Here is a 115343-nt window from a genome sequence, read left to right on the forward strand (position 1 = left end):
AGTTGTCACATCTGTGTGTGCATCCATCCATAATACACCTAAATTTCCATCATAGATTTGATTTAAATAACTAATCGGTGCTTGCTCAACCAAACAATCTCCACCAAATACAACAATTTTCTGTGGGTGATGCTGATGAATAATCGTTGTTGCGTCTTCTAATTGTTTTAACAAAGCACTCTGTTCAATAATCCCATTTTCTTTTTTAATACTTGTTGAGTGATAGGGGTCAATCGGAACTTCTATAGTCGGATGACTTCCTTTAGGAGCAAGCCATTCCAATAAGCGGGCTCCTAAAGAATAAGCAGGATTATTTCCACCACCTTGCCATTGAGGCATTAACAAACGCAATGTTTTTATTGCTGACATTATTCTATTCCTTCTGATTTATATATTATTGTTTCTTTGCCCCTAGAGCTTTTCGGATCAGTGTTTCAAAGACAGGAAGTTGTCGTTCTAAATCAATATTCGGATCATAAGCAGTTCTAGCAATTAACCCATCCACCACTGCATAAATCCAAATTGATACAGTTTCTAGATCGCCATGAGCATCAACTTGCCCTAATTCAATCGCTTTTTTTAAAAGATTTATAAAAGCTTCTCGCATGATTTTATCACTGGCCAGAAAAGCAGAACGAACCGTAGAATTTCGAGTTGCTTGTGCTAGAATTTCCGTCCACAACCGATGATCAATGGGATAAGAAACATCTCGAATACACTCCATTAAAGTTGCTAGTAAAACATCAAAAGAAGGTGCATTCACCAAAGCATTTTGTAGCTTCTTAGCAGCACTCATATGATCTTCAATAATAATGTAAAGAAATAACTCTTCTTTATTCGTGAAGTGCACGTAAATACTGCCTTGGCTAATTTGTGCAGCTTTGGAAATATCTGAAATTGAACAGCCTTCATACCCTTTCTCTGCAAAACATTTAGCCGCATTGACAATGATCTTTTGCCGTGTATCCGCTTTTTTCTCTTGATGATGAACCATAATACTCTTTATCATTTAATGAATGAACGATCACTCATTAAATGATAAGAACAACATAAAATAAAGTCAAGCACCATTAAACTTAAAATTATCCTTTCATTTCAAGTCATAGATTTATATAACCAATTTATTCTGTTCACTTTGTTAAAATGATTCATAATGACCGAACCAAAATTCCACTGGACTAAACAAGCTCAACATCATAATGCCCGTGCTGGAACTTTACATACAGCACATGGCGATGTGCAAACACCAACGTTTATGCCAGTTGGCACAGCTGGAACCGTCAAAGCAATGACGATGGATGCAGTACGTTCAACGGGTGCTGGGATTGTATTAGGAAACACCTATCACCTCATGTTACGTCCTGGTGCAGAGCTCGTGCATGAATTGGGTGGATTGCATAAATTTATGGATTGGTCTGGCCCTATTTTAACGGACTCAGGTGGATTTCAAGTCATGTCTTTGGGCGATCTCCGTAAACTTGATGAAGATGGTGTGACGTTTAGATCTCATATTGATGGCTCTGCACACCGATTAACGCCTGAAAGTTCTACAGATATTCAGTATCTACTTGATGCTACGATTACTATGTGTTTTGATGAGTGCCCTGCTCTACCTGCCTCTTATGAAACCATTAAAAAGTCGATGCAATTATCGATGCGTTGGGCAGAGCGTTCTCGCAATCAATTTAAAAATCGTCCTGGTTATGCTCAATTTGGCATTGTGCAAGGTGGCATTGAGCCTGACCTACGTGCGGAAAGTGTCGAAGCATTAACCAATATTGGATTTGAAGGTTATGCTGTGGGTGGATTGGCTGTAGGAGAGCCTCAAGAACAAATGTTCTCTACCCTTGATTTTACCACACCGTTAATGCCAACCGATAAGCCTCGTTATTTAATGGGTGTTGGAACCCCTGACGATATGTTAGGCGCCATTGAACGAGGCATTGATATGTTTGACTGTGTCATGCCGACCCGTGCAGGACGTACAGCACGTGCTTATACCAGTCGAGGCACGTTAAATATGAAGAATGCTTGTCATATTCATGATCCTCGTCCTATTGATCCAGAATGTGATTGCCCTGCTTGTTCAAAACATAGTCGTGCCTATCTAACGCATTTATTCCGCAGCAAAGAGATTTTAGCAGCAATGCTATTAACATGGCATAATATTGCTTATTACCAACGCTTAATGCGTATTATCCGTCAAGCGATTGTGGATGATAATTTAACAGAAGTCGCAGCAACCCTTCGTGCCAATTGGCAAAAAAGGCGATTGGTCTGTGGATGAATGGAATTAATCTATTTTATCATATGCTAGCAAAAAAGGAGTCTTTATCGTTAATCAGATAAAGATTCCTTTTTTATTTCTATCACTTTTATCTAAGAATATTCATTACATCACAAATACTTATAAAATAAATAATCACTCTCACTAAAGTTTAAAATTATTTTGATATTAAGATAATTAATTCCTTGTAAAATGATTGTAAATAATTTCATCCCCGATATAATTTAATCTATTTCATAAATCATCTCATTGATATTACGAAATTAGGAGCAGTCATGGCTGATTATTCTATAACTTCTGGAGAACGAGTAAGCTCCACTACAATTTCATCTCAAACAGTTACCGTAACAAATAACGGATCTGCTTGGCTTACTACTGTTCTTGATGGAGGCATTCTCAACGTTGAAAATAATGGATACACAAACGTACAATATATCCGCTCTGGTGGAATAGTAAACATCAATAGCAACGGTTCTGCGTATGGTAATTATACGTCTGATCATGCTTCTGTTTGTGTAAATAGTGGAGGATTAGCTTTAGGAAATTATATAAGCTCTGGTGGAAGCATAGATATTCATAATGGAGGCCAAACAAGCATTACTGCTATTTACAATGGTGGTATAATGAATATAGATAATGGCGCAAGCGCTATAACAAACGGTATCTATCTGGTGGCATAATAAATGTTAATGATGGTGGTTCTATAAAGGACACCTCGATTTACAGCACTGCTTCCATGAATGTCTATAGCGGAGCAATTGCTTCTTATACAACATTACGAGAAGGCGCAATTTTAAATCTATATAGTGGTGCTTCTGCTATTCTCACCTCTACTTATTCAGGAGGGACAATCAATGTCAATAGTGGTGCAGTTGCTAGTAACACAGTTATGAGTTATGGCGGTGTAATCAACGTTAACAATAACGCTTTCATTTATAATACACGCATAAATCAAGGTGGTACAATCAATATTAATAGTGGTGCCCTTGCCAATAGCACATTTATAATAAGTGGCGGTGGCCTTATAAACGTTAATAATGGTGGTATAGCCAATAACAACTTTCTCTCACAAGGATCACTAGTTGTTAACAGCGATGCCACAGCAAACCATACTTACTTATATAGCTAAGGGTGCTACGCTCATTGTTAATAATTCTGCTTATACGTTTGATAATACCGCTGTAAACGGCGCTAACATTAGCATTACAAGCGGTGGCTCTGCAAACTATCAATATATTCTATCTGGTGGTAATGCAAGCATCCTTGATGGTGGATCAACAACTAATAATTTTATTTATAATTCCGGTACAATGGCAGTCAGTGGCGGCCTTGCTAATAATAATTATATATCTCGTGGAACATTAAAAGTTTATAGCTCAGGTGTAGCAAACACTAATTATTTATATGTATCTGGTTATTTAATCGTATCAGACGGGGGCTATGCAAAAAATAACTCAACAATCAATGAAGCTAGAATTCTCGTCTATTCTGGTGGTTTTGTAGAAAATAACCATATTGATACAGGCGCTTTATTTGTTTATCAAGGATCTGCCAAGAATAATTATATTAGTGCTAATGGTAATTTAAACATAAGCAATGGTGGTATTGCGGAAAACAACTATATTTATGCCAATGGTGCACTAAATATTTATAGTAACGCAGTTCTCAGTAACACATATATCGCTGCCAATGCTTCATTAACTTTAAATAGTAATGCAAATTGGGGAGCGGATGATTTTTCATCTATTACCATCAATTCTAACGCACAAGTTATTGTAAAAAATGGTGGTATTGTACACGACCTCATTTTATCAGCAAACCAACCTAATCTAACTATCGCTGCTGGTGGATCTGCATCTAATATTCTGATTAATGGTGGAACACTATGTGATAACTCTGCTAACAGTATGAAAAATATTACATTTGGAGATAATGGTGGCACACTTATCTTAAATAATGTCAGTTACGGATTAACACAAAGTTCGCTTTTACAATATAATTTTAATAGTAATGCAATTTTAAGCCTTGGAAGTGGCACAATATTAGACAGCACAATATTATCAACAGGTACTTTAATTGTAGGTGCAAATGCAACCTCATTAAAAAATATTATTAATGGTGCCACTTTAAGTGTTAATTATAGTAGTGCATGGAGCTCTGCAAAACCAAACCTGTATGGTACTTTCTTTGGAAGTAATGGTGGAACTCTTATTATAAACCAAGGAAATATAAACGCTGGAGATTTACTACAACTTAACGCATTAACTTCAAACGTTAATATATCTCTTGCTAGTAGTACAACGTTCCGTGACACTACAATTACATCACAAAAAATCGTAGGAAATAATACCAGTTTTTATAATTTAATTATTAACTCTGGTACAACTTTAAATATGTCCAGTAGTTATGGATCTAACTTGACAGTTAACTCTGGTGCCACAATGACAATGTTTGATACTAGTGGTTACATATTAAATATTGGCTCCGGTGCAAATCTAAATATATCTAATAGTGATTTAAGTAACATTACCATCAGTTCTGGTGTAAACCTAAATATATCTAACAGTTACGTCGATCATATCACGATTAATTCTGGTGTAAATATTAATGCATCCGAACTTTCGATCTATAACTTTTCGATTAGCTCTGGAGTAGATTTAAAATTATACGGCGGTAATGCAGGTAGCTTTACAATTAATACCAGCGGAAAAATGGATGCATATGCTACTTATACAAGCAATTTTACAATTAGTTCCAATGCTACCCTAAACCTATATAATGGGACCATTAGCAATGTTATTATAAATAACGGCTCTCTAAACACTTTTTTGATCATACAAGTAGTGGCTACACACCTTCTATTGCCTCCATAACCATTAATTCTGGAGGCAACGTAAATACCGTCAGCTCTTATATCTCAAATATGGTTCTAAATAGTGGAAACGTCAGTACACTTGAAGGAAATATAACTAACGCTATCATTAATTCGAATAATACTCTTTATGCAAGCAATACAACACTTAATAGTGTAATAATCAACTCCAATGCAAACATTAGTCTAACAAATATCAAAAATATATATCATGCTAACAGTGAATATATAACCATTAACAACGGTGGCACTTTGGATGTTATTAATGCTGATAATGCTATTAACCCTTTAATTATCAGTAATGTTATTAACTCTGGCGGTATATTTAACATTTCGAACTATAATTATAACGTCACCCCTATTATCTATAGTACGTTTATTAGTAATGGTGGTGTGTTTAATGCCAATAACACTTATATTTCAGATACTATTATCCTTTCTGGTGGAATATTAAACCTAAATAGTGGCCTCACTGTCAGTACAACTGTTAATTCAGGCGCGACTTTAAATATCTCTAATAATGGTAGTGCATATATGACGTTTGTTAGCTCTGGTGCTATTATGAATGTTGTTTCTGGAGGTGTCATCGACCAAACAACAATCGTTCCAGAGGGTAGCTTATCGATTGGGTATCACGGCGTATTATTAAATGCGACTATTAATTCTAATGCCAGTGTTATTATTAGCAGTGGAGGAACTTTATCTGGAATTGTCACCTTAGAACAAGGTGGATATATCTACATTAACACATCAACTGGTGGTATTATTAATCTATTAAATAGTACCAGTATTCCCACGATGAGAAGCTATGAGGATCTTTCCTCTAATAGCAACGATATGGCAAAAATCGTCATTTCAGGAACAGGTAGTGCGACAACTGTTATTTCAGGATTTACCGGAACAAATCCAGATGATTCCAATACCATTACCTTGAAAAATATCAATAAAGATGATGTTACTCAAGTAACTTATCCAGATGCAGACCATGTTACTTTTACCTTAAATAATGGCTCTACCATTACTCTAAATGTTGTTGGTATTGGAAATTATGGATATGAACTCGCCTCTGATCCAGATGGAAATCTTATCTTCGAAGTATGCTTCCTAGCGGGAACAATGATTGAAACCCCTGATGGTTTATGTGCTGTAGAAAATATTACAATCGGGGATTTAGTCATGACTTATGATCCTCAAACTCAGAAAAAAATAGCACGTCCTATCACTTGGGTTGGACATAAAAATAAAACCGTCAATACTAACCTTACAAAAGATGACGCCGGATATCCTGTTCGCGTTCTAAAAAATGCTTTGGCTGATAATATTCCCAATAAAGATTTACTCATTACTTCTGAACATTGTTTATTCTTTGATGGTAAATTCATACCTGTTAGAATGCTCGTCAATGGGTATTCTATCTTCTATGATACAACCATTAAAAATTATGACTATTATCATATTGAAACACAAAAACATTCCATCATTATCGCTGATGGAACACTCACAGAAAGCTATCTCGATACCGGCAATCGCCATGTATTCAATATAGATCAAAAAATTATTCAAGTTTATTTAAATAAAGTAAAGAGTTGGAATGATGCTGCTGCTCCTTTAACCGTCTCAAAAGAATGCGTGGAGCCTATTTATCAAAATATTGTGAGACGTATTCAATGTCATACTTTAAAAAATCAGAATGATGATTTGGAAATTACAAAGGATGATGATTTACACCTCATCACCAATCAAGGAATAGTTATTACCAAAAAAACAATCTCTGCTGATAAAAAAGTAACCTTTACCATACCTGCAACGACCACTGGTGTCTGGATCATATCTAGATCAAGTCGGCCTTGTGATGTCATTGGTTCTTTTATCGATGATCGTCGTTATTTAGGCGTCTTAGTAGGTGAGGTTCAATTAAATTATGGTACACAAAGCCATAATATTAACACACACCTCACAGAAATATCATTATCTGGATGGGATATACAAGAAACCGTTCCATGCCGTTGGACAAATGGTAAAGCATTCTTACCTATATGTAAGACGCCACACTCCAAACTTAAACAAAAAACATTAACGTTACAGATCCTATCAGATCACTCTTATATTATAAACCAAAAACAACTGATCAAAAAGAACGCCTAATCTTTATTTAATAATGTTATATCTATGGAAATACTCTCGTAAATATAACATTATTTTCTTAATTAACTTTAATTTATCCCTATACTCTACTACTTAAAAAATACCGTTTTAGAAAACATATTTAAAATAGAGTGATTAAAAACAGCTTCGTTTTTATAATAAGAATTAGGATGAAAATGAACATGCATATTGAGTAGTGATCCCAAAATCGCAATATGCAAACGATCTGTATTTACTGTTTTATATTCTTGTAAAAAACTAATTAAAGAACGCGTTGAATTTCTAGCTAAACAAATATTATCCCAGTAATTCCCATTCCATGTCAGGGAAATATCATGATTATCTTCGTGATATTTTTTATCCCTTGACTCATTATCGGTTCTAAAACAATTTACAGCATCTTTAAAAGGAACAGTCTTCTCAAGATATTTCTCTACATTAAGATCAAACGCCATGTCATGCGTTAACAAAACATCAACATCAGGCTTATATCCCATTGCTATAATTTTTTGATAACTCGTTTGTTCTCTACAGCAAATAATAAGCCTATCTGTATAACGTGTAAAAAAATCCTCATACCCATTAATTGTGGATGGAAACAAAATAACTTTAACAAATTGCCCCTCATATTGTTCTAAAAAGTCTCTGCTTTCTCTATATAACCCCTCAATTAAATTACCACCACCACCAAAACATAAAAGATGCTCATCTGGATTATATGCTTCTGTTTCTTTCCAAATTGAAAAAGACAATTCATTTTGCTCAAAAAAATCATAAGTTGCCGCAGCAATGACACCATCTACAGCATTTCCAGGATTAGCTTTATAAATAATTTTATATTTATCTTTATACTGAGCAATTACATTCAGTAAATTTACATTACATGCCATATCCTAAAAACCTTTCCAAAAAATTGAAGATTACAACTTATTGTCTATATCATTTGTTTACAAATATATGGTTTTATTTAAGCACATTTTAAGCTATTTTAATAAAAAAGATGAAATGACTTCACTTTCAAATTATTTTATCTTAAATACCCTTTTCTTTTATCTTACCATAAGAGCTGAATTCACGATGAACACCATATTAATTGTTACCCCTGATATCGAAGGCCCCATTCGTAACGGTGGTATTGGCACCGCATTTACTTCTTTATCAAATGTAATTGCCTCTACAGGCCATCAAATAGATGTTCTATACACAACTCCCATTTCAGAAGTTGAAGGTAAGCCAATAGAATATTGGGAAAAAATCTACAAAAATCATAATATCAACTTAATTCCACTACCTTTCCCAGAAGAATTAACCTTTACTAGCCCTTATTTCAGAAATAAAAGCTATCTTATTTATCATTGGTTAAAAGAACATAATCAATATCAAACGATTATCGGATGTGAATGGCAAGCAAACCTGTATTATACGTTATTAGCCAAAAAACAGGGGCTGAATTTTTTAAATACTAGATTTATTATTAATACCCATAGTTCAACTTTATGGGCAGATGAAGGGAACTATCAACTTCCGTATGGGCAAGATAATATCGAACTCTATTTCATGGAACAAAAAACCGTAGAAATGGCAGATGAAGTTATTAGTCCATCTCAATATTTATTAGACTGGATGTCTAGCAAAAAATGGAAACTACCTAATAAAACGCAAGTCATTTTAAACTGTGAACCATTCCCATTAAAAGAACCTGAAAAAAAAGAAAAAACCACTACTAAATTATTTGATAAAAATGAAGAACTAGAAAAAATAGATAGCGATAAAATTAAACTCGTTTTTTTTGGTCGCTTAGAAACCAGAAAAGGTTTAGATATTTTTCTAAAATCACTAGAACTATTAACTTTTGAACAATTTCAGGCAATTTCTAAAATTACGTTCTTAGGAAAAAATGTTTCTATCCACGGTGTAGATTCCTCTATTTATATTCAAAATAAAATTATAAGTATAGAAGAACAAATCCTTAAGAATATTACACCTGAACAACTCAAGGTTTTTCAAGAGACACAAAGAAGTGAAAATTTATCTAAAAATATAGACACAAAAAAAACTAATAATAAAAAAATTAAGCTTAACCTTGATAAAAAAATTAATATTTTAACAAATTATAATCGTTTACAAGCTCATGAATATATCAAACATAAAAACGTTCTAGTTGTTATTCCCTCTCTTGTTGAAAACTCTCCTTATACAGTTTACGAATGCTTATTAAATAATATTAATTTTATTGCCTCTGATATTGGTGGTATTCCAGAGCTAATCAAAGTAGAACAACGCAAACACATCCTATTTAAACTAACCCCTGTCGAGCTATATAAATCTTTTTCTTATAGAATAAATAATCTACAAATCAAAGCTGAACTTAGCCACAATTTAAAAGACATCCATCAACAGTGGCTTGTTGAAATTAATAAACCCACTATTACAGTTTCTCCAAAAGACATCCCTTCAGGAAAACCAAAAGTTAGTGTTTGCTTAACCCATCATGATCGCCATACATTATTACAACAGGCGATTACATCTTTACAAAATCAAACTTATGATAATTTTGAGGTTATTCTAATTGATGATGGTAGCACAGATAAACAAACACACCGTTACTTAGATATCATTCAGCCATTTTTCAATGAAAGAGGTTGGAAAATCATAAAAAGCACAAACAACTATCTTGGTGCAGCACGTAACCTTGCCGCAAAATATGCTGAAGGTGAGTATTTACTTTTTATGGATGATGACAATGTTGCTAAGCCACATGAAATTAGCACTTTTGTCAAAGCAGCTTTATATTCTAAAGCAGATATCCTAACCACCCCTAGTGAAGTTATTGATAGTAAAAAATATCCTTCTAATTTAAAAGAAAAAACCACTTATTGGTTACCAATGGGCGGAGATTTAAATACAGGAAGTTTCCAAAACTGCTTTGGAGATGCCAATGCGTTTATCAAAAAAAGCGTTTTTGATGCTTTAGGTGGCTTTACAGAAGATTACGGTATAGGACATGAAGATTGGGAGTTCTTTGCTAAAGCTGTTTCTAGTGGATATATATTAAACGTTGTTCCTGAATCTTTGTTTTATTATCGTGTATTAAATACAGGAATGTTCCTTAGCGGAAATAGTGCTAGAAATCTTTTCCGTAGTTATCGTCCTTTTATGGATCCAGAAGGCAAAACTCCATATGCGCTAGGCTTAATTCCTGCATTATATGATAAAATTCATTATTTAGAAAGCGAACTCAATCATTGTAAAGGTCATTCTCATTATAATGAAATTTACGCTATTAAAGATCAGTTAAATTATTTATTCTCACAACAGCAAGACGGATGGGCTAATGATCGCTTCAATGTCTTAAATGAAAAACTTGACGCACTGACCTCTCAACAGCAAGGCGGCTGGGCACATGATCGCTTCAATGTCTTAAATGAAAAACTTGAAAAGTTGACCTCCCAAGACAACTGGATTAATCATCAATTTCATTCTTTAAGCAGTAAGATAGAAATACTTATTTCTGAACAACAAAATATATTAAATGATAAAATGGAAAAAATCACAATAAACACCCGACCTTTATGGCGAAAAATAGCTCATAGAATTAAATATTACTTAAAAAGATAATATTAATTAGGGTATTGAAATGGTAATATTTCAATACCCTAATTAAAATAACTATTGTAGATAGATCGTTACTAATCCTAGGAACAATTAATCCTACCCAGCAATTTTGGACATAAAATATCCAATTACTTGGTTATTATCGGTCAGTTCTGGATGGAATGAGCTTACCAAAATATTGCCTTGCTCTGCCATGACAATTTTATCTTCATAAGTCGCCAAGGTTTTTACCCCTTGCCCAACAGTAGCAATAAAAGGCGCACGGATAAAGACTGAAGGAATGGCTTTACCAACATTCTCAATATCTAAATCAACTTCAAAACTATCAACTTGACGGCCAAAGCCATTACGCGTTACCGCAATATCAATCAAGTTTAATGGCTTTAATTTTTCTCCACCATCCGTAATGCCAGAACCACACAAGATTAACCCTGCACAAGTTCCAAATACTGGATTGCTTTTGGCAAAAGCTTGAATAGGTTCATATAAATTAACCTGTTGGATTAAACGACTAATCGCCGTTGATTCACCACCAGGAATAATTAATCCTTGAACTTCTGCCAAATCAGCTGGAGTTTTAACGGCAACGCCTTGTCCGCCCAGTTGATTAATATGAGCAATATGTTCACTAACCGCCCCTTGCAGGGCTAAAACTCCAACTTTTTTCATTTGTTTTATTCGCTTCTGTCTTGCATACGATCTGAACCGCTAAGGTTTTTCATTTCAATCCCTTTCATTGGTTCGCCTAACCCTTTTGAAAGTTCTACAATCATTTTGTAATCTTCAAAATGCGTTGTCGCTTGAACGATTGCACGTGCAAATTTTTCTGGGCTATTTGATTTAAAAATACCAGAACCAACGAATACACCATCAGCCCCTAAAGACATCATCAATGCTGCATCTGCTGGAGTTGCAACTCCGCCTGCTGCAAAGTTAACAACAGGAAGTTTTCCTAATTCTTTAATTTGTTTAATCAGCTCATAAGGCGCACCAAGATCTCTGGCAACCACCATTAACTCATCGTCAGAAGTTGCAACAACTTCTTTAATTTGAGCTTGCACCATACGCATATGACGAACAGCTTCAACAATATTTCCTGTGCCTGGTTCACCTTTGGTACGAAGCATAGAAGCCCCTTCACCAATACGGCGCAATGCTTCACCTAAGTCACGACAACCGCAAACAAAAGGAACTGTATATTGGCTTTTTAACAAATGAAATTCATCATCCGCTGGGGTTAATACTTCACTTTCATCAATATAATCAACGCCCATTGCTTCCAAAATACGTGCTTCAGCAATATGACCAATACGAGCCTTTGCCATTACTGGAATAGTAACCGCTTTCATGACTTCTTCAACAATGGTTGGATCAGCCATACGAGCAACTCCACCAGCCGCACGAATATCAGAAGGAACGCGTTCCAACGCCATCACCGCAACCGCACCTGCTGCTTCAGCAATTTTTGCTTGTTCAGCATTCACAACGTCCATAATCACGCCGCCTTTTTGCATTTGTGCCATGCCACGTTTTACGGTATCAGAACCAATTTTTTTATTCATTTTTCTCTCCAAATTACAGAATTAACATCATCATGAAGAAAAAAGCAGAAAAAGACAACACCCAATTGGATTGTTTTTTACCCATCCAATTTAAATAAAAAATGCACCGTCACTATTTATTTGTTATGATTATACATTAATATTGTTTTACTTAGGAAAATCTAGATATCCAATTTTGTAAATATTGATAAAGTTTCACATAGATCTCTTGTGGAGTAATAGACCGTCCTCCCTTTTGAGCACCAGTAATGTCATCATCATAACCTGTGATATATCCATCTAAAGTGGCCTCTCCAAGTCGATAGTTAATATCAAAAAGATAATCTGCAAGTAATTTTAAATTTAAAATATGATCATTCAATTGACTATCTAGCAACTTAGACATCTTACTTTCAAAATATTGTTTAAACACTTTTAAAGCAACTTTTTCTATATCAATATTCACATCATATCTAAAAAAGTCATTAATATAGTCTCTAACTTCATCTTCATTAGTTAAAAAACAAATATCTAAAATAACGATATCATTATTATCTATTAATAGTTGCTGATCTGCCCAATCTTGAATTTCTTTAAACGTTATTAAACCAACTTGTAATTGTAATTTAAAAGAAAACAATGCTTCGTTTATTATAATATTTTTATCTTTTTTCATTTTCAAATCGTTCATCTACAATATAGTTTATATTGTATAATATATACTATATCCTATTAAAAACTATTATATTAAGTATCATGTGGCACCTTTCCCCTTCCTCTTCGCAACCATTATACCAACAAGTCATCGACCTGATTGAACAGGCGATTATGAATGGACAATTGGCGCCTGGAGAACGTTTACCTTCTGAACGGAAAATGAGTGTTTTATTGCAAGTCAATCGTTCCACCATTATTCATGCGTTAAATGAGTTAACAGATCGTGGAGTGATCATTCGTAAGATCGGAAGTGGCTCTTTTGTAAATCCTGATAAATGGGGATTACAAACGCACCCTTTGATGAATTGGCAACCGTTAAAGTCTGCATATGCACAATTTCCTAAAGACGATTATATTTTACAAGTCCAGCATTTACGCAAAGAAAGTGTCGAGCAACAAAGACCGATCAAAGACATGGCGACAGGTGATCTTTCTTCTAATTTATTACCTGATTTGAACTTAACGGATTTACCTGTGAAAGAACTCTTATCGCTTGAGCAAGATGATGAAACGACACAGCTTGGGCTTTACTCTTTTCGTCAAACGGTGCAAGAGCATATGCAACAACGACTTGGATTGTCTGTAGATCTCTCTGAAATCCTGATTACCACAGGCACGCAACAAGCTTTATTTTTGATCTCTCAAACCTTATTAAAACCTGGAGATCGTATCGGTGTAGAAGCGCCCTCTTCTTTCTATCGCCTGCCTATTTTTCAAGCTGCTGGGTTGCGAATTTGTGCCTTACCAATGGATGAGCATGGCGTTACTTTACAAGGGTTAAAAGAGCTTGTTGAAAAACATCTGATTAAGATGGTGTTTTTAAATCCTTTATTCCAAAATCCTACGGGATCTTGTATGGATACCAAACGCAAGCAACAGATTTTAAAATACTGCCATCATTATCAAATCCCAATCATCGAAGATGATGCGTGTAGTATGTTATCTTTTTCATCTGATATGAATATTACCCCAATCAAAGCGTATGATCATCATCAGCAAGTGATTTATATGGGGTCTTTGTCTAAATATATGGGTAAGAATATTCGTGCAGGTTGGATTATTGCACCCAAAGCCATTATTACCCAGTTGGCGCATATTCGACAACAAATTGATGGCGGGTTAAGTGTTCTTCCTCAATTATTGGCAGAGCATTATTTACGACATCAGCTCAACCAACATTGCAAAGATTTAAAACAACAACTTTCTAGCAAAGCCGATCAGCTCTGCCAGTGGTTACAAACGCATCATCAAAATGACTTGTCCTTTACCCCACCACAAGGTGGATTATATTGTTATGCAACATTTCACGAGGATAAAATCAAAAACATGCCTAAGATTTTGCAAAGCTGGTTAAGTCAAAATATCACCATTGCCAAAGGAGAAGAATTCGGCGGAAAAGCTGGCGAAATTCGGTTGAATTTTTCACAGTTTTGATTTAAATCAACCTACCCTAATAATCTTACGCCAAAGGCATATCTGATTTGATTATCGTTGGAATTTTAATCTCATTATTCGCCATTTTCTTGTCTCGCATTTTATTAATCCAGCATTTTTTTAAATTTAATTCAGCCCTTGGATCTGCTTTTGGACCTAAATATATCCTTTCTAAATAGTTTTGAGACTGCTCATTAGGTGGGTATTGATCAGCAAGATTGGTCGCATATTCAACATAAACTCTATCCCCATCTTTTTGTATAATTTTATCGAATATAGAGGTAACATACAAAATACGACATTCAGCCTCTTCTTCAAAAGCGGCATGTTTTGTCAAATAAATAATAGGAAGTATTGTTGTCGCTATTGCTTCATAAATTACTTCTTGGTGAATCATTCCCTTTTGCTCTATTTTTTCTCGTATTTCAAGAATAGTATTCTCAATATTTTTTAATATTTCATCCACTTTTTTTGTGATTTCATTCATTTTTTTGATATAAAAATTCCACACAATATCAATATCTTCATTTTTTATTTTAGCTTCTTTTAAATATGATAATCCCTTACTAAGAAACGAAGATTTACTTTGATGAGCAACACTAATATGATTTGTATTTGGGTCTAAATAAATACAACGAAATATTGTCGTAGGATGAGACATCTTTTTATCTGCGGGTTCAACCTCAACATTATTACTTTTTTGTCTCAGATTTTTACTTGAATCTTTTTTATCTTTGATATCTTCACTGATTACCGTTATATTTTGATTAATATTATTATACATGTAATTTGTATTCAAATGGGTAGGATTATTAGGATCAAATTTAGGGTCAAAAAAAGCATTGGCAACAACCAAACTTACACCAGAGCCTTCTTCGCCATTTTCTTTCCCATATAAACGAAATTGATTAAGAGAATTTTCATTAAACGTAAAACTGGTTAAAAAAACCACTAAATTATCATTATAATCTGTCGGTATCTTCCATTTATTTAATAATATTTTTCCCTCTGTTAGGTCATTCATATAATTTGCAACCCCTAAATGAAAACTACCATTTTCAATAATTATCTCTGCTGTTTTGATTCTTGTATAATGGGCAAATACTGATTCTAGTTTTGTCAAATCAACATTCTCTATTATTTCTTTTGGAAGCAAATCAGTATCCCTATCCAATTGTTTCTCTATTGATTCTTTTGAAAACAACGCAGGATCCATATGTAATTGTTTCTGTATTAATTCTTCACTTTGCTGAAGTTTCTGTAAAAGTCTAAATAAATCCCATTTAAATAAATTTGGTTTTTCCTGTGAATTTTTTTTAATATTTTGTTTTACAAAAAAGGTAATTTTTTCAAAAACATCCTCCAACCATCTCTTATCAAACAAAGATTCAGATAGATTTTTATACAAATCTTCTTTTAACAGAATATTCCAATACTTTTTTGCTTTAATTTCATTATCCTCTTTAGAATATGAATTTCCTAAATTAACTCGTGCTTTTGCATAAATTTCTGCGTCATCTTCCCGAGTAATCGCCTCCCAATATTCTCGCGCTTGCTCTATTTTGCCCTCTTCAATATATGAGCCCCCTAAATTAAATCGTGCATTAGCATAAACTCCTGCGTTATCTTTCCGCTTAATCGCCTCCCAATATTCTCGCGCTTTAGTCTCATTACCCTCTTTAGAATATGAATTTCCTAAATTAACTCGTGCTGTTGCATAAACTCCTGCGTCATCTTCCCGAGTAATCGCCTCCCAATATTCTCGCGCTTTATCTAAATTACCCTCTTTAGAATATGAAATCCCTAAATTAACTCGTGCTTTTGCATAAATTTCTGCGTCATCTTCCCGAGTAATCGCCTCCCAATATTCTCGCGCTTGCTCTATTTTGCCCTCTTTAGAATATGAACCCCCTAAATTAAATCGTGCTGCTGCATAAACTTCTGCATCATCTTCCCGAGTAATCGCCTCCCAATATTCTCGCGCTTTATCTAAATTACCCTCTTTAGAATATGAAATCCCTAAATTAAATCGTGCATTAGCATAAACTCCTGCGTCATCTTCCCGAGTAATCGCCTCCCAATATTCTCGCGCTTTATCTAAATTACCTTCTTTAAGATAAGAAAAACCTAAATTAAATCGTGCATTAGCATAAACTTCTGCGTCATCTTCCCGAGTAATCGCCTCCCAATATGCTCGCGCTTTAGTGTCATTACCCTCTTTAGAATATGAATTTCCTAAATTAACTCGTGCATTAGCATAAATTTCTGCGTCATCTTCCCGAGTAATCGCCTCCCAATATTCTCGCGCTTTAGTCTCATTACCCTCTTTAGAATATGAATTTCCTAAATTAACTCGTGCTTTTGCATAAATTTCTGCATCATCTTCCCGAGTAATCGCCTCCCAATATTCTCGCACTTTATCTAAATTACCTTCTTTAAGATAAGAAAAACCTAATTTGAATTGTGCTTTTGCATAAATTTCTGCGTCATCTTCCCGAGTAATAGTCTCCCAACATGCTCGCGCCTTATCTACTTTCCCTTCTTTAAAATAAGCAAGACCTAATTTATATTTTTCTAAAGCAGATTCATTCATATCATCAATATTCATTAGTAATGATCATCTTATACAAATTATTCAACAATAAATAAAAATATCCAGCTGATATCTTTACGACATTCAAACGTCTTTCTGACTAAAAAGACTTCTCCAAATAATCCTGCGCTTTCATATACGCTTCTGGGTCGTCTTCTTGATGGATGTTTTGCCAATGCTCGCGAGCCTGCTCTTTTTTGTCTTCTGCACTATAAGAATTGCCTAGTTTTAATTGTGACCAAGCGTAAGCGCCGCCGTTATCTTGTCTGCGGACATTGAGCCAGTAAGGGCGAGCCTCTGGGGTGTTGCCTTCTTTTTCAAAAGACGTGCCTAAATTATATTGCGCCCATGCATAGGCACCGTCATAATCCTCCTGAGGGACTTGCTGCCAATGCGCTCTTGCTTGTTCTATTTTTCCTTCTTTTACAAAAGAATCCCCAATATTAAATTGCGCAATCGCATAGAGCCTCAAGTCATCTTCCAGACAAATATTCCCCCAATGTTCTCGCGCCTCTCCGATATCGCCTTCCAGATCAAATAAATCACCCAATTTATATTGCGCCCACGCATAAACACCCGCATGATCTTGCCTGCTGACATTCTTCCAATGCTCGCACGCTTTTTGAACATTGCCCGCCGCATAACACGTATTGCCTAAATTATATTCTTCCTGAGCGCTGGCACTTTGATCATTATCTTGAGTATTCATGGATTTAACTTTTCTGGTTCTAATATCTTTAAAATGAAAACTATTCCAAAACACAATATAGAATAGAGAAACGTTCGTTTAACAAGTTACTATCATTGTTAAAACGTTGCAAAAAATAAATTTTAAAGAATGAAAAAATGAATATATAAAGCAATCATTTGATATGCTTAAATTCTTTAATGTGAATAAACGATAATCTAAATACTGTAATAAAATTATCGTTTATATCAATCTAATATTAGACAAAGTTATTTCAGTAATAACGCTGTACCAAACATCCCAAGAGCAAAAAATGTGTGTGCGACGATATTTAAAATGCGCACTGTCCATGCATTCGGAAGTTTAGAAGCTGCAACACCAATGCCTAAACCTGGTTGTAGTAAAAACCAGCCTGCCCCAACTGTAATTATTCCCCAAATCCACACTGGAAGAAATGTTGGGTTGGCAAACCATTCTGCACCACCATACAACGCAAAGATCACCCCATAGATAATCCCCACCGCATAATGACAAAACCAGCCAAATGCTAACTCGTGTTCATAAGGCGCTGAATCATTAATATCTTGATGGAAAACTTGTCCATCTTTTAAACGCCAAAACCACCGTCCAACAGGCGCCCAATTAGACCTGGATTGACCTGGTAAAGATCCAAAAATAAAGTCCCAAATATCCATTACAATGGTCGCACCAGCACCAATTAAAATACCATTAATTATTAAGCTCATTATGTTTTCACTCTAAAACGAATTGTTTCTATTTTCACAGAACTATATAATCATCTCATTGAAAATAGAAATAAAAAACAAAGGCGTTACGAAAAAATGAATACCATCATTATTCCGGCTTTACTCATCATTATCGAAAGAGATCGATGATATAGAAATTATCTTTGTTGAAGTAAAAGCAACTCACTCGGCAAATTTATCTAAAGTTCAAAAAGCAATTGAATATGCCATTTCAAACAAAAGAATTAAATTTAAAACCTACAAATATGATGACGAAACTATTAACAAAGCAAAAGCAACGCTCATCGACAAATATTATAAATATATGTAAAAAATATATACAACGAGAGACTTGCTGGATTTTACTATTTTCTTATTATGCTTACTCATGCTATATTTTTCTCGATATAGAACCAACAACAAACATATTACTCAGTTAAATAGTTATAAGTCTCAACAGAACCATGATGATCAAAAAACATACAAAAAAATTGGTTCCACCCTTTCTAGTCTTACACTCTTTAGGATGTACGTGCGCTTTTTGTGCTGAGACCGAGGCTAAAGCTAAAAAAGAACATGGTTTCTTTGCTGATAGTGTAATTTCTGTTGTCAATCGCACAGTTTATGACACGCGAAAATATCCTGATGTTACGACCTCCCCAAACCATACTACAGAATGGGGATATGGATTAATGGGCACATTCCAATCTGGTTTTACCCCTGGATTTATAGGATTTGGAATAGATGCACAAAGTTATACTGGCGTAAAATTACAAGCAAAAGGTCGCACGGGGCGTATTCGATTACTCCGTAAAAAAAGCGATGGCAGCGTACAGGACTTTTATAATCGCACAGGTGGTGCAGCAAAAGTGCGAATACATTCTACCATTGTCAAATATGGTATTATGCGCCCTCAAACTGCTATTTTTAGCTCTTCTGATACGCGATTACTACCTGAGACTTCAACTGGACTTTTAATCACTAGCCATGAAATACAAGATTTCACATTTCAAATAGGACATTTCACAGCCAGTGCTGATCGTAATGCCAATACAAATCATAATGATCTTGTTGTTAATTATTTAAACCCTTCTTTTCGTAAGGGTAAATCCTTTGATTTTATTGGAGGAACTTATACGGGAATTAAAGATATCTCTTTCACTTCTTACTTAGGCAAATATCATCAAAGCTGGCTCACTTATTATTCAAATATTACCTATCAACATCAATTTCAAAAACAGCAAAAACTGACTTTAGATATCCAGTTTTATCATAGCCATAATATTGGCGAATCTTATGCTGGAAAAATTAATAATAATACAGGGAGTATCGCTGCAACTTATCAAATAGGAATGCATCAATTCTTTGCTTCCTATCAAAAAGTGCATGGTAATACTCCCTTTGACTATGTCACACGAGGGGCAATCTGGTTACCAAATGCAACGCAACTCTCTGACTTTAACGGCCCTCATGAACAATCATGGCAAGTCGGATATGAGCTGGATATGGAACGTTTTGGTATCAAAGGCCTATCGTTCAGCACTGCTTTTATCAGAGGAGCAGGTATTAACGGCACAAAGATGGGAGCTAACAGTGCGTATTATTGGTTAGGATATGGCAAAAATGGAAAACATTGGGAACATGAACTGGTTGCAAAATACACAGTTCCCAAAGGATTTGCTAAAAACCTCAATATTGTTGCTCGGCACAGTATTCACCAAGCAAACAAAGCGCAATCAGAGCTTAATACACGCCAGATTAGAGTTGCTGTTGAATATCCAATAGAATGGTAAAAAAATGGCTTTTCAAATGAATGAAAAGCCATTTTCTCATATTACTTATTTGCCTTGATTAGGCTGTTGGATAATCACTTGTCCTGTTGGACTTACCCCATATTTTTGACCAATGGTCTGTAAGATTAAGCTTGCATCATATGCATTATGGGGTGCTTGCTGTAAATTATCAAAACATTGAATATTATACGCGATTTCTGCTGGCCCTGTTGTAACAACTTGAGGCACCCCATAGAATGGGTCATTCCATACAGGTGGTCCCCATGCGCCAGGTCCCCAACCACCATCATAAAAACCGGGGCCGCCTCCCCAATAACCTCCACCATATCCTTCAGAATAAGCGATTTGTTTTTGTGGCTGTTTATGAACACTACTTCCATTATTCATCACAATAAAATAATGAAATCCATGTTGAATGGTGGTTTGTGCTGCCTTGATTAACGTAATATTTTGTGCCGCAGAATAGCTGATATTATTATTCGCAGTATAAGAAATTCTAAAAACCTGTTTATTCAAAGGATATGCGCTGAAATCTCCAAGTTGATTAAATGATAAAGGTGCATCTGGTGCACATCCAGCAACTGCTGCCACCACGGCAAGCGCAGGTAAGAAAGAGAAAAACCGCATCCTTTATCGTTCCTTTATACTAAATAACAACTTTAAGTCACAATACGTTACGTGACGTTATAATGTTATAATATATTGTCTTTTCCTAATGATTCAATATATTTCAAAAAATCTTTTATATCTTTTTTATATCTTTTTTATATCTCTTTTTTAATTTTAGCAGATGAAAAGCTATTTTATTTCTGATAGATTAACCTTTCGTGAATCACCCTTAATATTATATCTCGATTTGATCCTCCTCAATGCTCCTTGAATCTTTTACCAATCTTATTCGTGATAAAGCTTTTGAACTGGGATTTGATCAGTTTGGGATTTGCAAAGCACAACTTCCTCCTGAAAAAGCAAAACAACTCAACGAATTCCTCGACCATGATCATCATGGAGACATGAAATGGCTACAAGATCGCGCACACCAACGCGCTAGTCCAGACCATTTATGGCCAGAGGTCAAATCTGCTATGATATTGGGGGTAAATTATGGTCCACAAACAGACCCTTTATATAATTTAAAACACTTTGAAACAGGCAATATTTCTGTTTATGCACGGCACAGAGATTATCATGATATTATCAAGGGATGGTTAAAACATTTAGCACAATATTTTATCAAAGAAGCTAAACCGTTTATAACACCAACAGATCAAGTCAAAGTCTTTGTTGATACTGCACCCATTATGGAAAAACCACTAGCTCAACAAGCAGGACTAGGCTGGCAAGGAAAGCATACAAATCTTGTCTCTCGTCAATATGGCAGCTGGTTATTCTTAGGAGAAATCCTAACAACCGTCGAATTACCCCCCTCTAAGTTTTCTAAAAATCATTGTGGCAGCTGCACTCAATGTTTACAAGCATGTCCTACCAACGCCTTCCCTGCACCCTTTCAACTCGATGCAACTCGTTGTATTTCCTATTTAACGATTGAATATAGTGGCAGTATTCCACTAGAATTCAGAAAAGCCATTGGCAACCGTATTTATGGATGTGATGATTGTTTAGCGGTTTGCCCTTGGAATCATTTTGCTCAACATAGTCGCCATTTAAAATTACAGTCACGTAAAGAATTAAATAGCCCTTTGTTACAAGACTTTGCTCTTTTTACAGACGAGACATTTAGACAATTCTTTTCTGGATCTCCCGTCAAACGTATCGGACATCTACGCTTTATCCGTAATGTCTTAATTGCTATCGGCAATTCACAACAAATTTCTTTATTGCCTCATGCACAACATTGGGGAAATCATGATAATCCAATTATTCAAGAAACTGCCCAATGGGCAATCCAGCAGCTAACATCATGACCAATCCTTATTTACAAAAACGTAGTCTACGTCTCTCTGGTCATAAAACCAGTGTTGCTTTAGAGCAAGAATTTTGGTGTGTGCTAGAAAAAATAGCTCAGACAAAAGAAAACTCTTTATCTACTCTAATCACAACCATCGATATGAACAGAGATCCTGATCGCCCCCTTTCATCCGCATTACGATTAGAAGCATTAAAATATATGACTAACCAAGCAAAAATATAAAATTATTGCCTTTTACCCCAGAAACAGTAAACTTAAACTCTATTTTTAATTTTTATTGTTAGTCATATGGCGTTTTTTGGAAAAGTTTTTGGTACTGTCGCTGGTTTTGCCGCAGGAGGCCCAATGGGGGCGTTACTGGGGGCTGCATTAGGACATGCTGCGGATAAAAATACGTTATTAGATCCCCCTCCCGGTGGGTGGGCTGAACAATGGAAACGTAAAATTGCTCCTGATTTTATGGGAGCCGCCAGTTATATCGCCGTTAAAATGGCCGTCAATACAGGCAAAAAAGATCAAGCTTTGGCCTTAGGAATGATCATTTTATCTGCGAAAGTGGCAAAATGTGACGGCCCTGTTAATCGTAAAGAAATTAATACCTTTAAACGCTTTTTTGCCATTCCAGAACCACAACAACGTGCTGTTGGCAATTTATTTGATCAAGCCCGTCAACGTACTGACGACTATCATAAATTTGCAGAAGAGCTTGCTCTTGGATTTAAAGAGGAAAAAAGCAAGTTAGAGAATCTACTTATTTTATTATTCTTAATCGCTAAAGCAGACTTAGAACCTTCTGCCTCTTTACATCCCGAAGAAGAAAAAATCTTACGACATATTCATAAAATTTTTGAACTTTCAAAAACATCATGGGATTATGCCTTAAATGGAGGCATGCCACGCAGCATTGTTGATGAAATTAACCCTTATGAAGCTTTAGAAATCCACAGCAACGCCACCGATGAGGAAGTAAGAAATCAATGGCGTAAACTGGTTAGAGAACATCATCCTGATATGATGGCATCTAAAGGAGCTTCAGAAGCGGAAATGGCAGAGTCCGCAGTTAAAATTGTAAAAATTAACGCTGCTTGGGATTATATCAAACGAAATCGCGGTTTATAAGTTTATAATAAAATTTTATCAAAGATATGATTTTACCTCTTATTTGACAAACCAAATCATCTATGAGTTACGCTGTATATCCTGATTAAAAATGTGATTTTATTACAACATCTTGTAAATATCAGATTATTTTTTATTCTGCTACCAACCTTTTTTCTGTTGTTTAGAAATGAATCTGCTATGGTCAACACGCATTCTGTGTGATGACGCAATATCCATTTATTAAATAAATATTTGAAATATGACTTCATCCATTTTATAAAAATAGTAAATTAATTTAAGGTTACTTGAGGGAGAAACTGAATTTGAACCACGATAATATTTCTTATTCTTTGGAACCTCAATTGAAGAAAAATCAAAAAATGCGTCGTTTCTCTTGTCTTGCATTAGCTGTTGGTTTTACCATTATGACCACTGCTTGTACTGCTCCTGTTCCCAAAGATCCTGAAGCTTTGGCCGAATATAAACGCAACAATGATAAATATGAACCTACAAACCGTGAAATGTATGATTTCACTATGAAAGTAGATAAATATACATTACGTCCTGTTGCAAAAGCCTATGTATGGGCAGTACCTAAACTTGTTCGTAAATCATTAAGCAATATGATCACAACAATGAATGAACCTGTTGTGTTCTTCTCTGATGTTGGTGCAGGAAAACCAAGACGTGCTGGTGATATTTTTGCCAGATGGTGTATCAATATGGTTGCTGGTATCGGTGGTTTTATTGATGTTGCAGATATGGTGGGATATAAACACCATGATACAACTCCTGGTATGACCTTAGCATCATGGGGCGTTAAGTCTGGTCCATATTTATTCGTTCCTTTTATGGGACCATCCAGCTTTCGTGAAGCTGGTGGATCCGTTATTGCTGTTGGACTTTCACCTTGGAACTATGTTCCCAGAGGATATGGCTTGATTACATTTAACTGGGCGTATAATATACTTGGTGTAATTAGTGCTCGGTCTGATTATCTGGACGTTATGGATCAATTACAACGGGATTCTTTGGATCCTTATGCAACGGTTCGTAGCGCATACCAACAACAACAAAGCGCTGAAATCAAAGAACTGATTGATGATCATAGAGCAACCACTCCAGCATGGTATGTTAAATAAGTTAGGAACTCTATAATGAAAACTTCCTTTTGTCGCTTCCTTTTTTCTGCCGTTGCAGTATCTGGCATGCTGTTATCTGGTAATATCGTTTCACATTCTCCTTTTGCTATTTCTGCGGCACAAGCACAAACAACCTATACAACGCCTCAACTTAGTCAATGGCTTGAAACAACAGGCAACAAAATGGTTGCCGTTGTTAACAGCGATGTATCTGCTAAAGAAAAGAAAGCGAAATTTCTATCTGTTCTGAACGAAGATGTTGATGTTGATACGATTGCAAAATTCTGTTTAGGTCGTTTTTGGCGAACTGCTACACCAGACGAACAAAAGAAATATCTTCAACTATTCCACCAAGTATTAATTAACTCTATTACAGATCGTTTAGGTGAATATAAAGGCGTTTCTTTTAATATCGGAAAAACATCTAAAAACGCAGATAATAAATTTACAATTGAAACAGTTTTACACCGCCCAAAACAACCTGATGTTTCTATACAATGGATTATCAGTACCGAAAGTGGCCAACCAAAAGTAGTTGATATTATTGGTGAAAATGCTTCTTTATCTGTAACACAACGTGGTGACTATACCTCTTTTATTGCTAGACATGGAAACAGTGTATCTGCATTAATTGATGCCTTACAACGTCAAATCTCCCGTCATCCATAAAGATGGTTAAGAGATAAAAATCAAAATAACTGTGAACCAGGAGAATTACTTTTCCTGGTTTTTTTATGTTTATATAGTTTTCGAGTTATTATGACCTCTTCTCCACAATTTTCACAAGAATTTATTAATGAACTTAAAACGCTCTTTACTTGGCGCAGAGATGTTAGGCATTTTCAAAGCACTCCTGTGAATGAAAAATTATTAGATCAATTACTCTCTGTCGCTTGCACGGCCCCTTCTGTTGGTCTCAGCCAGCCTTGGCGTTATATCAAGGTAGAAACCCCTACACTACGCCAACAAATTTATAATCTCTTTAAAAATTGTAACAAAGAAGCTGCACAGAATTATACTTCAGATCAATATAAACTTTATTCTAATCTGAAGTTATCGGGTCTAAATGATGCCCCTCACCATATTGCTGTCTTTTCAGAAGAAAACCCGACCCAAGGGAAAGGATTAGGTCGACAGACAATGCCTGAAACAACGGCTTATTCAACCGTCATGTCGATTTTTAGTTTTTGGTTAGCTGCAAGAGCCTATAATATTGGTGTTGGATGGGTTTCTATTTTACCGCCCCACGAAGTCAAATCAATTTTAACCGTCCCAGAACATTGGAACTTTGTCGCATACTTATGCGTTGGCTACCCTCAATTCCAAAATGAAACCCCTGAACTTGAACAAAAAGGATGGGAAAAACGTAATCCATCCAGACATAAATGGATTATAAGATAAAATTAACACAGATCATCTATGTTCATAAAAATAACACATCTCAATGATATAAAAATCTTTTGATTTTTACATTTTTATGTTTTCCTATAATTACCGATCATTGCTTGTTTTAACTTTAAAATAAGCAGATTTCTTTAAATTTTATGATTACATAAAAGTAGGACTGTTATGAATAATACGTCACAGCCGGTCTCTGGTAAAATAGACCCTAAAAGTAATTCATTTACTTACTTCCCCATTGCTCTTGGCGTAATGAGCACAGTGTTTTTCATGTGGGGCTTTTTAACTTGTTTAAATGATATTTTAATTCCACATCTAAAAACAGTTTTTGAATTAAACTATGCCAAAGCAATGTTAATACAATTCACGTTTTTTGGTGCATATTTCCTGATGTCTATCCCAGGAGGAAAGCTTGTTTCTTCATTAGGATATAAAAAAGGGATTGTTACAGGATTAATTATTGCAGCAATCGGTGCTTTTGGTTTCTGGCCTGCTGCGATTTCAACAAACTATTATGTTTTCTTATTAGCTTTGTTCGTCCTTGCAACTGGGATTACAATTCTACAAGTCGCAGCAAATCCTTATGTTACTTTATTAGGCCCTGCAAAAACCAGTTCTAGTCGTTTAAATCTTGCACAAGCTTTAAATTCATTAGGAACAACTATTGCTCCTTACCTAGGTGGGATTTTAATTCTTGTTGGTGCGTCTTATACATTACCTAAAGATGTTGCAACAGCACCTGAAACTGTACAGTTAATCTCAACTTTAGAAAATAAAGCACTTCCAGATATTCAGGCATCATTCGAACAAGCAAAGCCTGAAAGTATCACTTATGCTTTAAAGAATGTTCCTCCTTTTATTTTCAATAAATTACCTCAAGAATTTTTGCTTACTCAAGCAAAAATCTTACCACCTGATATGCTTGGAACAGTGTTAGCGGACATACCAACAGATAAAAAACTTTATGTTCTTAGCCAACTGCCAGCAGATAAAGTTGATCAACTTGCTTCTGAAACATTAGTGCAATCAATGGATAGTTTCCAAACTACAGCACTTAGCGATGATCAAGCCGCTGAATTAAAACAATTTAAAGATACACTCAACCAAGATACTAAAAACAGAATGAAAGCTTATCGTGATAATCAAGCGAAGTCTGTTCAAGTGCCTTATGCAATTTTAGGCGTGATCTTGTTATTATTAGCTGGTTTTGTAGCAATCTTTAAATTACCAGAAAATAAAGAACACCAAAAAACAGAAGCAAACACAACTTATACGTTAAAAGATGTCTTTAAATATCCTCATGCTGTTCTTGGAGCTGTTGGTATTTTCTTCTACGTTGGTGGTGAGGTTTCTGTTGGTAGCTTTATGGTGAACTACCTCACCCTTCCAGATATCGGTCGTATGACAGAGCAAGCAGCTGCACAATATGTAGCATTCTTCTGGGGTGGTGCAATGATTGGTCGTCTCATTGGCTCTGCGTTAATGGTAAAGATCTCTCCTCGTAAACTGCTTTCTATTTGTGCAATTGTAAATATCTGCTTATTAATTACCACAATGAGCACTTCTGGAAGCACAGCAGTTTATTCTATTATTTCCATTGGGTTGTTTAACTCTATTATGTTCCCAACCATTTTCTCTCTTGCAATTACAGGTATGGGACCATTAACAGAACAAGCTTCTAGCTTGGTAGTTATGGCTATCGTTGGTGGTGCAATTATTCCTTTTGCTCAGGGTATTATTGCTGATAGCATTGGTTTACACCATGCGTTCTTATTACCATTGGTATGCTACCTATATATTCTATATTATGGTTTTCATGGTTCAAAACCAACCAGAGTGGTTGTAGAAGAATAATTTCTTTTACAAATTACACTCACTTATTAATACAACGACAATTCATCACAAATAAAAGTGAATTGTCGTTTAGATACGAATCCATTACAATATTTTATAAACACTAAAGCGTTTATATCATCACTTTTTTATAAAAGCTTAGATAGCACTTTAATCCAACAAACAATACGTCTCTCTATTTATCTTTTACAAAAATTTTAAATAAATACATTTTTATAACGTTTATTTCGTATCTATTTTAACTCAAAGCAACCAATAAACTAAATTATTTGCAAATATGTTTTGACTTAAAAATAATTACATATATATATTTCAAATTAATTTTTATTTTTAATAAAATCTAAATTAAAATTTAATATTAAAAAAGTTTAATATTAAACACATGAATTACTAATAACAAAAGCTATTTTAAGAATAGAAATTATACATCTTATTGTTTGTAATAATTTTATAAGGTAGTAATAGTAATGACCCAATGGCATTGGTGGAATCCACAATATATCAATACAAAAGCTGTAAAACAAAGTTTACAGTCTTTCAGAAAAATTGTTGAACCAGCTCCTTCTAAAACAACTGAAATTGATGATACTGTAGTGAATTTCTCTCAAACTGTTTCACTACAAACGAGCACAAGTGTAACCCCTGTATCATTTGCGTTGATAGAAGATGATGCTTTTTCTGAAACTTCATCTAAATACATTATTGAAGATACATTAAATATCGTCAAAAATACTGATAGTAGCTACTCCTTCACACCATCAGGGCATGCAACTGTTTCTAATATTACAATGAAAATAGCTCAGCTCGGAAATGCTCCTATTATTCAAACAGAATCTGGAGGAATTCTAGTTTATAACGATGAAACCAATGCTATTCCTATACCAGAAACAAACTATACACAGCCGATATATATTGCCAAAGGTGCAAGCTTAACACTGTCCAACAACTCAAACACCTTGTCAGACATTTATATTTATAACACAGCAAGTTTGAGCGCAACCAATGGGAATATTGGCAACCTATATGTTGATGACGGTGCTACCGCATACATTGCAGATCCAGCTACTTTAACTGGAACTTTAACATTAAAAAAAGGTGGAATAACTAATATTATCACTTCAACGGGTGGAGCAATCACTATAGAAGGTGCAGATAATACTGGAATTATCATTTCTGGAAAATCTAACACAACTGAAACAACTGTTATATCTAGCACCGATAACTTTGATAGAAATAATAATATTACCCTTGAAGATGTTCAACGCTCTGATATCGCTGGAGTAACATTTGGCGACGCAGACCATATTACCATTACATTAAAAGATGCCTCTTCAATCACCTTAAATATTCCTGATATTGAATCTACAGGTTACACACTCGGTGAGAATGATAATGGCAATATTATCTTTGAAACTAGTTTTTTAACTGGAACTGCGATAACAACACCCACAAGTAATATGAATGTTGAACATATAAAAATCGGAGATATTATTAAGACCTTTAATTGGAAAACAAATAAGAAAAATAAAGCCCGTGTTATTTGGGTTTGTAAAAAACAAATGGTTGTCAAAACACATTTACCAGATGACCTTGCCGGATATCCTGTCCGCATTCTCAAAGATGCAATCTCAACAAATGTACCTAACCAAGACCTATTACTTACACCTGGGCATTGTATATTTTTTGATCAAAAATTTATTCCTGTACGTATGCTCGTAAATGGACGTTCTATCTATTATGATCGCTCAATTACTTCTTATGATTATTACCACATTGAAACAAAAAAACATTCTATTATCTGGGCAAACAATACCTTAACTGAAACTTATCTAGATACAGATAATAAAAACACCTTTAAAAATAATCACAACATTGTTTCATTATTCAATCAAGAAAACAACTTAAATCCAAATGGATCTGCATCATTAAATCTTCAACACAATATGATTGAACCTATCTATAACCAACTAAGCAAAAGAGCTATTTCTAGAAGAATTAAACTAAAAGTTAAAGAACTATCTTTGACCAATGATTCTGAATTCTGTTTAATGACAAAATGTGGAATAGTTATTCAAGCTCATTCTATTAATAATGGAAAATATATATTCTCTATTCCTGAAGATATCCATACAGTTCAACTTCGTTCAAGAACTTATCGTCCTAACGAAACCATTGGTGCATTCATCGATGATAGACGTGAACTTGGCATATTAGTCGGAAGCATATTAATTATTAATAGCAAAGAAATTCATGAAATAACTGACCATTTGTCTAATCAAGATTTAAAAGGATGGGACGTTATAGAACAATCACACTGCCGTTGGACAAATGGACAAGCAACCTTAAATATTCACCAAAACCATTCTCAAAAAAGAATATTAATCGTCAATATTTTGGCTGCAGGTCCTTATATAAATAAAAATCATAGAGAAGTAGTAGTAGAAAAAATAGCTTCATAATCTATAGTCAAAGTTTGTGTAAAGATACATAAGTGCTGTTTCCTATATTTCAAGTAGGAAACAGCACTTTTTTTAATATTTGTGAAATAAATAATAATTTAATAAGATATTAATAAGTTACCTTATAATTCAACACTTATATTCAACAATATTAATCCATTTTACAATGGGGTAAGAGTACAAGTAACTTTTCCGCCGCCAGCCAAATATACAAAAGAAGAACCAATTAATGTACTACCATAACTCTGCAGTATACCTGAAATGAATGGTGTAAAGACAGAGTTTTTATAACTATATTGCGCATCCCCAACCTTAGCGCACCTATTAACTGTTACATCTATTCCGTTACCAGCTGTACAAGAAGATACCCCCTTACTAATAGTAAGTTTATACTGTTGATTAGCAATAAACATATAATTTTGTGGTAAAACCATCCCCAGAGGTGTTCTAATTCCTGCCGCAATAGGTACTTCATATGTCACGCTATTTGTATTACCATTAATAATACCACCACCACCGGTATTACCGCCACTATTGGTTCCACCATTAGGATCAGTAGTATTACCATTCGGTCCAGTTGTAAATTCAACGCTATATAAAGTCACCGTTGATGATCCTGCTCCAGTATCTGTGATATGTAAAATTCCATTAGACATATATGCTGCAATAGAAGAACTCACTTCTTCTGGTGTCATACGATCAAGACGCCCACCCTCTTTAATCCGGTATACCGTAAGAAGATATCCTTGGTAATTACTTCCAATACCATTAATTTGTACGCCTAAACCTGTATTACTTAGTCCATAACTTCTTGATCTTGAAGGAAGGCTGCCAAAGGTTGGAAGATCTGCTACTGTACGATTTTGTTCTACAGCATTATTGGAACTTAATTTTCTAGGGTCACTACCTCCAAACCATTTATTTTTATTTGCTGTACTTGTAAGCTGATTAACTGTTTTACTTGTATCTAAATAATATTGTTTATAATATTGATCTGCAGGAACCTCACCTGTTACAAAACCATAACCAACTTCAAAATTTGCTGCAATAATATTCATCTTATTGCCAGTAGCATTCTCAGCAGCAAGCGTAGTTAAGCCAGTAGAAAAAGTATTACTCTGATTTAAAATATAAGGTGTTTCAAATAATCTTGTAAATAAATTAAAACTTTGAGCTGCATAAGTACAAAACGTTTTCTTTGATGGCTTTAATGGCTGACCATTATCATTAAACATGCCAAAAGAAGAACCATCCCCACGATAGTAATATGCCTTATCTGTTTTACAATATTGCATACCAATCAATGAAGACACAATATAAGCAGCATTTTTAGCTGATTGTACTTTTGAAAACGTATTTACTGTACTAAAAGGAGATGAATTCCATTCAGAACAAATACTTTCAATATTGCTATATCCATATCGATTTAATGCACTTTGAATAGAGTTCCCAATATCAATCACATTTAATGGATCCCCAGTACGATTTCCATAATAATGCCAAGAAAGAAAATCAATAGGAGTACCTGTAGAACGACAATAATTTAATAATCCATCCAGATAAGCTCCACCCGGATTATAACCATTTGCAACACCAGCACCACCAACTTTTGCAGAAGGATCAATAGATTTAATCATTCGTGCAACTTTAGAATAAAACTCATAATAAACTTGTGGATTATTATTATTCCAAAAGAAAGTTAAATCTGGTTCATTCCAAATTTCCCAATAAGTTACTTTTCTTGGAAGCCCAACTGATTGATAATCAATCGCATAACGTTGAACAATTTGACCAACAAGACTAGCGTAAATATCAAAATTTGCAGGTACTTCATAGCCACCATCCAATGTACGACCAACGCGAAAAAATACTTCACGTTGAATATTGCCAGGATTAACAGAAGCAACATTATTTAAAATTTGCTTAAGATAACTATCTGTTGTTGCAAAGTTCGGACTTTGAGATGCAAGAGTCAAATCATTAGCTCTCATTCCTGCTGCTGCATAAGGGAAAATTGTTCTTTTATTAACAAAGTCTGCGATAAATGTTTTTGCTTTTTCTTGAGAAAGCAGCGGAACATTGGGAATTAACTGATTTTGGTTTGAAGAGCGATTAGCAACAAAACCATCATCAATATCTGCAACACCAAAGCAATCATGTAAACGAATATGGGTGATACCCATTTGATTAAATTGATCTTGTAGGTCAGGAAAACCAGGGGCAATAGCAATAGGCATCCCATTGACACCATTAACTTGCTTTAATATGCCACTGGCACCGGCTCCAGAATTTCTGGAACCTTTTGTAATATTAATTGAAAATACCATAGTAAATCTCTATATAAAATTATATTTGATAAAATAAATAAATAATAAAATTGTTTTTTTAAATCTATACTTATTATAATAACATTATTATTTTAATACAGCAAAGATTTATTTGAAATAAATTATTTTAATAAAAAAAATATCAAAGCCTATTTGATTAAGCTCTGATATTTTTATAAATATAAAACACTTATTGTGAATTATTATATTATTAGCCTTAACTCAATAGCTAGTAAGTCATCTAACTAACTTGTAAATTCAATCGTATACAAAGTAACCGTTGATAACGTAGCCCCTGTATCCGTAATCGTTAAAGTGCCATTAGACATTGATACAGAAATAGAAGATGTAACCTCTTCTGGTGTCATACGGTCAAGACGACCATTCTCTCTAATACGATATGCAGTCAGTGTATATCCTTTATAACTACTAGCGATATTAGTAATTTTTAACCCAATACCAGTATTACTTTGGGTATAAGTTCTTATTCTAGAACGTAAACTTCCATTAACCGGAATTTGTGTTACAGTCGATCGTTGCGCTACAGTATTATTATAAGTAATATTACTTGGATCTTTACCACCGAACCATTCATTCTTACTCCAATCATCATTGAGTTGATTAACAGTTCTATTGCTATCTAAATAATGTTGTTGATAAACATTAGTAGGTTTTACCACACCATTTACAAAACTGTAATTAACTTGATAATTCGCTGCAAGAATATTCATTTTGTTCCCTGCACCATTTTCAGCAGCTAAGGTAATTAAACCAGTATTAAATGTATTACTCTGATTTAAAATATAAGGTGTTTCAAATAATCTTGTAAATAAATTAAAACTTTGCGCCGCATAAGTACAGAACGTTTTGTAAGCTTTATTATTGGGTTGAGGATTATCATTAAACATTCCAAAAGAGGATGCATCTCCACGATAATAATAAGCCTTATCCGTTTTACAATATTGCATACAAATTAATGTTGATGCAATATAAGCCGCATTTGTTGCAGATTGAACATTCGACATCGTATACAGCTTCCCAAATGGAGAAGAATTCCACTCAGTACAAAGACTTTCAATATTACCATATCCATATTTATTTAATGAAGTTTGAATAGCGTTCCCTACATCAATAACATTTTGTGGATCAGCAGTAATGTTGCCATAATAATGCCAAGAAAGGAAATCAATTGGCGTATTTGTGGTTTTACAATAATTTAATAATCCATCAAGATAAGCTCCACCTGGATTATAACCATTGGCAACACCGCAGCCACCAACTTTTGCAGATGGATCGATTGATTTAATCATGCGTGCAACTTTAGCATAGAACTCATAATAGACTTGTGGATTATTATTATTCCAGAAGAAAGTTAAGTCTGGTTCGTTCCAGATTTCCCAATAAGTTATTTTTCTTGGCAAACCAACAGCTTGATAATTAACACCATAACGCCTAACAACCTCACCTACTAACGCCGCATAAATATCAAAATTTGCAGGCACCTCATAGCCACCATCTAATGTACGGCCAACACGAAATAAAACATCTCTCTGAATATTTCCCGGATTAACAGAAGCATCATTATCTAAAATCCGTTTAAGATAACTATCTGTTGGTTCAAAATTTGCATTCTGAGAAGCAAGAGCCAAATTATTAGCTTTCATTCCAGCTGCAGCATAAGGAAAAATTGTTCTTTTATTAACAAAATCCGCAATAAAAGTTTTAGCTTTTGATTGAGAAGCTGTTGGAACGTTTACCATTAACTGATTTTGGTTCGTACCTCTATTAGCAACGAAGCCATCATCAATGTCCCCAATACCAAAACCATCATGCAAACGAATATGAGTAATACCCATTTGATTAAACTGATCTTGTAAGTCAGGAAAACCTGGCGCAATTGAAATTGGAATTCCATTGACGCCATTAACTTGTTTTAATATGCCACTGGCACCGGCCCCAGAATTTCTGGAACCTTTTATAATATTAATTGAAAATACCATAGTGAATCTTTTTATAAATTAATTAATTCAAATAAAATATAAATAATAAAATTAATTTTTAATATTTATAATTTAAATTATAACATAATTAATTTGAATTTAAAATAATTCAACAATATATACATTAACAAATATTTATAATTAATATTTACTAAATAAACTATACTTTAAATATGCGCAGATTACATGTGGTAATTTTTATTATAGTAAATAAACATCAATTGAATTATAGGCAGTTGCAATATCATTGCCCTAAAAATAATTAAATAAATTTTTTCTAAATTTCCAATAAGTTACTTTTCTTGAAAGACCAAACGACTGACAGTCAATTACATAATGTTTAACGATACTTTCAACAAAAATAGTAGAAAGATCAAAATTAGCATTTCACTGATACCATTAACTTTAAGACACCACCTTCATCAACTAAAAGCATTCCTTGAGTCTTTTATAATATTCAGAGATTACTACCGTAATTCTTGACATAAAATTACTCTTAATAAATAAAATTTTAATCATTAACTATTTTTTACTTGAAATATTTCTTTCAAAACAAATTACATGCATAATCATTGCAAAATTAAAAAAATTTCGAAATAATATTAATTTCGGTTTATGAAATATGAAAAATACTCTATAGTCGAAATGAAATAGACCGAATTACCTCAAATCAATTCGATTATACGTACGAAAGTTAATATCTATGCCAACTATCAGTTCGATTCTGAATGGAATAACTCAAAATACTTTAACATATAATACTAGTGGTGATTCCATCACTGTTTATGGTCAAGCCAACAACTTTACAATAGCCAATGCCGCTGTCTTAAATGTGCTGTATGGCGGCGCAACTTCTGGCACCAATGTTCAAGCACAATCAATTGAAAATGTTTATACTTATGGTTCTGCAATTGCAACAGTTGTAAACAATGGTGGCATTCAAAATGTTGTCGATAATGGATCTACCACTTCTACTATTGTAAACAATGGTGGTCTTCAAAAGATTCATGATAATGCTTCTGCTTACGTTACCATATTAAATAGTGGTGGAGTACAAAGTATATATAATGGTGGCTCTGCTTTTTATACAACAGTTCATTCTGGTGGTTATATAACTACCACTCAAAATGGTGTGTCTTTTCAGCCATATATTGAAAGTAATGGTTATGAAGATGTCGGTTATAATAGAATGACCAAGGTATCTAATGTTGGTTCTTCTATTAGTGCTCAGCTTTATGGTGGTTCTCAATATGTTTACTCTGGAAGTATAGCATCAGCAACAACCGTTTTTAATAATGGTTCTAGCTATATTCTTGCAGGCGGTTCAGCATTTAATACTATTGTTAATTCTGGTGGGTTCCAGCTTGTTGCCGGCTCCACAACCAGCACGACTTTAAACGATACCGGAGTGCTAAATGTTATATACGGCGGTATCACCTCTCATACCAATGTTAAAGGCAAATCTGCAGAAAATGTTTTTAATCAAGGCTCTGCTACAGGTACAATAGTAAGCAATAATGGTGCTCAAAATGTTTATGATAATGGATCTACAACATCCACTATTGTAAATAATAGTGCTTCTCAAAATATTCATAATAATGGTTCTGCATACGTTACAGTTTTAAATAGTGGCGGTGTGCAAAATATATATGATGGCGGTTCTGCTTTTTATACAACAGTAAAATCTGGTGGATATGTTGCAGCTATACAAAAAGGTTTATCTTTTCAAGCTTATATCGAAAGTGGTGGCTATGAAGATATCGGTTATAACAAAATTACCAATTCATCTGGCACAGGTTCTTCGGTTAGCGCACAACTTTATGGTGGCTCTCAATATGTTTACTCTGGCAGTGTAGAATCTGCAGCAACAATATTTAATGGTGGTACTAGTTATATTCTTACAGGTGGTTCCGCTGTTAGTACTATTATTTATTCTGGAGGTTCACAAAGTGTAAATGGTGTAAATGCCATTGCTAGCAATACCACTTTAAGTAATACAGCAATATTAAATGTAGCAAATGGTGGTATTACATCTGGCACCACTATTCAAACTAGCTCAGTTGAAAATATTTTGGGTAATGGTTCAGCTATTAGCACTCTTGTTAATTCGGGAGGCTCACAAATTATCTCTGGTTCCACAAATAGTTTTGGATCAGCAACAGGAACAATTATTCAAGGAGGCGGTCAACAAACTATTTATGATTGGGGACGTGCTGGTGGTATAACATTATCTGGAGGAACCATTAATATTAGTGCTGGTGGTGGTATTAATGATAATGTAAATTTTGCTTCAGGTGGAACCATTAATGTTTACTCTGGAGCTGGTGTTTCTACTCAAATTACCAGTGGTGGTAAAGAATATATCTATAGTGGTGGTATCGCGAATAACACGCTTGTAGATAATGCTAGCCAAGTGGTATTAAATGGTGGTCAAATTAATAGTACTACCATTAGCGACAATGGTACTGTCGATGTTAGCGCAGGTGGTATTGCTAGTAATGTAATTGTTAATAGTGCCGGTATCCTCCGCATTTCAAATGGAACTGTAAATACAATTACGGTTAATAATAATGGTATCACTGTTGTTAATGGCGGAAGTGTTAATAACAATACTGTTCAATATGGTGGTATTTTCAATATCACTGATGGAGTATTAGGAGACACAACTGTAAATTCTGGAGGAGCCATACTTATATCAATAGATACTGTAGATGTAGAGGGCAATGTTAGCATTAAAACAGGTGCTTTTATAAATGATCGTGAAGCTCTTGAAGACATCACTATTAATGGTGCGTCAAAAATGAATTTAACAGCTTTATTAAATGATCCTACATTATTCGCCACTACAGATGCATCTAAGGCAATAGCAGATAAGACGGCAACAAATAAGGAGGCAACAGTGAATCTTGATACAAATAAAACTCAGAATTCTTCTAGTAGTGTAAATACAAATAAAAAAACAAATAGTTTAAAAGATTTACTAAATAATCCAAACTATTTTGCTCCAGTTACTGTTACTCCACAAGCCACTTCATTACAAACAAGAGATTTTGTAGCACCAGAAACATTGTCAGTTACTACAACAGATTACCCAACGACAGATGGTGATGGAAATCCAATTACTGATGTAACACCAGTTACAGACACTACGGCAAGCACTGAGCTTCAAGTCTGGACTTATAAACTAGCCAGTGGTTATGGCAGAACGTCTTTTGTACCTCCAGGTCATGCGGACACTGATCGTATTTGGGGTATACAATTATATACTGCTACGGATGGCGGTGTAATTTCTACTGTTTCTAGTTTAATAGCAGGAACAGGCAGTTATGGAAGGTTAACAGGTAAAAAGTTCTCTAAACCTGTCTATGCAGCAGAAGGCGCTACAATTACAACAGAACAGAATTTTACTGAAGCAAGCAATGTTTATATTTACGACAATGCAACGTTACAAGCCACACAAGGAGCTATTGATAATCTATATGTTGATGATGGTGGAACAGCGAATTTTTCTGATACAGCCACAGTAGGAACCTTAACATTAGAAAGTGGAGGAAAAGCAAATATTACTACCTCAACAGGAGGAATAATTAGTCTAGAAGGAACAGATAATACTGGACTAGTTATCTCTGGAAAGGCTAGTGCTGGAGGAACAACAATCGCCTCTACTATCGATAACTTTGATGGAAACGATAGCATTACCCTTAAAGATGTTCAACGCAGTAATGTAGCTGGGGTAACATTTGGCGATGCAGATCATATTACCATTACATTAAACGATGGCTCTTCAATAACCTTAAATATTCCTGGTATTGAATCTACAGGTTACACACTCGGCGAGAATAGTGATGGTAATGTTGTCTTTGAAACCTGCTTCTTGACTGGAACATTAATTGCAATGATTTCTGGTATGACAAATGTTGAAAATATTCAAGTTGGGGAGATTATTGAAACTTTTGATTGGAAAACAAATCAAACAATCAATACTCCTGTTATTTGGGTTGGGCATAAACATATGACAGTAAAAACATATTTGCCAGATGATCTTGCAGGATATCCTGTTCGCGTTCTTAAAAATGCAATTTCAGAAAATGTTCCAAATGAAGACCTTTTAATTACACCAGAACATTGCTTATTCTTTAACGGGAATTTTATACCTGCACGTATGCTCGTGAATGGACGTTCTATCTATTATGATCGTTCAATTACTTCTTATGATTACTATCATATTGAAACTGAAGCACATTCTGTTATCTGGGCAAATAATACCTTAACTGAAACTTATCTGGATACAGGTAATAGAAATACTTTTGAAAATAATCATAAAGTTATTTCATTATTTAATCAGGCAAAAAGTTGGGATCAAGATGGAGCGGCACCATTAAATGTTCAACGTCATGTTGTCGAACCTATCTATAACCAATTAAATAACAATGCTATTGATAAAAATCTTGAATTAAAAACTGAAGAATTATCTTTAACTAATAATCCTGAATTCTGTTTAATGACAGAATGTGGAACAACTATTCCAGCACATTCTATTAATAATGGAAGATATATTTTCCCTATTCCTGAAGATATTCATACAGTTCAACTTTGCTCAAGAACTTATCGCCCCAACGAAACCATCGGTGCATTTATAGATGATAGACGTGAACTTGGCATATTAGTCGGAAGCATCTTAATCATCGGCCATAATGTATTTCATGCAATAACCGATCATTTATCTAATCCAAACTTAAAAGGATGGGACGCAATAGAAGAATCATCTTGCCGTTGGACAAATGGACAAGCAACCTTAAATATTCACCAAAATCATTCTCAAAAAAGAGTGTTAATCGTTAATATTTTGGCTGCAGGTCCTTATATAAATAAAAATAATAGAGAAGAAGTAGTAGTAGAAAAAATAGCTTCATAATCTATAGTCAAAGTTTGTATAAAAATAGATAAGTGCTGTTTCCTATATTTCAAGTAGGAAACAGCACTTTTTTTAATATCTATAAAAAAAGCTTTAATACCAGTTCGGTATTAAAGCTTTTTTATGCACTTATTATATTGAATCAATTAAAATGAAATCATTTTGCCTGGTGTAATCATGCCTTGTAACCCAAGTAAAGATTTTGCCAATGGAATAGCTACTGGAGAAAGTTGTCTACCTAGCAAAATAGAGCGATGTTCGATAGCCGCTAGCATTGCAAAATCATCATTATTCTTCAAAATATCATCTCTGATTGATTTACCAATACGAACCGTTTGCGCAATACCATGACCACTCCAGCCACTGACTGCATAAACAGGCACTGTTTTTTCAATCTTACGACAATCTGTTGCACCATTTAACGTTAAATCAGTCGTACCACTCCACGCAAATTCAAATTTTAGATCTTTTCGTTCAGGGAAAACGGTTTCTAAACGAGAAGTTAAATAACTAATCGTTTTTTCTTCATTCCAACGCGTCCCTGTTCCCTGTCCACCAAACAAAATTCTTTGTTTTTTAACAGGACGATAATAATCAATTTGGAATTGTGTATCATAAACTGCCAAATCCGTTGGCAATAATGTTTCTGTCCCGCCTTCTACAGGATTAGTCACCGCAACATAAGTATAAAACGGAATGGTTGAATCAGATTCAGAAAGAAGTTTAAACGTAGAATCATGCACAGCAAGCACAATCCCCTTCTTCGCCAACACACTTCCTGACTCTGTTCTTACTCTGGTGCCATTCGGCGTTTCTTCTATTTCTAGAACTTCACTATCTTCGAAAACATGGCCACCGTTTTTAATAAAACCATAAATCATTCCACGAACTAACGCCAATGAGTGAATTTGGCCACCCATACTATCTAAGGCACCACCGTGATAAAGGTCAGAGTTAATATGCTCTCTAATTTCATACTCACCCAACATCGTCACAGAATCATCACCAAGATGTCTACGCGCATCAGCCCCCTTAACCAATGCACCAATATGACCAGGGTGAATAGCCGCTGTTAAATGACCCTTGCGCATATCAACTGCTAAATCATACTTACTAACGATTTCTCTGATTAAATCAAAACACTCAATAGAGGTAAAACGCCACAAACGACAAGCTTCATCATAATCAAAATTTTCAATCATGGTTTCAGCTTCCCAACGGGCTAATCCTGGGGTTAACTGTCCACCATTACGACCTGATGCGGCTGAACCTACACGATTTTTTTCTAACAAAATTGTATCTACACCAGATTCAGACAGATGTAATGCTGTTGATGCGCCCAGCAACCCACCTCCAATAACCACAACATCACAAGTGGTTTCTTCTTCTAACTTAGGAAAACCAGACCAGGTGGATAAAGTTGCTTCGTAATAGTTTGCTGGATGTTCAGGCTTTTGATCACCATCCACCCAATTCCAATCTTCTTGCTTTTCTGTATTATTCGTTGGAACAACCAAAGCATCATCAATTAATACTGGTTTTTCAATTTTTTGTTTTGACGGCATTTACTATATACTCGATTTGTAACATTGATTAAAGGGTAAGGGCATCTTCTTCTTTTTGTAAGAATGTTTGTTCATCTTTAACAAAAAGTGATTTTTGATATTTTTTTAAATAAAGAAGATAAAGTAATCCCAAAAATGTCCATGATAGACCACATATAAATGAATCTGCTTGTAGATTCAACCACATATAAGCAACTGTAATTAACCCCAATACTGGAAACACAATATTTAGTATAATTTCTTTAGGAGTTTTGATTTGTTTTTTATAATAAACAAACATCACTAAAATACAGATATTCACCGCACTAAAAGCAATCATCGCCCCGAAATTCACAAATGAAACAGCAGTATCTAAATTACAAAAAATAGCTGCTAAAGATAAGAAACCTACAAGCAACACACAAAAATATGGAGAATGATATTTAGGGTGCACATATCTAAAGATTTGCCCTGGGATAAAGCGAGCAATCCCCATGATATATAATAATCTTGCTGCACTGGCATGAGAAGCTAACGCTGAAGCAAACGTATTGACTAACATTGCAATCATAAAGAATTTCTCAAAAATCGCACCACCAACATAAAAGGCAATTTCGGGAGAAGAGGAATCTTTATAATTTTTCAATAACTCATTCGTTGGATAATATAACTGAATAAACCAAGCACTAATAAAGAAAATAATCCCACCAGCTAACACAGTAATCATAATTGCTTGAGGAATAGTCTTTTTTGAGTCTTTTGTTTCGCTAGCCAATGTAGAGACGGCATCAAACCCTAAGAACGAAAAGCATAAAACCGCAGCACCACCGACCAAAGGTCCTAAACTATTATCTCCATTAAATAAAGGTTTCGTATTCAATAAGGCCGCATACCCTCCGCCTAATTTAATATGAATGACCAAATAGATAAAATAGACTGTTAAGATTAAAGGCACGCCAACAAAAATGAAATTCATATTGGCCAATAAACTGACATTCCGAGAGTTTATGTAGGTAACAATCGCTACATAGACAGCAATCAGTATCCATTTGGGAATATCTGGAAATAATGCACTTAAATATGCTCCTGATAACAAGGCATTAATCATCGGTAAGAGCATATAATCCTGCAAAGTCGCCCATCCAACAATAAACCCACTTTCTTTACCACAGATTTTACCTGTATAGGTGAATGCAGAACCAGACTCAGGAAAAGTCGCAGCTAAGCGACTATAGCTCATAGCCGTTAACAAAATTGCCACCAACGTTAATAAATACGCCAATGGAACGCGACCATTTGTACGTTCAGAAACGATTCCAAATGTATCAAACACAGTCATTGGTGTTAAATATGCAACACCGATAATAACAACTTGCCATAAAGATAGCAGCTTTACAGTCTTTTTCAATTGATCCATTAATTACATCTTTATCTTCTCGAAAATTTATAATAAGCTTCGCAAATTAATTACTTTTATTGCATTTTAAGTAATTAATTTTAAAATAAACTCCATCATATGCAATTTATGCAAAAAAAATCAAGAATAAGATTAAGAATGATAATAACTTTTGATTGATTAAACACTTTTACTGACATAAGTCAGCATCTTGTTTTCATTCCGAATGAATTTTTCCTCGATAATCATTCCAATTCCTCCTAATACTCGACGAGATGGAATATTATCTTCTTTGGAAACCGCAACAATTCGATCATGTCCACGTGCATGTGCTTCCATTAAGACCGCATAAGCTGCTTCACGCGCATATCCCCTGCCCTGAGCCCATGGCCATAAAGAAAAACGCAACGCATATCCTCTACCATCTTGCCGATGATGTATTCCTGTGATGCCTAAAAATTGTGAGTGACCAAATTGAGCGTTTTCATGCACTGTATACATTCCAATACGATGACATCCCCAATAAACAGTATCTGCTCCCATTTCTATCTCGGCTTGCAAACGCGTTCTAACACCACCCAACATATGACCAAAAGCTTGACTATCGGTTTTTAAAGAAACCACATCCTCAAGATCTTGCCATCCAATCGGAGATAAAATTAATCGCGGTGTGTATAATAAAGACGAAATCACAGATTTTATTCAATCACTATAAATGAAAACACCCATCTCATTAATGTATGAAATGGGTGTATCTATTCCACTAAAGCAGAATTAAAACTTATCGTGAAATAGGTTTGTATTTAATACGACTTGGTTCAGTTGCATCTGGGCCAAGACGACGGCGTTTGTCCGCTTCATAAGCTTCAAAGTTTCCTTCGAACCATTCAACGTGACTATCCCCTTCAAAAGCCAAAATATGCGTTGCCAAGCGATCCAAGAACCATCTATCATGGCTGATGACCACTGCACAACCTGCAAATTCTTCTAATGCTTCTTCCAATACGCGCAATGTGTCCAAATCCAAATCGTTGGTTGGTTCATCCAACAACAAAACATTGCTTTCTTTTTTTAACATTTTAGCCATGTGAACACGATTACGTTCACCACCAGAAAGAATACCAACTTTCTTTTGTTGATCTGATCCTTTGAAGTTAAACGCACCCACATACGCACGAGAGGCAATAGAGCGTTTACCAAAGTAAATCACATCGGTTCCACCAGAGATTTCTTCCCATACGGTTTTATTTGGATCTAAATCATCACGAGACTGATCAACATATCCAAGTTGAACTGTTTCACCGATACGGATATCCCCTTGATCTGGCTTATCTGCACCTGTGATCATTTTAAACAAGGTAGACTTCCCTGCACCATTCGGGCCGATAACACCAACGATCCCTCCAGGTGGAAGTTTAAAGTTCAACCCATCAATTAACAAACGATCATTAAATCCTTTGCTAAGATTTTCTGCTTCAATAACCACACTTCCCAAACGAGGGCCTGGTGCGATATTAATTTCTGTTGTTCCACCAACTTTTTCTTGGTTTTGAGCCAACATTTCTTCATATTTTGCAATACGTGCCTGACTTTTGGCTTGTCTTGCTTTTGGAGAAGCACTGATCCATTGTTGTTCAGCAGCCAACGCACGTTGACGCGCACTTTCTTCTTTTTCTTCCTGAGCCAAACGTTTACGTTTTTGACCTAACCATGAAGAGTAATTTCCTTCGAATGGATAGCCACGTCCACGCTCAATTTCCAAGATCCAGTTGGTAACATTATCCAAGAAATAACGATCATGGGTAATTAAAATCACTGTGCCTGTATATTCACGTAAAGTTTGTTCAAGCCAAGCAACACTTTCTGCATCCAAATGGTTGGTTGGTTCATCCAATAATAAGATATCTGGTTTTTCAAGCAACAAACGACAAAGTGCTACGCGACGACGTTCACCCCCAGAAAGTTTTTCAACATTCATATTCGCAGGCGGACAACGTAATGCATCTAATGCAATTTCAATTTGGCGATCTAAATCCCAACCATTTCCAGCATCAATGACTTCTTGTAGTTCTGCTTGTTCAGCAAGCAGTGCTGTCATTTCATCATCATCCATCGGTTCTGCGAACTTCATAGAGATTTCATTGAAACGATCTACGGCTTTCTTTAGAGGGCCAAAGCCTTCAGCAACATTTTCACCGACATTTTTTGTATTATCTAATTGAGGCTCTTGCTCTAAGTAACCGACTTTAATGCCATCGGCTGCCCATGCTTCACCACCAAATTCTTTATCTTTACCCGCGATGATTTTTAAAAGGGTTGATTTACCCGCACCATTCACCCCAAGCACACCAATTTTTACGCCTGGTAAAAAGGATAATGTAATCCCTTTAAAGACTTCGCGCCCACCAGGATAAGCCTTGGTCAAATCTTTCATTACATAAACATACTGAGGCCCAGCCATCGTCGAGAAGCTCCTTCAAAAAATCCATCAAACATATACTATAGGGGGAAATTATGCCCGCCTAATTCTTTGCTTCAGGCGAAATCATATCATTAAAAAGCGTCTGCGCCCGGCAGGACTTGAACCTGCAACCAGACCGTTATGAGCGGCCGGCTCTAACCAGTTGAGCTACAGGCGCATAAACGCTTCTTCTATTTGCCGTAAAATGATCTTTTTTGCAAGGTTTTTTTTGCTAAAAAAAGAAAAATTTTAGAATTTTTTATCTCCAAATTATACGCGATAGGTCAATCAATATACAATGACAGGACGATCTTTCTTTTTTAAAATATGTCCTAATCGAAGCCCTTTTTTCTTAGTTATAATAACCTGAGATTCTAAATCAAATATTTTAGCTTCAAATTTACAATTTTTATAATAGCCAATAGGCTCGCTAGATCCTTGATAATAAGCTTCTTTATCTATTGAAACAATATACAAAAACTGATTAGCTTTAACGTCATGAAAGTTTTCTTTAATTTCATTCCGCCACTCTCCTTTTGCAAGAAGTAATTCGCTGTGTGCAGGTAAAACAGTTAACTTATGGGCCAGATCTGGATTTGCTAAAGGACGGCCAGAGGCACGTCCGATCTTTTCTCCTGTTTTAATATTTTTAGATATTCCCCATATCCTTGAATCTTTAATAGCGTCTAAAGGAATCTCTAAATTAACATCTGAGGTATTAACAATTTTAGTATAAATAAAAAAAGGGTTTTCTCCTGTAAAAATACAACTTGAGCTAGTTGGACAATACGTTTCTAGTTTCAGGAGACTATTCTCATTACTGGCCTCTTGAGCTTGACTACTATTTATCAACACAATCCCAAGAACTAATAAAAACACTAACCTCACAAATCTAGAAAATATAAGAATATTTGTCATTTTACCCATTACAGTGTCAGAGATTTAAATAACATAACTTAAAAATCAAATCGTATTCGCTAGAATAATAGATGCAATCCCAACAACATAAAAAATAAACATCGTTAAAATGAGTTTATTGGTTCCTTTTGGAGCATTCGCGAATTCTTTCCAGATAAAGACACCCCAAATCACGGCAATCATGGTTGCACCTTGTCCTAATCCATATGAAATCGCATAGCCTGCTTGATTGGACGCAAGGATGCTAAAGCTCATCCCGACACTCCAAATCACACCACCTAAAATCCCCGCAAGATGTTCTTTGCTGGTTCCTTGGAAATATTGCCCACCGTGAATAGCTTCTCCTGAAATTGGCTTTTTCATCATAACCACATTCCAAATAAAGCTAGAGAAAAATACACCCAAAGAAAAGAACACTAAAGCCGTATATGGTGTCAGCAATCCAGCTTCTGGATGAGAAAAATCAACAGACATAGAGCTGGCAACAAAGCGATAGAACCATCCCATAATAATCCCTGCAAAAATTGCGGCAATCAGACCTTTTCCTTTTTCAAGTTGAGCAATTTTTAATCGACCATAAGCCATCGCTGTTAAGATAATTGCAACGACAATACAAGCAACTCCAGAAAACAAAATGATAGGATTACCTTTTGGAACGCCAATATAGTTGACGATAACTCCTAAGACCAGAGCAATCCCGACACCTACTGGAAAAGCCACTGCCATACCAGCCAGATCAATCGCTGCGACTAACAAGACATTCCCTAGGTTAAAAATAATCCCACCGAGAAAGGCCATAAATAATGCATATAATGATGCTTGACCTAAATCTTGTAAGAAACTTCGCCCTTCACTGCCAAAAGATCCTAATGTAAATGCAAATAGAACTGAGAAAAGAACAATACCAAGACAATAGTCCCAATAATAAAGTTGGAATGGCCATTTCTTACCATCAACAAGCTTGGTCGTATTCGCCCAAGACCCCCAACAAACCATTGTAATCAGACACATTAAAACAGACAAAAAGTAATCATGTATTACAATCATTTTCTCACCTATAATATAAAGGAATTGCAACGCGTTATTTGGCTCAAATAACCACTATTATAAGTAGTATAAGTCACTATTCAACATGTTACAAACCCTATCATAGGCTCATTATTTTTTTCTTCAATTGATCCGTAACTATTTATTGTATCAATAACTTTTATACTTTTATTAATCCCGTAAACCCGCCGCCTTCTGAACTAAAAATTATTTTTTTCTCTTTGGTTTGCAGATCAGCTTGATAAACATGTCCTGTATAATCAGCAACAAAAGCAAGTTGATGATCTACATCAACTGTAAAACCAATCGTTTCATCAAACCCACGAATAAGAACTTCCTTTTTACTTAATGTAGAAAGTTGTAAACGATTTAAAGAATTTCCATCAGGCTCTGCGCCTCTATCTGACCAATAAAGATAATCATTTTTATAATCAATTTCCAAATCAATTGGTTCTGGCAAATGATCATACACAACATTAATTTTAGCAGGGTTAATCACCGCATTTTTATCTCTATAATCAAAAGGAGCACAAAGCAAACGCCCTGTTCCACTTTTAGGTGGCCCTTTCATCGTCCAGAATAAACGATTATTTTTAATATCTAAGGCAATCCCAACACACTGTCTGTTTTTTATATCCTCATCTAAATACATGCCATGTGTTTCTAATAAAACTTCAACTTTTCCAGTTTCAATATGACAACGCTCTATTTTCATTCCTTCACGATCGCACCAATATAAATAATTCGTTCGATGATCTAACTGGATTTGTTTTGGTGTATGTGTATCTCCTACTTTAACGGTAAAAGCTTTATTCTTTCCATCCAAAGTACAATGTTGAATATATCCATCCAAAGCATCATCATCTACACCCATATTCGTCCAATAAAGCAAGTTATCATTTGGATTAAATACAATACCATCTGGTGTTCCGACCTCATCACCTACCAAGATTTTTGACGAGTAATCATTTGGATTAATGGCTATTATTTGCCCTTTATAGCCTTCTAAAACAATGAGTTGATAGGGTAAATTTTGCGCATTCATAATCTAGTATCCTTATATTTATCAATAAAAATCGATATTATTCACCTGCATTATATCCTATTTGTCATATATCAATAATCACTAGATTGAGAGCTCTCTCAAATAACTCTTTCTGTTGGTATATCAACAAAATCCACTGTTATCTTACCTTTATATATTGATAAAAACTCTATAATTCGCTAAAGTTTTCCTGTTTTTTCATATAGATTGGAATGATATTATGGATTTATCTAAAATTGCTGCTGGCAAAGATGTGCCAAATGATATTAACGTTGTTATCGAGATCCCTAAAGGATCAAAAGTGAAATACGAAGTCGATAAAGATAGCGGTGCTGTTTTTGTTGATCGTGTTGTATTCACCCCAATGACTTATCCTGCTGCTTATGGATTTGTGCCAAATACTTTGGCTGCAGACGGTGACCCAATTGATATGTTGGTTCTTTGCCCAGAACCAATTATCCCAGGATGTGTGATCCGTTCACGCCCTATTGGTGTATTGAAAATGGAAGATGAATCAGGCATGGATGAAAAAGTCATCTGTGTTCCTCATGACAAAATCCACCCTCTTTATACTAATATCAACGAAGTTAGCGAGCTTCCTGAAATTACACGTCAAGAAATTGAACATTTCTTTACCCATTACAAAGACCTTGAAAAAGGAAAATGGGTTAAAATTCAAGGTTGGGACAATAAAGCCAAAGCTTGTGAACTAATCGAAACTTCGATTAAAAACTTTAAGAAATAATTCTTAAGAGATTATACAAGGTTAGTGAATAATAGCCTTGTATATCTATAATATTTTGAAGCAATATATTCTCCGCACTCAATAAGAGTGATTTGACATCTTTTTCCCATTTCTAGATACTAAATCTTAATAGATTTGAAACAAAAATGAAGGAAAAGATTATGAATATTGTTGACATATCAAACAGACGTTACACCACAAAACGTTATGATAAAAACAAACATGTTTCCAAAGAAGAACTCGAACAACTCTTAACTGTTCTTAGAAACAGCCCCTCTTCTGTTAATTCACAGCCTTGGCATTTTGTTGTTGTGAATAATCAAACTTCACAAGATAAAATCTTGCCTGCCATTGTTGATTTTAATCATGCACGCGTCACAGATTCCAGCTATACAATTATTTTCTGCATTAAATCTTCTTTAGATGATGCATATTTAAGTCATATCTCTGAAACAGAGATCAAAGATGGTCGCTTCACTGATCCAAAGATTGCCAAGAGTATGGATGATGATCGTCGCTACTTTGTTGGTGTTAATCGCGAAACAACTGAGAGATTACATCGCTGGGAAAGTTGTCAGCTTTATATTGCTTTAGGACAACTTCTTTTTGCTGCGGCCTCTATTGATCTTGATACCACCGCAATTGAAGGCTTTGATCCTGCAAAGATGGATGAAATCTTAAGTTTAAAAGAAAAAGGCCTACAAAGTGTTGTTATCGCGACCGTTGGTCACAAAGCTGAAAACGATAGCAATGCCAAAAGACCAAAATCTCGTTTACCTAAAAAAGAGATTTTTACATTTATTTAATGTTTCATAATAAATATAAAAGAGCTTAAAACATAAAAATACAATAAAAATTTTAAGTAAAAAAAGAGCATTTAACTGCTCTTTTTTTTAGAAATAAACACTTTTTAAATTAATCTGGAATCACTGTAAAATGTGTTTGTGTTTCCTCATTCAAGCGCACGGGTGCTGATGTTGTTTTATCAAAACTATTTACAATAGCATGTACAACACAATCTCCACTCTCTAAATGAACGGGTAACTGATTATTTCCTGTCATTTGCTTTATATCTGATCCACGACCATGACCACTTAATGTCATTTCAGATACAACATTCGTTGTAGGCCAACTGACAGAATGTCCTAAACCTCGCATACTTTGATCAGTATCTTGCCATGCGAATTTAGTTGGTTTATGGTTTTTAAATGCTTTCTGGCAGCTTCCATTTTTATATACAACAATTCGATTATAACCTTGCCATTGTTTTGTAGTAGAAAGAGAACTGGTCATACTTACATTACCATAAATCCCCGTTAAAGTTCCTTCATGCACTGTATTATTCACCCCATCTTTTGTAACTGGATAGACGACATACGAGACTAAACCACCAGGAGTAAATTCAAAATCTAATGAATATGTTTTTACAGGCTTGGGATGAGGCACTTTAACAATTAAATTTAAATCTGCTTTCATGGTGTAATTATGACCAGCAAAATCAGATCCATCCATAGATAAAAATATGCACCGTCCACCACCAAATTTCATCGGGATACCATCAGGCATCTTATAATTATACTCAAAGGTTTTTACACCAGCCTCCTTCTGCTTTACAATGGCTGTGTTATATGAATAGAAACCATATTTTCTACCAATGACATTATAACTATCCGCAACCTCTGCATATAAAGGACAAGCATTCGTAGTACTAGATAAAAGATTAAACAATGTTTCTGAACTTGTCTGATCTTTACCATCCTTAATATTCTGTAATGTTTTAGTTGAAAAACTACCTTTAATACCATAAAATTTTGTCCCCTCAACAACGTAATCTGGCAAAATTAAAGGAAAGAGGTTTTTCTTATCAAAGTTTAATGATTTTTTAGTAAACTCTGCTTGAAATGGAATCACCTGATATCCACCATCTGCAAAAGAAGGCACGGTATATCCAATCAAACAACCAGAAACGATAGTGCAAGAAAAAAGTATTTTTTTCATAAACATAAACCTTTGAAATAATATTTTCATTTATATATATAATATAAATACATTTTTATTAAATAATACTTTCAAAATCACTCATCATTCACTATAATATTATTACAATAAAAAAAACATCGTCCTTTACCAAATTTCATTGGGATACCATCTGGCAATTTGTAATCATAATTTACACTTTGCCTACCACCAAGAGTTTGTTTTACAATCGTTGTATTATAAGAATACATACTACCATATTTACTCTCTATAACGTTATAACCATCTGCTTCTTCAGCTTCTGAAGAACAAGCATCTGTGGTACTTGATAAAAGATTAAATACTGTTTCTGAATTTGTATTATCCACTGTGACATTAATGGGAATACCATTAACTGTATTTTCCGTTGTCGTAGCATTTGGTTGTGTTTCGGTTGAAAAATTGCCTCTAATACCATAGAATTTTGTTCCTTCAACAACATAATCTGGCAAAGTTAAAGGAAAAAGATTTTTTTAGTATAGGTTGCAGATTGCTTTGTAAATTCTGCTTTGAATGGAATGACTTGATATCCACCATCAGAAAAAGAGTGGGCTGTAGATCCTGCATCAGCAAAAGAAAAAAGTATTTTTTGCATAATATATTATGCCTTTAAAAATAAAAAATTACTTACATATTTATAATAGTTAATTGAATTTATTAAATAAAATTAAAAAATAACTTTTAGAACTTTATATACAAACACAGAAATTACTTGTGCAATACTTATTTTTATTTGATAAAATTAACTTTATTATTAAATATTAATTTAAATTACTTTAATATTATATCAAAAAAATAATTAAAACATATTTATAATATAAATTTATTACTTACAAATAATTATTTATATTATTCAAAATAAAAAAGGACAGTAAAAACTGTCCTTTTTGGTTACCAATCTGATTTATGACCCAAGAGGTCAAATATCTCCCGTCGGATTTTAATCAGCTTTTCTGAATCTCGATGCCTTGGATATTCCATATCCAATTTAAACTCACCAATAATATGTGCAGGACGCTGACGCATCACAATAATACGAGTTGCAAGCAATAAAGCCTCCTCAATATCATGCGTTACCATCAAGCCAGTAAATTGCTTATGTTGCCATAAATTAACCAGCTCTTTTTGCATCGTAATACGCGTTAGGCTGTCCAATTTTCCCAAAGGCTCATCTAAAATCAGCACACTCGGATCATTCACCAAAGCTCTTGCCAAAGCAACACGTTGTGCCATCCCACCCGAAAGCTGTGATGGATATGCATTATCAAAGCCTGCCAATCCAATCATTTCCAGCATGTCAGAGATCGCCTTATCATCCTTTTTCTTTTGGATTTTAAAGCCTAGCTCAACATTTTGCCGAACTGTTAACCATGGAAATAATGTTGGATCTTGAAACACTACGATCCTAGATGGATCTGCAGCGATAATTTCCTTATCATTGGCTTTGATCAATCCTGTTTCAGGACGCTCCAACCCTGCTACCATCCGTAACAACGTGGACTTACCACATCCTGATGGCCCTAAAATCACAACGAACTCATTTGGCTCAATCGTTAGATCAATATTTTCCAAAACAGGCAAATCATGATCATCTAAACTATAGCTATGACTGACATTCGTAATTTCTATTTTTTGCTGTTTTACCAAAGGATCTACCATTTAATGCTTTCCTTTTGCCAACGTAAAAGACGATTACGAACTTTAAATAACAATGTCATAAAAGAAGTACACATCACCGCCATAATTAACAAAGCTGCATACATATTTGGATAAGCCGCCCATCCTTGCGCCCATTGCATATAGAACCCAAGCCCTGCTTTAACGCCTAACATTTCGGCCACAACCAACATGTAAAAACAAGAACCCAACGCCATAAACATACCAACAAACACAAAAGGTAATGCTGCAGGAATAGCTACGTGAAGAATTAAGAAAGAAGACTTTGCACCCATTGTTTTTGCAACATCATAATAACTAGGATTAACCCCAGCAATTCCTGACCATGTTAAAACTGCCACTGGAAAAGACGCAGCAAATGCCATTAACAACTCACCTGCCACAAAGCTAGACGGAATAACCGCAAATAATAAAGGCAAAAATGCAACGGGAGGCAATGGCCCTAAGAACCGCAATACAGGATGCGCCCAATACCCAAACAGTCTAGACCAACCCATACCAACACCGACAATAAAGCCAATAATGCAGCCAAGGATATAGCCCCCTACCAGCAACATCATTGAGTGCACTAAAGAATTAAGGAGTTTAAACCAATCAGTGATAAACACATCCAATAACTCTTGTGGTGCACCAAAAAACGGTCTAGGCAACAAAAGCATTTTCGCTTGGATGACTTCCCAAGTGCCAATAAACAATGCCAGCGCTAAAATCCATGCGCCATAATAACGCACCTTATTCAAAGGTAAGCTAATTGCACTTAACACAGCAATCGCCAAACACACCAAAGCAAAAGTCGTCGTTCTAGGAAAATCATCCGCATTTGGAATAAAATAAGTCACTGCTGCTGTGCCTAGCCATGCAACAACACCAACTATTTGAGGCCAATATGCGTTTTTTACAACCTGTTTCATCCCACAAAAAGATCCTGTGTTACTTTATTTGCATAAGTTTCAGAATTTAAACTTTGTGGGAATACACCAATTTTCTTTAACTCATTCGCATAAAAAATCACATTATCTCTTAATTGAGTGCCAACAGATTGTTCATGTGTACCTTCAGTTTCCAAAATAGCTGTTAATTCTTGAGATGATACTTTTGGAGCATAAGGTTCAAACATTTTTGCAGCTTCTGCTTTATTATGGTGCACCCATTGTCCAGATTCTAAAATAGCTTGAGTAATTGCTTTTGCAACCATTGGATCTTTACGAATTAAAGAGCCACGTAATCCAACCACACAACAAGCAATATGTTGCCATTTACCATCCATATTTGAATCAATAGAAACAAGTTGGTTTTTCGTTTGGAATAAATGTGCTAATGGATCGTCTAAACCAGCAGCTTGAATAGCACCACGTTTTAATGCAAGCGGTAACATATCTTCTGGGAACTGACGCCAGCTCACATCTTTTTCTGGATCGATGCCAATTTCTTGAAAACGCATACTAAAGAAGTTCTTCGCTGGTCCACCAATATCACCAACACCAATCGTTTTCCCTTTAAGCTCTGCAAGCGTTTTAATCGGGCCATTTTGTGGCGCTAATAAATGTAAACAACCTGAATGTAGTCCAGCTACTAATTTTACATCAAATCCTTGTTGTAATGGTTTTAACCATCTTAACGCCATGCCTGATGCACCATCTGCTTTACCTGTAGACATGGTTTCTAACATCTGATCGACAGAACCAGCAAAATCAATGAAATTCACATCAAGATTATATTTTTTAAAAAAGCCTTTTTGTTGAGCAACAGGAAAAGCCGCCGTACAAATTGAATCGGCACTCCACGCCAACGTAACCTTACGTGGTGCGCCTTCTATTTTAATAGGTTCGCCTACATTTGGAAATGCTGTATCTCCCTCAGCAGCCATTGCGTTACGCAATGGATTGGCCAGTAATGCTGCACCTGAAGCTGCTAATAAAGAACGAGAAAATTGCCGCCGATTGATAAAATTAAACGCCATGATTTTTTCCAAACTAATTTAATAAATAAATAAATAAGAATAATACTCTTATTTAAATATTTTTTACATAAAATACAATCTTATTTTTACGTATAAAAAATATATATACTATTAATATTAGTATAATTAATCAAAAAAAATAGCCCTAATCAATATTGACAGGACTATTTTTATCAAGAAAAGATATAAAATTATTGTATATCTTGAACTGCTCGTTCCGCTGGAGAATTCCCTAAATTTAAAGAAGGCGTTCTTCGGTGAATTAAATCATCAATAAGAGACTCATAATTACTTAAATACTCACTCATTGATAAACTCCGTTCAGCCTCTGCTCTTGCTGCCTGACGAATAGACTGCGCAAGATTAGTATCTTCTAAAACCTCTAAAATACGATCTGTTAAGGCATGAGGATCCAAGAACGGCGTTAAAAGACCAGTTACACGATCAGCAATAAATTCTTTAACAGGATCTGTATCACTGGCAATAATTGGACAACCTGTTGCCATTGCCTCTCTTAAAGACCAAGACAAAACAAAAGGATAAGTAAAATAAACATGCGCATCAGAGCGTTTTAAAATTTTGCCAAAAAGATCATAAGGAACCTGACCTGAAAAATGCACTCTAGACATATCGAGTTCTTTATGCACTTCACGCATCATAAAATCACGCCAAGACATTCCTCCATTTAAAGTTGCGCCATAACTCACTTGATCTCTTCCGACTAAAACAACTTTAACATCTGGGCGCTCTTTTAATAACTTAGGCAACGCACGCATAAAAATATGAAAACCACGATAGGGTTCCAAACCTCTTGCTACATAAGTTACTAACTTATCTTTTGGCTCAACTATAAAATCTTCCATCTCTAGATTTTCTTTGAAAATCGATGGACTTGGAGCACATCTCTCTAAATCTACTCCCTCTCTTAAAATCGTAATCTTTTTCTGTGCCCAATCAGGATAAGTAGAATGTTGAAATAAAGTAGGTGTCTGTCCCCAGCCAGGATTGGTTGCTGAAACTAAATTAATTGTATTCTTTAACCTTACACGTGCTGGTAACATTTCATCAGCTGGAAACTCAGGATCAAAATCAACATCCAATCCTTTGGAATGATAATAAAACTCACAATAAGTTAAAACAGGAACATCAGGATAGATATCCTCAAGATTTAACATCTCGCCCCAACCTTGATGGCCGATAATAATATCAGGTTCAAAACCTAATGCTTTTAACGTTTTGATCGTCTTATAAACCTCTTGCCCCCGCTTCATTGCCAGATCTAGCTCACCTAAAGGAGGAGGAAGATCAGGGATAGGATCTACAACTTGATAAAAAACAGAACGTACACCAGCAATTTTACCTTCACAAGGTTGGCTAATAAAGACAATTTCATTATTTTCTTTTTTAGCTAAGTGGCGAACGATATGTAAATATTGTCCAGGGAAATTCTGATGAATAAATAAATATTTCACAACAAAAAACAACTCACATTAATAATGCCTTGCACTTAATCAACGATGCATGAACACAAGGCAGAATGCTTACAACGAGTTTGTAAAAACAGACAAACTACTTCAACAACATTTATTTATTTATTTTTTTTAGTCGTTGCTTTACGTTCAGCAGCTTTTGCAACTGCAGCTTGAGCAGCTGTTGCTTTTAACTTTACATTACTTCTGATAGGTTTTGAAGGAACAATTTTTTTAATTACTTTTTGGCTAACTTCTGCCTCTTGAGAAGAAGACGAAGAATTAGGAAGTTCACTAGAAACAGAACCTGTTACAGATTTACCATCTGCAATTGAAATTAATTCAAAACGAATAGCTTCTAAAGGAGCCACAGATTCTGCTGATAAGATTGAATCGTCTTCAATAGGACCTATTTTGGTACCATCAATAAATGTTGCACTCAAACGAATATGATATTTTTGAGCTGCTGCTTCGCTTAATTTAACACGCAATCCACACAAAGGCAAAGCCATACCACGACTACCACAGAATTGATTGCCTTTATACCAAGGAGACATCCAGCCTTTACCGAGTACTGCTTGATATTCAATATCGTCTGCTTTAATATAATTTTTAATATTTAATCCAAATCCTTCAACCCACGTCTTACTATCAGGAATACCTATCCAATCACCTGCATTAACAGTTACATCCCCCATTCTTTGAACATGTGCAAAGAGTGAAATATCATGCTTATGTTCCGCAGCAGCTTGTTTTACAGCAGTATCCTGTGCACTTTGTGCTGCAGCTGCTTGTTGTTGTAAAGCAGCTACTTGAGCATCAGATCCGATAGAAGCAATCGCAGGCGCATCATTTAAACGCACAACTTGTAATTTTGGTGCAGGATGTTGACTTGATGGGTTTTGATATACAGTGACTAAAATTAATCCAGGACCACCAGAAATACGAACTAAAGCCGCACTTTTTTCTGCACCGAGCCAACCATCATTTTCAAAAGTTTCAACACTTACATCAGCATCTTGCTTAAAGGGAGGTAAAGAAATACGCAACCCTGGGAAACCAAAATCATCCGCAGGCATTTGTCCAGGAGCATGATAAATACAATATAACCCAGCATCTAAGCTCATTAAATGACCATTCACATTCAAATCAATGACTCTACGTTGGTTTTGATTTTGTTGCTCTTTACCGTCTGACATGTATATTCTTCCTGATTTTAACAATATATCTTAGTTTTTATTTCTACTACCATAATATAAAAATGATAACAATTATCTACATTTTAATTATTATTCATTTTATATCTTATTTTCTTGCACAAAATTAATAGCATATCATTAATCTCAGGAATAGTCATTAAAGGGGATAAAATTGATCCACGCTGTGTATTTTTTACTCTTTGAGCTGGGGCCCCCAAATCAAACACCACAGTTTCCAACCCGGAACGCCAAGCGATACTTAATGCATAACACCAAGTTTCCGGCCAAATAGCTGGAAAAAAAGCAATATCAGCATGCTGTCTTTTCACTAAAGCAACGGCCTCTTCTTCTTGATAAGTACCTGTAATAAAAATACGATCAATATCAAAAAACAATCGATCATCCACAGTTCGTCCCACTATAACAAACTCTAAAGGCAAATCGCGCTCATTAGAATCTTTTACCAATCCTTGAACAATATTAAACCCTTTTTCAATACCAATAGCACCAATAATACAGACTCTAAAACGACAATAAGATTTCTTAAGGTGTTTATCTTGATCTGGTATAGACATTTGTGAAAAATAAGCCAATTGCTCAAGAGACAAATCAGCCCGATCATTTTCTAAATCGCGCGCTTTGATACCTTTTATTTTAGGAAAATGATGTGCAATTCTTTTGGCCGTATCTTCAGAAGGAACAATAATAGACCGTGCGGCCCCTAATTCTTGTGTAGATCTTGCAATCCATTTTTTCATTTTAATTGGTTCTGCTTCGTCAAAATGTTCTTTGCCTATACATTTTTGACAAACACTTAATTTAGAAGGCTCTTGACAATAAACCCCATCGGCATTTACCAAAGAAATTCTAGGACAAAATGACATATAGTCATGAAGATACATATCATAGGCAATACCTAAATCTTGTAGTAAATGACGTATTTTTACATGATGTCCTGCAAAATGATGCACTTCAAAACAAGCAATTTTTCTGTTTTGTAAAAATACTAATAATGCATCATATTCTGAAGGAAGACTAAAAACAAAATTAGGATAAAGATCTTCAATGTCTATTTGTGTTGAGGACGATGATTTGAACTGTATTTCACACCGGCAAGCATCTCCCAATAACGTCGGACGAATGAATAAAGGAATAATTCCTTTTAATCTTAATTCATTTGCACGCTCTTGCACAGCACGCTCTACACCACCACCATAAGTATGCGTAATAAATAATCCATATTGTAAAGACTTCCCTTGTTTTGCATATTTTTTTTCTAATTCCTGCAAACGATATAAATCAATTTCATAACGAACAGAACGTAAAAAATCTCTATCAATATAATCCATAACCATTTCATCATAATCAGGATAAAGTTTATTTAAAATGGCAAGATTACGTTTTAATAAGGCATTTTTACTATTCTGAAAAGACACCCCTCCTTTATGTCCTACAAAAATATCTGCCGCTAATACATGGCGCCACCCTAAATGCTGGGCACGCATGCAAAAATCATTTTCCTCACCATATCCTTGTGCAAATAGAGTTTCTCTAAACAAACCCGTTTGGCTTAGACAATCATGGCGAATAAACATACAAAAACCATGTCCTGTAGGAACATCAATAATTTTATTTTTATAAATTTTCTGCAAATACTGCATAAAAACCTGAACCGATTTCAGTGTCGGGACAGGATTTTCTTTATCATGATAAGGATATGAAAAAATACTAGCATCATTCGAAAAAGGTGTGACTGTACCTATATTTTCAGAGCAATATGCTGCCTTCGTTAAATTTTCTATCCATCCTTTAGGAACCAAAGTGTCACTATTCAGTAAAATTACATCATACCCAGGCCATGCGTACATCCCCGTATTCACAGCGCCTGGGAACCCCATATTTTCTATATGATGAATTAAAAAAATAGCCTCATGATCTACTTGTTCTTCTAACCAGTCCACTAACTCTGTATCTGGAGAACAATCATTCACAAGCTGAAGAACAACTCCAGATGGCAAACTATTTAAAACAGATTGAACACATAAAATTGTTTCCTCTTTTCCTTTATAAACAGGAATAACAACTACTGTCCCTAAAGTATTTTTTCCCTCAACGGCTGGTGTATCCCCTTTGTAATAAGCAGATACGGGCAAATAATCTTGATGCTTTTTGTGAATATCTTTAAATTGGCGTCTCTTTTGTTGTAATAAAAAGGGATTTATTGGACTACCAATCAAGTTACGTCCGTAATCATCTTTTAAAGCATAAAGACCAAAATAAAATTCTTTCAGTGGAATAAAAAATTGTTTCGCTCTAAAAAGAGGGAATTCTAGTGTCGCAACCTCAAACTCTTTTGTTGCCTTTATCTCTTTACTCAAAATTCCTTGAGTATCATACACATTCACCGTTGGTATACGATCGGGCTCCGCAGGATGCCAAAGCCAACCTTTAAAACACTTCCCATCACTTTCAACAAACCCTTCAGTCCTGATAATGGACTGGATATTGATAGGACTACCAATAAGAGGACGATCTTCTTTTTCAATATGTAAATAAGAATACATTTCCCAATTTTCAGGTAAAGAAAAAAAAGGGTCTGCAGTTTTTAAAATCAGTTCATCATCTAAAAATACAGACATCACATGATAATGAGGGTTATCAATCCATACTTGCCCCAAAGAACCAATTAAAGCACAACACCCCACCTCATTTGCATCTTGCACTAAAAGCCTAATCATGCTCCAACTCTGATTAGTTGGAGAATAATGAGACAAAGCATACTGTATTTTTTGAACTGCTTGAGATAAATTGCCAAGATGAGATAATAAAATGGCTAAAACTAACCAACCTTCATAAAAGTCAAATTTCTTCATTAAAGGCAAAAGTAAATCATAAGCTTCGTGATACTGCTTTTGTTTCAATCTAAGCATCACCAAGTCAAAAGTAATATTAGGATTATGATCTACTAAACGATGCGCCCTATCCATCCAACAAGTAGCTTCATCTATACGACCTTGAGCTTTTTGCTCCTGAGCATAAAGAAAAGCAGATTGAGCACTTTGACGAATGCGCTCTAATCCTTCTGCTTTTTTTTCAGTATATTCTTTTAGTTTTATTTTAGGGTCTTTAGACACAGGCCCCTCTTATAGAAACAATTTTAACTATAAAGACTTAGATTATTTCTTTTTTACAAAAAATATTCCAGGTGCAACTTCCACATTTTCAGGATCTTGTTTAGGTGAAATCGCATTTTCATTATCTTGCAATTGATCACTCATAAACATTTCAGGATTATCGAGGCGTTTCAATTCAATTTCAGCTTCTGATTCACCAGATTTAAATGCAATATCGAACCAATATCTTGCTTTTTTTAAATTAGTTTCCCCAGCCAAACCTTGAGCTAAATAACGCCCTAACATTAATTGTGCTTTTGCATGACCTTGTTCTGCAGCTTTGGTAAACCACTCCTGTGCTTTCACACGATCTGGCTCTAAATTATTTCCTCCACCATAGACAGCCCCTAAAGAAAACATTGCAGGCACACTACCTTGATCCGCAGCCATATGATAAAATTTAACAGCCTCTTTGGCTAAAGCTTCACGATTATCACTCTTACTTTCTAATAAAATATTTGCCCATAAAATTTGAGCATCTAAAATACCCTCATTTGCAGCGGAAGCAATCCATTCATATCCACCTTCACTATCTTGCTCGCCACCAGCTCCTTGAATCAGCATGCGTCCATACCAGTACCGTGCTGGAATAAAATCAGGAACACTCTTTTTTAACCATTCTCTCGCTTGTTTTTCTTTTTCAGGATCAGGATTTGCTGTATTACTTCTTAATAACGCAACAGCCAAATTAAACATGATCACAGGATTGCCCTGCTTTGCACTTGGCAACAAGTAATCTTTTATTACATCTTCGATTTGTAAATTACTTTCAGGTAATTGAATAGCAATATCACCTAAACTTACTGTGGCAACGTTATCACCACGCTCTGCAGCCACTTTAAGTAAATCAATACCTTTTTCTATAGACTTTGGAATACCTAAACCTCGTAAGTATAAAAGCCCTAAGGCACGTGTTGCTGCTGCATGACCTTTTTCCGCGGCAAACGCATACCAACGCGCAGCTTCAGTATAATTAGGCGGAATATCATCATTCCCCTGACCGTTCATATCGGCTAAAACAACTGCCGCCTCAACATCTCCTGCTAAGGCTGCTTTTCTTAACCAAGTCTCTGCCTGAATAAAGTTCTGCTCTACGCCTTGTCCATTCTTTAACGCTACGCCATATAATGCTTGTGACTCACGTATTCCTAATTCAGCTGCTTCTTTATATAATTCTGCGGCACGTTCCAAATTAACAGGAACACCTTGTCCTGTCTGATACATAACAGCCAACTTTTGAATTGCAGTACCCATTTTTCTTTCAGCCGCAATCTCCAATACTTTGGCTGCTTCAGCATACTCTTCCTGGGTATTTCCAAGCCTTAATAAAAGTAATCCTTTGCCCATATATGCTTGCGCAGAGTCAAGAGCAATGGCTTTATCGTACCACTGTAATGCTTCATCTAAAACTTCTTGATCTGTAACTCCAGAAGAAATTAAATAGGCATATAATGCTTGTGCTTCTGCAAGACCTTGATCTGCTGCTTTTCTTGCCCATAAACGTGCTAAATCAAGATCAGGCTTTAAATTACTATAATCTATTTCTTTTTGTTCAAAAAGATTTTGTCCAGTAGTAGCTTCCTCTTCTTGAGGAATACCTCTCATATATAACAATGCAAGCATATATGCAGAATCTGCCCATTCTGCAGTTGCAGCAGATTCATGCCACAACGCAGCTTCACGAAGATTTAAGATAACTCCATGACCATTTAAGTAACACATCCCCAACCAATATTGAGCTTCGGGAGATTGTAATGACGCAGCTTGAGAAAAATTATTAAATGCAGCTTCATAATCTTGTTCATCATATAATGATTTTGCTTTACTTAATATTTTTTCAATTTTTTTATTTTGACGGTTACTATTTTTTGCACCGAACAACCCACGCATATCAATTCTCCCAAAAATGATCCATAATTATTATTGAGGATCACGCATACCATTAGCTAACTGAGGCACAATTCCGTTCATAAGATACTGAGCCACAGTTCTTTTCCCAACATGGATATCAGCTGAAACAGTTAACCCAGGAGTAGGATGGAAAAAGTTTGGAACACCATGTAATGTATATTTCTCAATTTTCATCCTAGCTCTAAAATATGGTTTATCCCTAAAAGTCATAGGTGCAGTGCCAAGACGGTTGGTTTCTTGTGTCATATCTCCAGGTTGAAAGACATCTGCACTAATGTTTGTCAAAACCGCTTCTGCGCCACCATATTGTGTATAAGGAAATGTATCAAATTTAATATTAGCCTTATCTCCCAATTTTAGGTAACCAATCTCATCACCAGCTACAACAGCTTCGACTTCCAGACCTGTACCAACAGGAATCAATGTCATAAAAGGAACACCCGCATTTAATATTGATCCTATAGACCCTTTACTAATTGAGAAAACAACAGCATCTTGCTCTGCACGCAAAAGAATTTTATTTCCTCGCAGCTTTGCCTTTTCGTAATCCCCTCTATCTCGTGCATATTGCCTTTCAGCAACACTTAAATCTTTATAAACAAGACCTTTCCAGTTCTCAATATAACCTTTACGATCAGATTCAATTCCAGCTATTCTTTGCTCAGAAGCGTTTGCACTTTGCTGAGCACTAATCAACCTACTTTCAACATCCATCAATGTATCTTGAGAGCCTAAAGTAGATAATTTACTTCCAACCTCTTCTTGCTGTAATTTCTGACGCATTTGATGAACGTCAGATGCCACTTTTACACGACCACGCAACACAGCAATACTTGCAATTAAATTCTTTAATTGCGCTTGTTCCTCTGCAATTTTCTGATCAAACCCAGCTACTTTTGCATCATATTCTAATTTACGTTTTAAAAATAAATTACCTTCTTGAACAGAGTAAGGATCAGAAGGATCAACCGTATAAGTTTCCCCTTTTGACTCAGCAAGTGTACGCTCATATTCGGCCTTTTCAGATCCCACTTGCACTCTTAAACTTTCAAGGTCAGCATCGGATAAAGTCGGATCTAAATGTGCTAAAATTTGACCTTTAGTAACAAAATCTCCTTCTTTAACATCAATAGATTTAATAATACCCTGCTCTAAAGGTTGTACTAGCAAAGGCGTTGCTGTAGAAATTAAACGACCATCTGCAGATACAACTTTATCTAACGGAAAAAAGCACATTCCAAGAAAAGAGAATAATGCCAACCCACCAATCAACCACGTCAAATATTGTGCAGATGCCGTAGGTGGCATATTAATAGCCGCGGAAGTTGGAGAGTGAAACTCCAACAACGCTTGAGGCATATCTGCACCAAAACTATCGTCAGAATCTGCTTCTGGTAAAAAATACCCATCAGGCACATTATTATCATCTGCAACAGCAGATGACTGTGTTGTCTTTTCTAATGATGCTCCAGCTTCTTGAGTTTGAGGCAATGTCTCTTGATTATTATTTTCATCAGAGGAAGTGCCTTTTGATAATTGATCTTGTTTATTATCGTCTACCATTTATTATACTCCTTCAGGCACCAAACCATCATCATCTTTTTTCTGGTCATTTTCTTTATTACCATGACCTTGAGTATGCCTATTTTGTTGCAACCATAAAGTACGATAAATTTCACAAGTTTCAAGTAACTCTTCATGAGGACCAATTGCTTGCAACACCCCTTGATCCAAAACCATAATTTTGTCACAGTTAACCAAAGATGATAGCCTATGAGAAACAATAACCATTGTCCGGCCTTTAGCAATACGCTCTAAGTTAGCATTCACTAAAGCTTCACTCTCAGGATCCAGCGCTGAAGTAGCTTCATCTAAAATCATAAATTTAGGATCTAGAATAACTGAACGAGCAATTGCCAAACGTTGTCTTTGACCACCAGAAATATTCGTTGAACCTTCTTCAATAAAGGTGTCATATCCTGCAGGCATACGTTCAATAAATTCTTCAGCACCAGCCAACCGAGCAGAACGAATAACATCATCCATAGTCAAACCTGGACGACCTGCTGTAATATTTTCTTTAATAGTACCTCGAAACAAAAAGTTATCTTGCAACACAACACCAAAAGAACGTCTTAAATGCGTCAAATTAATTTCACGCAGATCAACCCCATCTAAACGCAAGAAACCTGAATACTCACGACTAACCCCTTGCAACAGACGCGTAACTGTTGATTTACCTGATCCACTTCGACCAACCAACCCTAACATTGTCCCTGCTGGAATAGAAAAGGTCAAATCCTTAAGAGCACGATTACTACCACCTGGATAGGTAAAGTTCACATTTTCAAAAGTTAATGCACCTATGATTTTAGGGCGTAACCCTGTAGTTAATGCTTTTGTTTCTGTTGGATTATTTAAAATTTCTCCAGCTTGTCCTAAAGCAGTTCTTACTTCAGTCATAGCAGATGTCAATTTAGCAATACCTACTAACGGAGAAGCAACACGCCCACCCAACATCATGAAAGCCACGACAGAACCCGCATCAATCCCAGAATTCGGATTGGTAATAGCAAAAAAAGCACCAATCAAAATAATCCCACGATTAATAAAGAAATCTAACGGCATTACTAAAGTTTCAGGCCAATTTTGCACCCTAGAAGTTGCCAAACGCCATTTAGAAACATCAGCAATAACTTCATCCCACTCACGTCGACGTGCAGGTTCCAAAGCTAGGGTTTTAACGGTTCTTATCCCAGCCACAGTTTCATACATCGCAGACGCACGCGTCATCTCAGCTTCAATACGCTGCTTAAAATATCGGCTAATAGTAGGGAAAAAGATAACAACAATAAACCCAATTGCACCTGCTGCTGCAACTGTTAACCACGCTAAAGTAGGGCTAATATAGAACAAAAACGGCAAAATAACAACAAGGGTGAATAAATCCAAAAATGTAGTCAGCAACTTACCCGTGATGAAATCTCTAACGGTATAGATCTGAGATACTTTACCAACAATCCTACCTGCTTGCTGCCGCTCAAAAAATTCTAATGGTAGTGATAATAAACGATTGTAAGTGTGAATAGAAATACGAGAATCTAACCTGTTTCCTAACACAGCGGTCAATTCACGCCTTGCATATGAAATTAAAACTTCATAAAAGCATAAAATAATCAACAAGCCCGTGATTGATAGCAACGTTGCCGTAGAATGAAAAGCAATAACCCGATTAACCACCTGCATCACGATAAAAGCAGGGAAAATCTGCAAAATACTAATAATCATAGAAGCAAAGCTAATATCACGCAAACATACACGTTCACGTAAAACCATCTTCACAAGCCATGCAAAATTAATCGCTGCTTCACCTTCAGATAAATTTCTATTTGCTTTAACAAGAAGGACATCACCAGTCCATGCCTGACGTAAACGCAGTTCATCAACAGCAATTGGCTGATCTGTCTCTTTTCCCAAAGGATCTCTTAAGAAAACAACGCGCTTTTTGGGATTTACCCCAACCATTAAGCCTGCAGATCCATCCTTAAACATCAACACCACTGGGGGAGAGTTATATAAACGGATCAAATAGCGCCACTTTAAACGCATACCTTTTGCAACAAGCCCTTGCCCATTCAACCAACGCGCAAGCGTTGCTGGAGAGGGAGACTTTTCATCTGGTTGCGTAGCAAAGTCACGTATATCTAAATCGACACCATGATACTTAGCAGCAGCCATTACGGCACGAATACGGATCATCATCGGAGAAAGACGTTCAGCTTTTGACCCTGCACTGTCTTTATTTTGCCCCGATCCTGATTGAAGGGGAGTGTTTAATGGTTGATCCACGGACCATCCTCTATCAATAATATTACAATATTAACATAAATGCTTTTTATAAAGTCCAAAAGAGCTAGAATTGTAAACATCTTAAATTATATAAATAACAAGAATACTTACAATTATACTTCTAATAACGTCTATAAAGAAACTCCACGGAACATATCAATTATTTACCAATAATTCAAACCATTTATTTATTAACCCTCCAAATCATTTTCATTCTTTTTAAAAGACTTAATCCATCATGATAAAAAATCATAAATTATCTATATAGCATATTAACATTAGAACATTTCGTATATTTGCTTACTAAATAATCTCGAATCCATAAAAATATGCTTTATTATTGGCCTTTTAGATTTTATTTCGTATAAATATAATTATATTTTAAAGTATAAATAACATATACGTTATGTATATTTATCACTCTGTTTCCTTACTTCAACCTTTTAGGCTTTATATTCTCATGTCTGAACACAATAAACTTCTTGAAAAACTTCAACAGCAAATTCTTCTTTGTGATGGGGGTATGGGTTCTATTGTCCAAATGCTGGATCTTGATATTCAAAAAGATTTTTGGGGTAAGGAAAATTGTACCGAAGTCTTAAATCTATCCAGACCTGATTTAGTGCGTGATATCCACCGCCAGTATTTTGAAGCTGGCGCAGATATGGTCGAAACCAACTCTTTTGGTGGTTCCATTACAACGCTCAGCGAATTTGATCTCCAAGATCAGACCAGAGAAATTAATAAACGTGCAGCTGAAATTGCCCACGAAGCTGCTGACTTGTTTAAAGATGGCAAAGAACGCTTTGTTGTTGGCTCTATTGGCCCAGGAACGCGCCTACCCTCATTAGGAAATATTGCTTATGATCCTTTGGAAGCTTCTATTACAGAGCAGTGTCGTGGATTAATCGATGGTGGTGTGAATTGTTTCTTGATTGAAACTTGTCAAGATCCATTGCAAATCAAAGCAGCAGTGAATGCTGCTAAAATTGCTCAAAAAGAAGCCAATATTTTCCTGCCTATTTTTGTACAAGTCACCATTGAAACGACAGGTACTTTATTAGTAGGAAGTGATATCGCTGCTGCTGCTACTGTTATTGATGCGTTAGACGTGCAAATGATGGGAATGAATTGTGGAACTGGCCCTCGTGAAATGGGGGAAGCTATTAAATGGCTTTCTCAATACTGGCCACGTCTTATTTCTATGCAACCCAATGCAGGCCTTCCAGAATTATTAGATGGAAAAACACATTATCCACTTTCCCCAGAAGAAATGGGACATTGGATGGCTCGTTATATTGAAGAACAAAAAATCAATATGATTGGTGGCTGTTGCGGAACAAACCCAAAACATATTGCTGCTATGGATCAAGTCTTACGCGAGAGATCTAAAAACGAAGGCACTCCTGATCGTCCTAAAGCTATTCCTCGCACGCATATTGCTATGCCTGCTGTTGCTAGTCTTTTCTCCTCAACGCCTTTACGTCAGGAAAATAGTCTTTTTTCTATTGGTGAGCGTTGTAATGCAAACGGTTCTAAAAAATGGAGAGACCTACAAGCAGAACAAGACTGGGATGGATGTGTTACTGTTGGGCGTGAGCAATTAAAAGAAGGCTCTAATGCGCTTGATGTTTGTATGGCTTTTGTTGGACGTGATGAAATCGCAGAAATGGGAGAAATTATTCCGCGTTTCACTTCTTCTATTAATGCACCACTTGTCATTGATTCAACAGGCTCAGACGTTATTGAGGCATGCTTAAAACTTCATGGCGGCAAGCCTATTATTAACTCTATCAATTTTGAAGATGGAGAGGAAATTGCCGCAGAACGCATGGTATTAGCCAAAAAGTTTGGTGCTGCCGTCGTTGCTTTGACCATTGATGAAGTGGGAATGGCTAAAACACCAGAAGATAAATTACGCATTGCAACACGTTTAGTCGAATTCGCATGTGATCGTTATGGGTTACCTCAATCCGATTTAATGATTGATCCCCTCACCTTTACGATTGCTACTGGGGTAGAAGATGACCGTAAATTAGGTCTCTGGACATTAGAAGGCATCAAAGCCATCCATGATAAATTCCCAGATATTCAAATTGTACTCGGTCTATCAAATATTTCCTTTGGGTTAAACCCTGCTGCACGTGCTGTTTTAAACTCTGTCTTCTTATACCATGCACAACAAGCTGGGATGACTTCTGCGATTGTGCATGTCTCCAAAATTCGTCCGATGCACTTAATTGACAAAGAGGAAATTAAAGTCATTGAAGATCTTATCTTTGATCGCAGAACTAAAGATTATGACCCTCTTAAAAAAGTACTAGAAATATTTGCCGATCGTAAAGCCTCTCAAGCTGTGGCTCGCCCTGTTGCAACAACAATTGAAGAGCAACTTCATGACCGTATCGTCGATGGTAATCGTAAAGGTCTAGAAGATGATCTTAACAAGGCAATGGAAAAATATGAGCCTTTAGAGATCATTAATACATTGTTATTAAGTGGAATGAAAACCGTAGGTGAGCTTTTCGGTTCAGGAAAAATGCAACTACCTTTCGTATTACAGTCTGCGGAAACAATGAAAGCTTCTGTTTCTTTCCTAGAACCTTTTATGGAAAAAACCAGTGACGATGCTAAAGGCACAATGGTACTCGCCACCGTTAAAGGAGACGTTCATGACATTGGTAAAAACCTCGTTGACATTATCCTAAGCAATAACGGCTTTAATGTTGTTAATTTAGGGATTAAAGTGCCTGTTGCTGACATGATTACCGCAGCTAAAGAGCATAAAGCCGATGCCATTGGGATGTCTGGGTTATTGGTTAAATCCACGGTCATCATGCGTGAAAACCTCGAAGAAATGGCTGAGCAAGGCTTAAATGTGCCTGTGTTACTAGGGGGTGCAGCCTTAACACGCGCCTATGTTGAAGAAGATTGCTCAGAAGCCTATAGCAAAAATAATGGCTTGGTTGCTTATGCACGCGATGCGTTTGACGGTTTAACTTTAATGGAAAAAATCGCCGAAGGAAATTTAGAAGGTTACGTTGCTGCTCAAAAAGTGCAAAATAAACGCCCTAAACGTCCTGCGAAAAAAGAAAAAGTTGAAGCTCCCCCCCTAACAAAAGAAGAAGCAACACAACGTCGTCAAGAGATGGCTCCCAAAGAAGATGTACATACCCCACCATTTTGGGGCGTAAAGAAATTAGAGTCAAAAATGAAAGCGATTTTACCTTTCTTAAATGAACGCTCTTTATATCAATTACAGTGGGGAATGAAGAAACAAGGAAAGACACTTGAAGAATTCCTTGAACACGCAAAGACTGAGCTTCGTCCAACTTTACATAAACTCATTGATTTATGTGAAAAGGAAAATATTCTCCAACCTCAGGCACTCTATGGATATTGGAAAGCTGCTGCTTGCGGTGAAGATTTAATTCTTTTTGATGAAGATGGACAAACAGAGCTTTGTCGCTTTGCTTTGCCAAGACAACCTGGAGCTAATCGTTTTTGTATCACTGACTTTATCCGCGATATTAATGATCCTGTAAGAGATGTTGTTGGATTACAAGTCGTTACGGTTGGTCAGTCAGCTTCAGATGTTGCGCGCGTATGGTTCGAAGAAAATCGTTATCAAGATTATCTCTACTTACATGGCTTATCTGTTGAAATGACCGAAGCAATGGCTGAATATACCCATCAACGGATGCGCTCAGAACTGGGATATATTGGTGAAGATGACACTGATATGAACCAACTCTTGATGCAAGGCTATCGTGGATCTCGTTATTCTTTTGGATATCCTGCTTGCCCTAATTTAGAAGACCAAAAGCATATTTTGAAATTGCTAAAGGCCGAGCAATTAGGCATTACAATTTCTGATGAATGGCAACTCCATCCCGAACAATCAACCTCTGCGTTAGTGATTTTCCATCCAAAAGCAAAGTATTTTATTGTTTAAGTAAAAATATCCCTCCTTATTTTTTAAAAATAAGGAGGGATCACCTTTCATTAGAATCAACTTTCCAATAACTTTCTGTTTTATATTTACCTGTTTTACACCATACAAATATTTTTTCTAAAAAAGTTGTAAATCTACGTGTTTTATAAACCTCGATTTTCCATAAATCTACGTATAAAAAATCAAAAGTCACAATATTGGGTGGATATAATTCTAAGCCAGAAAAGTCATCTGTATAAGTAGCATCAAAAATATCTTCTTCTTCCAATAGTATTCCATTCTTATCCAATAAAGAAACCGTTAACCCCTCCTCAAATGGGCAATCATATGTCATAAATACTAAATAATAATCATAAATACGAAGACACGTCTCTAATACAATCCCGCCAATTTTTGTTTTTGTTCTGAACCTATTCAGCACAACATAACTTTTATACGCTTCATCCTTCTCGTTAACTACAGGAGCAATATTAAACTCTTCCAAAGAAACAAATTCCATTTGCTCTCCCTATTTATATACTAACTCTTCTTGATATGTTTTGACTTTCTTAAAACGAAAATGAGATTTGAACCCTAACTTTCTATAAATATTATCGTTGAAAAAAGATAAAAATCTAGGAAACCATAAAAAAGAATATGATTTTTCTTTAGCAACCCAACAACGACACTGATGATGGATTAACTTTTTAACAGCTTTATCTTCCCCAGAATAATCAATAATAAAACTATTATTTTGCTTAGATTGCGTATCGATAATAACGTTTAAAAAATCATATTCTCTATGTATCTCAAAACTTTCCAGCAATCTAAAATCTGCACTCACTAAATGAAAATTATCCCAACAATAATTATTAACAATTATTCGAATAATAAATAAATAAATAATGATCCTCAATTTTTATAATAGTTTTTAAAAACGTTCCGTCTAATGTTAAATGCGTATACTTCCCATCTAAAAATACTTGGCTTTTATCTGAAAATACATTGTTATAAAATGGCGTTTCCAACGTGATTTTTGGATCATTACTTTTGTCACCATCAAATTTGTTAATGACAACAGATTGATGTCCTATACGTCCAGAAACTTTATACTCTACCCTTTTCATGAGACGCTCACGTTGAAAATTACGCACTTTTTTTAATTTCCAATAACTACCCTGCATTGTTTTTTTTGCGTATATAGTTAATTGGTGTTGATTTGTATAAACAAAATCAAAAAGAATAATATTGGGCTCTCTTAACTCCAGCCCATAAAAACGATCATCAACATCTTCACCAAACATATAAGTCGTGGCAGAACCAAAAACTTCTTTACAACTCAACAAAGTATAATCTTGATCAATGAGATAAATTGCTAAATGCTTACTTTCTTCTGCTACTTTGGTGTAATAGGTAATAAAGGCAACGTAATATTGACCTACTTTTACACAAACTTCTAACTTTTCACCCGTTAACCTTAATTCTGTTTGAGACCCATTAATATAGACTATGCCACGATTTTCATTATCAATAGGCACAAAATTAAATATGTCTGTAGATATAATGTCCATTCAACAGCCTTTATGAAAACTAATCCTCATCGATATACTCTGTAATACCACCAATAATAATCTCAACCAAATAATGCGCCCGCTTAGTTAAGATAACCAACATCTTATCAGCTACAGCAAAAGTCTCTATATTTTCTGCATCTTCCTCTTGAAAACAAATACGCACCATCGTTTTGTCTTCATTCATAATGATACGATATTGCCCACGATATTGTATCACCATTTCACCCAATGCAAACATATCAAAAAAACCAATCCACACAGCTGGATAAATCGTAAAATCAACATCAATCGGTTGCGTCTCAATTGTATCATGCTCTAACGGCAAAACGCCAAAAAAACTCTAAACACAAATTATCCATAAATACAAATGTGCATAGCTATAACTTTCTGGATCTTCTTTTGCCCAATAGTCATAAAACAGCCTGTCGTATCATTCCTTAAATCTGCACAAATTTCTATATCTTTCTCTGTAGGGAGAATTTACCTTGATTTTCCAATTATCTCCTTTGGAACGCAAGAAAATTGAGCCATTATTTTGCAATCATCATGATAAGTTGCATTAATTAACACCTCTTCATCTGTTCTTGGACAGGTAATAATCATTACTTTTTTATCATCAGTATTTATTTTACGTTTTGTAAATAAAATACTCAAAAAGCTTTTTATCTTGGACAACATCACATTACCTTTCTCAAAACACTACCATATTCATAACGATCATACATATTTTCAATATGATATCGATACTATTTTACAAAAGCATTCACCATAAAAACGACATTTTATTGATCTTTTTTAGTATTCTGTGATAAAGTTAATCCCCTTAACATTATTTTAAGTGTTTTATATTTTTCACTCGCTTTCTTCCATCACTTATTTTAATTGCTATAAATTTATATAGCTCACAAAAATATTCTTAATTTATAATCGAGGTTCATCAGTGGATTTTGTTAGTGTCATTGATCTTGCCGGTAGCGTTGCCCTGTTATTATGGGGCGTACACATGGTGCAAACTGGAGTGCAACGTGCCTTTGGTGCAAGATTAAATCAAATCTTATCAAAAACATTACGAAACAGAGTCCAAGCCTTTTTTGCGGGCTTGGGAATTACAGCTGTTTTACAATCCTCGACGGCCACTGGATTAATGATTACCAGTTTTACCGCCAATGGAGTCATCGGGTTACCATCTGCTTTAGCTGTCATGTTAGGCGCCAATGTTGGTACAACGTTAATTGTGCAGCTTTTATCATTTGATGTTTCTCGAATTGCTCCCCTCTTTGTCTTAATTGGGGTCATTACATTCAGACGCGGAACAAATATGATCCGCGATTTAGGAAGAGCTTTTATCGGATTAGGATTAATTCTAATCTCTTTACATCAATTTTTAGAAATCCTACAACCTTACACCAATCAACCTTCATTAAGAATGATGCTAGGCAGTATCGCTGACATGCCATTAGTTGCGGTGTTTATTGCGTTAGTGTTGACATGGATGATGCATTCTTCAGTTGCTGTCGTGCTTTTAATTGCATCATTTGCTTCACATAACGTTATTTCTGCAGATACGGCTTTTGCAATGGTTATTGGTTCTAACATCGGTACTGCTCTAAATCCTGTGTTAGAAGGTGCTGGTAAAGATATTGTTTCAAAACGCTTACCTATTGGTAATTTATTAAATCGCTTGGTTGGAGCTGTTATTTGTATCATATTCTTATCACAGCTTAGCAGTTGGTTTGTGCATTATTATCCCGATATGAACAGGTCTGTTGCTAATTTCCATACATTATTTAATATTGTAACTGCAGCTGTTTTCTTACCTTTTCTGACGCCTTATTCAAATTTCTTAAAACGGATTATGCCTCGCCCCAGAGAAGAAAAAATCGAAGACCCATCTAAACCAATTTATCTTGATAAAGCTGCAATTCAACAATCTCCAATGTTAGCGATTAGCAATGCGGTAAGAGAATGTTTACGGTTATGTGATGCTTTGGAAAAAATGCTTTCTGGAGTAGATAACACCTTAAAAAGCAAGACTCCTCAAATCGCCAGTGAAGCCCGAAGAGTAGATAATATCCTTGATAAACTCACCAACTCTATTCAAAGCTATATTACCGCATTAGATCCAGAATCTTTAAATCAACATGAACTCATTCAAACTGAGCATATTTTGACCTTTTGTACTCAAATCGCAAATGCAAGCGATGTTTTAGATCGTAATGTGCTACCTACGGTTCAAAAAATGGCAAAACAACGTATTATTTTATCTGATGAAATGATGGCACCGTTAAATGATATGTTAAAACGCATGCATAAAAATTTACGTATTGCAGCGACTTTGCTTATGAATGAAGATGAAACCATCGCTAGAAAGTTAGCAGAAGAAAAAGATATTTTTAGAGATCTAGAAAATAGAGCAAATTCTATCTATTATAACGGTTTACGTGAAGAAACTGAAAATAAAAAACTACAAATACAACTTGGATCTTTTATGTTAGAACTTGCGAGAGATTTAAAACGTACAAATACGCACGTTGTTGCTTCTGCTGCATATCCTGTCTTGGATCAATCTGGCTTGTTACTCCCCAGTCGATTACAACCAGAAGATTCTGAAGATGAGGCATTTCAAGACGAGGAAAAAATAATTAGCACAGCTCTTGATCAAAATAATTAAAAAAACTCTTTTACTTTAACCATTTTAAAAGCCTCATAAGATTTTATGAGGCTTCATTTATATTATTGTTTCATACAGAATAACCTTTACGGCTGGATCTTCATCGATGAAATACTACCCAATGCCAACACCTAACAGCACTGCTCAAACCGTAATTCTCGCAAATGGTGATTTTCCTACACATCCGTTACCCAAAGCAATTTTACAAAATAATCAAGAGCGTCTGATTTGTTGTGATGGTGCAGCCAATGATTTACTGGAACATAAAATCACCCCTCAGAGGATCATTGGGGATTGTGACTCATTATCTTTAAAAAACCAGCAACAATATCAAGAGATCATTACAAAAATCCCAGATCAAAATACTAATGATCTCACAAAAGCAGTTCTTTTTTGTCAAAGTAATGCTATTCAATCTCTGATAATATTGGGCGCAACAGGAAAAAGAGAAGATCATACCATTGCAAACATTGCTTTGCTCGCACATTATCTCCCTCTCATTGAAAATATCACAATGATTACTGATTTTGGTGTGTTTAACGCTATCCAACACCCCAGCGAATTCGAAAGCTATCCTAGACAACAAGTTTCATTATTCAGTTTATTTCCAACGCCGATCACAACCACAAACTTAAAATATCCTTTAAATCAACAAAGTCATTCCTATTGGTGGCAAGGCACTTTAAATGAGTCTTTAGCAAATAGTTTTACAATTAAAGTCAATGATATGCTCATTATCTATAGAGCCTTAAAAAAAGACTAAATAAAAAAAAGAGTTTATTATAACGGTAATAACTAAACTCTATAAATTATCTATGATTTAATCTGACAGTATAGAGAATTCAGCAATACCTTCATTGACTTATAAATTTCTTCTTTTTTTAATTAACTCTACAAACATATCAACCGTTTTAGGGTCTTCAAAATCAAAAAACATACTAGAAGACGTATCTAACCTACTTATTGTTAACATTTCTTGTTCTGTTAACTCAAAATCAAACACATCGAAATTTTCTGCTAATCGAGCTTTATGAACTGACTTTGCTAAAACGACAACTTCTCTTTGAATTAGCCAACGCAAAATCACTTGAGCAATCGATTTATTATGAGCCTTGCCAATTTCTTGAAGTGTTTGCTCTTGAAAAATATTATTTTTCCCTTCTCCAAATGGTGCCCATGCTTCAATTTGAATATGCCGTTCTTGCATATTTGTATGTGCTTTAATTTGTTGATGAAATGGATTAACTTCTACTTGATTGACTTGCGGGATAACTTCATTAAACGCCGCAATATCAGCCAATCGATTAGGGCTAAAGTTACTCACACCAATCGATTTAATTTTACCTGCTTTATAATATTCTTCTAATACACGATAAGCAGCGTAGTAATCATTTAACGGTTGATGTAATAATACGAGATCAACATAATCAACCTTGAGTTTCTTCATCGATTGATCAAGTGATTTCTTAGTTAAATCCGTTCCATAATTATCAATCCAGATTTTCGTCGTTAAAAAAATGTCTTCTCGTGCAACATTAGTTTCTTTGATCGCATCCCCGACCGCAGATTCATTAAAATAGGATTATGCTGTATCGATTAAACGATACCCTACCTCTAAAGCATCCAATACAGCCTGTTTCGTTTGCTCTTCTGGAATTTGGTAAACACCAAACCCTAAGATCGGCATTTTAACACCATTATTTAATGTGACATACTTCATCAGGACAAATTTCCTATTTTCTTTTATTGGATATATATCTTAAGAATATTCTAAAAGTTCTTTTATTAAAACTAAATCATTTTTTCACATTCGATAACTATTCATTTTTTCATAAGTATTATAAAATATGCTTATCAATATTATTTCTAAATCCATAATAAACTTTCTTACCCTTCAAAATAATTATTCAAAGTCAATATGTTATTTTTGCACGAGATTAGTTCTAATGAAAATTCTTATTATATACGCACATCCTGAACCTCATTCTTTTAATAGTGCTCTAAAAAACATTGCCGAGCAAACCTTACGTGAACGAGGTCATCAAGTCCAAGTATCAGATTTATACGCCATGAATTGGAAAGCAACGATTGATCAGAATGACTTTCCCGATAGAGAAAATATCGATTTCTTAAATATTTCTACTGAACAAGAAAAGGTTTTGTGGTGTGATCTATTGATTTTTCAATTTCCAATCTGGTGGTTTGGAATGCCTGCTATTTTAAAAGGATGGGTTGATCGAGTCATGAGCCGTGGCTTTGCTTACGCTACGGGTAAAAAATATGACTCAGGGATCTTTAAAGGTCGCAAGGCAATGATCTGTGCAACCACAGGAACTGCTTCCAGTCTATATGAACCTGATGGCATTGATGGAGACATCATGCATCTCTTATGGCCTATTCACAATGGTATTTTTCGTTACCTTGGATTTGATGTTCTTCCCCCTTCTATTGCGTGGATGCCTGGTAATGTTTCAGAGCAAGAGCGTGAAGAGTATTTATCAACCTATCGCGAAAAGTTACTTCAACTTGATCAAATTCAACCATTATTCTTCCATCCCAGAGCGGATTACGGTTCAGATCAACGTTTAAAACCAGATGTTATTGCTAAATCAGGCTTTCAATGGAACCCCAAAAACCAGCAAACGCATGATGAAGCAGCTGATAAATATACTAAACGATAAATTTAAATATAATATGTCTCAACCTATACGCTCTGTAGGCAACATCTTTTTATTCATTAAAAATTAACAGATATTTTATTACACTTTTAACAGTGCAAATAGTTGTAAAACAATATATAAAAAATTAACAATTTGTAATTAAATTATAAACAAGGACATCTTTCAAAATGAAACGGCTCATTCACTGGTTCTTGGCACTTGCTATTTTAGGTATTGTAGGCTTTTTTGTTCTAACTTCTCCATTAACTTGGTCTTTAATACATCCTAAACGTGATGTTGCAGATAATGCTGCCCCTAATATACAAAATGGCCGTACTATTTTTATCGCCAGTGATTGTGCCACTTGTCATGCAACCCCTAATCAAAATGATCATTTAAAATTAGGCGGAGGTCGTGCATTAGATACGAATTTTGGTCGTTTTTATATGCCTAATATTTCCCCTGATAAACAAGATGGTATTGGAAATTGGACGTTAGCCCAATTTACAAAAGCCGTTCGTGAAGGAGTTGGTCCAAACGGGATCATGCCTGATGGACAAAATCTTTATCCTGCCTTTCCTTATACATCATATCAACACTTAACCGCCAATGATGTCCGTGATTTATTTGCTTATATAAACACACTTCAACCTGTTTCTGGACGCGCTCCTAATCATGAATTAAAATTCCCTTTTAATTTACGTCGTGGCGTTGGTGTATGGCGTCTTTTCTTTTTAGATGGCAAACCGCTTTCTCCTGAAAAAGTTCCTGCTGCTTATAAAAATGAAGCTGCCCTTTTTGAGCGTGGGCATTACCTCGTCGAAAGTGCTGGACATTGTGCAGAATGTCACTCTACACGTAATTTTATGGGTGTTATCAAAAGTGGTTTCCGTTATGGAGGCGGTCCAACGCCTGATGGTAAAGGACATTTCCCAAATATTAGCCAAGATGAAACTGGAATTGATTTTTGGGCTGTAAATTCCATTATTAACTATTTAAAAACAGGGAAAAGCCCAATTAATAAAATTGCTGGTGGGGATATGGCCGAAGTCATTCAAAATACCAAACAACTTTCTAATGAAGACTTGCGGGCGATAGCTATTTATCTCAAGAGTATCCCTGGGGTTGATTTACCTGCTCCTGGTCAACCAGAGCCTAACCGCACACCTAATTTAGTGATGTTACCACAAGTCAATAAAATAGACGTCGCTTTACCCACCTCCTCAACCAATAAAATTGAAAAAGCCAACATTGTTTATGCCGTTAATACCAAACCTTTTTACCTTACAGAAAATAGTAGCGGTGATGAAGATTGAAAGTTACTTGCTACAGCTAAGTTAAAGGTTCTTGAGCATCAAGGAAATAAACTTAAATTGCGTCTTGATGGTTGGCAAATGGACGGTGCAGAATCTGTTGTCTATGCCTTGCAAGGTCAACGAATAATGTATGCGGTTCTGGGGGATAAAGCGATCAAAGCGTATCATCGCGGAAAAGCTGTTATTGATCCTGAAACTAAACAAACTTGGTATCCAGTGAGCCTCGATCTTTGGACAACAAATGAAGGGTTAAATGTTTCTCTTGCAGATATGTGGGCATATTCATCAAACTTGTTTAATTCAACTTGTAGCGTTTGTCACTCTGTTCCAAAGGAAGAGCATCTTCTTGCTAATCAATGGATTGGTAACCTTAATGCGATGAAACGTTATACTTCTTTAACACCAGATCAGTACCGTTTACTTCTAGGCTACTTACAAAATCATTCTATGGATGTACATGAAAATGTAGGAGCACATTAATGCGCCTCATTATCATAGAATTGTCTGCGTCATAGGATAAACAATATGTATCCAGAAGCGTTCGTACATGCTGCTATCATTGACTGGTTTTCTAGATTGTTTATTGCTCCTTTAGATATAAAAACACTGAAGGAGTATCGAACACCTGCGTTTACTGAATTTCTTACGGATCTTGGTGAAACATTAAATGAACCTAACCTGACAACACAAATTATAAACACTTTCAACGCGACACCAAATAAAGAAATAGAACCCCAACTCGCACACCAATATGTTTCTTTATTTGATGGAATCTCAGGTCCAAACGCGGTACCTCCTTATGAAAGTTTTTATATGAACGATCATGGCCGATTATTTCAAGAGCCTCATATTGAAATGACTCATACTTTGAGTAAGCTTGACGTCTCTATCGTGCATTCTTGCAAAGAGCCCGCTGATCATTTAGCACTAGAGCTTGCTGCATTGGCAGAGGCTCTACGTCAACAAAATTTAATCTTCATTGACGCATTATCTTTACGATTATCTCAATGGATACCTCAAATGAATACAGCTATTAATCGTGTAGCAAAAAACAGTTTTTATACAATTATACTCAAATTACTTATACTTTATTTGTCATCTTTTAATCATCTTGTCGCACAATATAAAAAGACCATTAAACCTTAGGATAATGCCATGTCACCTAACAAAACAAATGCTGTCTCACCACAAATAAATCGTCGTTCTTTTTTAAAAAGCGCCGCAGCTTTAGCTATCGTTAGTGCCTCTAGTGGTTCATTGCTTATCCCTAGGGCAAAAGCACAAGCTGCAACAAAACTTACCATGTCTGGAAGCCATTGGGGTGTATTCCGAGGACGGGTTGAAAATGGCCGTTTAGTCGAGGTAACTCCTTGGGAAAAAGATCCCCATCCAAATATTATGCTTGAAGGGATGATGGATTCAATTTACTCTCCATCACGTATTAAATATCCTATGGTAAGACGTGCATGGCTAGAACATGGTCCCGGTGCAGATCCTGATGGGCGTGGAACAGGTGATTTTGTACGTGTCAGTTGGGACAAAGCATTAGACTTGGTCGCCGGAGAAATTAAAAGAGTTCGTGAAACATATGGCCCAACCAGTCTTTTTGGTGGATCTTATGGCTGGAAAAGTGTTGGGAAGTTTCATAATTGTCGTACATTATTACGCCGCATGTTAAAAATGACAGGTGGATTTGTGAATGCTTTAGGAGATTACTCAACAGGCGCAGCACAGGTTATCCTTCCTCATGTTGTTGGCTCATTAGAGGTCTATGAACAATGCACAACATGGAATGTCGTTAAAGAAAATACAAAAACTATTGTTTTTTGGGGATGTAATCCCGTTAATACAAACCAAATTGGATGGCTTATTCCCGATCATGGTGGTTTTGTTGGTTTAGAAGAAGTCAAAAAAGCAGGTATTCGTGTCATTTGTATTGATCCCATTCAAACAGAAACTTGCCAATATTTAAAAGGTGAATGGTTAGCCCCTCGCCCTCAAACTGACGTAGCGATGATGTTAAGCATTGCACATACACTTTATGTAGAAAACCTTCATGATGAAGCATTCTTAAAGAAATATACTGTTGGATTTGAACCTTTCCTTGATTATCTTACAGGCAAAACAGACAACACACCAAAAACAGCTGAATGGGCTGAAAAGATTTGCGAAATTGATGCAAAAACAATTAAGCAACTTGCTCGTGATTTTGCACATAATAGAACAATGATTGCGGCTGGTTGGTCAATCCAACGGCAACATCATGGTGAACAAGCTCATTGGATGTTAGTCACTTTATGTTCTATGTTGGGTCAGATTGGTTTGCCTGGTGGTGGATTTGGCTTTAGTTATCATTATTGCAGTGGTGGGTCTCCAACTGCAACCAGTCCAATTTTAGGAGGAATTACAGATGGGCCAGCTGCTACTGTAGAAGAATTGCCCGCTGGTTGTACGCCTGGCTCTACAGAATCTGCTTGCCAACCAAAAGCTAATGCAATTCCTGTTTGTCGTATGGTAGAAGCATTATTAAATCCTGGAAAAACAATTAAATATAATGGTTCGGATATTGTTTTACCTGATTTACGTATGGCGTACTGGGCTGGTGGGAATCCTTTTGCGCATCAACAAGATCGAAATGAGATGATCAAAGCATGGAAAAAACTGGATACATTTGTTGTCCAAGATTTCCAATGGACTGCTTCAGCACGTCACGCTGATATTGTTCTTCCAGTTACAACCCCTTATGAACGCAATGATATTGAACAGCTTGGTGATTATGCACTCAGCCACATCGTGCCTATGAAAAAACTTGTTGAACCTATGTATGAATCCCGTTCAGATTATGATGTTCTGTCTGATATTAGTGAACGATTAGGGAAACGTGACGAATATACTGAAGGCCTAACAGAAATGGATTGGATCCGCAGCTTTTATGAAGCTGCACGAATTGAATCTCGTGCTAAAGGGATGGAAATGCCTATTTTTGACGTTTTTTGGGAAAGCGAAGAAGCTCTTGGTTTCCCTGTTCAAGAGCCTCAAAAACAATTTGTACGGTATAGTGATTTCCGTGAAGATCCATTGCTAAATGCTCTTGGAACGCCTTCTGGGAAAATTGAAATTTACTCGATTAACATTGAAAAAATGCAATATGATGACTGCCCTCCTCATCCTACATGGATGGAACCTATTGAACGCCTTGGAGGGCCAACCACAAAATACCCTCTACATATCGCATCAAACCATCCAATTTATCGCCTACACTCACAATTATGTGGCACTAAATTACGTGAAAAATATGCCATTGGAGATCGTGAACCTTGTTGGATAAATCCAAAGGATGCAAAAGCACGTGGATTAAAAGAGGGTGATATTGCACGTGCATTTAATGATCGCGGACAAATCTTAGTCGGAATTAAAATTACAGATGTTATTCGCCCTGGAGTTATTCGTATTAACGAAGGTGGCTGGTATGATCCATTGAATCCTCGTGAAGCTAAAACACTCTGTCGCTATGGTGACGTTAACAATCTAACAACCGGAATCGCTACTTCAAAATTAGCTCAAGCCAACTGTGGACAAACAGCTATGGTTGAAATTGAAAAATTTAAAGGAACAATTCCATCTGTAAACATTTTTAACGAGCCACATAAAGCTGGTTAATTTCATCAAATCATCTCAGTCTTTTCGACTAAAACAGTTCATTACTAAATGTTACATTATTATAAATAGAATCGCTAAAATATAATAATGTAACAACACTTAATATTATAAAAAAAAAGCCGTTTTCTAATTAAATTATACGTAATTACTCATTTACAAAAAACGTTTACATAACATATATAATCACACTAACAAAAAGTTGACTAACATTCTATATACATCCAAAAAACCTTTATTTCTGCCATTTTATAGAATTATTTAAACTTATAATCTCCTATTGAAACGTATCAATAGTTATTTTTTATTAGTGAATGAAAACATTCAGGTATAGACTTATTATTATAAGATAAAAATAAAGCAACTCGTCTAATTCTAACTACTTATCATTTATTGAGAGGTCGCATATGAGTTGGAAAGACACATATAATACAAAATTAACTACACTTAGTGATGTTGTAAAAAAAATAAAATCTGGAGATAAAATCTGGGCTGGAGGATACTTATCAGTTCCTGTCCTAGCACTAAAAGAACTCGATAAAACAGCACTCAATCTTGACAACGCTGAACTATATGCAGGACTATTAACATACCCTTATGAATTTTTAAAACCAGAATATGTAGGACATTTAACCTACCGTAGTTTATTTATGGGGCCTTTAGAAAAAAAAGCCCAAAATGGTGGTAATGCAGAAATTATTACTTACCATTTATCTAATGTAAAAGAAGTTTTAGATCGCATTGATTTTGATGTAATGATTGTTGAAACTACTCCACCTGATGAAAATGGCTATATGAGTATGGGAGCTTGTGGTGGTGTAGGAAATAGAATAGTACTTGATCGTAATATAAACACGGTTATTGCAATTATTAATGAAAACCAACCTTTTGTTGGTAATAAAGAAAACTTACTTCATATCGATGATGTACATTTTATTGCAGAAGGTCATCATCCAATCGCTGAAGCAAAACCAGCTGCTCCATCAGAAGTTGAAATACAAATCGCAAAACTTATACTTCCGATGATTAAAGATGGCTCTACCATCCAAATTGGTATTGGTGGTTTATCTAATACGATTGGACTTGGTTTAAAAAACCATAAAAATTTAGGCATCCATACCGAGATGTTTACTGAATCTATGATGGAGTTATGTAAAGCTGGTGCCGTTACAGGTGCTGCTAAAAACTATCAACCACATAAAATCGTTACTGCATTTGCAGCTGGTTCTCAAGAGTTACTAGACTTCATGGACCATAATGATCAAATTAAAATTGACAATGTTGGCATTGTAAATAATCCAAATGAGATTGCAAAAAATGACAATCTTGTTTCTATCAACACTTGCATCATGATTGATCTTACGGGTCAAGTTGCCGCAGAAGGTATCGGTCATAAGCAGATCTCTGGAACAGGTGGGCAAGTAGATTTTATTCGTGCTACTCGTATGTCCAAAGGTGGTCTATCTATCATTACTTTGAAATCAACCTATAAAGGTAAAGACGGTATTGATTCAACGATTAAATTCGAGCTCCCTCCAGGAACACCAGTAACAACGCTTCGTAATGATGTGCAAATTATTGTAACCGAATACGGAGTTGCAGATTTACGCGGTTTAAGCACTGTGCAGCGTGCAAAAGCACTAATCAATATTGCTCACCCTGATTTCCGTGATGAGCTCCGTAATGCTGCAATCGCCATTAACCTTTATAAATAACTGAATATCCGAGTAAGGATTATATTATGTACCAAGGACAATTTTTCCAGGTCGCAACTCGCGATCAGTTTTTAGAGCTCGTATTTGATTCAAAAATAGATCAAGTCAATATTATAAATAAAGCCGCATTAGAAGACTTACAAAAAGCCGTAAATTCTATCAAGACAAGTGGTGGAAAAGGGCTAATCATTAGGTCAGGTAAACAATTATTTAGTGCAGGCGTAGATATTAAAGAATTCCGTCATCTTATTCACCAAGATGATAAAACTCTCTCTAATTATATAGTTTGGGCAAATGAGATTTTCAATAGTATTGAAGATCTAAATATGCCAAAAGTAGCCATTTTAAATGGTAATATTGTCAGTGCTGCTGCTGAACTTACATTAACGGCAGATTATCGTATTGCAACTCAAGATACGAAAATATCTTTACCAGAAATAACATTAGGTATCATGCCATGTTACGGTGCAATGACGCGTTTGCCTCGTATTACAGGTCTTGATACAGCGTTACAATGGTTTACAGCTGGAAAACCTTTTACTGCTGATACTGCACTTGAACATCACGTGATTGATGGTGTCATCGCTGACAAAATCGATCCTATTGAACAAGCCGTTATTTTACTTAAATCTTGTGTAGCTGGTGACTTAGATTGGACTGCTCGCCATAATGAGAAAAAAGCACCACTAACTTTAAATAAATATGAATTAGCAATGTCTATCAGCATTGCACGAAGCATGGCGTTTAAAACAGCTGGAAAACATTACCCAGCACCAAACATTATCCTTGATACACAAGAGAAATCAGCCAATTGTGAACGTGACGCTGCTCTTGCTCTAGATCGAGAAGGTCTGATCCAATGTATCAAAACAGGTGTTGCTGATGCATTGATTAATGTTTCTTTAAACGATACATTGGTAAGAGAAAAAGCTAAAGGTCTAGTTAAAGATCTAAAAGAATTCTCAAATGTTGGTGTTATCGGTGCAGGAATCATGGGTGGTGGTATTGCTTATGTTACTGCAGATAAAGGTGCTGACGTTGTCTTAAAAGACATTAATAAAGAAGGCTTAAACTTAGGTTTAAATGAAGCAAACAGCATTCTTTCTAAACAAGTTGAACGTGGTCGTAAAACTCCTAAAGCTATGGGAGATACACTAAACCACATCCATGCAACACTTCATAATGTCGAACTTGAAGAAACAGACCTTATTGTTGAAGCTGTTGTTGAAAATTTAAAATTAAAAAAAGCTGTTCTTACTGAGTTAGAAGGCGTTGCAACTAAAGCTGTTATTGCAACAAACACTTCAACTCTAAAAGTTAGTGATATTGCACAAGCTCTTAAAAGTCCAGAAAATTTCTGTGGTATTCATTTCTTCAACCCTGTTCCAAAAATGCCTCTTGTTGAAGTCGTTCGTGGAGAAAAAACAAGCGATGAAACAATCAAAAAAGCTGTTAAATACGTTACTCAATTAGGCAAAACCCCTATCCTCGTCAATGACTGTCATGGTTTCTTGGTCAACCGTTGTTTGGTTCCATATTTCCATGCGTTCAATAAATTGATTTTAGACGGTGCCAATATGTCCACCGTTGATAAAGTAATGAGTAAAGAGTTTGGATGGCCAATGGGTCCTGCTATGTTATTGGATGTTATCGGTTTAGATACAGCTGAACATTGTATGGACGTTATGGGTGAAGCATTCCCAGACCGCATGACAAAACCTGAAAAAAATCTAATCGGATCATTATTCGATATGAAACATTATGGTCAGAAAAATGGCGAAGGTTTTTACACACATGCACCAGATAAAAGAGGTCGTTTAAAAGCATCTGATAACGATACTGCCAACAAATTAATTGCTTCTTTCGCATCTCCAGCTCAAGATTTTTCAGCAGACGATATCATCATGCGTATGATGTTACCTATGATGTTTGAAGCCATTCGCTGTCTTGATGAAGGTATCATTGCCTCTCCAGCTGAAGGCGATATCGCAATGATGTATGGCACAGGTTTCCCTCCATTTAGAGGTGGTTTATTCTACTACATGGATCAAATTGGTCTAAGCAAACTTGTTGAAGCTTCAGAAAAATATAAAAATATAAGCAACCTTTATCATACTCCAGAAAGCTTGATTCAGCGCTTAAAAAACAACCAAAAGTTTTACGCATAAGTTAGGGGAATAAAAATGAAAAATGTTGTAATAGTCGATGGAATTCGTACCCCTATGGGGCGTTCAAAAAATGGTGTGTTTCGTCACGTTCGTGCAGATGATTTATCATCACATTTAATGAAAGCAATGTTCAAACGTCAACCAAAAATTAAACCTGAAATGGTGGGGGATATTATCTGGGGATGCGTTCAACAGATGGGTGAACAAGGCTTTAACGTTGCTAGATTAGCAGCCCTTAACGCTGGATTGCCAGTAGAAGTAACAGCAACAACGGTTAACCGCCTTTGTGGCTCTTCTATGGATGCTTTACATATGGCAACTCGTGCGATTAAAGCTGGAGATGCAGAAAGCGTGCTCGTTGGTGGTGTAGAACACATGGGTCACGTACCAATGACCAAAGAAATGAATCTAAATCATGCAACAGATAAATACATGGCTGAAGGTTCATTAGCTATGGGATTTACAGCAGAAGCTGTTGCAAAAATTCACAATGTTACCCGCCAAGAACAAGATGCTTTGGGGGCTCGTTCACATCAATTAGCTCATAAAGCAACTATCGATGGTCTGTTTGAAAATGAAATTATTCCAATAATGGGACATGATGCAAATGGCTTACCCATTTTGGTAAAAACTGATGAAGTCATTCGTCCAGAAACGACAACAGAAACTTTAGGACAACTTCGTCCTGCTTTTGATCCTGTGAATGGAACTGTCACTGCTGGAACATCTTCAGCATTATCAGACGGCGCTTCTTGTTTATTAGTCATGAGTGAAGACAAAGCAAAAGAACTAGGTATTACCCCTCGCGCTCGTATTATTTCTACAGCTACAGCAGGTATTCCTGCAGCAATTATGGGTTATGGTCCAGTTCCTTCAGCTCGTAAAGCTCTAGAAAAAGCAAAAATGACCATCAAAGATATTGATTTTGCTGAAATTAACGAAGCTTTTGCAGCTCAGGCTATTCCTTGCCTTAAAGATTTAGGTTTATGGGAAGATCGAGATAAAAAAGTTAATTTACATGGTGGTGCTATCGCTTTAGGTCATCCACTAGGTTGTTCTGGCGCACGTATTCTTGTGACATTACTAAACGTAATGGAACAAGGTAAAGGTAAATATGGCCTTGCTGCTATGTGTATCGGTGAAGGACAAGGTATAGCTACGGTTATTGAACGTATTTAATAATAACTTTCTGACACTTTCCATATTTTTATGGAAAGTGTCTTTACTTTTATAAAGCAACCTTTTCAAATAAAATTATATTAATTCTTAACAACAATATATTATATCGAAGCATAAATTATAACTTGCTTATATTATTACAGATACAATTAAAGATATTTCATAAAAATCACAAAACTATGATCTATGTAATGTTATTTCATTGGTTAACATATAAAAATATAATAGCGTTAATATAATTTAATACCATTATTCAGAACAATAAACTTAATATATGTAACTTCTACAAAACAAACATGACTAAAATACATCTCTCAATCGCATATATCAAATTTACTTATAATTTAAATTGATTAGCAAGCGTATTATGACACATTAAAAAATGATTTCTCTTAATTTTTTATATAAAAAATCATTCTTGTCATTGCTAAAACAAAAATCTTTGAGAAATTTATAATAAAAAGATTGATATAAACAAATTGTTTAATTAAGAGTATATTTTGAACACTTGATTAAAAAAGGATATCTTAATAAAGTGCTGGAAAGTATGAACTGGATTGATCTGGTTTGCCTTGGGATTATTGTCTTAAGTGCACTCTCAGGCTTGACCAGAGGTTTTACTCGAGAATTCATCGGTTTATTCGGATGGGTTGTTGCTGCAAGCCTTGCTAATCGCTGGTATCCTGATCTTTCTCCCAAAATTACAGAATATATCAGCAATCAAACATTGGCTGATGTTGCTTCTTTTATTGTTATCTTTTTGTTATGTAGCGTTTTGATTAATGCTCTGGCGAATATCATTGTAGGTCAAAATTCAACCCGTTTTTCTTTACTTGGCAGACTAGATAAACTTCTTGGCGCAGCATGTGGTGCACTTAAAGGGTTTGCTGGCCTAGCAATTGTTTATATTTTTGCTGGTATTCTTTTTCCTGCAGCGCAATGGCCTGATTCTTTACAAGAAAGCAAAATAATTCCTTATGTTTATCATGGTGCTGTTTATATCAATGGATTGTTACCCAGTGCTATGCAAAGAGAAATCGTTGTACCACAGACTAAACCAACCAGAGAAACATATCCAAATAATAATGATATGAACACTGATCCAAACACAAACGTAGGCCCAGCTTCGACAGAACAAAATAATAGCAATACAGGCGTTCCTTCAAATTGATAAAACACTATTGTAAATTTAATTTATCCTTTGCCTTTTTCTCAACCACCATGGATTTATCATGACCGTTTCCTCTCATTTTTCTTCTCATGATCTTGAATTTATTGATGATGACGAATTCCACGAAGAGTGTGGCGTCGTTGGCGTCTGGACAGCCCAAGATGCTGCATCTTTAACTGCATTGGGATTACATGCTTTACAACATCGCGGACAAGAAGCGAGCGGCATCGTGACCTATGATGGGAACAATTTTCATTCCCATCGTGGATTAGGATTGGTTGGAGAAGTTTTTGCAGATCCACGTGTTATTTCTGCTTTACCTGGTGGTGTTGCCATCGGGCATAATCGATATGCCACTACGGGGGAAACACAAATCCGTAATGTGCAACCTTTATATGGCGATTTTGAATTTGGAGGTTTTGCCGTTGCTCATAACGGAAATCTTACTAATGCTCAACTTTTAAAACAGTCTTTAGTTCGTAGAGGTTGCTTATTTCAGTCCAGCACAGATAGTGAAGTCTTCATTCATCTAATTGCGATTTCTTTATATACGAACGTTATCGATCGTTTTATTGATGCATTAAAACAAGTGCAAGGCGCATATTCTTTAGTTGCTTTATCCAAAGATATGTTAATTGCAGCAAGAGACCCTTTGGGCGTTCGTCCTTTGATCCTTGGAAAACTTCCTAATGGTCAAGAAGAAAATTCTTGGGTCGTTGCCAGCGAAAGTTGTGCATTATCCAGCATGGGTGCAGATTTTGTTCGTGATATTGAGCCTGGTGAAGTCATTATCATTGATAATAATGGTGTACGCTCTATTCATCCTTTCTCTGGTCATACCTCCAGTCGTTTTTGTATTTTTGAATATGTTTATTTTGCCAGACCAGATTCTGTTATTGATAACAAATCAGTCTACATGGCACGCAAAAAAATTGGAGCAGAACTGGCTAAAGAATGCCATGTAGATGCAGATGTCGTTGTTCCTGTGCCTGATTCTGGTGTTCCTGCCGCGATTGGATATGCAGCAGCAAGTAATATTCCATTTGAACTTGGGATTATTCGTAGCCATTATATTGGACGCACTTTTATTGAACCTACTGATCAAATCCGCCATCTTGGGGTAAAGTTAAAACACGCGACTAACCGTGCTGTCATTGAAGGCAAACGCGTTGTTCTAATTGATGACTCGATTGTACGCGGAACAACCTCGAAAAAAATCGTTGAAATGGTTAGAGCAGCAGGTGCTACTGAAGTGCACTTACGTATTGCTTCCCCTCCAACAAAGCATTCTTGCTTTTATGGAATTGACACTCCTGCACAAGAAAAATTATTGGCATACATCCATGATACCAATGAAATGTGCAAATTAATTGGAGCTGATTCTTTAGGATTTGTTTCGTCTGATGGACTTTATCGCGCTTTAGATGAAGAAAAAAGAGATAACCAAAATCCTCAATATTGCGATGCGTGCTTTACTGGTGAATACCCAATTTCTTTAACTGATCATGATATGAATTTAATAAAATCCAAATAAGGAATGATATTACCCCTCAAGAACAAAGTGGCTTTTATTACAGGTGCGAGCAGAGGAATTGGTCAAGCCTGTGCCATTGTGCTAGCACGAGCTGGCGCTCATTGTATTATTAGTGCACGAACCCAAGGGGGGTTAATACAAACTGATGACCAGATCAAATCTCAAGGTGGTACAGCAACATTGCTACCGATGGATCTGGGGGGATATGAAGCAGAACACATCGATCTAATTGGCCCATCTATTGCCTCTCAATTTAACCGCTTAGATATTTTTATTCATGCTGCATTTCAATACACACCATTAACCCCTGTTTCTCAAATCACCGATGCTGCCTGGGATAAAAATATACAAGCTAATTTATCTAGCTGTCGGCGATTAATACGCACTTTATCTCCTCTTCTATGCGCGACAAATAATGCGCAAGCAATTTTCTTACAAACAATTGCTTCTACACAGGCCTTTTGCGCTCCAATCGCTATTATACAAGCCGCTGTTAGTGCGATACTACAATGCTGGCAACAAGAAGTTGCACATCTGTCCAATGTAACAATCCAACACGTTCTTCCCTCACCAACGAATACTCTTTTACGACAATCTTTCTTTCCCGCTGAAAGTAAGCAAAACCTAAATACTCCTGAACAAACTGCGCAAGAAATTCTTAATTCATTTCGTTTATAATCACAAAATATTGATTTATTTATATTTATTCTTGATTTTTTATATTTTATGCAATATTATACAAGATCCGGTGTAATAATTTACGGTCAAACCCATATATGAAATAATCGCTAGTTGAGAGTAGAAAGGAGAGAGAAACATGCATTCTATCCATCGTTTCCTCTACGGGACTATTATTGGTTCTTTAATTGTTTGGACTATTTATCTATTAACCATAGATTTTTATTCTATCTTTTTTGTGACTTACCAATATAAACACATCATCCATATTCCATTTCCTAGAAATTGGTTTAATTTATATTTCTTAGCAACGATTAACCTTGTTACTGTACTGGTTATATCTTGCTCTGCCTTTATCACTCAATTTAAAAATATCAAGTTTATACCTGTACCTATCTATCCATTAGAAAGTGTTGAGGAAGAAATACAAGCTTGATTTTTACACTCATTACGTTTCATAAAATTATAAATAACTTTCATAACTTTATGAAACGTAACCTATATCGTAATTTATACAACTTACTTTACATATAATTATACAATATTATATCTTCTTTCACTAAAGATTTTGAAACTACTTAAATTTCTGCTATAAATTAACGGTTATATAATAATTTATAATGATAAACTTTTAAAATAATGGGTTAATTTGAGTCAAACATGAAATATTTTGTTATTTATCCAGACCAAGAACCTCTACTATTAGAGAATTTTAACAAAAATAATCAGCATCTTAGCGTGCCTATTACCCCTATAAAAGCTCCAGTTTCCAATCCCAATTTGCGCAAGCAATTATTAGAAGAACAAATTATTACAGCAGATAATATATATGATTCAACTAATCTTGCCTTAACTCATGCCCATATTTCACTATGGAGGCAAGCAGTGGAAACACAGTCTTCAATTACTATTTTCGAATCAAATACCGTTGCACATAAAGATTTTCTAGCACATCAAGAACAATCTTTATTATCAAAAATCGATTATGATTTAATGATATGGGGATATGATCTTAATTGGAATCCTTGTGTAGAAATTATGCCTTGTTTACCAAAAGTTATTTATACTTTTCCAGGATATGGTAAGGAAGAATTTATAAAAGAAAATAATAGCATTATTGACGTGCCTATTTACCAAAATAATGACTTAGAAGCTGTTCATATGTTAAAAATTCTTTCTTTTGCAAACTTAGGATGCTACACAATCTCTGCTAAATGTGCTGAGAAGCTCCTTCAACAAATCAAAGAGATTGGTCAAAACAAAGTTTCATCATACCAAGAAATTCCATATGGAACCAATTTATACGTTTTTAAACCAATACCAGAAAGAGACAATATTTCTTTAGATATTGAAGTAAATCGTTACCTTGAACAGTTAAATACCTATATGGCGTTTCCAATGTTAGCTGTAATCCCTTCCTCTTCACAAAAATAACTTTTATGTAGAGTAATTGAAGGTTTATATTTTATAACTCTTTACAACTTGTATTATATCTTATTAAATCAATATGATTAGTATAATATATAAAATACTTTTTTTAGAGGATAAATATGAACCTTAAACAAATTATTCATCAACGATATGCAACAAAAAAATATAATCCCAACAAAAAAATACCAGCAGATTTAATAGAACAACTGATTGAGCTTCTGCAATATACGCCTACATCCATCAACTCCCAGCCATACCACTTTATCGTAACTGGTAATCCTGATGGTAAAAAACGTGTAGCAAGTTCCATGGCATCTGATTTCTTTATTTTTAACCATAATAAAGTTATCGACTCATCTCATAGTATTGTTATCTGTTCAAAAACGAGTATTGATAGAAATTATTTAACAAAAACCATCCAAAAAGCCTATAACGATGGACGCATCAATTCTTTAGAAAAAGTTGAACAACAAGTTAATCAATATATGAGTTTTGTTGATTTACATAATAAAGTTGAACATAATGCAAAATCCTGGATGGGAAAACAATGCTATATTGCATTAGGATACCTCTTATTAGGTGCTGCTGCATTAGGTATTGATGCTACTCCTATTGAAGGATTCGATAGCAAAGCCCTTGATAAAGAATTTAATTTAACAGAACAAGGGTATACAAGCCTAGTTGTCGTTACTTTAGGTTATCATGCAGATGATGATATCTTTGCTAGCCTACCAAAATCGCGCTTAGATAAAGATGATTTATTTACTTTTTGTTGATTTAACTTTTAAAGAGCTAGTTCTATAAATAAAACATTGTTGAACAGCTGGCTCTATAATATTTTATTAAGATATTAAATGAATTATATAACAATAAATATTATTTAATACATTTGCATCTTTCTTGATTTTTTCTTGATCAAGTATCGATAGAAAATGCTTATATGACGAAATATAAATAAAGCAGCTATAAAAGCTGCTCTATTTGTTACAATATTTTATCGTGAATAATTAAATATTTATAAGTATCAAATTAAGGCTACTTTGTTACACTAATATTATATTAATCAAATCTTTGAAGGTGAAAGCAGCATACAAGAAGAAAGCTTTTGACATGCATTTTGAGCAGTATCTTTACTTAAACCTGTAACTCTAGCACGATATAGTTTATTTTTACCCACAGTAACAGTTTGAACCTGCTGAGATCCTACACGCAAAGCCGCTTTACTCTTTGCTTGTCCTGCAGCACTTTGAGCTTGAGAAGAAGACGCAAAAGCACCTACTTGAATGCCCCAACCACCAGAAGATGAAACCGCTGTTGTTTTTGGAGATACAACTGCTTTCCTAGTACTTGCAGGCACACGATAAGCAACAGGCTGATAATAACGACTGCTATTTCCAACAGGTGCAGAAGCAACCTGTACAGGTTGCGATGAAGGTATAATAATTGGCGGCTCTCTATTAGAGGCTACAGCAACAGGAGCAACAGCTAGTGGCGCAACTGGGGTTGCTTTATATCCTCTAGCCGCCCAAGCTGACTTAATATCTTGTCTTGTTTCTGTTTGTGCTACAGCAACAGGTTGACGATCAAAACTTTTCCATTGCGTTGGATAACCCGCATTTGTATTACGACGTGAAGACCTAGAAGACGCTACTGCAACATTGCGTCCTGCATAATTTAAACTTTGACCATTTAAACTCTCAGTTGTCGCACTATCAGTGCGATTTAAACTAGCCACATTTAAACTATCTGCTGATGACTGGCCACCACCTCCCATACGGCTTGCCCATGCTTGTTGCACAGAATTAGCTTGTGGAGATAAAGCTCTTTGACGAGAAGAAGATGGTTGCGCAGCAGCAGCATAAAGATTTGGATCAACACCACCTCCTACACCACTATTTTCAACAAGCAGATCAGCTTGAGAACGACGCTGTGGATTAATCCCTTGAATTTTAGGACCAATAGAAGCAACGTAACGACGTGTTTCTAAAGGTAAAGTTCTATTCCTAGTCAAAAAATCATCTAAACGCCCCGGCCCACCATTATAGGCAGCTAAAAATCCAGGAGATCCATAAATATCATACATCTGACGAATATAAGCCGCACCAGCTGCAATATTATCATGAGGATCATAGGCATCATCACCTAAATTGTAAGCAACCCTTAATTCATCATAAGTTGGTGGCATTAGTTGCATTAGCCCCATTGCGCCAGGACCTGAAGTAGCAAAAGAATTTCCAGCAGATTCTTGCTTCATAACGGCACGTATCCACGCTTCTGGCACATCAAAACGCTGAGAAGCTTCTGTAATATAAGGCCCCCAAGGATCACTAGGAGGACCTGGAGGTGCATAATAAGAACGTGCACGTGCTTTATAGTTTGCTACTTCTTGTGCAATAGGAATTTGTTGTGGACGCGGCGTGGAAGAACAAGCTGCAACCAATGCAGCTAAACTACCAACACTTCCTAAACGTAACATTAAGACTGTAGACGATTTCTTAAACAATTTATTTTTCATACGATGCGGAGAGCATACTGATGAAAATTGTAATAACTTACGTCTTAAATGCGCCATAATGCCTCTACCTTAAAATATTTACTTGGGTAACATATAGTTTGAAAGTGTCCCAAAATAAATCCACGCGCCTCATATTTATGCTATTTATTTCACATCTCTTTATTTAATCCTTTTTTTTAAAGAATCAAAATAAGTCATTTGAAATACTATTTAATACCTACTAGATATTCATTTCTTTTGCAAGCAAAAGCATTGTTTTAAATACATAAAAAATTATGTTTTATTTAAGGTAAAATCACAAAAATCTGAAGGCTCAATGATAAGCTTTTACATAATGATTGTTTCTTATACAACTATGGACTATAGTCTTGACAAATCTCTATCATGAGCTAAGCATTTTTAAATTTTAACTTTATTATAGCCTTGTTGACCCATGACATTTTTGCTTCAAAAAATATACAATACAAAAAACTCACGGTATTATCAGGCTGTCCTTGATATTATAGAAGGGTTAAAATTGTGGAGACTTGCTTTTTCTCTGGGATGGTTTGATATCAAATTACGATACAAAGGTTCAGTACTTGGACCTGTATGGATTACAGCTACATCTGCTGCCATGATTGCAACCATGGGGCTTATTTACAGCTCATTATTTAAAATGGATTTGCATCAGTATCTCCCGTTTGTTGCGTTATCAACTGTTCTTTGGCAACACGGAATGGCAACAACTTTATCTGATGGATGTCAATGTTTTCTGCAAGCTGATGATACCATTCATTCCATTAAACTCCCTTTTTTCTTGCAAGCACTCAGAACGATTATTCGCAATGGCATTATTCTAAGCTTCAATCTAGTTATTCCCGCAATTGTTTTTATATATTATAATAAGAATCCAGGATGGATTGCTTTAGAAACTATCCCAGGCCTCTTACTATGGCTTATAGACGGTTTAGCCATTTGCTTATTCCTAGGATGCATTTGCGCACGCTATCGTGATATTCCTCAAATTATCAATAGCTTTATTCAAATTGTTTTCTATATCACCCCTATTATTTGGCTGCCTTCACAATTGAAACATCGTATTGTTTATTTAGTCTATAACCCACTTTATCCTATTATAGATGTTGTACGCGGACCATTATTAGGAGAATCTGTAGGACTAAGAATTTGGATGTATGCACTTGGATATAGTATTATTCTCTGGTTATTTTCTGGATATGTATTTATCAGAGCTCGAGGACGCATTGCTTTCTGGATCTAAAAAACAAAATAATAATCATCAAAAGTGATGGACAATTTCTTTTGTTAATATATTTTATGTTTTAATTTAAAGAATAAGGTAAAAAAGGTATTCATATTATGCAAATTAAAGGTCAATATTCTACATTTACTTTTCGTCCACCTGGCGTTTTACAAAGTTCAGTTTCGACTTCACCACGTCCAAGATTAAAACCAGTTGAGATTGTTCCAAATCAACAAATGACACGACTGGCACAAGGAATTGATCCAAAAAATGAGCAACCTTTAGAAGGATTAAACGACATTCCACCAGGAATGCTATTCTTTTGTAATTTAGAAAATGCTTATTTTATTATCAAAGACGGTATGGATGGCGTTATTATTACAGATGATTTTCATGTTATTACAGAAAGTATGCATTACTGCGATAATACTGATTTTATGCTTGAAGAAACCGAAATTCCTGATCTAAAAAATGTTCAGCTATTAGATGAAGTATTTCTTTCTTTTGATGCTCAATGGATGAAATACGACCATTGGATGGGCTATTGTTTATCGAAAGCATACCTTGCCAAACAATATACCCCAGAAAGCTTAAAGATTGTTATTCCAGAATATCGCCAGAACACCTCTATTCCCTGCCCTATATCAAAAGAACTTTATGATCAATCCCTTGAAAAAACAGGCTTAGAAAAACGTACTTTAAAATTAAAAGATGGTATTTATAAAGCACGTAAATTATCATACTTTTGGCCAAACAATTATTTACCTCATGCATATTATAACTTTAATGATGCACAAGCTGTTTTTTCTCATTTAAATAAAAACGTAAAATATAGAGATGATCTTCCTCCCCGTTTCTTTATTAACCAAGACAGTAATATGGAAACGATTTTAAGCGAGAAGGAAAATCAACAAATACAGGGAATTTTAACAGAATTAGAAATTCCATCCGTTGATTTAAATACCTTGAGTTGGAATGATCAAATCACACTTTTTTCGCAAGCTGAATTAATTATTTCTGCTCATCGTCCTGAACTTGTAAATTTATTATTTTGTCAAAAAGATACCGAAGTTTTCGAGTTTACACGCTCATTAAATAGAAAAAATTATTTACCTGCGTGGCCTTATTTGATCTCGTCTTCTAATCGTCTTCAATATAGTTTTTTTGATTTAGACTGGATGTCTCTCAATCCAAAAACAATCAAAAATGCTATTAATAAGTTGGATTCCTTATAACATTACAAGTCAATATAATGAATAAACTCAATCCAACCAGCTTTATAAAGTTAGAGCAACTTTCTATTGATTTTCCTTTATTTCAATTAGAGAGTCGCTCTCTTAAAAAAACTTTATTTTCTAAAGCAGGGAAAATAGTAAGCAAACAACAGCGCCAGTACCAACGTACTGGTGCTGAAATTACGACAACAAACAATAAAGACATTGTTGTCCAAGCCTTGCGTGATATCAGTTTATCTATTAAGTCAGGAGAAAGAGTTGGGTTAGTTGGTCATAATGGTGCTGGAAAATCCACTTTACTCAGGGCTATTACAGGAATTTATGAACCAAACTCTGGACATATATCCAGCCATGGATCAATAGAAGCTTTACTCAGCACAAACGCCGGAATGAATCCATTATTATCAGGCCGTGAAAATATTTACCTTAGAGGAAAGAGATTAGGACTATCTTATAAAAAAATTCAAGAACTAGAAAAAGACGTCGAAGAATTTGCTGAACTCAATGAATTCATGGAGCTTCCTATTAAAATTTACTCCTCTGGAATGATTATGCGTCTTGGGTTTGGGCTTTCCACATCTATCGTCCCTAATATTTTATTAATGGATGAATGGTTTATGGCAGGCGATAGTAATTTCCAAGAAAAAGCAAGAAATCGTCTGGTCAACATCGTTAATAAAGCAGAAATTGTTGTCCTTACAACGCATTCTTTGCCTATTCTACGAGAATGGTGTGATCGTATTATATGGTTAAAGGCAGGACAAATTGTTGCTGACGGCCCAACCGAAGAAATTCTAAACGAATATCAACATAAAATGGAAACTGATTCTTTATCCTAAACTTGTTATATTCTTTTATTGTATTATCTATATAATAGCTGCATGATAAGAAATACATTTAATTATTATTTAAAAATTTGAATTCCACATGACCATACCTGCACCTCCTCCCTCAGAGCCAACGCAGCAAGAGCGTTTTTACTCTTTAATTCAAACGATTGTCGTTGCAACGCTTGGTATACTTGCAATTTGGTTAATTGGTGATCTCTTGATGATTGTTTTTGCAGCGACATTAACCGCAATCATCTTAAAAGGCCTAGCAACCATATTACGCAAACATACAGGGCTCCCTTACTGGATTGCATTAACTTTAATTGTTATAATAATTGTTGCTGCGTTTATTGCCTTGACCATCACAAGTGGTCCGCAAATTAGCGAACAAATTGTTAAACTAAAACATGCGATTACAACCCAAGTGGGTAGTCTACGCAGCCAACTACATACCAATCCTATAGGAAGTATGATCACCGACTATCTTCCTAACTCTGTAGGAGGGCATAGCCCATCAAGCACTTCTTTAAGTTCTAGATTAGCTGGGTCTATGACAGGTTTTATTACATCCCTTTTTGGGGTATTGGGAACAATTTTTGTAGTATTTATTGCTGGCTTATATTTTGCAGCGTCTCCAACATTATATGGAAATGGTTTATTACGCTTATTTCCTCGCCAACAACGCCCTAAAATTCGTAAATTATTAATTATAGGCGGACATACTTTATGGTCTTGGACTGCTGGACAGTCAATTGTCATGCTTGTTGTTGGTACATGCTCCTTTATCGGCCTTAGTATTATTGGTGTACCTCTAGCATTAGCATTAGGAGTTATTGCTGGTTTAGCAAATTTTATTCCTTATATTGGCACGATTATTGGTGCTGCACCAGCTATTTTAATTGGTCTTTCCCAAGGTAGACAAGAAGCAATTTTAGTCCTTATTCTCTATTGTACTATTCAATTCTTAGAAGGCAACGTCATTTCTCCACTAGTCCAGAAACATGCAGTACGTATGCCTCCTGGAATTACAATTTTATCACAAACCGTCTTTGGAACTATTTTAGGAATGCCTGGACTTATTCTTGCATCCCCTTTAACAGCTGCAATCTTGGCCATTATGGATGCAAGTACTCCTCAATTAAAAGATGAAGAGAAACTTCCCCCTCTTGATTAATCTTTGACTCGTTGCATAAATAATACTGAACTTAATAAAAGCACTCTTTATAAATAAAAAGATGTTTTTACTTTCTTTTTTTTGATTAAATAAACTACTGCCTTTTTATATAAAGGCTCTTTATGAAATCAATATAAAGGAAGTGTCATGACTAATAAATCAACTGTTGAGCAGCTTCCAGATGGTTATTTAAACAAAACACCTATCTTCCAATTTATCTTACTTTCTTGTTTATTTGCCCTTTGGGGATGCCCAGTCAGTCTGAATGATATTTTAATTACTCAATTTAAAAGTATCTTTAATCTAAGTGATTTTGCCAGTGCCCTCGTTCAAAGTGCTTTTTACGGAGGGTATTTTTTAATTGCCATTCCTGCATCTCTAATTATCAAAAAAACAAATTATAAAACAGGAATTATTATTGGTCTTGGCGTTTATATTGTTGGCTGCTCTTTATTCTTTCCAGCCTCTACAATGGCAACTTATACCATGTTTTTGGCAGCCATCTTGGCAATGGCTTTTGGTCTCAGCTTCCTTGAAACAGCCTCAAATACTTATAGCTCTATGCTAGGTCCTAAAAAATATGCAACATTAAGATTGAATATCAGTCAAAATTTCCAACCTTTTGGAGCAATTGCTGGCGTTTTAATGGGAAAATACTTGGTTTTCCAAGAAGGTGACAGCTTACACTCTCAAGTTCAAAAACTCTCTGGAGACCAGCTCAGAGCTTTCCAATTAGAACATTTACAATATACCTTACAGCCTTATAAATATATTATTATTGTACTTGCAATTGTTTTGGTCTTATTTGTTTTAACCTCTTATCCTAATTGCAAACCAAGCAATACAAAAACGCATGAAGTTAAAAAAGTCTCTTTTGGAGAAACAATTTCTTACCTGATCAAAAATGCTAGTTTCAGAAATGGAATTTTTGCTCAGTTTGTTTATGTTGGCATGCAAACCGCCGTATGGTCTTTTACCATTCGTTTAGCATTAGAACTTGGCGCGCAAAATGAAAGAGAAGCTGCTAACTTTATGTTATATAGCTTTGTCTGTTTCTTTATTGGTAAATTCGTTGCAAACGTCTTTATGACACGCTTTAACCCCAAAATGGTTTTATTTATTTACTCCATGATTGGTACGGCTTTACTCGTTTATATTTCTTTCTCAAGCAGTTTCTATGCGGTTTATGCCGCAATCTTTACAAGCGTGCTAATGGGACCTTGTTGGCCTACTATTTTCGCGAACAACCTTGAGGTTGTTGATAAAAAATATGTAGAAGTCGCAGGTGCTATTACCGTGATGTCTATTGTAGGTGGGGCTGTTGTTCCCGCTATTCAAGGATTTGTTTCTGATCACTTACATTCTATGCAACACGCATTTATTGTCTCTGCAATTTGCTTTGCGATTGTTGGTCTTCACTTCCTTAGAGAATATTTCAAAAAAGAACATTCTGCATCAGCAGCATAATTATTAATAAATTTCCCCTCATCAAAAAATTTTATGAGGGGAAATTATTATTTAAAGCCCCTTACGATACTAATTATAATAGCGGGGTTGCATTCAATATCATTTATGGTTAGCATATGACCTAAGCTATTATTTAAATAGCTTAAGATGGTTGATATAAAACTTTTACTCTCATTATTATTGAATAACCTGACATGGTTATTACACTTTATATAACCATATAAAATAGACAACTATTATCAGTTTCTTATAGATAATCACCTAACTATTACATTGATATTTAAAGGAGATTTCATGTCACAAAATTCGAAAGATACCTTAACAATCAAAGGCATAGACACACCTGTCTTACGTATTGCGCTAGGAACATGGGCAATTGGAGGATGGATGTGGGGTGGCCCTGATGATGATAATGCCATTCAAACAATCCATAAAGCTATTGATAATGGTATCAATTTAATTGATACCGCTCCTGTTTATGGATTTGGACATTCAGAAGAAGTCGTCGGAAAAGCACTTCAAGGAAAAAGAGAAAAAATTGTCATTGCAACTAAAGTGGCGCTGAACTGGTCTGATGATAAAGAAAAAGTATTTCGTGATGCACGACCTGCACGTATTCGCAAAGAAATCGAAGATTCTTTAACGCGCTTAAAAACAGACTATATTGATTTATATCAAATTCACTGGCCTGATGATAAAACACCCGTTGAAGAAAGTGCAATTGAACTCGAAAAACTCCGTAAAGAAGGCAAAATTAAAGCAATTGGTGTTAGTAACTTCTCGGTTAAACAAATGGAAGCTATTCGCCAATACACAAAACTGGCTACTATTCAACCGCCATATAATCTCTTTGAACGTGAAATTGAAGCAGATGTGCTACCTTATGCCGAAAAGCATGATTTGGCTGTTCTTTGTTATGGTCCTCTTTGCCGTGGGTTATTAAGTGGGAAAATGACGAAAGATCGTGTATTTAACGGTGACGATCTTAGAAAATCTGATCCTAAATTCTCATCTCCTGCTTTTGATCATTATTTGGCTGCAACTGAAGAACTAAAAACTTTTGCAAAAGATACCCATAATAAAAGCTTACTTGCACTTGCTGTACGTTGGGTTCTAGACAAATATCAAGGTAATATCCCTCTTTGGGGTGCTAGGAAAGCAGAGCAAATCGAAGGTATTCGTGATGCATTAGGATGGTCTTTATCTGCAAATGATTTGAACACAATTGACGATATTCTAAACAAACATATCAAAAAACCAATTTCACCAGAATTTATGGCACCTCCTAATCGTTAATTTTTATAAGCCCTCTTTTAATAAGAGGGTTTTATCTTTATTTAGGCGCCATGTCCTGCATTACCTAGATTAACAATAATCACCCCAACAATAATAAATAAAATACCAACGATTGAAATTAGTGATAAATTTTGTTTGTAAATCAACCAAGCCAACAAGCAGATCCCGACAGTTCCAACTCCAGACCAGACTGCATAAGCAATGCCAACAGGAATTTCACGCAAGGCTATTGACAAACAATAGAAAGAAACCCCATATCCTATTAAAGAAATTGATGTAAACAACCAGTTAGTAAATCCCTCCGATGCTTTTAAACTGCTAGTAGCAATAATTTCAACACCGATGGCAATCATTAAATATAAATAAGACATTCACTAAACCATTATTTTTCAGTATAATGCGAAAAGAAATAAAAAGGAGCAGACAATATGGATTTTTTTTTATCAGTCTTAGGCATTTTAATTACTATATTTTTCATCTCTTTTCTCTTTAAGAAATTTTTCAAACTTACGAATGCTCAACAAAGACATCTTGATGAATCTTTTAAAAGAGATAACGATGAATTTAATCGCTACTAAATTTATTTTTTATCTATAGGCATTTCATGAATATCAAAATGTATATTTGTTGAATTTAAACCTGTTTTTTCTATTAATGGAGTAATTGTCACTTTAATATTTTTTGCTTTATAAAGTTGAGCAATTTTTATCATTGACGCCATAATTACATTCTCATTTGCCATATCTTTAGTGTTTAAAGGGATCGCCTTTTTAAGCTCTTCTGACGAAATTTTTGTATTTCCAGAGAAAAAAATTTTATTAATCTGAGGGCGTGATGTTGATTGATCTTTGATATCAGAAACGGTTCCATTATTGTTTTGTAATTGTTGCTTAGAAACATTAGCATTCTTACTTGCAGTATAAGAGCTCGTTGATTTCGCATCGACTTGCCAACTCACTACCAACCCACCAAACAATAGCATTGTTAATAAAGAATATTTTTTATTCACAGTAATACTCATTCATATTTTTAAATATCATCAACAATTATCAATTAAATAAAAGATCAATATTTTACTTACTCAAATCCATCCTTGTATTTCTTGGCTAATAATTTTCTTTAACAATTTTATCGCCAAAGGATGATCATTTAAACACGGAATATATGTAAACTCTTTTCCGCCTTTTGACAAGAAAAGCTCTCTATATTCATGATCAATTTCTTCTTTTGTTTCTAAACAATCCGCCATAAACCCTGGGGCAATAACGGCAATCCTTTGAATGCCTTGGCCTGTATATTCTGTTATAACATCTGCAATATTTGGCCCTAACCATTTATCTGGCCCAAAACGAGACTGATAAACCAAAGGCATTTCTTCTTTAGTTTTTTCTAATGCATTTCGTAACGCAGCTGCTGTTTTATGGCATTCTTGCTCATAAGGATCGCCTGCATCTACATAACGATGTGGCAACCCATGAAAAGACAATAAAATTCGCTCTGGAGCTTCGGAAAGTGTCTCTAATTTTTCTTGAATGGTTTGTTTTAACGCTTCAATATAATCAGGATGATCCGCAAAAGAATATAATGTGCGTATAGCAGGTTGCTGACGATATTGCATCAACACTCGAAAGACTTCATCATTAACAGTTGCGGTCGTTGTGGCACTATATTGTGGATATAAAGGCAAAATTAAAATCTTCTGGCAGCCTTCATCCTTTAAAAATGTCAGCTTATCCTTAACTGAGGGCTTTCCATAACGCATTGCCCATTCAACACAAATATGTTGATCAAGCAAATCAATCTGTAATGTTTCCGCTTGATTTTGCGTGATAACTGCAAGTGGACTTTTATTCTGTGCTTTATCCCATACACGCTCATAAGAACGTCCTAAACGATGTGGACGAATACTTAGGATAATCCCTTGCAAAATGGGTTGCCATAAAAAAGAAGAAAGCTCAATAACGCGTTTATCAGACAAAAATTCAGATAAATATCTACGAATAGACCAATAATCGGTTCCTTCTGGCGTGCCCAGATTAACCAATAAAACACCTATTTTCGGAGTTTTATTCTGTGTACTATTCATGATATTTTCCTACGTTCATCATTAGACGTTTCATTGATCGCTTGCTTAATCATTTTCTTCATTAAAGTAGAACAAGGATAAAGATCTAAATCTTCTAAATCAACCCATATATTTTCTTGTTTTTGTTCTATAAACTGAAGTTTTTTAGTCAATATATATAGCCTAACTTTTAAAGTAAAATGTGTAAAGACGTGCTTGATCTCTCCGGCCTCTTGATATTGCCCAAAACAGCCTGTTTCTTGCATGGCTTGTTCTAAAGAAATAGATTGTTCTGCCCAAAAAGAACTTGGAAGCTCCATCGTGCCTGCTAACACCCCCTTTTCAGGGCGCTTACGCAATAATATATTTTCTTGATCATTTTTAATTAACAAAGAAATCCCATATTTCGTCGGTTTTGCTGTTTTCTTTTCTCGTTTTGGTAAAAGCTCTGCAATATTCTGTTGATGTGCTTTGCAGACTGAGGATAAAGGGCAAATTAAACATAAAGGATTTTTAGGTTTACAAATCGTTGCGCCGATATCAAATAAAGCTTGAGCGAAATCTCCTGGTCTATCCTGTGCCTCTTGACCTTCATTTAATGTCTTTGCCAACGCTGCCAATTGTGGTTTTACTTTTGGTAAAGAGTCTTCAATCGCAAATAATCGTGAAGTTACACGCTCTACATTCCCATCAACTGCCACAAAAGGTTGGTTATATCCAATGGATAAAATTGCTGCTGCTGTATAATCTCCGATACCGGGAAGATCTTTTAACTCTTTGAAGTTACTTGGAATAATTCCACCAATCTTCACGACTTCCTGCGCACAACGATGTAGATTTCTAGCCCTGCTGTAATATCCCAAACCAGTCCACATCGCCATCACTTTTTCTAGTGAAGCCTCTGCCAAATCATTAAGAGTTGGAAAATTTTCAATAAACTTGTTAAAGTAAGGAATAACTGTTGCAACTTGAGTTTGTTGCAGCATAATCTCACTAAGCAATACATGATAAGGATCAGGTATTGTTCCAGTTTTTGCTCGCCATGGCAGAATACGTTGATGATGATCATACCAACGCAGAATCAAAGTGGCATAAGGGATTTGAGTCGACATTATATAAGGAATGGTACCTTTAATTATGGATGAACAAAATAGTGATCGTGATGAATACTATAATACAGACTATCCTGTAAATAATACAGGAAAACGAACGTATGATATGTACCAAATCGCTGGAACTATTCAAAAAATTACACGCCCTGTCTTTAAACAAAAATCCTTTTCAACCGCGCAAATACTCTCTGATTGGGTTGATATTATTGGACATCATTATGGAAATTTAACATTTCCTTATCGTCTCGCCAATGGCACATTAACCATTGCTTGCTCTAGTACAACAGCAGCAGAGATGCAATATATTAGCAATAATATTATGCAAAAAATTAATCTCTATTGTGGACAAATGGTTGTCAAAAATATCAAATTTTTATCAAATAGAAGCGCGCTTGCCTCATTACCAAAAAAACCAATTTTACCTATCCGCCCTCCTACTCCTATTAAAATGGATGATTTTCCCTCAGGCCCTTTACAAGAAGCTTTGGCAAAATTAGGCGGGAATTTACAATACAAAAAAAGAGGACAATAATTACTATGTTTGCACATCATCAAAAACTGATTGAAAAAGCAAAAGATAAAGAAGCTCCAAAATGCGCAATTTGTTATCCATGTGAACATACTGCCATTGAATCTGGTGTAGAAGCTCATAAACTAGGTCTATTAACGCCTATTTTTGTTGGCCCTGCTGATGAAATCAAAGCAATTGCAGCGCAAAATAATATTTCGCTTGATGGTTTTGAAATTGTTGATGCTAAAAGTGAATCTCAAGCTGCAGCAACCAGTGTTCAACTTATTCGTGATGGTAAAGCTCAACTGTTAATGAAAGGCAGCTTACATACCGATATTTTACTTAAAGCTGTTGTCAATAAAGATGCTGGCCTAAGAACTGGTCGCCGTATTACTCATGCGTTCTTGATGGATGGCCCAAATTGGGAAACTCCTTATATCATCACTGATGCAGCCATTAATATCTTCCCTGATCTCATCACAAAACAACATATTATTCAAAATGCTATCGATTTACATCATGCATTAGGATATGGCGTTCCTCGCGTTGCGATTTTATCCGCTGTAGAAATGATCAACCCAAATATCCCATCAACATTAGATGCAGCAGCCCTTTGTAAAATGGCTGATCGTGGACAAATCACTAATGGTATTTTGGATGGCCCATTAGCTTTGGATAATGCTGTTAGCTTAGAAGCTGCAAAAATGAAAAAGCTAGATACACCAGTAACTGGTAAAGCTCAAATCTTAATGGTTCCAAACTTAGAAGCTGGAAATATCGTCTTTAAATCACTTTGCTTTATTGGTGACGAAGCAGGACGCGCAGACAGTGCTGGTCTTGTTTTAGGTGCAAAAGCACCAGTTATTTTAACCAGCCGCGCTAGCAGCCTTGATAGCCGCCTTGTTGCTTGTGCAATGGCTAAATTATCTTATTATCATACTGCATAAGATATTTTATAAAGAGTGCCTATCTATTCATGGGCACTCTTTTTTAATAAATATTATTTTTTATCTAGAAAAACTATTCATCATTTTCATCATACGAGCCATTACTGCTAAACAATCTGGATCAATATCAAAATCTGGAGACATGTATTCACTATTCGGATACATTTTACTACATGCATCAACAATACTCGTTTGAAGCTTCAAACACTCCATCAGACCACTAGAACAAACTTGATTATAATAAGATTTAAATTCTTCTCTATCTTGAAAAACAATATGATCAATACCTGTTAAATATACCTATACTTAAATAAGCTGCACTCATTATATTCCCTTTATCCGCAGCAAGTTTATTTAACTCTATAGCCTTACTTTCATCTTTTACAACACCATACCCCAAACGATAGCATAAACCTAAATAGTATAAACCATCAACATTACCTTTATCTGCTAAATTTTGAAATATAGCTTTGGCTTTATTATAATTTTTATTAACACCATTCGCGCCTTCCAAATACCACTTTCCTAACCGCACTTGTGCTTCAGTTAATCCTTGATTAGCTGCTTTTTCAAGCCACTCAACAGCTTTATTATGAACCGACACATCATAATTATTCATATAATACAAAGCTAACTCATATTCTGCTGTGACATCTCCTTGATTGGCATCTTCTATCAGCCACTTCTCTAGTTTTTTATTAGCTTCAATGGCTTGTTTTTTATCATTTTCATTATAGATGTCTTCAATCTTATCTGATTTTTTCTGATAAAAAGATATTAATGCTGTTCTTGCTTGAATATTTCCCTGATGAGCAGCCTTTAATAACCACTCTTCTTGCTTTTGTTCATGATCATCCACATTTGACTGATTGGCATAAAACATTCCTAATTCATATTGAGCTTTAGCATCCCCAGCACTCGCACTTTTTGTTAACTCTTCAAATTGATCTAATTCTTTTTGTGCCTCAGTATTGCCAATAGAAGCTTCTTTTTTAACCAAGCAACATATTCATCTGCTGTTTCTGCAAATTCAGAACTCATTGGCAGTAACAGTCATGTAGCCATAAGTAACATTTTTAATTTCATGGTTATTCTCTCTAATACGCTATTATTGTTTAATAGATATTATTAATAAAATAACCAAGGAATCTATATAATTACAATGTATCGTATTCAACACATCTTGTTTTCAGAAAAAATGTTATCGGTTTAGCAATCAAAACTAGACATTCTTTATAAGTCATATAGTATCCTAACGATCTTAACGTTTTATGTATATTGAAAGCCCCATGCCCTCTCAAAACCATCAGTTTCTTGGTATAATTGCTGTTATTATCGCTGCTATTTTATGGGGGACAACGGGCGTCAGTGCCTCTTTTGCACCTCAGGTTAGCCCTATTGCTATTGGTTCTATGGCGATGGGTGTAGGTGGATTATTACAGGCTGCTATTGCAACAAATATTATTCGTTCCTATCGATTTAATTTGTATCGTCAATGGCCTTATGTATTATGTGGTGCTCTTTCGGTTGCTATTTATCCACTCGTCTTTTATGCATCCATGCGTATGGCAGGCGTCACCATTGGTACTGTTGTTTCTATTGGCTCAGCACCGCTTTTATCAGCTGTTATTGAAGCAATTATGGAAAAAGCTAAATTTTCTACGAAATGGATTATTGGTGCTACTCTAGGAATTATTGGTATTGCACTTTTATCTTTATCTGGACAAGAGCATCATGCAGATCAAACACAACATCCTCATTTAATTTTAGGAATTGGGTTAGCCTTATTAGCGGGCTTAACCTATGCATTATATTCATGGATTGCACGTTACCTTATGCAACAAAATATTCCTTCTAAAGCTGCGATGGGTTCTATTTTTGGGATTGGCGGACTTTTGTTAATGCCTGTTTTATTCATGACGGGATCTGCTTTCCTTGCCTCATGGAGCAATGCCGCCGTTGGTATTTACATGGCATTGGTGCCAATGTTTATAGGATATATTTGCTTTGGTTATGGGTTGGCCAGAATTGCCGCAAGCACTGCCATTACGATTACGTTATTAGAACCCATTGTTGCTGCTTTCCTTGCCGTTATTATTATCAAAGAAAGTCTATCCATTATGGGATGGATTGGGGTTATTTTGGTCTTTACTTGTCTGGTTTGCGTCATTATGCCCAGCCGTAAAAAGTAAGTTGTCTTATAAAAAACACAATCAAAATATTTTATAAATAGCAATTCAGATATAGATCATTACTTCAATCGTTTTATGATACGATTTGGTAAATATCTACATTAACATTATCGTATCATAGGATTATTTTATGTTATTTAAATCCCCTTCTTATTTTTTATATGGCTTTCTCCTTTTCTCTATCACATCTGCATTTGCAGATGGCACACAACCTCTTCCCTCGCTTGCCGATGAAGGGCTTCCAGATGCTCAATATGATTATGGCATGCGATTAATTAATGGACATGATTATAAACAAGATCCTGTTGCAGGCCGTCAATGGATTGAAAAAGCTGCCAAACAAGGAAAAACAGAGGCTGAAACACAATTAGGAAAAATGTGCCTTGAGGGTGAAGGTATTCCTGCAAACGTCGCTCCTGAAGATTCCCATGATTACAAATGTGCGAAAAAATGGTTAAAAAAAGGGGCTGCCAACGGAGACAAAAAAGCATATTATTATTTAGCTTCTATGTATGAAAATGGCCTGGGCGTTCAACAAAACATAACAAAAGCATTTAAATACTATCAAAAGGCTGCGGTTGCAGGCGACAGTAACGCACAAAATATGGTTGGTAACTATTATTATTATGGCATTACACCCATACAACAAAATTATACTTCTGCCAAAGACTGGTTTGAAAAAGCTGCTGAACAAGATAACCTTGCAGCAAAGAACAAACTGGCTGGAATGTATCGTTTAGGAATGGGCGTTCCTGTTGATACGAATAAAGCACTCGATATGTATAAGCATCTATGTAAAAAAGGACAACAAACCTCATGCTTTGCTGTCAGTGATATCTCAGAAAAAGGCAAATAATCTCCTTATTTATAAACCACTGAATATATAATTTAAAAGGATAACTACTTTCTGATCTTTTCATTATCATGATTGGGTTATCCTGCACTTATATTTGTTATAAAAGTCCTTTTACGACCTATTGTGTTTATTTTATTTGCTTCTCTTTTTTATTTATCAATCACTATTTTATGCTTTTATCATATTATCTGCCTGCATCTATCGTTCTACATAAATGAAGTCTATTATTTTTCATTTCAATGATAAATTTACTCTTAAAAAAGTTAAAATAAAAAGAATAATTCAATTATAGATACGCTTAATACATCAAAATAACTATCATTACCATGAAGAGCAATACTTACATCACTCTCAATATTGCATAAATCCCAATGCTTTTGCTTTCTTATAATCCTGCTGCTTAATTACAAAAATTCCAATTTCTCCTGTAGAAGCTCCACAGACTGTTATCCGAGCAACCCCATCATCACCTTTTATCCCCTTGCCAAATACATAAATATTCGCATTAAATAGCTCTTGACGTATCATAGCAATAGAACCTGTTTTCGCTTGGCATTGTATCTCTCCAAGAGATTTATAAATTGTTATTTGTTGCGTAGAAGTCCCACTACATCCTGTCAGAAACAAAATAAAAAGATATAGAATAAAATGTTTTTTCAATTTTATGATGACTTCTACAAACATCTGAATAAACTAATTATTTAATCGCTTATAATAAGCACAACCTTCTTCAGATTTATGAAGACAAGCTTGTTTAAAATAGGCCTTAGCTTTTACATAATCTTTTGTAACACCTTGACCATTTCCATATAAAACCCCAAGGTTGAGCTCCGCACTTTTATCCCCTTGATCTGCGGCTTTTTCCAACCATTCTCTTGCTGCAACATAATCTTGTGGAATTCCTTCCCCATCAAGATACATCATGGCAAGATTAAACTGAGCTTCCGGGACACCTTGTGCCGCAGCTTTTTGTAACAACTCCACAGCTTTAAATGAGTCTTTAGTAACTTCATTTCCATTCTTATAAAAATAGCCTAAATTAGCTTCAGCCTCAGGATAGCCCTGAGCTGCAGCTTTCTCGTAATACTCGATAGATTTTTGTCGATCTTGCTCTACACCTTGACCGTGCCAATACATGATCGCAAGGCTGTATTGTGCAGCAGGAAGACCTTCATCAGCAGCTTTTTGAAATAACTCGTATGCTTTTTCATAATCCTTAGTGGTTCCCTGACCATTTGCATACATCCACCCAAGATTATATTGAGCTTCTATGCTTCCTTGATCAGCTGCTTTTTTATAATATTCAAACGCTTTTTCTGAATTTTGAGGGAAAACATTGCCTTCATCATACAAAACACCTAATTTAAATTGAGCATCGGCATTTCCATGCTCTGCCGCTTTCGTCAAATATTCAACTGCTTTTTGCATATTTTTCTGAACACCGAGCCCTGTGCTATATAACAATCATAAATTATATTCAGCAGTATCATCTCCTTGTGCTGCAGCTTTTTCAAACCACTGGCTTGCCTTATGAAAATCTTGCTCAACCCCTTTCCCTTTGGCATAAATACTTCCAAGATTTGATTGTGAGGCTGCATCTCCTTGATCTGCGGCTTTTTCAAACCATTCTCTTGCTTTGGTATAATCTTTAGGAATATTATCTTTACCGTCCAAATAAGTTGCACCAAGAATAAACTGAGCCTCTTTACTGCCTTGGTTTGCAGCCTTCTCAAACCACTCAATAGCTTTATTCATATCTTTGGGAACACCCTTATCTCCACTATAATAAGCAAAACCAAGACCAATCTGTATCTTGGTATCCCCTGCATTTGCTTTTTCTTCTAATGTTACCAAATCACCATGTGGCTCATCTGCGGCAAACGTCAATGAGGAAAAACAAGTCAACCCAATCGTCACTAATAAACTAAATTTAAACCGCACCTTACACTCCCCTTACTTACAGACCTATTAACTATACAAAAATTGATTTTAAATAATATCAATCTAGAATGTAACAAAAATATCTATTTATTAAAGAGCATTCATTATGAAAAAACTTGCTTATATTTTACTCATTACCACAGGCATCTCCTGCTTTTCTCATTATTCTAAGGCTCAAGATAGTGCCGACTATCAACAAATGGAACAGCTCGCCAATCAAGGGAACCCTGAGGCACAATATAATATAGGGGTCATGTATGACCAAGGAATTGGCGTTCCTCAAAATGGAAACAAAGCAGTTGAATGGTATGAAAAAGCAGCCAAACAAAGATTATATCAAGCCGAATTTAACCTTGGTGTTTTGTATGATGAAGGCATCATTGTACCTCAAGATTATTCAAAGGCCATTCAATATTATACTCAAGCCGCACAGCAAGGCGATGATCAAGCAATGGTTAATTTAGGAGGAATGTATCGAAAAGGTTCAGGAATTCCTAAAGATAATAACAAAGCCATCAAATATTTCCTTCTGGCCTCAAAAGAAAATAATCCTAAAGGGTTCTTAAATCTAGGATTAATGTATGAAAACGGATGGGGAGTTCCTCAAAGTTACGCCAAAGCAATTGAGTATTACCAAAAAGCAATTCAAATGGGCGATGATGAAGCTCTGGCAAGTTTAGGCGTATTATATGAACAAGGATTAGGTGTTAAAAAAAATACAAAAACCGCTATCCATTATTTTCAGAAAGCGGCTCAAAAAAATAATAAAAAAGCGTTATATAACCTTGGCCGTATATATCGTGAAGGGGATGGCGTTCCTAAAAATTATACAAAAGCCATTCAGTATTATCAAAAAGCAGCACAACAAGGGGATGCCTCTGCATTATCAGACCTTGGCGTCATGTATTCACATGGTACAGGAGTAGCAAAAGATACCAAAAAAGCTGTTGAATATACTCAAAAAGCAGCAGATAAAAATGACCCCACCGCACAATTCAATCTTGGCGTAGCATATGGAAAAGGAGAAATTCAGCCTATAAATCAACAAAAATCCATTGAATGGATTACAAAAGCTGCTGATCAAGATTTTGTTAGGGCACAACTCTATCTTGGCATTATTTATGCGTAAGGAAAAATCGTTAAACAAGATCCTGAAAAAGCAGAACATTACCTCAAAGCAGCTTGTCAAAATCATAGCCAAGAAGCCTGTGACATTGTTCACGATATAGAAAGTGAAGAGTAGATAAGCAAGAAACTGTTACTTTTCGTTAATAAGATCGTGATTTATAATCAAATTATAAATAAATATTAAAGTAAACTATCATGAAAAAACTTGTTTATTCTTTATTTTTAACGACAGGTATCGCCTGTTTTTCCACTCAAATTTATGCGCAAAATTCTTCTAATTTTACAAAAATAAAACAGTTAGCCAAACAAGGTGATGCGAAAGCTCAGTATAATCTTGGCATTATGTACAGCCAAGGAGATGGGGTTGGAAAAGATATTTTTACAGCTGTCAAATGGTATAAGAAATCTGCTGATCAAGGATATGCAGATGCTCAATCTAATCTGGGTTTTTTATACTCACATGGTGACGGTGTCCCACTCGATTACCATCAAGCAATTGAATATTATACAAAAGCCGCAGATCAAGGAAATGCAACAGCTCAATCTAACCTTGCTGCCATGTATTATGATGGCAGAGGAACTCTAAAAAGCTTTCCAAAAGCTATTGAATTACTGACTAAAGCATCTAAGCAAGGCGATGGAGAGGCTTACTATAATATTGGTATTATGTATAGAAATGGTGAAGGCGTTCCAAAAGACTGGAAAAAAGTTGCAGAATATATGAAGCAAGGATGTTTACATCAAAGTCAAAGAGCATGTGCATTTTATGCTAAATTAGAAGAAAATAAAAATTAGCAAAAACATCAGGTCTTTATATCTATCAAGACCTGATTTCCTATATATTATTCTTTCGTTTGCACCGCATAATCCAAGAATGGATGCTGTTGATGAATAACCCCTTTCTTCATTAAAAAATCTATATATTTTTGGATCTTAGGTTGATCTATTTTCCCTGGATCTTTACTATCCAAAGGCAATGTTGCTTGCCATGCTGCTTTATTCAATGGAGTATTCAACTCTGGATGATCTTTGATCGCTTTATTAAAGATTTCATCAGAATGCGTTTGTAAATACGCATTTCCTTCTTTTAAAGCCTGCATAAACCGAGCAATTTTTGGATCTTTTGCTTTATCAGGGCGCGTAATAAAAATTAGCTCATCGTAATTAGGAACCCCATATTGTTCTGGATAAAAGAACGAAACTGGAATTTTACGCTGTTGCAAATCAATCAGCTCATAATTTCTGCCAGCACCAATAACCCCATCAACGGCCCCTGTCATTAATGCTTGCTCGAGTTGAAAATTCACATTCACCAACTGCACATCAGACAAAGAAAGCCCTGCACTTTCTAACATTGTTCCTAAAATAGCATGCTGATCCCCAGCAATGGCGACACCAATTTTTTTACCTTTTAACTCTTTTAATGATTTAATCGTTCCATTTGTAATCAATGTGTCTAGAGGTGTGTCTAATAAAGAACCGACTTGCATTAAAGGAATATGTTGATCAACCATCATTCCTAATTGAATAGGATAAGAAATTGCTAAATCCCCTTGCCATGCAGCAACAAGACGTGGTGGTGTGCTTGGATCTGCTGGAGCAATGAGCTCCACATCTAATCCATGCCGTTGAAATGCACCACTATATTGTGCAGCCAATAATGATTGATGCCCCGCATTTAAAAACCAGTCTAAAACCACTGTGATTTTATCGTTGGCATTTGCATAAACACTGATTAAACATCCAACCATAATCATCAAAACAGACAATAAGCGATTTATTTTGAGCATGGCTCTTATCCTAATATTATAAACAATCTAATATAATTCCTAACTAAGGTGAATATCTTTCTCTAACATAAAGTAACCAAGAATATAGACTATTCTTTAACCCTTCAATCACTTTAGATATGTCTTTTCGTGCAAGGTCTGGTATCACTTCAGCTAGATATGGATGTAAATGATTGGCACCAACCAACGTATAATATTGTGATAAATATAATTCTAAATCATAAAAATGCTTCAATATATCTGTCATAAAATTAGTTAATTGTTCATCCCTAAAGGGGTATAAAGTAGGGTTATTTAGATATAAGAAACTCTCACTTATCATTCCTATATCTAACTACATCCTCTGGAATTTTATCTATTACACAGCTATTTAAATTACTATAAATTGCCTGAAAATTACAAAATTGATTAATAATATCAATAACCATTTGATCTTTATTCTGATTGTTTTTATAGTGCTCACTCGCAACCTTTTGGTAATGTTCTGACTTTATTTTATACAATTTGTCCGCTGTATAATATTCAGAATTATTATCAACTATTTTATGACAAGTTCCACACAATAAAATCAAATTCCTATGACTATTATCGCCTGAGTTTTCCTTGATAAAACGAGGAGCATTTGGATTATTAGCATAAGAGTAAATATGTGCTATTTCACCTACATTTATATAGTCGTCAGTCTGACCTTCTTTCTGTATAATACAAGGATCATTACATCCATTGCAACGCCCAGCTGATAAACCATATAAAAACTTTAAAGCCTTTTGCGAAATCTGTCTATTCATATGATTAGCTTTCTAACCTCAATTAACTTATTAAAAAATAAAATATAATTTTATATCCCACCAATAATATTTTGATATCAATATATTTAATGATATTTATTTTAAAACGCTGTCGTCATCGTAACCATCGTTGCGAACCCACCGCCGATATAATAATAAGGCGATGATCCAGGAATAGAACTCCCATACTTCCCTGTAGTTGTACGTGCATTAGCGGTAGGGCTGGCGACACCTGAGAGATATTTTTGATCGGTAATATTAATAAAATTCATTCGAATTTGTGGATGTTTCATAAAGCCATAACTATCAAAGCGATACCCAAAAGCAAGATTTCCTGTTGCAAAAGATCCAATCGATTCATCATTCATAAAGGTTGCATATTGCTTTCCTACCATTTTCATATTGCCATTAGCAAAGAAATGACCATTATCATAGGTAAGCCCCACTGCAAATTGCCAAGGCGGACTACGCACCGCTTGCTTTCCTTTGGTAGGCAACAAATCTCCGTAACTACGTAAATTACTATCCATTCTGGTATATAAATACTCACCAGACACATAAGGGTTAAAATGATGCCAAGGTTTTAATCCTATTT

At 35.4% G+C, this 115343-nt stretch carries 98 protein-coding genes, 1 tRNA gene and 2 pseudogenes (2 of these 101 only partly in view); 49 read left to right on the forward strand and 52 right to left on the reverse strand.

The window, feature by feature from the left end; all coding sequences use genetic code 11:
- On the reverse strand, nt 1–369 hold the beginning of the coding sequence (locus CIN_RS06160; protein WP_008854207.1) for an arginase family protein. Its footprint begins 504 nt before the window's first position; the window shows 369 of its 873 coding nt (coding positions 1–369); it begins with the start codon at nt 367–369; the stop codon falls past the left edge of the window.
- A 25-nt stretch (nt 370–394) separates the two neighbouring features.
- Nucleotides 395–994: a TetR/AcrR family transcriptional regulator gene (locus CIN_RS06165; protein WP_008854208.1), complete on the reverse strand. Its 600-nt coding sequence runs from the start codon at nt 992–994 to the stop codon at nt 395–397.
- A 159-nt stretch (nt 995–1153) separates the two neighbouring features.
- Between CIN_RS06165 and tgt the strand changes: the two are divergent.
- The 5 genes and pseudogenes from tgt (at nt 1154) to CIN_RS06190 (ending at nt 7304) form a co-directional block, all read left to right on the forward strand.
- Nucleotides 1154–2297: pseudogene (tgt, locus tag CIN_RS06170) on the forward strand (tRNA guanosine(34) transglycosylase Tgt).
- 265 nt (nt 2298–2562) lie between these two features.
- Complete coding sequence (locus CIN_RS06175) at nt 2563–2967, forward strand: hypothetical protein (protein ID WP_040364038.1); 405 nt, start codon at nt 2563–2565, stop codon at nt 2965–2967.
- Between the two features lie 38 nt (nt 2968–3005).
- Nucleotides 3006–3416 carry a hypothetical protein gene (locus CIN_RS06180; RefSeq protein WP_280985064.1) on the forward strand — a complete coding sequence of 137 codons (411 nt, stop codon included), beginning with the start codon at nt 3006–3008 and terminating at the stop codon, nt 3414–3416.
- Nucleotides 3382–5160, forward strand: coding sequence for a beta strand repeat-containing protein (locus CIN_RS06185; RefSeq protein ID WP_008854210.1), 1779 nt, complete (start codon nt 3382–3384; stop codon nt 5158–5160). The genes CIN_RS06180 and CIN_RS06185 overlap by 35 nt, the downstream gene beginning before the upstream one ends.
- A 251-nt stretch (nt 5161–5411) precedes the next feature.
- The gene (locus CIN_RS06190; protein WP_050798371.1) at nt 5412–7304 is read left to right on the forward strand and encodes a Hint domain-containing protein; all 1893 of its coding nucleotides are present in this window, start codon (nt 5412–5414) and stop codon (nt 7302–7304) included.
- Between the two features lie 89 nt (nt 7305–7393).
- On the opposite strand, the gene CIN_RS06195 is transcribed toward CIN_RS06190, so the two are convergent.
- Entirely contained in the window at nt 7394–8194 is an 801-nt protein-coding gene (locus CIN_RS06195) for a polysaccharide pyruvyl transferase family protein (protein ID WP_008854212.1), read from the reverse strand.
- 187 nt (nt 8195–8381) lie between these two features.
- Between CIN_RS06195 and CIN_RS11440 the strand changes: the two genes are divergently transcribed.
- Complete coding sequence (locus CIN_RS11440) at nt 8382–10922, forward strand: glycosyltransferase (RefSeq protein ID WP_170314038.1); 2541 nt, start codon at nt 8382–8384, stop codon at nt 10920–10922.
- Between the two features lie 93 nt (nt 10923–11015).
- Here CIN_RS11440 and pdxT read toward each other — a convergent pair whose 3' ends face one another.
- From pdxT to CIN_RS06215, 3 genes are all read right to left on the reverse strand, one after another.
- Nucleotides 11016–11588: a pyridoxal 5'-phosphate synthase glutaminase subunit PdxT gene (pdxT, locus tag CIN_RS06205; protein ID WP_008854214.1), complete on the reverse strand. Its 573-nt coding sequence runs from the start codon at nt 11586–11588 to the stop codon at nt 11016–11018.
- 5 nt (nt 11589–11593) lie between these two features.
- The gene (gene pdxS, locus CIN_RS06210; RefSeq protein ID WP_008854215.1) at nt 11594–12481 is read right to left on the reverse strand and encodes a pyridoxal 5'-phosphate synthase lyase subunit PdxS; all 888 of its coding nucleotides are present in this window, start codon (nt 12479–12481) and stop codon (nt 11594–11596) included.
- Nucleotides 12482–12632: 151 nt separating this feature from the next.
- Nucleotides 12633–13136 (reverse strand): hypothetical protein, encoded by a 504-nt coding sequence (locus tag CIN_RS06215; protein ID WP_040364040.1) that lies wholly within the window; start codon nt 13134–13136, stop codon nt 12633–12635.
- Nucleotides 13137–13216: 80 nt separating this feature from the next.
- Between CIN_RS06215 and CIN_RS06220 the strand changes: the two genes are divergently transcribed.
- Nucleotides 13217–14611 (forward strand): aminotransferase-like domain-containing protein, encoded by a 1395-nt coding sequence (locus CIN_RS06220; protein ID WP_008854217.1) that lies wholly within the window; start codon nt 13217–13219, stop codon nt 14609–14611.
- 25 nt (nt 14612–14636) lie between these two features.
- Here CIN_RS06220 and CIN_RS06225 read toward each other — a convergent pair whose 3' ends face one another.
- The 3 genes from CIN_RS06225 to CIN_RS06235 all read right to left on the reverse strand — a co-directional run bounded on the left by CIN_RS06225 (nt 14637) and on the right by CIN_RS06235 (nt 18638).
- Nucleotides 14637–17219 (reverse strand): tetratricopeptide repeat protein, encoded by a 2583-nt coding sequence (locus tag CIN_RS06225; protein WP_008854218.1) that lies wholly within the window; start codon nt 17217–17219, stop codon nt 14637–14639.
- Between the two features lie 85 nt (nt 17220–17304).
- Nucleotides 17305–17967 carry a tetratricopeptide repeat protein gene (locus CIN_RS06230; RefSeq protein WP_139016962.1) on the reverse strand — a complete coding sequence of 221 codons (663 nt, stop codon included), beginning with the start codon at nt 17965–17967 and terminating at the stop codon, nt 17305–17307.
- A gap of 194 nt (nt 17968–18161) precedes the next feature.
- The gene (locus CIN_RS06235; protein WP_008854220.1) at nt 18162–18638 is read right to left on the reverse strand and encodes a DUF2938 domain-containing protein; all 477 of its coding nucleotides are present in this window, start codon (nt 18636–18638) and stop codon (nt 18162–18164) included.
- Nucleotides 18639–18738: 100 nt separating this feature from the next.
- Here CIN_RS06235 and CIN_RS12205 point away from each other — a divergent pair, with 100 nt between their 5' ends.
- Together CIN_RS12205 and CIN_RS06240 are read left to right on the forward strand one after the other, a co-directional pair.
- Nucleotides 18739–18969 (forward strand): Holliday junction resolvase-like protein, encoded by a 231-nt coding sequence (locus CIN_RS12205; protein WP_083813366.1) that lies wholly within the window; start codon nt 18739–18741, stop codon nt 18967–18969.
- A 133-nt stretch (nt 18970–19102) separates the two neighbouring features.
- The gene (locus CIN_RS06240; RefSeq protein ID WP_008854221.1) at nt 19103–20431 is read left to right on the forward strand and encodes an OprD family outer membrane porin; all 1329 of its coding nucleotides are present in this window, start codon (nt 19103–19105) and stop codon (nt 20429–20431) included.
- Nucleotides 20432–20476: 45 nt separating this feature from the next.
- Here the strand turns inward: CIN_RS06240 and CIN_RS06245 are convergent, their stop codons facing one another.
- Nucleotides 20477–21058, reverse strand: coding sequence for a CC0125/CC1285 family lipoprotein (locus CIN_RS06245; RefSeq protein ID WP_040364041.1), 582 nt, complete (start codon nt 21056–21058; stop codon nt 20477–20479).
- A 242-nt stretch (nt 21059–21300) separates the two neighbouring features.
- Between CIN_RS06245 and queG the strand changes: the two genes are divergently transcribed.
- The 8 genes from queG (at nt 21301) to CIN_RS06285 (ending at nt 30318) form a co-directional block, all read left to right on the forward strand.
- The gene (gene queG, locus CIN_RS06250) at nt 21301–22356 is read left to right on the forward strand and encodes a tRNA epoxyqueuosine(34) reductase QueG (protein WP_008854223.1); all 1056 of its coding nucleotides are present in this window, start codon (nt 21301–21303) and stop codon (nt 22354–22356) included.
- Nucleotides 22353–22583 (forward strand): ribbon-helix-helix domain-containing protein, encoded by a 231-nt coding sequence (locus CIN_RS06255; RefSeq protein WP_040364042.1) that lies wholly within the window; start codon nt 22353–22355, stop codon nt 22581–22583. Before queG ends, CIN_RS06255 begins: the two co-directional genes overlap by 4 nt.
- Before the next feature lie 66 nt (nt 22584–22649).
- On the forward strand, nt 22650–23480 hold the full coding sequence (locus CIN_RS06260) for a TerB family tellurite resistance protein (protein WP_008854225.1): 831 nt from the start codon (nt 22650–22652) through the stop codon (nt 23478–23480).
- 362 nt (nt 23481–23842) lie between these two features.
- Nucleotides 23843–24604: an MlaA family lipoprotein gene (locus CIN_RS06265; protein WP_040364132.1), complete on the forward strand. Its 762-nt coding sequence runs from the start codon at nt 23843–23845 to the stop codon at nt 24602–24604.
- A gap of 15 nt (nt 24605–24619) precedes the next feature.
- Nucleotides 24620–25273, forward strand: coding sequence for an MlaC/ttg2D family ABC transporter substrate-binding protein (locus CIN_RS06270; RefSeq protein WP_008854227.1), 654 nt, complete (start codon nt 24620–24622; stop codon nt 25271–25273).
- Between the two features lie 90 nt (nt 25274–25363).
- Nucleotides 25364–26005, forward strand: coding sequence for a 5,6-dimethylbenzimidazole synthase (gene bluB / locus CIN_RS06275; RefSeq protein WP_008854228.1), 642 nt, complete (start codon nt 25364–25366; stop codon nt 26003–26005).
- Between the two features lie 168 nt (nt 26006–26173).
- The gene (gluP, locus tag CIN_RS06280; RefSeq protein ID WP_040364043.1) at nt 26174–27859 is read left to right on the forward strand and encodes a glucose/galactose MFS transporter; all 1686 of its coding nucleotides are present in this window, start codon (nt 26174–26176) and stop codon (nt 27857–27859) included.
- 467 nt (nt 27860–28326) lie between these two features.
- Nucleotides 28327–30318 carry a Hint domain-containing protein gene (locus CIN_RS06285; protein ID WP_008854230.1) on the forward strand — a complete coding sequence of 664 codons (1992 nt, stop codon included), beginning with the start codon at nt 28327–28329 and terminating at the stop codon, nt 30316–30318.
- 161 nt (nt 30319–30479) lie between these two features.
- Here CIN_RS06285 and CIN_RS06290 read toward each other — a convergent pair whose 3' ends face one another.
- Nucleotides 30480–32645 carry a GH39 family glycosyl hydrolase gene (locus CIN_RS06290; protein ID WP_008854231.1) on the reverse strand — a complete coding sequence of 722 codons (2166 nt, stop codon included), beginning with the start codon at nt 32643–32645 and terminating at the stop codon, nt 30480–30482.
- 245 nt (nt 32646–32890) lie between these two features.
- The gene (locus CIN_RS06295; protein ID WP_008854232.1) at nt 32891–34645 is read right to left on the reverse strand and encodes a GH39 family glycosyl hydrolase; all 1755 of its coding nucleotides are present in this window, start codon (nt 34643–34645) and stop codon (nt 32891–32893) included.
- 703 nt (nt 34646–35348) lie between these two features.
- Here CIN_RS06295 and CIN_RS11445 point away from each other — a divergent pair.
- A complete protein-coding gene (locus CIN_RS11445) occupies nt 35349–39560 on the forward strand; it encodes a Hint domain-containing protein (protein WP_050798373.1) in 4212 nt (1403 codons plus the stop codon).
- A 146-nt stretch (nt 39561–39706) separates the two neighbouring features.
- Here CIN_RS11445 and CIN_RS06305 read toward each other — a convergent pair whose 3' ends face one another.
- The 8 genes from CIN_RS06305 to CIN_RS06340 form a co-directional block, all read right to left on the reverse strand.
- On the reverse strand, nt 39707–41125 hold the full coding sequence (locus tag CIN_RS06305) for an NAD(P)/FAD-dependent oxidoreductase (RefSeq protein ID WP_008854234.1): 1419 nt from the start codon (nt 41123–41125) through the stop codon (nt 39707–39709).
- A gap of 28 nt (nt 41126–41153) precedes the next feature.
- Nucleotides 41154–42521: an APC family permease gene (locus tag CIN_RS06310; protein WP_008854235.1), complete on the reverse strand. Its 1368-nt coding sequence runs from the start codon at nt 42519–42521 to the stop codon at nt 41154–41156.
- 159 nt (nt 42522–42680) lie between these two features.
- Nucleotides 42681–43193 (reverse strand): GNAT family N-acetyltransferase, encoded by a 513-nt coding sequence (locus CIN_RS06315; protein ID WP_008854236.1) that lies wholly within the window; start codon nt 43191–43193, stop codon nt 42681–42683.
- 88 nt (nt 43194–43281) lie between these two features.
- The gene (gene ettA / locus CIN_RS06320) at nt 43282–44961 is read right to left on the reverse strand and encodes an energy-dependent translational throttle protein EttA (protein ID WP_008854237.1); all 1680 of its coding nucleotides are present in this window, start codon (nt 44959–44961) and stop codon (nt 43282–43284) included.
- A gap of 104 nt (nt 44962–45065) precedes the next feature.
- Nucleotides 45066–45139: transfer RNA gene (locus tag CIN_RS06325), tRNA-Ile, on the reverse strand.
- A gap of 110 nt (nt 45140–45249) precedes the next feature.
- Nucleotides 45250–45879, reverse strand: a complete 630-nt coding sequence (locus tag CIN_RS06330; RefSeq protein ID WP_139016963.1) for a hypothetical protein — start codon at nt 45877–45879, stop codon at nt 45250–45252.
- Between the two features lie 45 nt (nt 45880–45924).
- Nucleotides 45925–46926, reverse strand: coding sequence for a GRP family sugar transporter (locus CIN_RS06335; RefSeq protein ID WP_040364045.1), 1002 nt, complete (start codon nt 46924–46926; stop codon nt 45925–45927).
- 160 nt (nt 46927–47086) lie between these two features.
- Nucleotides 47087–47971 (reverse strand): hypothetical protein, encoded by an 885-nt coding sequence (locus CIN_RS06340; RefSeq protein WP_008854240.1) that lies wholly within the window; start codon nt 47969–47971, stop codon nt 47087–47089.
- Between the two features lie 220 nt (nt 47972–48191).
- Between CIN_RS06340 and ppa the strand changes: the two genes are divergently transcribed.
- Nucleotides 48192–48716 carry an inorganic diphosphatase gene (gene ppa / locus CIN_RS06345; protein ID WP_008854241.1) on the forward strand — a complete coding sequence of 175 codons (525 nt, stop codon included), beginning with the start codon at nt 48192–48194 and terminating at the stop codon, nt 48714–48716.
- Between the two features lie 161 nt (nt 48717–48877).
- Complete coding sequence (gene nfsB / locus CIN_RS06350; RefSeq protein ID WP_040364046.1) at nt 48878–49522, forward strand: oxygen-insensitive NAD(P)H nitroreductase; 645 nt, start codon at nt 48878–48880, stop codon at nt 49520–49522.
- Between the two features lie 109 nt (nt 49523–49631).
- Here nfsB (CIN_RS06350) and CIN_RS06355 read toward each other — a convergent pair whose 3' ends face one another.
- From CIN_RS06355 to CIN_RS06405, 12 genes are all read right to left on the reverse strand, one after another.
- Nucleotides 49632–50714: a hypothetical protein gene (locus CIN_RS06355; protein WP_008854243.1), complete on the reverse strand. Its 1083-nt coding sequence runs from the start codon at nt 50712–50714 to the stop codon at nt 49632–49634.
- 77 nt (nt 50715–50791) lie between these two features.
- Nucleotides 50792–51184 (reverse strand): hypothetical protein, encoded by a 393-nt coding sequence (locus CIN_RS06360; RefSeq protein WP_008854244.1) that lies wholly within the window; start codon nt 51182–51184, stop codon nt 50792–50794.
- A gap of 2 nt (nt 51185–51186) precedes the next feature.
- Complete coding sequence (locus CIN_RS11905; RefSeq protein ID WP_008854245.1) at nt 51187–51327, reverse strand: hypothetical protein; 141 nt, start codon at nt 51325–51327, stop codon at nt 51187–51189.
- A 296-nt stretch (nt 51328–51623) separates the two neighbouring features.
- Complete coding sequence (locus CIN_RS06365) at nt 51624–52391, reverse strand: ABC transporter ATP-binding protein (protein ID WP_008854246.1); 768 nt, start codon at nt 52389–52391, stop codon at nt 51624–51626.
- Nucleotides 52385–53320 carry an ABC transporter permease gene (locus CIN_RS06370; RefSeq protein ID WP_008854247.1) on the reverse strand — a complete coding sequence of 312 codons (936 nt, stop codon included), beginning with the start codon at nt 53318–53320 and terminating at the stop codon, nt 52385–52387. The genes CIN_RS06365 and CIN_RS06370 overlap by 7 nt, the downstream gene beginning before the upstream one ends.
- On the reverse strand, nt 53317–54369 hold the full coding sequence (locus CIN_RS06375) for an ABC transporter substrate-binding protein (protein ID WP_008854248.1): 1053 nt from the start codon (nt 54367–54369) through the stop codon (nt 53317–53319). The genes CIN_RS06370 and CIN_RS06375 overlap by 4 nt, the downstream gene beginning before the upstream one ends.
- A 191-nt stretch (nt 54370–54560) precedes the next feature.
- Nucleotides 54561–55841 (reverse strand): glycosyltransferase family 4 protein, encoded by a 1281-nt coding sequence (locus CIN_RS06380; RefSeq protein ID WP_008854249.1) that lies wholly within the window; start codon nt 55839–55841, stop codon nt 54561–54563.
- Between the two features lie 116 nt (nt 55842–55957).
- Entirely contained in the window at nt 55958–57037 is a 1080-nt protein-coding gene (locus tag CIN_RS06385) for a hypothetical protein (RefSeq protein ID WP_008854250.1), read from the reverse strand.
- Between the two features lie 83 nt (nt 57038–57120).
- The gene (locus CIN_RS06390; protein ID WP_008854251.1) at nt 57121–60171 is read right to left on the reverse strand and encodes a glycosyltransferase; all 3051 of its coding nucleotides are present in this window, start codon (nt 60169–60171) and stop codon (nt 57121–57123) included.
- A gap of 42 nt (nt 60172–60213) precedes the next feature.
- Nucleotides 60214–62100 (reverse strand): SEL1-like repeat protein, encoded by a 1887-nt coding sequence (locus CIN_RS06395; RefSeq protein WP_008854252.1) that lies wholly within the window; start codon nt 62098–62100, stop codon nt 60214–60216.
- Nucleotides 62101–62130: 30 nt separating this feature from the next.
- Nucleotides 62131–63684 carry an HlyD family type I secretion periplasmic adaptor subunit gene (locus CIN_RS06400; protein ID WP_008854253.1) on the reverse strand — a complete coding sequence of 518 codons (1554 nt, stop codon included), beginning with the start codon at nt 63682–63684 and terminating at the stop codon, nt 62131–62133.
- A 3-nt stretch (nt 63685–63687) separates the two neighbouring features.
- Nucleotides 63688–65970 carry a peptidase domain-containing ABC transporter gene (locus CIN_RS06405; RefSeq protein WP_008854254.1) on the reverse strand — a complete coding sequence of 761 codons (2283 nt, stop codon included), beginning with the start codon at nt 65968–65970 and terminating at the stop codon, nt 63688–63690.
- Between the two features lie 460 nt (nt 65971–66430).
- On the opposite strand from CIN_RS06405, the gene metH reads away from it, so the two are divergent.
- A complete protein-coding gene (gene metH, locus CIN_RS06410) occupies nt 66431–69925 on the forward strand; it encodes a methionine synthase (RefSeq protein ID WP_008854255.1) in 3495 nt (1164 codons plus the stop codon).
- Between the two features lie 40 nt (nt 69926–69965).
- Here the strand turns inward: metH and CIN_RS06415 are convergent, their stop codons facing one another.
- The 4 genes from CIN_RS06415 to CIN_RS06430 are packed head-to-tail and all read right to left on the reverse strand — an operon-like array spanning nt 69966 to nt 71803.
- Nucleotides 69966–70424: a hypothetical protein gene (locus tag CIN_RS06415; RefSeq protein WP_008854256.1), complete on the reverse strand. Its 459-nt coding sequence runs from the start codon at nt 70422–70424 to the stop codon at nt 69966–69968.
- A 9-nt stretch (nt 70425–70433) separates the two neighbouring features.
- Entirely contained in the window at nt 70434–70748 is a 315-nt protein-coding gene (locus tag CIN_RS06420) for a hypothetical protein (protein ID WP_008854257.1), read from the reverse strand.
- A 28-nt stretch (nt 70749–70776) separates the two neighbouring features.
- Entirely contained in the window at nt 70777–71475 is a 699-nt protein-coding gene (locus tag CIN_RS06425) for a hypothetical protein (protein WP_008854258.1), read from the reverse strand.
- 19 nt (nt 71476–71494) lie between these two features.
- Nucleotides 71495–71803 carry a hypothetical protein gene (locus tag CIN_RS06430; RefSeq protein ID WP_008854259.1) on the reverse strand — a complete coding sequence of 103 codons (309 nt, stop codon included), beginning with the start codon at nt 71801–71803 and terminating at the stop codon, nt 71495–71497.
- 615 nt (nt 71804–72418) lie between these two features.
- Between CIN_RS06430 and CIN_RS06440 the strand changes: the two genes are divergently transcribed.
- Nucleotides 72419–74149 carry a Na/Pi cotransporter family protein gene (locus CIN_RS06440; RefSeq protein ID WP_083813357.1) on the forward strand — a complete coding sequence of 577 codons (1731 nt, stop codon included), beginning with the start codon at nt 72419–72421 and terminating at the stop codon, nt 74147–74149.
- 106 nt (nt 74150–74255) lie between these two features.
- Nucleotides 74256–74912 (forward strand): thiamine diphosphokinase, encoded by a 657-nt coding sequence (locus CIN_RS06445; RefSeq protein WP_040364048.1) that lies wholly within the window; start codon nt 74256–74258, stop codon nt 74910–74912.
- Between the two features lie 99 nt (nt 74913–75011).
- Here CIN_RS06445 and CIN_RS06450 read toward each other — a convergent pair.
- Nucleotides 75012–75710 (reverse strand): annotated as a pseudogene (locus tag CIN_RS06450) (aldo/keto reductase); the annotation flags it as partial.
- Nucleotides 75711–75731: 21 nt separating this feature from the next.
- Nucleotides 75732–75869 (reverse strand): 2,5-diketo-D-gluconic acid reductase, encoded by a 138-nt coding sequence (locus tag CIN_RS12020; RefSeq protein ID WP_008854263.1) that lies wholly within the window; start codon nt 75867–75869, stop codon nt 75732–75734.
- Between the two features lie 226 nt (nt 75870–76095).
- On the opposite strand from CIN_RS12020, the gene CIN_RS06455 reads away from it, so the two are divergent.
- The 14 genes from CIN_RS06455 (at nt 76096) to nfsB (CIN_RS06515) (ending at nt 92434) form a co-directional block, all read left to right on the forward strand.
- Nucleotides 76096–76830: an NAD(P)H-dependent oxidoreductase gene (locus CIN_RS06455; RefSeq protein WP_008854264.1), complete on the forward strand. Its 735-nt coding sequence runs from the start codon at nt 76096–76098 to the stop codon at nt 76828–76830.
- Between the two features lie 167 nt (nt 76831–76997).
- The gene (locus tag CIN_RS06460) at nt 76998–78125 is read left to right on the forward strand and encodes a cytochrome c (RefSeq protein ID WP_211475708.1); all 1128 of its coding nucleotides are present in this window, start codon (nt 76998–77000) and stop codon (nt 78123–78125) included.
- Between the two features lie 57 nt (nt 78126–78182).
- Nucleotides 78183–78605: a hypothetical protein gene (locus CIN_RS12025; RefSeq protein WP_008854266.1), complete on the forward strand. Its 423-nt coding sequence runs from the start codon at nt 78183–78185 to the stop codon at nt 78603–78605.
- 45 nt (nt 78606–78650) lie between these two features.
- Entirely contained in the window at nt 78651–79271 is a 621-nt protein-coding gene (locus tag CIN_RS11450) for a TorD/DmsD family molecular chaperone (protein ID WP_008854267.1), read from the forward strand.
- Nucleotides 79272–79280: 9 nt separating this feature from the next.
- The gene (gene torA, locus CIN_RS06470) at nt 79281–81785 is read left to right on the forward strand and encodes a trimethylamine-N-oxide reductase TorA (RefSeq protein WP_008854268.1); all 2505 of its coding nucleotides are present in this window, start codon (nt 79281–79283) and stop codon (nt 81783–81785) included.
- A 404-nt stretch (nt 81786–82189) separates the two neighbouring features.
- Nucleotides 82190–83497, forward strand: a complete 1308-nt coding sequence (locus CIN_RS06475) for an acetyl-CoA hydrolase/transferase family protein (RefSeq protein WP_008854269.1) — start codon at nt 82190–82192, stop codon at nt 83495–83497.
- Nucleotides 83498–83523: 26 nt separating this feature from the next.
- Entirely contained in the window at nt 83524–85665 is a 2142-nt protein-coding gene (fadB, locus tag CIN_RS06480; RefSeq protein WP_008854270.1) for a fatty acid oxidation complex subunit alpha FadB, read from the forward strand.
- A 15-nt stretch (nt 85666–85680) separates the two neighbouring features.
- Nucleotides 85681–86844, forward strand: coding sequence for an acetyl-CoA C-acyltransferase FadA (fadA, locus tag CIN_RS06485; protein ID WP_008854271.1), 1164 nt, complete (start codon nt 85681–85683; stop codon nt 86842–86844).
- A 535-nt stretch (nt 86845–87379) separates the two neighbouring features.
- Complete coding sequence (locus CIN_RS06490; RefSeq protein WP_139016964.1) at nt 87380–88015, forward strand: CvpA family protein; 636 nt, start codon at nt 87380–87382, stop codon at nt 88013–88015.
- A 61-nt stretch (nt 88016–88076) separates the two neighbouring features.
- Nucleotides 88077–89549, forward strand: a complete 1473-nt coding sequence (gene purF / locus CIN_RS06495; RefSeq protein WP_008854273.1) for an amidophosphoribosyltransferase — start codon at nt 88077–88079, stop codon at nt 89547–89549.
- A gap of 27 nt (nt 89550–89576) precedes the next feature.
- Nucleotides 89577–90227, forward strand: a complete 651-nt coding sequence (locus CIN_RS06500) for an SDR family NAD(P)-dependent oxidoreductase (protein ID WP_050798374.1) — start codon at nt 89577–89579, stop codon at nt 90225–90227.
- A 139-nt stretch (nt 90228–90366) separates the two neighbouring features.
- Entirely contained in the window at nt 90367–90663 is a 297-nt protein-coding gene (locus CIN_RS06505; protein ID WP_040364049.1) for a hypothetical protein, read from the forward strand.
- Between the two features lie 224 nt (nt 90664–90887).
- Nucleotides 90888–91661: a glycosyltransferase family 25 protein gene (locus CIN_RS06510; protein WP_040364050.1), complete on the forward strand. Its 774-nt coding sequence runs from the start codon at nt 90888–90890 to the stop codon at nt 91659–91661.
- A gap of 116 nt (nt 91662–91777) precedes the next feature.
- On the forward strand, nt 91778–92434 hold the full coding sequence (nfsB, locus tag CIN_RS06515) for an oxygen-insensitive NAD(P)H nitroreductase (RefSeq protein WP_040364051.1): 657 nt from the start codon (nt 91778–91780) through the stop codon (nt 92432–92434).
- A 287-nt stretch (nt 92435–92721) separates the two neighbouring features.
- Here the strand turns inward: nfsB (CIN_RS06515) and CIN_RS06520 are convergent, their stop codons facing one another.
- A complete protein-coding gene (locus CIN_RS06520; RefSeq protein WP_008854278.1) occupies nt 92722–94134 on the reverse strand; it encodes a lytic transglycosylase domain-containing protein in 1413 nt (470 codons plus the stop codon).
- A 556-nt stretch (nt 94135–94690) separates the two neighbouring features.
- Here CIN_RS06520 and CIN_RS06525 point away from each other — a divergent pair.
- The 6 genes from CIN_RS06525 (at nt 94691) to CIN_RS06550 (ending at nt 101418) form a co-directional block, all read left to right on the forward strand.
- The gene (locus CIN_RS06525; RefSeq protein WP_170314039.1) at nt 94691–95434 is read left to right on the forward strand and encodes an ABC transporter permease; all 744 of its coding nucleotides are present in this window, start codon (nt 94691–94693) and stop codon (nt 95432–95434) included.
- A 98-nt stretch (nt 95435–95532) separates the two neighbouring features.
- A complete protein-coding gene (locus CIN_RS06530) occupies nt 95533–96651 on the forward strand; it encodes a glycosyltransferase 61 family protein (RefSeq protein ID WP_008854280.1) in 1119 nt (372 codons plus the stop codon).
- A gap of 17 nt (nt 96652–96668) precedes the next feature.
- On the forward strand, nt 96669–97490 hold the full coding sequence (locus CIN_RS06535) for an ABC transporter ATP-binding protein (RefSeq protein WP_008854281.1): 822 nt from the start codon (nt 96669–96671) through the stop codon (nt 97488–97490).
- 88 nt (nt 97491–97578) lie between these two features.
- Nucleotides 97579–98655: an AI-2E family transporter gene (locus CIN_RS06540; protein WP_008854282.1), complete on the forward strand. Its 1077-nt coding sequence runs from the start codon at nt 97579–97581 to the stop codon at nt 98653–98655.
- Between the two features lie 147 nt (nt 98656–98802).
- Entirely contained in the window at nt 98803–100122 is a 1320-nt protein-coding gene (fucP, locus tag CIN_RS06545) for an L-fucose:H+ symporter permease (protein WP_008854283.1), read from the forward strand.
- A 294-nt stretch (nt 100123–100416) separates the two neighbouring features.
- Nucleotides 100417–101418, forward strand: coding sequence for an aldo/keto reductase (locus CIN_RS06550; RefSeq protein WP_008854284.1), 1002 nt, complete (start codon nt 100417–100419; stop codon nt 101416–101418).
- 41 nt (nt 101419–101459) lie between these two features.
- Here CIN_RS06550 and CIN_RS06555 read toward each other — a convergent pair whose 3' ends face one another.
- From CIN_RS06555 to mutY, 4 genes are all read right to left on the reverse strand, one after another.
- Nucleotides 101460–101789 carry a DMT family transporter gene (locus tag CIN_RS06555; protein WP_008854285.1) on the reverse strand — a complete coding sequence of 110 codons (330 nt, stop codon included), beginning with the start codon at nt 101787–101789 and terminating at the stop codon, nt 101460–101462.
- Between the two features lie 209 nt (nt 101790–101998).
- Complete coding sequence (locus CIN_RS06560) at nt 101999–102427, reverse strand: POTRA domain-containing protein (RefSeq protein WP_040364052.1); 429 nt, start codon at nt 102425–102427, stop codon at nt 101999–102001.
- Between the two features lie 72 nt (nt 102428–102499).
- Nucleotides 102500–103504, reverse strand: coding sequence for a ferrochelatase (hemH, locus tag CIN_RS06565; RefSeq protein WP_008854287.1), 1005 nt, complete (start codon nt 103502–103504; stop codon nt 102500–102502).
- Nucleotides 103501–104595 carry an A/G-specific adenine glycosylase gene (mutY, locus tag CIN_RS06570; protein ID WP_008854288.1) on the reverse strand — a complete coding sequence of 365 codons (1095 nt, stop codon included), beginning with the start codon at nt 104593–104595 and terminating at the stop codon, nt 103501–103503. The genes hemH and mutY overlap by 4 nt, the downstream gene beginning before the upstream one ends.
- 25 nt (nt 104596–104620) lie before the next feature.
- On the opposite strand from mutY, the gene CIN_RS06575 reads away from it, so the two are divergent.
- Nucleotides 104621–105127 carry a DUF721 domain-containing protein gene (locus CIN_RS06575; protein WP_050798376.1) on the forward strand — a complete coding sequence of 169 codons (507 nt, stop codon included), beginning with the start codon at nt 104621–104623 and terminating at the stop codon, nt 105125–105127.
- 5 nt (nt 105128–105132) lie between these two features.
- Entirely contained in the window at nt 105133–106053 is a 921-nt protein-coding gene (locus CIN_RS06580) for a bifunctional enoyl-CoA hydratase/phosphate acetyltransferase (RefSeq protein ID WP_008854290.1), read from the forward strand.
- Between the two features lie 60 nt (nt 106054–106113).
- On the opposite strand, the gene CIN_RS11910 is transcribed toward CIN_RS06580, so the two are convergent.
- Nucleotides 106114–106257 (reverse strand): hypothetical protein, encoded by a 144-nt coding sequence (locus CIN_RS11910; protein WP_170314040.1) that lies wholly within the window; start codon nt 106255–106257, stop codon nt 106114–106116.
- 76 nt (nt 106258–106333) lie between these two features.
- Nucleotides 106334–107053 (reverse strand): tetratricopeptide repeat protein, encoded by a 720-nt coding sequence (locus CIN_RS06585; protein ID WP_008854292.1) that lies wholly within the window; start codon nt 107051–107053, stop codon nt 106334–106336.
- 289 nt (nt 107054–107342) lie between these two features.
- Between CIN_RS06585 and CIN_RS06590 the strand changes: the two genes are divergently transcribed.
- Together CIN_RS06590 and CIN_RS06595 are read left to right on the forward strand one after the other, a co-directional pair.
- Nucleotides 107343–108245: a DMT family transporter gene (locus tag CIN_RS06590; protein ID WP_040364149.1), complete on the forward strand. Its 903-nt coding sequence runs from the start codon at nt 107343–107345 to the stop codon at nt 108243–108245.
- 130 nt (nt 108246–108375) lie between these two features.
- Nucleotides 108376–109101 (forward strand): tetratricopeptide repeat protein, encoded by a 726-nt coding sequence (locus CIN_RS06595; protein WP_008854294.1) that lies wholly within the window; start codon nt 108376–108378, stop codon nt 109099–109101.
- A 351-nt stretch (nt 109102–109452) separates the two neighbouring features.
- Here CIN_RS06595 and CIN_RS06600 read toward each other — a convergent pair whose 3' ends face one another.
- Genes CIN_RS06600 through CIN_RS11455 form a run of 3 tightly spaced genes read right to left on the reverse strand, consistent with a single transcriptional unit; the run spans nt 109453 to nt 111042 of the window.
- A complete protein-coding gene (locus CIN_RS06600) occupies nt 109453–109761 on the reverse strand; it encodes a putative periplasmic lipoprotein (protein WP_139016965.1) in 309 nt (102 codons plus the stop codon).
- Between the two features lie 33 nt (nt 109762–109794).
- The gene (locus CIN_RS06605; RefSeq protein ID WP_008854296.1) at nt 109795–110565 is read right to left on the reverse strand and encodes a tetratricopeptide repeat protein; all 771 of its coding nucleotides are present in this window, start codon (nt 110563–110565) and stop codon (nt 109795–109797) included.
- Nucleotides 110566–111042 carry a tetratricopeptide repeat protein gene (locus tag CIN_RS11455; RefSeq protein WP_050798377.1) on the reverse strand — a complete coding sequence of 159 codons (477 nt, stop codon included), beginning with the start codon at nt 111040–111042 and terminating at the stop codon, nt 110566–110568. It abuts the gene before it with no gap.
- Nucleotides 111043–111148: 106 nt separating this feature from the next.
- On the opposite strand from CIN_RS11455, the gene CIN_RS06610 reads away from it, so the two are divergent.
- On the forward strand, nt 111149–112171 hold the full coding sequence (locus CIN_RS06610) for an SEL1-like repeat protein (RefSeq protein ID WP_008854298.1): 1023 nt from the start codon (nt 111149–111151) through the stop codon (nt 112169–112171).
- 194 nt (nt 112172–112365) lie between these two features.
- The gene (locus CIN_RS06615; RefSeq protein ID WP_008854299.1) at nt 112366–112965 is read left to right on the forward strand and encodes a tetratricopeptide repeat protein; all 600 of its coding nucleotides are present in this window, start codon (nt 112366–112368) and stop codon (nt 112963–112965) included.
- Nucleotides 112966–113012: 47 nt separating this feature from the next.
- Here CIN_RS06615 and CIN_RS06620 read toward each other — a convergent pair whose 3' ends face one another.
- The 4 genes from CIN_RS06620 to CIN_RS06635 all read right to left on the reverse strand — a co-directional run.
- Complete coding sequence (locus CIN_RS06620; RefSeq protein ID WP_008854300.1) at nt 113013–113960, reverse strand: ABC transporter substrate-binding protein; 948 nt, start codon at nt 113958–113960, stop codon at nt 113013–113015.
- Nucleotides 113961–114003: 43 nt separating this feature from the next.
- Complete coding sequence (locus CIN_RS06625) at nt 114004–114207, reverse strand: hypothetical protein (RefSeq protein ID WP_139016966.1); 204 nt, start codon at nt 114205–114207, stop codon at nt 114004–114006.
- 64 nt (nt 114208–114271) lie between these two features.
- Nucleotides 114272–114748: an HNH endonuclease gene (locus tag CIN_RS06630; RefSeq protein WP_040364055.1), complete on the reverse strand. Its 477-nt coding sequence runs from the start codon at nt 114746–114748 to the stop codon at nt 114272–114274.
- A gap of 101 nt (nt 114749–114849) precedes the next feature.
- Nucleotides 114850–115343, reverse strand: partial view of a TonB-dependent receptor gene (locus CIN_RS06635; RefSeq protein WP_139016967.1) — the 3' portion only. 1930 nt of this gene lie beyond the right edge of the window; the window shows 494 of its 2424 coding nt (coding positions 1931–2424); its start codon lies off the right edge, out of view; the stop codon is at nt 114850–114852.

It is taken from the genome of Commensalibacter intestini A911 (genome assembly GCF_000231445.1).
GTDB lineage: Bacteria > Pseudomonadota > Alphaproteobacteria > Acetobacterales > Acetobacteraceae > Commensalibacter > Commensalibacter intestini.

Coding starts and splice junctions, on each gene's coding strand:
- CIN_RS06165 (WP_008854208.1), bottom strand. CDS start 994: ATGGTTCATCATCAAGAGAAAAAAGCGGATACACGGCAAAAGATCATT.
- CIN_RS06175 (WP_040364038.1), top strand. CDS start 2,563: ATGGCTGATTATTCTATAACTTCTGGAGAACGAGTAAGCTCCACTACA.
- CIN_RS06185 (WP_008854210.1), top strand. CDS start 3,382: ATGCCACAGCAAACCATACTTACTTATATAGCTAAGGGTGCTACGCTC.
- CIN_RS06195 (WP_008854212.1), bottom strand. CDS start 8,194: ATGGCATGTAATGTAAATTTACTGAATGTAATTGCTCAGTATAAAGAT.
- CIN_RS11440 (WP_170314038.1), top strand. CDS start 8,382: ATGAACACCATATTAATTGTTACCCCTGATATCGAAGGCCCCATTCGT.
- pdxT (WP_008854214.1), bottom strand. CDS start 11,588: ATGAAAAAAGTTGGAGTTTTAGCCCTGCAAGGGGCGGTTAGTGAACAT.
- pdxS (WP_008854215.1), bottom strand. CDS start 12,481: ATGAATAAAAAAATTGGTTCTGATACCGTAAAACGTGGCATGGCACAA.
- CIN_RS06215 (WP_040364040.1), bottom strand. CDS start 13,136: ATGAAAAAAGATAAAAATATTATAATAAACGAAGCATTGTTTTCTTTT.
- CIN_RS06220 (WP_008854217.1), top strand. CDS start 13,217: ATGTGGCACCTTTCCCCTTCCTCTTCGCAACCATTATACCAACAAGTC.
- CIN_RS06225 (WP_008854218.1), bottom strand. CDS start 17,219: ATGAATATTGATGATATGAATGAATCTGCTTTAGAAAAATATAAATTA.
- CIN_RS06235 (WP_008854220.1), bottom strand. CDS start 18,638: ATGAGCTTAATAATTAATGGTATTTTAATTGGTGCTGGTGCGACCATT.
- CIN_RS06240 (WP_008854221.1), top strand. CDS start 19,103: ATGATGATCAAAAAACATACAAAAAAATTGGTTCCACCCTTTCTAGTC.
- CIN_RS06245 (WP_040364041.1), bottom strand. CDS start 21,058: ATGCGGTTTTTCTCTTTCTTACCTGCGCTTGCCGTGGTGGCAGCAGTT.
- queG (WP_008854223.1), top strand. CDS start 21,301: ATGCTCCTTGAATCTTTTACCAATCTTATTCGTGATAAAGCTTTTGAA.
- CIN_RS06255 (WP_040364042.1), top strand. CDS start 22,353: ATGACCAATCCTTATTTACAAAAACGTAGTCTACGTCTCTCTGGTCAT.
- CIN_RS06260 (WP_008854225.1), top strand. CDS start 22,650: ATGGCGTTTTTTGGAAAAGTTTTTGGTACTGTCGCTGGTTTTGCCGCA.
- CIN_RS06265 (WP_040364132.1), top strand. CDS start 23,843: ATGCGTCGTTTCTCTTGTCTTGCATTAGCTGTTGGTTTTACCATTATG.
- CIN_RS06270 (WP_008854227.1), top strand. CDS start 24,620: ATGAAAACTTCCTTTTGTCGCTTCCTTTTTTCTGCCGTTGCAGTATCT.
- bluB (WP_008854228.1), top strand. CDS start 25,364: ATGACCTCTTCTCCACAATTTTCACAAGAATTTATTAATGAACTTAAA.
- gluP (WP_040364043.1), top strand. CDS start 26,174: ATGAATAATACGTCACAGCCGGTCTCTGGTAAAATAGACCCTAAAAGT.
- CIN_RS06285 (WP_008854230.1), top strand. CDS start 28,327: ATGACCCAATGGCATTGGTGGAATCCACAATATATCAATACAAAAGCT.
- CIN_RS06290 (WP_008854231.1), bottom strand. CDS start 32,645: ATGGTATTTTCAATTAATATTACAAAAGGTTCCAGAAATTCTGGAGCC.
- CIN_RS06295 (WP_008854232.1), bottom strand. CDS start 34,645: ATGGTATTTTCAATTAATATTATAAAAGGTTCCAGAAATTCTGGGGCC.
- CIN_RS11445 (WP_050798373.1), top strand. CDS start 35,349: ATGCCAACTATCAGTTCGATTCTGAATGGAATAACTCAAAATACTTTA.
- CIN_RS06305 (WP_008854234.1), bottom strand. CDS start 41,125: ATGCCGTCAAAACAAAAAATTGAAAAACCAGTATTAATTGATGATGCT.
- CIN_RS06310 (WP_008854235.1), bottom strand. CDS start 42,521: ATGGATCAATTGAAAAAGACTGTAAAGCTGCTATCTTTATGGCAAGTT.
- ettA (WP_008854237.1), bottom strand. CDS start 44,961: ATGGCTGGGCCTCAGTATGTTTATGTAATGAAAGATTTGACCAAGGCT.
- CIN_RS06330 (WP_139016963.1), bottom strand. CDS start 45,879: ATGACAAATATTCTTATATTTTCTAGATTTGTGAGGTTAGTGTTTTTA.
- CIN_RS06335 (WP_040364045.1), bottom strand. CDS start 46,926: ATGATTGTAATACATGATTACTTTTTGTCTGTTTTAATGTGTCTGATT.
- CIN_RS06340 (WP_008854240.1), bottom strand. CDS start 47,971: ATGAATGCGCAAAATTTACCCTATCAACTCATTGTTTTAGAAGGCTAT.
- ppa (WP_008854241.1), top strand. CDS start 48,192: ATGGATTTATCTAAAATTGCTGCTGGCAAAGATGTGCCAAATGATATT.
- nfsB (WP_040364046.1), top strand. CDS start 48,878: ATGAATATTGTTGACATATCAAACAGACGTTACACCACAAAACGTTAT.
- CIN_RS06355 (WP_008854243.1), bottom strand. CDS start 50,714: ATGAAAAAAATACTTTTTTCTTGCACTATCGTTTCTGGTTGTTTGATT.
- CIN_RS11905 (WP_008854245.1), bottom strand. CDS start 51,327: ATGCAAAAAATACTTTTTTCTTTTGCTGATGCAGGATCTACAGCCCAC.
- CIN_RS06365 (WP_008854246.1), bottom strand. CDS start 52,391: ATGGTAGATCCTTTGGTAAAACAGCAAAAAATAGAAATTACGAATGTC.
- CIN_RS06370 (WP_008854247.1), bottom strand. CDS start 53,320: ATGAAACAGGTTGTAAAAAACGCATATTGGCCTCAAATAGTTGGTGTT.
- CIN_RS06375 (WP_008854248.1), bottom strand. CDS start 54,369: ATGGCGTTTAATTTTATCAATCGGCGGCAATTTTCTCGTTCTTTATTA.
- CIN_RS06385 (WP_008854250.1), bottom strand. CDS start 57,037: ATGTCAGACGGTAAAGAGCAACAAAATCAAAACCAACGTAGAGTCATT.
- CIN_RS06395 (WP_008854252.1), bottom strand. CDS start 62,100: ATGCGTGGGTTGTTCGGTGCAAAAAATAGTAACCGTCAAAATAAAAAA.
- CIN_RS06400 (WP_008854253.1), bottom strand. CDS start 63,684: ATGGTAGACGATAATAAACAAGATCAATTATCAAAAGGCACTTCCTCT.
- metH (WP_008854255.1), top strand. CDS start 66,431: ATGTCTGAACACAATAAACTTCTTGAAAAACTTCAACAGCAAATTCTT.
- CIN_RS06415 (WP_008854256.1), bottom strand. CDS start 70,424: ATGGAATTTGTTTCTTTGGAAGAGTTTAATATTGCTCCTGTAGTTAAC.
- CIN_RS06425 (WP_008854258.1), bottom strand. CDS start 71,475: ATGGACATTATATCTACAGACATATTTAATTTTGTGCCTATTGATAAT.
- CIN_RS06445 (WP_040364048.1), top strand. CDS start 74,256: ATGAAATACTACCCAATGCCAACACCTAACAGCACTGCTCAAACCGTA.
- CIN_RS12020 (WP_008854263.1), bottom strand. CDS start 75,869: ATGAAGTATGTCACATTAAATAATGGTGTTAAAATGCCGATCTTAGGG.
- CIN_RS06455 (WP_008854264.1), top strand. CDS start 76,096: ATGAAAATTCTTATTATATACGCACATCCTGAACCTCATTCTTTTAAT.
- CIN_RS06460 (WP_211475708.1), top strand. CDS start 76,998: ATGAAACGGCTCATTCACTGGTTCTTGGCACTTGCTATTTTAGGTATT.
- CIN_RS11450 (WP_008854267.1), top strand. CDS start 78,651: ATGTATCCAGAAGCGTTCGTACATGCTGCTATCATTGACTGGTTTTCT.
- torA (WP_008854268.1), top strand. CDS start 79,281: ATGTCACCTAACAAAACAAATGCTGTCTCACCACAAATAAATCGTCGT.
- CIN_RS06475 (WP_008854269.1), top strand. CDS start 82,190: ATGAGTTGGAAAGACACATATAATACAAAATTAACTACACTTAGTGAT.
- fadB (WP_008854270.1), top strand. CDS start 83,524: ATGTACCAAGGACAATTTTTCCAGGTCGCAACTCGCGATCAGTTTTTA.
- fadA (WP_008854271.1), top strand. CDS start 85,681: ATGAAAAATGTTGTAATAGTCGATGGAATTCGTACCCCTATGGGGCGT.
- purF (WP_008854273.1), top strand. CDS start 88,077: ATGACCGTTTCCTCTCATTTTTCTTCTCATGATCTTGAATTTATTGAT.
- CIN_RS06505 (WP_040364049.1), top strand. CDS start 90,367: ATGCATTCTATCCATCGTTTCCTCTACGGGACTATTATTGGTTCTTTA.
- CIN_RS06510 (WP_040364050.1), top strand. CDS start 90,888: ATGAAATATTTTGTTATTTATCCAGACCAAGAACCTCTACTATTAGAG.
- nfsB (WP_040364051.1), top strand. CDS start 91,778: ATGAACCTTAAACAAATTATTCATCAACGATATGCAACAAAAAAATAT.
- CIN_RS06520 (WP_008854278.1), bottom strand. CDS start 94,134: ATGTTACGTTTAGGAAGTGTTGGTAGTTTAGCTGCATTGGTTGCAGCT.
- CIN_RS06530 (WP_008854280.1), top strand. CDS start 95,533: ATGCAAATTAAAGGTCAATATTCTACATTTACTTTTCGTCCACCTGGC.
- CIN_RS06535 (WP_008854281.1), top strand. CDS start 96,669: ATGAATAAACTCAATCCAACCAGCTTTATAAAGTTAGAGCAACTTTCT.
- CIN_RS06540 (WP_008854282.1), top strand. CDS start 97,579: ATGACCATACCTGCACCTCCTCCCTCAGAGCCAACGCAGCAAGAGCGT.
- fucP (WP_008854283.1), top strand. CDS start 98,803: ATGACTAATAAATCAACTGTTGAGCAGCTTCCAGATGGTTATTTAAAC.
- CIN_RS06550 (WP_008854284.1), top strand. CDS start 100,417: ATGTCACAAAATTCGAAAGATACCTTAACAATCAAAGGCATAGACACA.
- CIN_RS06555 (WP_008854285.1), bottom strand. CDS start 101,789: ATGTCTTATTTATATTTAATGATTGCCATCGGTGTTGAAATTATTGCT.
- hemH (WP_008854287.1), bottom strand. CDS start 103,504: ATGAATAGTACACAGAATAAAACTCCGAAAATAGGTGTTTTATTGGTT.
- mutY (WP_008854288.1), bottom strand. CDS start 104,595: ATGTCGACTCAAATCCCTTATGCCACTTTGATTCTGCGTTGGTATGAT.
- CIN_RS06575 (WP_050798376.1), top strand. CDS start 104,621: ATGGATGAACAAAATAGTGATCGTGATGAATACTATAATACAGACTAT.
- CIN_RS06580 (WP_008854290.1), top strand. CDS start 105,133: ATGTTTGCACATCATCAAAAACTGATTGAAAAAGCAAAAGATAAAGAA.
- CIN_RS06590 (WP_040364149.1), top strand. CDS start 107,343: ATGCCCTCTCAAAACCATCAGTTTCTTGGTATAATTGCTGTTATTATC.
- CIN_RS06595 (WP_008854294.1), top strand. CDS start 108,376: ATGTTATTTAAATCCCCTTCTTATTTTTTATATGGCTTTCTCCTTTTC.
- CIN_RS06610 (WP_008854298.1), top strand. CDS start 111,149: ATGAAAAAACTTGCTTATATTTTACTCATTACCACAGGCATCTCCTGC.
- CIN_RS06615 (WP_008854299.1), top strand. CDS start 112,366: ATGAAAAAACTTGTTTATTCTTTATTTTTAACGACAGGTATCGCCTGT.
- CIN_RS06620 (WP_008854300.1), bottom strand. CDS start 113,960: ATGCTCAAAATAAATCGCTTATTGTCTGTTTTGATGATTATGGTTGGA.
- CIN_RS06625 (WP_139016966.1), bottom strand. CDS start 114,207: ATGACAGATATATTGAAGCATTTTTATGATTTAGAATTATATTTATCA.
- CIN_RS06630 (WP_040364055.1), bottom strand. CDS start 114,748: ATGAATAGACAGATTTCGCAAAAGGCTTTAAAGTTTTTATATGGTTTA.